The sequence below is a fragment of the Ruegeria sp. CDSC042 genome (genome assembly GCF_059610745.1).
In genome coordinates this window covers 57394-172736 of sequence record NZ_JBXWOF010000005.1, presented here as the reverse complement: position 1 = coordinate 172736, position 115343 = coordinate 57394, and the positions used below count along the sequence as shown (strand labels likewise).

Genomic DNA, 115343 nt, shown 5'->3' with positions numbered 1-115343 from the left:
TACTGCGAGGAGCAGGGTGAAGATTTCAACATGGGATCAACCATGTTGGGAGTTTTGCTGCTGGAAAAGCGCGTCTTCTGGATTTCGATTGGCGACAGCCCCCTTTATCTCTATCGCGACCGTACCCTCAGCCAAATCAACGAAGACCATTCGATGGCTCCGATGATTGATGCTCAGGTTGCTGCAGGTACCCTTACGCCAGACCAGGCGTCGTCTCACCCCGACCGAAACCAACTGACTTCGGTGATAATGGGCGCCGCAATTCCCAAGGTCGATTGCCCGGAAGAACCATTGGGTCTTAGCACCGCGGATGTGCTGATCGTGGGAAGTGATGGGCTGCAATATCTGAGCAACACAGAAATTCAGGCAATTCTTGAGGAAAACGAAGATGCGCTGGCTCAAGATATTGCGGATGCGCTGTTGCGGGCACTGAGAACCAGGAACGACCCGGATCAAGACAATACGTCGATTGGCGTCATCAAACTCAGAAGAAACGACTAGAGGCAAAGCAACCGGACCAATGAAACTCCATCTGATCATATCCAGCCTGGCACTAGCTGCCGCGACGGGCGCTGCTTCGGCACAAGAAGCATGCTCAACCTATGAAATCCAGCGAGGCGACAGCCTGCGGGAACTGACCATCGCAGTCTATTCGACCGAAGATTTTCGGATCATCTTCGAGGCAAACCGCGATGTAATCGGAAATAATCCCAATGTCATCCGCGTCGGCGACGTTTTGACCCTTCCGTGTTTGGAAGATATCGGGCGCGCAGCTGCCGTGCCGCAGACAGAGGCCGAAGCAATGGCCGCCGAAATGGCCGCCGAACTTGTCAAGGCTGCGGAAGATCGCGCTGCCAAAGCTATCGCCGAAGCCGAGTCCCGCGTGGCCGAAGCCAAAGCAGAGGCGGTCATCGCCGCCAAGGCTGCGGCCAAGGATGAGATCGAGGCCGCGCGTGCTGAAGGTGCTGCCCTAATCCGCAATGCAGGTACCGGTGAACGTCCTGAAATCCGGGACCGTCAGTTGATTTTGATCACTGGCGGCAACTATTCCCCGTTCACGGATGAAGCTCTGCCGCATCGTGGTCTATATACAAATCTTGTTGAAACCGCGATGTTGCGCGCAGCGCCGGAACAGTCCTACAAGATTCAGTTCGTCAATGACTGGTCTTCACATCTGGATCTGTTGATGCCGACGCTGGCATTTGACGCGACCTTCCCGTGGTCGCGTCCAGATTGTGACGACGCAGATGCACTGTCTGAAAATGACCGTTCACGTTGTGAAACTTACAATTTCTCGAACCCGTTCTATGAAGTTGTGGACACGTTCTTTGCTCGCGAAGGTTCGGGCTATGAAGAGACCCTGACATATGCGGACTTTGCCGGTGCAACCATCTGCCGACCCGAGGGCTGGTCCCTGTCGCATATGGACGCGGTGGGGCTGTACGAGCCCGCGATCACGATGCTGCGCCCGGTTTCGCCGGATGAATGTTTCCATGCATTGATGGATGGAACCGCCGACATTGCCGCAATTGAGGCCCATCTGGCCGTCGAGGCAATCGGTCGGCTGGGTTACGAGCATCGCATTGTAGAAAACCCCAACCTGGCAGCGATCAAGTCTCTTAACATCATGACTCATAAGGATAATCCTGATGGAGAAGCGATCCTTGAAACGCTTAATCAGGGTCTGGCGATCATGCAGCAATCAGGCGAGTGGCGCGACATCGTCTCAACCGCTCTGCGTTATCAAATGGAAAATGGCTAAGGCCCTTATTGGCCTAAACTCAAAAAAGTCTGGAGGAAGTGGACATGTATAAATTTAACCTGAAGAAAGTCGTGATTTCGGCCACCGCCGTCACCGCCCTGAGCGCCGGAGCTGCCGCAGCACAGGAGGCCTGTAGCAACTATACCGTCGCGGATGGTGACACGATGGCGACCATCGCCATCGCGGCTTATGGCACCTCGAACTATCAGCCGATCTTCAACGCCAACCGCAACATCATCACCAACCCAAACGCGCTGGCGCCTGGATTGGTTCTGTCCTTGCCCTGTGAAGACGGCAGTCTGCCGAATGGCCAGTCAGCACAGGAACTGATCGCAGCAGAAGAAAAGCGTGCGGCCAGTGTGAAACGTTCGAACGTCTACGCCCCGCCAATCAAGCTGGTAGCGGGTAACGGATGGGAGCCATTCACGACCGAAAGTCTGAGTGGTGGTGGGATCATGACCCGCCTGGCGACCACAAGTCTTCAGCGTGCCGGCAACAGCCGTGATTTCTCGGTCAGCTTTGTCGACGACTGGACTTCGCATTTGGAAACTCTCTTGCCGCTCGGCGCATTCGACATCTCGATCGCCTGGACAGTTCCAGATTGTACAAATCACACCTATGAGTGGTCTGCAGCGACTGAATCCCGGTGCAACGAGTTTGTTGCTTCGGTTCCGGTCTATGACATCGTCGGCGGTTTCTTCACTCTGCCGGAAAGCGAATACTCACAAGCGACGGCCTTCGAAGACCTCAAAGGTGCAACCCTGTGTCGTATGGACGGCTGGAGCATGGTTGTACTTGAAGAAGTTGGCTTGAATTCCGAGAACCTGACGTTGGTTCACCCCAGCTCGGCCCGCGAGTGTCTGGATGCCGTTTTGACCGGCTCAGCCGATGTGGCCGCGTTCGAGGTCGATCTTTTCGCCGCAACCATGAAGGACATGGGTCTGACCTCGGAAGATATCGTAGAAAACCCCTATGTTTCCACGCTGTCCTCGATGAGCTTCCTTGCGCACCGCACCAACCCGTTTGCACGCGAATACATCGCTATGGTCAACAAGGGCCTGAACGAAATGCGTGAATCCGGCGAATGGTACGCGATCATCTCGGACACGCTGCGTGAACAGAACGAAAAGCTGAACGCCGCGTCAAACTAATACCGATACATATGAACAGTCGCAGGGCCGGTCTTTGGACCGGCCCTGTCTTTTTTCAAGATCCGAAGATTTTTGCGACAGGAATGAGAGTCCGAATAGTGGCTGCCGCGGTTTGATGCCTAAAAGGGTCGACCTTCCCTTCGAAGCCGAAACAACTTGGCCCCGGTGGCACTATCTGCCGGCGTTTGATCCAAAAGACTCGACTCTATAAAAGTGGAAGCATAAAAAGAACAAATCAAGAACATATTGGTATCTGGCATGTTCGATGGAATGCAGCGTCGCGTCGTTTCATTGTGGTTTCCTCGGTTGGCAAGCGACCGGGTTCTGCGTCGACGCCTGGTGAATGGGCCCTTTGTCCTGACGCTCAAACAACAGAATGCCAATCGTATTTATTGCCTGAACGCTCAGGCTGCGGAACAGGGGCTGCATCAGGGCATGTCCTATGCGGATGCGCGCGCCTTTTGCCCCGCTTTGCAAAGCTGCACAGCCGATCCTCAGGCCGATATGCGTTTCCTGCACATCCTGCGTCGCTGGGCAACGCGCTATTGCCCCTGGGTGGGGATGGAAGGCGAGGATGGGCTGGTGCTTGACGTCACCGGGTCAGCCCATCTCTTTGGCGGCGAAGAGGCGATGTTGGCTGATATGCGCGGACGGTTTGCGCGCGCAGGGCTCTGGGTGCAGATCGGGTTGGGGGATACGCGCGGTGCGGCTTGGGCGCTTGCCCGTTATAACGAGGGGGTCGCAGCCTCTGGCAATATGCTGACGGCCCTAAAGTTGCTGCCGGTGGCGGCCTTGCGTCTGGATGAGAAGACCTCGGTCGCCTTACAGCGCATGGGCCTGCGCAAAATTGGTACATTGGCGGCAGCACCGCGCGCACCGCTGACACGGCGTTTTGGTCCCGGTCTGCTGCTCAGGCTGGATCAGGCTCTGGGCGCGCAACCCGAAGCAATCACGCCGCTGTCCGATCCCCCCCATTACGCGGCGCGCATGACCCTGCCGGACCCCATCGGATTACTGTCGGACGTGATGGCTGGTACCGAACGGCTGTTGGCCCAGCTCTGCGCCAAGCTGAAGGCGCAAGAGATGGGCGCCCGGAAACTTTGCATGACATTGCGTCGGGTGGACCAGGACTGCCAGCTGGTTGAACTGCGTCTGGCCCGACCTCTGCGCGATCCTCAGCGTATCCTGTCTTTGTTCGAACGCGGTTTGGGGGAAATAGATGCTGGCTTTGGCATTGATCAAATGCGGTTGGAGGCTACCGGGGTTGAAGCGCTGCCAGTACAACAAATCAGCCATGTGTCGGACCACAGCAAGAGCCGGCTGGATGACCTGATCACCCGGCTGGGCACCCGGGTCGGGCTTGAAAACATACAGCGTTTCCTACCTGCGGACAGCCATATTCCCGAACACAGTTTCATCATCGCGGCCGCCGCCTATTCCAACCCCTCCAGCGGCTGGAGCAGCCTGAACCCACGCCCGCTCTACCTGTTTCCACCCGAACCGATTGCGGCAACCGGCCCGCATCCGCCCGCGCGGTTCCGCTGGAGACGTATGTCCCTGACAACCGGCCATGCCACGGGCCCCGAACGCATCGCGCCCGAGTGGTGGCATCAGGATGAAAGCTGGCGGTCCGGTCTGCGGGATTACTGGCGGGTGGAAACCACGCAGGGGCGCAGGCTCTGGCTGTTTTACACGCCTCAGAATCCGGGCTGGTTTGTACAGGGAGAGTTCGCATGATCACAGCAAACCGCCCGACAGACGCCCTGCACCGCCATATGCCAAAGCCCCATGCACAGGGGCTGGGTTATGCCGAACTCTGTGTCACCACGAATTTCACCTTTCTGACCGGGGCCTCCCACCCCGAAGAGCTTGTCCTGCGCGCCGCCGAGCTGGGATTGTCGGCAATAGCTATCACGGATCACAATTCGTTGGCAGGGGTTGTGCGCGCATGGTCGGCACTGCGAGAGCTTAAACGACAGACCAAACAGCCCCTTCAAATCAGATCTGAATATCGGGTTGATTCCTCCTCCCGGCAAGAGGTTGGCCACAGGCAGGCGCTTGCGAAACCGGACTGCACTGTTCTGCCTAAACTGATTACCGGCTGCCGGCTGCTGCTGCGCGACAGTGCGGTAGATTGGGTGGCGTTGCCCTGTGATCTGGCAGCCTACAAACGCTTGGCCCGCCTGCTGACTCTGGGCAAACGGCGTACAGATAAGGGCGATTGCGAGCTCTATACGCAAGACATGCTGACGGCCTGCAAGGGCATGATCCTGATCGCCCTGCCCCAGACCACCCTGTCAGAGGCCGCATCAAATATTCAGACCGTACGACGGCGCTTTCCCAATCATGTTTTTCTGGGCGCTGTTCCGCGCTATGACGGCAGCGATCAGGCCTACCTGGCCGAATGCGCCCAACTGGCCCAGAAAAGCTGCGCCCCCATGGTGGCGGTCGGGGATGTTCTGATGCACCGCGCCCACCGCAAGCAACTGGCCGATATCCTGACCTGCATGCGTGAAAATATCACGATTGATCAGATCGGCACCCGCGCATTGCCCAATGCCGAACGCCGCCTCAAATCCGGCCATGATCTGGTCCGGCTGTTCCGCCATCACCCCAGCGCCTTGCGGCGCACGATGGAGATTGCCGACAGGTGCAGCTTTGATCTGGCGGAGCTTTCGTATGAATACCCCGATGAGATTGCAAGCGGGGAACATCCGCAAACGCGTCTGGAACGTCTGGCACACGAAGGGTTGCAGCGCCGGTACCCCGAAGGGCCGCCCGACACGGTGGTCGGGCTGATGCGCAAGGAACTGGCGGTGGTCGCGGATCTGCAGTTTCCCGCTTATTTCCTGACTGTACATGACATCGTACAATATGCCCGGTCGCAGGGCATTCTGTGTCAGGGGCGCGGGTCCGCGGCCAATTCGGTGCTCTGTTACCTCTTGGGCATCACGGATGTCAGCCCCAACCAGATCGCCATGGTCTTTGAACGGTTCGTGTCCAGATACCGGGGCGAGCCGCCGGATATTGATGTCGATTTCGAGCATGAGCGGCGTGAGGAGGTGATCCAGTGGATTTACGAGAAATATGGCCGCGAACGTGCTGGTCTTTGCGCAACTGTCATCCATTTCCGCACCCGTGCAGCCATTCGCGAGGTGGGCAAGGTCATGGGGCTGTCGCAGGATGTAACCGCTGGGCTGTCGAGCCAGATCTGGGGCATGAGCAATGGCGGCGTTGATCTGGACCGTATTCGCGAGCTGGGGCTGGACCTCAGCGACCGGCGTCTCATGCAAACCATTAATCTGATTGGCGAAATCATCGGCTTTCCCCGCCATCTGTCCCAGCATGTTGGTGGTTTTGTGATCACCAAAGGACGCCTGGACGAGCTTTGCCCGATTGAAAATGCCGCAATGGAAAACCGCACCGTCATCTGCTGGGACAAAGATGATATTGATGCTCTGAACATCCTGAAAGTCGATGTGCTGGGGCTTGGTATGCTCAGTTGTCTGCGCAAATCCTTTGGCCTGCTGCAACAGCATGAAGGCCAGACCCTGAGCATCGCCAAGGTGCCTCAGGACGACACCGCCACATATGACATGCTCTGCCGGGCGGATGCGATCGGCGTCTTTCAGGTCGAAAGTCGGGCGCAGATGAATTTCCTGCCCCGGATGCGCCCCCGCGAGCTTTATGACCTGATAATCGAAGTTGCCATTGTGCGCCCTGGCCCCATTCAAGGGGATATGGTGAAGCCCTATATCCGGCGACGCAATGGGCTGGAAAACCCCGAACCCTTTGGCCCGAAACTGGAACAGGTGACAGCGCGCACATTGGGCGTCCCCCTGTTTCAGGAACAGGCCATGCAGATTGCCGTGGTCGGGGCCGGATTCACGGCGGAAGAGGCCGACCATCTGCGCCGCTCATTGGCCACGTTCCGGCGAATGGGCACAATCGGCACATTCCGGGATAAATTCATCAATGGGATGCTGGGCAACGGCTATGACATCAAAGTAGCTGAGCAGTGTTTTTCCCAGATCGAAGGCTTTGCCGATTACGGGTTCCCGGAAAGCCATGCGGCGGCCTTTGCCATGCTTGCCTATGTCTCGGCCTGGCTGAAACGCCATCACCCGGCGATCTTTGCCTGCGCGCTTTTGAACTCTCAACCCATGGGGTTTTACGCGCCCGCTCAGATCGTGCGCGACGCCCGCGAGCATGGGGTCGAAATCCGCCCTATCTGCGTCAATCATTCCGAGTGGGACAATATACTGGAACGCCGCCCCGATGGCGCGCTGGCGCTGCGGCTGGGATTCCGCCAGATCAAGGGGTTCAGGGAAGAAGACGCCGGCTGGATTGAGGCCGCCCGCGGCAATGGATATCAGGATCCAGAGGCGCTGTGGCTGCGTGCGGGGCTGCGGCCTGATGTACTGACGCGCTTGGCCGAGGCAGACGCTTTTTCCGATATGGGGCTGACCCGGCGCGATGCACTCTGGCAGGTCAAAGCCATTCAAAGCCCCAAACCTCTGCCCTTGTTCAATGATCCGATTGACGGGGAAACGGTTCACGAACCCCTGGTCAACCTGCCCGCCATGCAGCTGGGCGAAGAGGTGGTCGAGGATTATGTTGCCACCCGCCTGACCCTGCGGGCCCACCCGATGGAACTGCTGCGCCCCTCTCTGCCAGGGCTGACCACACATGTCGCCTTGCTAGAGGTGCCCCTGGGGCGGCACAGCGTTTGTGGTCTGGTTATCACCCGTCAGCGGCCGGGCACGGCGTCGGGTATAATTTTCCTGACGCTAGAGGATGAAACCGGGGTCAGCAATGTGGTGGTCTGGCCCAAGGTTTATGAGCGTTTCCGCCGGGCCGTGATGGGCGGGCGCCTGCTGCGGATCACAGGGTATCTGCAGCGTGAAGGGATTATCGTGCACCTGATCGCCCAGGACGTTCAGGACATGTCACATAAGCTTTCCGAATTGGGGCACCCGCAACCAGAGGTCCTAAGCACCGAAGGGTCCCGCACTGATGATACACCGAAGAAATCCCGCTATCCTGCCAGGGCAATGCACCCACGGGATCAGGCAAAGCGGCTGTTTCCAAGCCGGGATTTTCATTGAACCGCACTGCTGCATATCTCTGGCAGGGTCCGCACTGTCGGATTGCCGCAACTCAAAACAATATTGAGGCAAACTCACCCCTACCCCGTTCACAGGGCAAGACACCCTGTGCTAGGTTAAGCACGTATAATTGTTTATGAATTGGTGAGTTTCCGATGGCGCGAAAATGTCTGGCAATCCTGATTACGTCGGCGGGTCGCCGTGTTGGCTTGTTGCAATGCTTCAGGGCGGCTGCGGAACGTCTGGATGTTGATCTGACCATCATCGCCTGCGACCTGAACCCAAATGAAAGCGCGGCCTGTGCACTGGCCGATCACGCCGCCGCCGTGCCGCGATGTGACAGCCCCGATTATGCAACCTCGATCCTCGAGATTGTGCGTCAACACGGGGTCAGCTTGGTGATCCCCACAATCGACCCGGAACTGATGCCCCTGGCACAGGCCGCACCCGCCTTTGCCAATCTGGGCGCGCGAGTCCATGTCTCGCCGGTGAACGTGATCGAGGTTGTCCGGGACAAGCGCCTGACAATCCAGAAACTGTCCGAAGCCGGGGTTCCAGTTCCGCGCACATTGGATCATCAGGAATTGCTAGAGCGGCCACAGGACATCAGTTGGCCCATCTTTGCAAAACCAAGCGGCGGCAGTGCAAGCCGGGGGCTGGACGTATTCGAAACCCTCGCTGATGTCCCCTCTGAATTCCCCGAACCGATGATCTTTCAGGACAAGCTGAACGGACCGGAATACACAATCAACATGTTTGTAGATACCTCGGGTCAGCTCTGCACGGTGATCCCGCATCTGCGCATTCAAATTCGCGCCGGTGAGGTTGAAAAGGGTGAAACCAGGCGACGCAATGATCTGCAAACCATCGCCGAAGACATTGCACAGGCCCTGCCCGATCTGCGCGGTGTCGCCTGTTTTCAGATCATCGATGACCCAGAACATGGCCCCGCAGTGCTTGAGATCAATGCGCGTTTCGGGGGTGGCTACCCTCTGGCCGATCATGCGGGCGCACAGTTCGCACAGTGGCTTTTGGAAGAGGTCGCCGAATTACCGTCAACCGCTCATAACAACTGGCGCGATGGTGTGAAAATGATGCGATATGACAGTGCGGTGTATCAAGGCTGATGCTGGTATTTGATCTGGACGACACCCTGTATCTGGAGCGCGATTTTGCCTTTAGCGGCTATAACTGGCTGAACGGTTGGGTCCACGAAAAAACCGGCGCTGAAGGATTCGGACAACAGTGTCAGGCCGCGTACAATGCGGGGGAAAGACGACGCATATTCAATGTGGCTTGCACGCAGACCGGCCTTGATGCGACCGATGCTTTCATACAGGACCTGATCACCAAATACCGATCACACCCGCCCCTTATTTCGCTGTGCGAAGACGCCGAGCGGTTTTTGACAAACGCAGATCAGCCAATGGGATTGATCACCGACGGGCCCGAAAAGATGCAGCGCAACAAGATCGCCGCGCTGGATCTGGACCGCTTTATTGCTCATATCCGCCCGACCGGCGCCTGGCCGGATGGCTACGGGAAACCGCATCCCCGCGCCTATGAAGAGATGGAATTGGCCGCGCAAAACCCGCGCAGAATGGTCTATGTAGCGGACAATCCGGCCAAGGACTTTATCACCCCGAATGCCCGAGGCTGGCGGACGGTTCAAATCCTCCGACCCGGGGCTGTGCATGATCCGATTCCACCCAGTTCTAAGCATGCCGCATATGCCACGGTCACCAGCTTAGGCCAGCTTACAGAAGTTCTGTCAGACCTTTAGCCGTGCCGGCTTTGGCAGCAACTCCGATTTGCACATTGGCAATCAAAGAATCCCAGTCCGACAGAACGTGCTGCGGTTCCAGCCATTCCCTGTTATGGCGTGCATTCTGACGCATTTTATGCAGTAAGGCATCATCCTTTGACAGGCTGAAAATCGCCTTGGCCAGACCGGCAACATCCTCGGCCGGAACAAGCAATCCGTTTTCCCTGTCGCGGATCAATTCCCGTGGCCCATAGGCGCAATCGAACGATATGACCGGCAGACCTGTGACCGTGGCCTCGGCAACTACATTCGGGAACCCTTCAAAGCGAGACGGGAATACAAGAATATCCGCGTCTTGCATCCAGTCTCCGGGTTTTGGGCTGGCGCCGGGCAATGATACGACATCCGATAAATTCGCAGCAGAGATCTGCTGTTCCAACGCGTCGCGCTCTGGGCCCTCGCCAAAGATCGTCAACCGGATGTCTGGGTTGTCGCGCAGCACTTCGGGCATTGCCCGCAGCAGCATATCGAACCCCTTTTGACGATCCAAACGCCCGACAGCCACAAGCCGGGTCTGTCCGGACCCGATGTGGATCCCCCCCAGCGGAGCACATGGATTGGGGATTACACTGGCCTTTGGGATCAGGTCCGCAGGCAAATCCAAACGCGCACGTTCGGTCTGCATGACAATTCCGGATGCCCCCCGCGCAAGCCTGTTCACCGCTTTCAGCCACATGGGATTTCCGCTTTGAACCAGCGGATTGTTCCGCTCAGAGATCACGACGGGCACCCCGGTTCCACGCGCGGCCAACATGGTCAGCACATTCACCTTGGTCAGAAACGAGATGATCAGATCGGGACGCACAGCCCGGATGACCTTGCGAATATGCAAGTAGCGCCGTGCCTGCGTCAGTCGCCGCGAGATCTTTAGCGGCTGAATCATGTGTAAATGCGCGCACTCAGGATAGGCGAAGTAGGAACCAGAATCCTCTGTCGCCATCCCGGCGACGTGAACCTCATCCCCGGCCGAGATTCGATGCGCGGCGATCATTGCGGCGATCTTTTCCGCACCGCCCGCTCCGAACCCAGCTTGCACCAATAACAGTTTCATTTTTCACTCAGCGGCGCTTTTTACACGATCAGCTTGCTGTACCAGATCCAGAGTTTCCGGACGGTTCAACTCTTGTTCGACAATGGGTCGATTCAAGTCTTTGGACTGCAGGAAAATCCGCCCAATATATTCGCCCATTATTCCCAGGAACATCGCATTCAAGGTCATCGACAGCAGCAACAGGATGGTGGTCGTGGCAAAACCGCCCGGCCAGTTCTGGCCAAAGAACAGCTTGCCGATCACATATCCGATCATCAGCAAAAAAGTCCCTGTGCCAACCGTCAGACTAATCATCGAGGCAAGGCGCAAGGGCAGAAGCGAGTGGTTGATCAACCCGTCGACAGCAAGCGACAGCATGGCCCGAAACGGAAATTTCGACTCGCCAGCGGTGCGCGCATTGCGATCATATTCAAAGCCGATCTGGCGGAAACCCATCCCACTGATTAACCCGCGAACATAAGGAGAGCGATCATCGACCCGGCGCAGCTCGTCCAGAATACGCCGGTCAGTCAGCCGAAACTCGCCCGCATTTCTCGGCAAATCATCATTGCTGATCATATCGATCAACGCATAAAAGCCGCGCCGCGCGGCAGCGACGATGGGTCCGTCCGGCAGGCTACGGCGAATGCCGTATACCACGTGATATCCCTGCCGCCAGGTATCCAGCATCTGCGGGATCAGTTCGGGCGGGTCCTGCATGTCGCAATCCAGTTGGATCGAACAGGCCCCGTTTGCGGATCGATAGGCCGTCAGAACTGATGACTGATATCCCATATTGCGGGCAAATCGGATAACCCGGACACGGGGATCAGCAGCAGCAATATCCGACAGGATTTCAAATGTACGATCCGTGGAATGGTTGTCAGTGAAAATGATCTCGGGCTCATAAGAGGGCAGATCGTCAAACACCTTGGTCACACGTTCATAGGCCGTGCGAACGTTATCTTCTTCGTTCAAAGCGGGGATCAGGATTGAAACCAAAGTCACGCGTTCATCTCCGCTTGTTGTGACTGTTTTGTCCATTGAACCGTCCTTTCAAGGCCTTCACGCAAAGCGATTTTTGCCGACCAGCCATAACGTTCCGCCATCTGTGAAGGATCCGAAACCAACAATACCGGGTCATCCTTCGGCGGCGCAGAGTAAACCAAATCCAGAGCTGCTCCGCTCAACACCTGCAACTCTCCTGCGACTGCTGCCATATCCGGAGCATCGCCGGTGACAACATTGATGACCGACCCCGCCTTGTCCGGCGCGTCAGCAATCAAAAGCAGCGCTTCGACTATGTCGTCAATATGTATCAGATCACGCCGATCATGTGGACGATGAAGGAAAACCGGGGCTTTCCGCAACAGGCGGCCAATGGCATGGGGTATGAAGAAATCTTCTGACTGTCCGGGACCATAGGTCAGCGCCAACCGAGCCGTAACAGCCTTGAACGGCAGCCGGGGCTGAGCCATTTCAATATATTGCGTTCCGGCCACCAGAGACGCGCCATAGGAATTTCGCGGGTTCTCTCGCGAAGTTTCGACATAGGGCAGCTTGATATCGCCATATTCCGCAATGGATCCGGTGCGCACAAACGCATTGGGTGGCTGATCACAGATGGCCAAAGCCGACAGGATCGCAACCAGCGTCGAGAGATTTTGCAAAATACTGGCATTCAGATCTGCCAGGTCATCAGTCTCGGCAAATTTTGTCTGCGCGGCGGTATGCAGAACTACCTCGGGTCGGAACGCATTCGCGACGCGTTTGATCGCGGCAACATCCGAATACCCATCGGTGAAAACGCGGATTCCCGAAACACCTTGCAAACGGTCCAGAGAGGAACCCGGCCGCGTAAGCACAGCGACCTCATCGCCCCGGGCCAAACAGGCCCGAGCCAGATGAGAGCCGATGAATCCGCTGGCTCCGGTGATTAGTACGCGCGTCATTGTTTTCCCTTCAGGGAATAACTACTGGCATTGGCAAAGGCACGATGAACTTGCCGCCAGCGGCTTCGAAATCAGCCATCTGCTCGCGGATTTCGTCAAAGAAGTTCCAGGCCAAAACCAACAGGTAATCAGGTTTGCGTTCCATGACCGCTTCGGGGGCCAATACAGGAATAAGCTTGCCCGGCGAATACAGGCCCTGTTTCAACGTGTTCCGGTCAACCAGAAAATCCAGAGTTTCCGTGCCGATATCAAAGTAGTTCAACAGCGTGTTACCCTTAGCGGGCGCACCGTAGCCAGCAATCGTTTTGCCAGATGCCTTAAGCTCGGCCAGCATGGAAACAAGGCTTTCCTGCATCGCGTGAACACGCTCGGCAAATGCTTCGTATGCCTCTTTGTTGGTCATGCCCGCGGCATTTTCGTCAGCCAGCATATCAGCAACAATCGGCGCCGGGGTTTTGTTCAGCGCGGCGGGTTGCATGAACACGCGCATCGAACCGCCATGAACCGGCAGTTTTGTAACATCCACTACATCGAGCCCAACGGACTGGCCCAGTTTGACGACGGACAGAAGGCTCAGTTCAGAGACATGTTCGTGATAGACATTGTCGAACTCGTTGGTCTCGAGGATCATCTTGCCCCAAGGCACTTCGATGATGAAGACACCGTCGTCGGTCAGCAGGTCCAGCACACCTTCGGTAAAGCCGTGCAGATCGTCGATATGGTTGAAGGTATTCGTCGTCGTGATGACGCTGGCTGGACCTTCGGTTTCGCGAATCTGCTGTGCGGTGGCGCGGTTGAAAAAGTCGACATGGACCCGGACGCCCCGTTCACCTGCGATCTTGGCAAGGTTGGCCGCCGGGTCGATGCCCAATGTGCGCCCGCCCTGATCATTGGCATGGGACAGCATCAGACCGTCATTACAACCGATATCAATGATCAGCCCACCTTGCGCACGCTCTACCGCGACCGAGGCGAGTTCGGCGAAATGTGTATGCATTGTTGCCGCACCGGACGGGACATAAAGATAGTCCGTAAAGAAATCAGCAGGCACCTGATCTGCAACCTGGATCAAGCCACAATCCAGACAGGCCTGAGTATTCAGCGGGAAAGCCGGTTGCGGAACATCCTTTTGCTCGGGCCGTGCGAACATATTGGCGGGCGGGTGATCGCCCATCGGCAGCACAAGCATAAGGTTGGTAGACCGGCAGGTCCGGCAGGTCGTGCGAACAGACGTATTGATGCTTTGATCGTTCATCAGACCAGTGCTCCTTGGAATTTCAATGCAAATTCTTCAAATTTTGCATGCATATAATCGATTTGCGCTTGTATCAGACCATGGTGACAAGCCAGCAGAATACCCCCGCGCATAACCGCATCGGAATTGGGATAGCCTGCGGGATCTGCTCGGTATTCTACTTGCTTCATGGCAGGCTGACGCAGAATGTTTCCGGTAAAGACGGGCCGAGTTTGGATGTCAGAAGTCTCAAGAAATATCTGCATCTCGCGCCGCGTGAATGGGGCACCTTCGCGCAATGTCAGCGGGAAGGCCAGCCACCCGGTGCGCGAGTTCGGCAGTTGTTCAGGCAGGATGAACCAGTCTTCATAGCGGGCAAAAAAGGCGCGATGAGCAGCGAAGGCCTCTTCGCGCACGCGGATGTTGTTGTCCAGTTTGCTCAGCTGCACCAACCCGAATGCCGCGCTGATTTCCGAAGGTTCAACGTTATAGCCAAGATCCTCGAACAGAAATTTGGCATCATACTCGATCCCGTCCAGTTTGACGTTGAACCGGTTCTCGATGGCCTCGGATTCCACAAACAGCGAGGACGACCGCCCCCAGGACCTCAGCAAAAGCGCCTTGCGGCCAAGCTCTTCGTCATTCACGCACAACATGCCGCCATTCCCGGCGCCATTGATGACGTGGCTGCCGTAAAAGCTGGTGGTAGAGACGTCGGAATAGACGCCCGTGCTTGTACCGTCGATGGTTGCGCCCAGCGTGTCAGCGCTGTCTTCAATTACCTTCAGACCATGCGCATCGGCCAGCTCGCGGATACGGCGCCAATCTGGCAGGTTTCCGATCAGTGACGGGATCATGACGGCAGATGTATTTGGCGTGATCATGCGTTCGATCGCGTCTACGTCGATATTATAGGTCCCGACCGCGGCATCCACAAATGTCGGGATCAGGCCCTGACGGACAAGCGGAGCAACCGTCGTGGCAAAAGTCAGGGCCGGAGTGATAACTTCGCTGCCCTTTGGCAAGTCCAGAATCTCGACCGCGAGGTAGTTCGCCGATGACCCCGAGTTCACCATGATGCCGTGGCGTTTGGAAAACAAAGCAGCCACTTTTTCCTGCATCTCGCGCACTTTGGGGCCCATCTGGGTGGACGTTTTCAGAACTTCGACAACCGCGTCGATCTCTTCCTGGCCATGCACGGTTTGACCGTAATTCACTCGCATTATTCTTTTCTCCTCAATAACCCGCTATTGCGCGGCGACCGGAGCCCGGTCGAAATCCCGTGAAGACATCAGGTCACTGTAGAACCCGATCTGATTGTTTGTGATCCCACCCATCTCCGCACCGGCGGCATGGGCCTTGTACCAGTCTACTGTCAGGCGAACGGCTTCGGGCAATGTCAGTTGCGGACGCCAACCCAATCCCGTTTGCGCCTTAGTGCTGTCCAGTCGAAGAATACCTGCCTCATGCGGCGCGGCAGATGTCTGTTCAGCAGACGCCATCGAAAACTGTGGCGCTCCGTCGCCCCAGGCATCCTGCATCAAGGTTGCCAACTGCCGGACATCCACCGTCCCCGACACATCAGGGCCAAAATTCCAGGCGCCAGCAAAGCTTTGCCCATCCCGATACATTCGCGCGGCCAAGGCCAGATAGCCCGACAGCGGTTCAAGAACATGCTGCCAGGGGCGCACGCTGAGCGGGCTGCGGATAACCACCGGTTCGCCCGCCTCGGATGCGCGGATCACGTCGGGGATAAGCCGATCTTCGCCCCAGTCGCCCCCTCCGAACACATTCCCGGCCCGGACTGTTGCAAGTTGCGGCCCATCCGCTGATGAAAAGAAGGAATGACCATAAGATTGCGCCACAAGCTCGGTACAGCCTTTCGAGGCGCTATACGGGTCCCTGCCGCCCATCGGATCGTTTTCGCGATAACCCCAGGTCCATTCCTTGTTGTCGTAACATTTGTCACTGGTGACAACGACCACCGCCTTCAGTGAGCGCATCCCCAAAGCGGCATCCAGAACATGGGCCGTTCCAGATACATTGGTCGCAAAGGTTTCGGCAGGATCCCTGTAAGACCGGCGCACCAAGGGTTGGGCGGCCATGTGGAACACGATTTCAGCGTCCACGCCTGACAGTGTATCCAGCACCGCCTGACGATTGCGGATATCCGCAATCCGACTGTCGGTCAGCCCGTCAACAGAACAGGCATCAAAGAATGAATGCCCCTGTTCGGGAGGCAGTGACAAGCCTGTCACCTCTGCCCCCAGACGCCTCAGCCATGCACAAATCCACCCGCCCTTGAATCCGGTATGCCCGGTCACAAGAACACGGCGGCCGGCAAAAACGCCATCAAACTGAGAATTGACCTGCCCGCTCACGGTTCACCTCATATCGCCAGAGCTGGGTAGCTCTTGCCCGAACCTTCGTTGAAATTAAGCCAGGGCGGCGTTTCACCTTCGCACAGACCGTCCAGCGTATTCCTGTCGCGCAGAGTATCCATCGGATGCCAGAACCCATCGTGGCGATAGGCCATCAACTCTCCGTCGCGGGCCATCTGGGTCAGCGGGGTCTGTTCCAGCGGCTCATTGTCATCAACCATATAGTCCAAGACGCCCGGCTCGAAGACGAAGAAGCCGCCATTGATCCAGGTTTCGCGATTGCGGACCTTTTCTGTGAAGGCGTCAACCCTGTCGCCCTTGAGCTCGATGTTACCAAACCGCGCCGGGGGCTGAACCGCAGTTACGGTCGCCAGCTTGCCGTGTGATTTGTGGAAATCAATCAGTGCATTGATGTCGATATTTCCCACGCCGTCCGAATAGGTGCACATGAACGGCTCATCAGGAGTCAGCCAATCCTTGAGCCGACGGATACGACCACTGGTCATGGTATGCGCACCGGTGTCGACCACTGACACATTCCACCCGCCCGGAGCAGAAGGGACCAGTTGCAATTCCCCAGTGTCCAACGATACCGATATATTGTTGGCGATCAGGTGATAATTGGCAAAGAACTGCTTCAGCAGCAATGCTTTGTACCCGGCAGCCACAACAAAATCACGATGTCCGAAATGGCTGTAGATATCCATCACGCGTGCGATGATCGGACGCCCGCCCACTTCAACCATGGGCTTGGGAATGGAAACCGTTTCTTCGGCCAGACGCGAGCCTAGTCCACCAGCCAGAAGTACCGTTTTCATTGTCTATCCTTCCTTTATTCGATCAATAGAATTGATGGTCATGTGAATGGGCCCGCCCAGGAAAAATATAGGCAGGTTGAGTCGCGCAAGCACTGGTCATTGTTCAGCCCCTGCAGCTTTCAAGTATACCACACCTTGGCCGTAGCGGTTGTTCAGACCTGATAATTCGACCGGGCGGTAGTTGTTTGCTCGCGCATAGCTCAACAATGGGGCTTCCAGAACGGAATCGTATCCAAGCAGGAAAGCCGAAGGCGGGTTATCTGCAAACAGAGCCGGTAAGTCTTCGGCGCCTGCCATCACGTATTTGCCGGCAAGTTCCGGATCCGTGAAGGGTGCAATTCGGTAAGCGAATGGCCCCGTTGCAAATTCTGGATAAACACTCAGGCCCGCCTCAAGCGGATAGATCGGCAGCAAAGTCGCGACCGGACCATCAGGCAGTGCACTGCCTGCCACCGCATCCCGCAGGACAGCGCCGGAACCGGCAAAACGGGCCGAGGTGAACTTCGAAGGCTCTGTCAGCGAGACCAGGCCCATCCCGATACGCGGGAGTCCCAGGATGACCATCAAGACAATACCTGCCGCAAGCACAGGCACTGCCTCGTGCCGCCGTGGCGGGTCAAGCCGACGGAACAGAACCGCGAGCAGCAGAGGCAGACAGACCAGAGGCTGGATATAATATTGCGGGAAACCGGGCGTTGGGACAAAAGCCATCGAGGCAGTCAAGATAATGATCGCCAGAACAACACCACCATGCCGCAGTTGCGAGGGCTGCATTTCGTCGACACGCGCACCACCACGCAGGATAATCCAAAGCACGGACAGAATGGCCATAACCATCACCAGGCCCACTCCGGCCACCCATGCCGAATGGGCCAGCATCAACTTGCCCGACAATCCCAGGGCCAGCCCCGGTTCTGTTGCGGCGTTGGCCTCCCAATAGGCGACATGTGGTCCGGTGTGAAACCCCAAGACATGCGCCAGAAAGACGCCCGGATCAGCGAGCATGAAGGCAAACAGGGGCAAGGCCCCGATCAACCCTCCGATCAGCAGCGGCAGAACCACGGCTTTCAGTCGTCGTGCCATCGAAACATCCGCAGGCAACAAGAATGCGGCAAGAGCAATCGGCGGAATAAACAGTACCGCACTGACCTTCATCCCCGCCGCAATAGACAATGCGACGCCCGATAGGACCAGCGTCAAAAATCGCGGCGCGGGCTTTGACGTCTCGATCAAAAACAGGCCAAGCCCGATGACCGCAAATGGCAGTGGCAACAGATTGTTGGTTGCGGCCATACCGGCACCGGTCAGAAACAGCTCGCATGTCACGATGCCGATAACTGAAAAGACGGCGAGAACCGGCGATCCCGACAAGCGCAGCGTTACCCAGCCAGTCGCAGCGATCAATCCAAGCCAGGCCAGAAACAGGCCGATCCGAGCGGACCCCAACAGGCCGAACTCATCGAACAGAATGCCGGACCCAAGATAATACCACGCCGAATAAGGGACGTGATTGTAGAAGAAGTCCGAATAAAGCTCCCACTCTCCGAGCAAACGTGCCGGAGGGACGAACATCAGCTCATCCCGGCGCAGATCATAGGTCATCAGGCGGCCGAACAAACCGGCAATCAGCAACACAAGCCCCAGACCAGCGGTCACGATCCCAAGCATAGCACCCATGCGCGTACTTGACGGGGTGGTGCCCTTAAAGCTTGATATTCTCGCATCGCTCATCTCAGCCCCTCCGATCCAACGCCTGACCCCGGCCAAGCGCACGCGAAATCATGAGGTAAGACAATATGACAACCGGCCCCAATGCGACCGCCTGTGCCAGATAGGGATCAAGCCCAACCTGCATCAAACCGCGCAAAAGCAGCGCATTCACAAAATACAGCACGACATAAGACATCGCATATAGCGGGAAACGGCGGTATCCCTGCACGCCAAAGACAAACCGGGCGTGGATACAAAAATTCCAGATCACACCCAAGATAAACTGAAGCAGAAGCGCAAGCTGTGGATGCATGCCCGCAAAAATCAATAGGGCAAACACGCTGTAGCCAAACGCCGTGTTGATCAGGCCAGCCCAGAGAAACCGTACCACCTGCGCACGTTCTTCTGACGGCGCGAAAGCCGAGCGTATATTAAGCCTCGCCATCAAATGTTGGCCCTTTCGGCGGAAATATTAAACACAGAAACCAAATTCGGCAAAATAACCGACACTAGAAAACAATTCTTAATCAGCTGCCAGCGGGCAACAGTTCCGGGTTTTCTCCTTCAGACTGACTGACTGCATTTGCTGCGTTTGTGCCAGCGCTTTTGAAAATGGGCTTAGACGAGAATTCCGAGATCGGAACCGGACGCAGGCCATTTGCACCATACCCTGGCACCAACTCTTTCAGCAGGCGTTTGGCAGCCAGTTCGTCACCTTCTGCCGCAGCCTGTTCCAGTTTCCGGATCATGGCGCGCAGGCGGGCAACAGGAATGCCCTCGGGCCGTGCGGACCCGACGCCCGGAATGCCACATTCGTGGCGCTTTTCAGACGCATCAAACAATTCCTCGAACAGCTTTTCGCCTGGACGAATACCAATGAATTCGATGTCGATATCCTCATAAGGCTTTAGCCCGGCGAGGCGGATCATCCGTTCGGCCAAATCCACGATCTTGACCGGCCGACCCATATCCAGAACGAAAATCTCTCCGTGGCTGCTTTCCATTTTCAACCCACTGGCGGCCGCAACCAGAGTCAGTTGCACGGCCTCACGGATGGTCATGAAGTACCGCTCCATCCGGGGATCAGTCACGGTCAGCGGACCACCGTTCGAGATTTGACGTTGAAACAGCGGGATCAGCGAGCCCGACGACCCCAGAACATTGCCAAACCGTACCGAGAAGAACCGGGTTTCTTCCTCGGTTCCGTTGGTTACACGGTCCTGCGCCTGAACGTAGAACTCAGCAACGCGCTTGGTTGCACCCATCACACTGGTGGTGTTTACAGCCTTGTCGGTGGAAACCTGCACCATCGCGATAGCACCATAGTTCCGGGCCGCATCCGCGACGTTACGGGTTCCGATCACATTGGTCAAAACGCCCTCGCAGGGATTCATCTCAACCATCGGAACATGCTTCAGGGCTGCGGCATTGAATACCAGCTCGGGGCGATGACGTTCAAAGATGTCATTCACACGCGACGCATTGCGAATGCTTGCGATATACATCCGCCGGGGAACATCTGGAAAGTTCTGCGACAAATCCATGTCGATGGTATAGGCGTTGAACTCGCAATGGTCGATCATCACCAGTTCCGCCGGATCGAAAGAGGCTATCTGACGTGCCAGTTCGCTACCGATCGAACCACCGGCACCGGTCACCAATACGCGGCGCCCACGGAACATCTCGCGCAACATCGAGCGTTCGACAGCTTTTTGTGGCCGCTCGAGAATTTCTTCCGGGTTGATAATACAACCGTTGGCCGCATCCTGGCCTTCTTCCCCAAGACCCGGCACGCGTGAGACAGCGATACCGTTGGATTCACACCAGCTGGTCAGCTTGCGGATGCCGTCACTTTCAAAATGCGTGATCGGTTCGGTCAGGAACAAGCGTCTGGGCAAATGATCCCAGGCTTTAAGCCGCTCGACCACGCGATCGGCATCCAGAAGAGATCCGATAATCTGAACATCGTGGAAATACAGCCCCATGGTATTGCGCGCATCGTCAATAATGCCCACCGGCTGATACTTGGAATGCGTATTCCGCAAAGACCTGACAAATAGATCACAACTTGCACCCGTGCCAACCAAAAGCACCGGAACCTTGTCCTGATGTTCGGCCATCAACCGCGCATTCTGGCGATTCAGCTCACGGCTACGGGCAACTACACGCAGGGCACTGAGCAGAAGGATCATCAAGCCAAGCTGAATAATGAAAGCAGCGAAGGGTACAGCCTTGGTCACTTCGAAAACTGCACTGGCAGCCATGAGGCACAGGACCAACATTGTCGATCCCCGCAGAATCAGACGAATGTCTCGCAGTGATGTCGAGCGTGTGTGGCGCCGGTACATGCCCGCAAGCGGGAAAACCGCCAGTCCAATCAGGCTGGACAAGAGCATCAGCGGGAACATGGCTGGCGCCATCTGTTGCGCTACCGTTCCACCATTCGCAAGATTGATTGCCACTACGGCTGAGAAAGACGAAGCAACAATGTCTCCAAAGACTAATCGATGATTGGCACGCAACTCACTAACAATCTGCGTTTGCCAGCAATGAAAACCCGAAACCATTTACCTCACCCCTTTATCTCATCACCGGCTCAATTCCGATCGAGAATTACTCGTACATCGTTACCCAACAGGGTCCTGCAGCATCAAAACATTGCCACAGCTCCCAACTGATCACTCACAGACCGCTTGCAGCTGTCCTATATAAACCAAAGGCTCGCGATCAGATGATCAACCGAAAGCCTTGTACCCGTATCTTTGTTTTGCCCCCTTCACTTGAGCTTGTCTCAATCGCCCAAGTTGAACACACTCACTTCACTCGTTAATAATAATAATTCGCGCAAGTAACAAAATTGTTCCTCTGGTTCGCCGGTTAGCGCAATTTCTTCAATCTCCTTCAACGCTAACATACGTTTCCGCGCCCTCAAAAGTAATTTCTTCACACTTCATTAACGAATTGCAGCGTTTTCTGAAGTACTCTTTGACTGATATTTTGCTGAGGGTTGCAGAATTTCCTCCCTGTTTCGGCTGACTTGAGCGCCGATTGACCTAGCGTAAACAAGAGAAATGCTAATCTCACGGGGAAAATTACAGTCATTTTCTCAATCCGATGAAATCTTCGGGGGCCGCTGTCCGGGTCTCAATATTGCCCAATCGATCCACAATAAGCCCCTATCGGGGCATTGTGAACCAAGACGCAACAAAGATGACAACTCCTTTCGGCCAATCCTCTAATGAGTCGCAGGCCGGTTTTCCTGACAAAGGCTTTGTGAACTTGGCGCATGCTTGGAAAAATTTCCGCATAGTCAGGGTGCCGGTCAGCTCTGCCGCTTGAATCGAGAATCGATTTGGGATCAACTCAGCCCAGACTTCGTATCAGTGCGCCGGAACTTGGATCCGGCCAGCAGGATGATCCGGGGAGATGTTGGTTCTTGGTTTGATATTCGTAGTTTTCAGCTACAGTTCTTGGGTTTGAATATGAACAGATTTCTCGAAATACTGTGTTGCCTGATCGCGGGCACGATCGCGCTGCCCTTTTTTCTGGCGGGTTGTGTGATTGTGCTGTTTTCGGTCGGGCAACCTTTGTTTTTTGGCCAACGGCGGGCAGGCTGCAACGGGCGCGTCTTTCGCATCTGGAAGCTGAGAACAATGTCCGACACACGCGATCAAAACGGGGCTTTGCTGCCAGATTCGGAACGTCAGACAAAAACCACCAAGCTTCTGCGCCGCGTAAGGCTGGATGAGATGCCCCAGCTTGTGATCATCTTGCGCGGAGATATGGCCCTTGTTGGCCCCCGTCCCCTGCTTCCCGAAACCATCGAAGAGTTTGGAGACAATGGGCGGTTGCGCTGCACGGTTCGGCCCGGTCTGACAGGGTGGGCTCAGGTCAGCGGCAATACCGCGCTTTCAAATGACGAGAAGCTAAAGCTGGATCTATGGTATGTCGCGCACCGGTCACTGTCGCTTGATCTGAAGATATTGTTCGAAACCATTATGGTAGCCTTGGCCGGAGAGCATAAACGCCCTGACCGAATTCAGGCCGCAGACAACTGGCTGGACAGCCGAAAGGAGACACCTGCATGAAGACGGTATTTGTGGGGGCGGTCGAAGGATCACATGTCGCCTTATCCGCCATATGTGCCCGAGGGTTTGTACCGGATTTGGTGGTGACACTACCGCCGGACTTGTCTCACCGGCACTCTGATTTTGCAGATCTCAAACCCACTGCAGATCGGTATGATATTCCTGTCCACTATACCGCCAAAAGTGACTCGGCCGGAACAATCAAAACCATTCAAGCCGTAAAACCTGATCTGATACTGGTCATCGGGTGGTCTCAGATTTGCGGGCCGGAATTTCGGGCCCAGGCAAAGATCGGATGCGTCGGGTTTCACCCATCCGCCCTGCCCCGTCTGCGCGGGCGCGGTGTAATCCCCTGGACTGTCATATTGGGCGAAACCGATGTAGGCGCGTCATTGTTCTGGCTTGGCGAAGGGGCCGATGACGGCCCGATTGCGGCGCAAGCTCGATATGCGGTCGATCCCGACACGGTAACAGCGCGCGAGCTGTATGACCGGGCGCTTCAGGCCCTGACGCAGCTGCTGCCTCAGCTTTTGACACAAATCTCCGAAGGTGACATCCCGGCGGCGCCGCAACCGGAAACCGGGATCAGCCTTTGTGCGCGGCGGCGGCCCGAGGACGGCCTGATCGACTGGACCAGACCGGCGGCAGAGATTAACCGGTTGATACGCGCAGCCGGGCCGCCCTATCCCGGCGCTTACACGTATTCTGCATCCGGTGAGAAGTTGGTCCTGCTGGGTGTACAGAACACCGCCCTGCAGGGCTACTATATCGGCCTGCCTGGTCAGATACAGGCCATCAAAGGAAACCGGTTTACGGTCGCCTGTGGGGATGGGAAATGTCTGGACATCATAAACTGGACCGGCGCCGATGCGCCGCCCGATCTGCACTCAAAGCTCAGGAATTCCGAATGACAGCGCTGACACCTTTTGACGGACAGGACGGACCGGTACTTGTGGTTGCTCCGCACCCGGATGATGAAGTCCTTGGGGCTGGCGGCACCATCGCACGACTGGCAGATGCAGGTCGCGCAGTCCATATCGCGATTGTCACAACGGGTCGGTCGCCCCGGTTCAGCACGGAACAGATCGCCAATGTACAGGCCGAAGCCCGGGCCGCACATGAGCATCTTGGTGTGACGCATACGCACTGGCTGGACTTCCCTGCCGCCGAACTGGCTGAGCACCCCCATGGTGACCTGAACGCAGGTCTGGGGACGCTGATCCGTGACCTCGACCCAAGTGTCATCCTGGCGCCGCATCCCGGCGACATCCATCTGGACCACCAGTTGAGTTTCCTTTCGACTTTGGTGGCAAGCCGACCTTATCAGGACAAATACCCGACGACGATCGCGGCCTATGAGACGCTGTCCGAGACAAATTGGAACGCGCCATATCTGACGCCGCCGTTCGTGCCAAACATGTTTGTGGACATTTCGGATACATTGGAGCGTAAACTGGAAGCCTTCCAGTTATTTGCAAGCCAGGTCAAACAGCCCCCGCACGAGCGTTCGGTTCAGAGCTTGAAAGCGTTGGCAACTTTGCGTGGCGCGACGGTTCACCGGGCCGCGGCTGAGGGCTTTGTCTTGGTCAGGTCGGTTATCTGACTGACCTGATCGCAAAATCGCCAAGCTGCGATCAGCGCATCCACGCTTCGGACCATAGTTGGAACATAAAGACCGTCCACAGCTGAGCACCCCAGTTGCGTTTGCCTGATTGGTGCTCGGCCCAGCATTTTTCCAACGCTGCCTTGTCCACAAAACCCTCAAGCCCGTTCCCATCCAGAAGAATGCTGGAAACACGGGACTTTAGGGGCCCGCGCAGCCAAGCGTTGAGTGGGATACCGAACCCGCGCTTTGGCCGGTCGTACAGCGATTGCGGAACCCGCTTTTTCAAAAGCTCCCGCAACGCCACCTTGCCAGCCTTCCCGTCGCACCGAAGCGAAGCCGAGGAACGCCAGGCGGCCGTTACAACGCGATAGTCCAACAATGGGGCGCGCATCTCAAGCCCGACCGACATCGACGTGCGGTCAGCTTTCACCAGAATATCATCCGGCAGATAATAAAGTGAATCCAACAACATCATGCTGTCCAACCGGCTCAATCCTGCGGGCAAATCATGCGTTCCGATCTCATTGCCCAGCGGGATGCCGGACTTTCCAAGCATACCGGAGGACCAGATCGAAAACTGGGCCTGATAGCGGCACTGGAACTCTCGTCCCTGCAGAACCGGCGCAAGCTTGGCCAGACGGTCGGCGCTCAGATCATCGCGCATGCTGCGCGGGGCGAATGGCCTTAGCACAGGCACCAGAGCGGCAAGAACTGATTGCGGCGCCTGCGACAGGGCTTGAATTGCCAGGTCGGGCATTTTGCCCTTCAGGCGTTCAAAGGCCTGCATCCGCACATAGCGGGCATAGCCACCAAACGACTCGTCACCGCCGTCGCCGGACATGACGACTTTAAGCTGCTGGCGCGCCAGTTGCGAAACCAGCAGGGTCGGTAGTTGTGACGGGTCGGCGAAGGGTTCGTCAAACACTTGCGGCAAACCTTCGATGGCTTGAAACGCCATTTCCGGCGTCGCCGTCACCTCGTGATAATCCGTCCCAAGATACTCGGCGATGGCCTTTGCATGGTCGGCTTCGTTGGTGTCTTCATCATCGAAACGCACGGTAAAGCTGGGCACTTTCCTGTTCGACTGCTCTTGCATCATCGCAGTGATCAGTGACGAGTCGATACCGCCCGACAGGAAGGTCCCGACCGGCACATCCGCAACCATCCGTTCGCCCACCGCGCGCAGCAGTTCGGATTCAATTTCAGCTATTGCTGTTTCATCGTCGGGATATGGGTTTGCGCGCGCCTCAGTCACTACCGCCTCGATATCCCAAAACCGCTCGATCCCTTGCAGAAGCGCATCCAGCGAGGCCGGTGCGGCATCAAGTTTGATCTCGACCATAGAGCCCGCAGGTAGTTTCAGGACATTTGGGTAAATCGTGCGCGGGGCAGGAATATATCCCAACCGAAGAAACGATCCTAAGGCTGCGCGGTCCACCTCTGCCGGTCCAAATTCCGGATGCGCGCGCAGTGACTTCAATTCAGACCCAAACAGAACGGTTTTCCCGGCCAGGCCCAGATAGAGAGGTTTTTTGCCAATCCGGTCGCGCGCCAGTGTCACGCTTTGGGTTTTCCGGTCAAACACGGCAATGGCAAACATCCCGTGGACGCGGTCCAGTGTCTTGCGGATACCCCAAAGCTGCATCGCCGCCAGCAAAACTTCGGTATCGGACGTGCCCCTGAAGCTTATGCCCAGATCCTGCAATTCCTGACGCAATTCCAGATAGCCATAGATCTCACCATTGAACACAATGGTGAACCGGCCATCGGCGGAATCCATCGGCTGTACCCCGGTTTCCGAAAGATCAATAATGGCCAGACGCAGATGCCCCAGGGCCACGCCCTGATCTGGGTCCACAAACAACCCGGTTCCATCCGGGCCACGGTGTTCAATCGATTGACACATCTTGCCAAGGACGGATGAGGCCTGAGACCGATCAACGGTGCCAAAGTTGATAAATCCGGTGATGCCACACATCGCTCAGATCCCCTTCTGTTCTGGCTGAGAGGCAATCTTATCGGGATCAAGACTGCCGCTCTCCAAAATGTCCCGATACTGTGCGGCAACGCGGTCAAGCTGGTAAGTGCTGGCCACAATCGCCCGGGCTTTTTCTCTTTTCTCCAGATACTCTGGGGCCGACCAATTTGCGGCATGGACCAAAGCGTCTGCCAGCAATTCCGCGTTGCGGGGCGGTACGATCAATCCGCAGTCGCGAATGATCACCACCGCATCACCCACATCCGTCGACACAACGGGGTGGCCATAGCTCATCGCTTCGACAATGACATTCGGAAACCCTTCGGTTCGGGATGAAAGCACCAGCGCATCAATCCGTTTGTAGAATGCAGCCATATCATGCAGGTCGCCGCACAGCTCTACATTGTCCGCAGTCAGGTTATAGCGCGCCAGCAATGATTGTACTTCGGAGTTTTCAGGCGACATATTCTCTCCGGCCGCGATGATGCGCAGATCGGGGACTGACCGCAGCGCCAGGGACAGAGCCTGGAAAAGGGTTTCGTGATCCTTCTGTGGATGAAACCGCGCCGCGATCCCAAAAACCCTGGGCGGGTCGCTCCGCACCACAGAGGCTTGAGGCATGATCAGACCGTTCGGAATGACGCAAGACCGCGCAGCAGCAAACCCGTTCTTCGTGTGCTGATCCAATGCGCGTTGCGAGTTATAAATGATCCCTGCACACCTGCCCGACAAACGCCGACACAGATCAACGGCAATCCGCGTGCTGCGCGTGAATGAGCTGGTATCGTCCAAAGCCTGCCGCACCGTCCAGTAAATTGGTACCTTTCGACCTGATATCCAGCTGGCAATCAGCCCGATGACCATCGCATGGTACATCCAGCACAGAACCGCCTGCGGTTTATACTGACGGATAAGACGCGATATCTGCAATATCGCGCGGGGCATGGACGACAGTGATCTGGCATTCAATCCGATCAGAACGGCGTTTGGATTTGCACATTGGCTTTTGATCCTGTCCGAAACCTCCGTCAGCGACACCACCAATACCCGATCCCCGGATATGGCAACCAACCGCGCCAGCATCGCCTGGGCCCCGCCCTGACCGGAAAAATCGGTGATGACATGCATGATCATCCGTTCAACACCCGAAACTCACTAACCTGATCCGGCGGCAGATGCCGGGTCGGAACCTTCAGACACGCCCCTGGATGCGGCGGTGTGAACTGCCTATGCACGCGCCCGATCTCCGATTTCGCGTACAAATTCGGCCAGACCGACGATGTCTTGATGCGACCAGGTCGGATCAACCAGAAAAGCAAGGCTGGTTTCACCAAGCTCTTTCGCCACCGGCAAGGGATCAACCGGGCCAACACCAAGGCGTGCGAACATCTCTTCTCTATATATTTCAGAACAACTGCCCGAGAACACGGGGAAACCCGCCTCAGAAATCTCAGCTATGATGCGATCCCTGCTCCAACCCGAGGCCAGATTCTCAGGTCTTATGAACGCATAAAACCGGTAATAGGCGTGTGTCAGCCCGGCAGGTGGAACAGATACCCGAAACGCAGCGCATCCGGATAGAGCTCCCGCCAAAATCTCGGCATTTCTGGTTCTATGGGCGCGCCACCCGTCCAATTTCGCCAGCTGAATGCGCCCGATGGCGGCGGAAAGCCCGGTCATCCGCAGATTGGTGCCCGGCTGGCCACTATGTAGCCAGCGAAACCCCGGAGGGTGGCTTTTGTTAAACACCTGTTCATAGTTTTTACCGTGATCCTTATAGCTCCAGACCTTGGACCACAGCTCATCATCATTGGTGATCAGCATTCCGCCTTCGCCGCCGGTTGTGATGATTTTATCCTGACAGAACGAATACGAGCCGCAGGTGCCAAAGGTTCCCACGTGCTGGTCACCGATCATGGCACCATGCGCCTGCGCACAGTCCTCGATCACCCAGAGGTCGCGGCTGCGCGCCAGATCCATGAGACCCGCCATATCCGATGGCCACCCGGCCAGATGGACCGCGATAATCCCCACGGTTCTGTCGGTCAGAACCGGTGCAATCGTTTCTGCGGTGATGTTCTGGCTGTCACGATCCACATCTGCAAATACCGGCTTGCCACCGGCCAGAAGGATCGAACTGGCAGACGCGATAAAGCTACGCGGTGTGACGATAACCTCGTCTCCGGGTCGGATGTTCAACGCCAGCAGCGCGGCGTCCAGAGTGACCGTGCCATTTGCCATGGCGATCGCATGCTGCGCGCCGGTATAGGCGCTGTATTCACGTTCGAATTCTTTGACATCGGGGCCGGTCCAGGCATTCACGCAACCGGATCTTAGCACTGCGCTGACAGCATCAATTTCATCTTCTTCGAAGAATGGCCATTTGGGCATCAGCTGTTTCCCTTCAGATAAGCGGCCAGAGGATAGCCGATGGAAGATGGGCCAAGCCTATTATTGCTCAAATTTAGACAGCAGGATTTCCGGATCATTTCTTTACCTCACGCCAACCCATCCGAGGATGGTCAGGCAAACTCAACAATTAACAAATTTTTGGCGGCAAGCGCCTGAATTGGAAACAAACTCCGCAGGTTCGGAAATATCTTTTTGTGCCGCGGCAGGCAAAACCTGACCTGAATCGATTGCTTATGCAAGGTTCCAGGTCACTTAACGGCGTGATTTTTCAACAATCAGGCCGCAGACAGTCAGAGGTGAAAAATAGGCAACAATCGGCTCTGGTGACAGCGCCGTTGACAGCTTCGGCGACATGGATCAGCATCGCCTCAACCTTGGTTTTTAAAGTTTGAAATGTTTCTTTGATGAGTGATATTCCCAACACCGCTTCCGGTGCCCAAGCCGTACCTGCCGAACGTAGTTCGACAACTGGCGGACGTCCAAAAGTTCTATTTGTCGGCAATCTTACGACCTCACTGACCAATTTTCGCTATGATCTGTTGAAAGAGCTTGCTGAACGCGCAGACGTACTTGCTTGCGCACCGGAAAACGATGCGGCGACCGAAGCAGCCCTAGCCGAGATCGGCGTGACATTTCGGCAAATCCCTATGGCGCGCGCGGGGTTAAATCCATTTCAGGATCTGTCCACCCTGTTCACACTGATCGGGATCTGCCGGGAAATACGGCCCGATATCGTCTTTGCCTATACGATGAAGCCGATCATCTTCAGCGGCCTTGCGGCGCGGTTGACCGGCGTTCGGCGGCGGTTCGCGATGTGTACCGGTTTAGGTTATGTATTTGCCGATGCCAAACTGACCGTGCGCCGAAAAGTGCTGAGAGCGGTGGCGACAGGCCTTTACCGCATCGGATTGAAAGGTGTCGACGAAGTTCTGGTTTACAACTCGGTCGACGCCGAGGAGTTTCGCAGCAGACGGTTGATGGCGAAAAAGGCCGCGCTGTCGATTGTGCCCGGTTCCGGTGTCAATCTCGCCAGATACGCAAAATCCAACCCGCCCACAGATCCGCCCGTTTTCCTGATGATCGCGCGCCTGCTGCGCGACAAGGGCGTGTTCGAATATGCCGAGGCCGCCCGGCAGCTTAGGGAACAATTCCCTGATGTTCGTTGTCAGTTGTTGGGCCCGCTGGATGACAATCCGGACTCGGTCAACGCACAGCAGCTCGAAGAATGGGGTCAGCAGGGGCATATCGAATATCTGGGCGAAACCAAGGATGTTCGGCCATTTCTCAAGGAATGTTCGGTCTTCGTACTACCCACCGTCTATCGTGAGGGCATCCCCCGCGCCATTCTTGAGGCGATGTCGACAGGGCGCGCCGTCATTACGACCGATGCCCCGGGATGCGCCGATGCGGTCAGCGACGGGGAAAACGGGTTTATCGTCCCCAAACGCAATCCAGAGGCGCTGGCGGAGGCGATGAGAAAATTCGTTGAAGACCGGAGCCTAATCGAATCCATGGGTCAGGCCGCGCGGGCGCGTGCCGAGCAAGAGTTCGACGTCGCGCGGATCAACACGATCCTGCTGCGGAAGATGGGCCTAATCGACAGCGATACCAAGCTGCCCTCCACTGCCACCGACTGATCCACACCCATTCTAAGCTCACGTCTAATCCGAGAAACTGCGCCACCCGCGGCTGAGACCCGGATCAATAGCATCAAGCTCGGCGACGTCAGGCCTATAGAAATCGGCCATTTTCTGCGCCAATACATCCGGCAATTCAGGATACTCCACCTGCCGCGCCACCGCTTTGCGAATCGCCTTTAACGGCCCCGTATGCCGGATCGGGTCAAGCAACGGTCGAAGCGGCGCCAGAACCCGCCTCAGAGGCAAGGGCACGATTGGCGTATTTTTGTTTTTGACCCGCTCTTCTAGTGGCGGCTCCACGACACCGGAAAAACCGATGTGTTCGGCGACACGGCGTAAGGTTTCTACCGGTTGTGAGATCGTGTTTTCGTAGGCCAGCAACAGAATTTGATCTGTCGGGAACAGATCGTAGAAACGGCGCAGGTGATAGGCATATCTACCATTGTGCAGGAACCTTTCATCACCGGCCTTGTCAGGGTCCAGATACCGATGAATGTCGTCCCCGACAGTGCCCCGGCGATACAACATGCAGTAGTCGGAATAGGCCCTTCGAACCGGATCGCGCATCTGCAGGATCAACCTGACATCGGGATGATCCTGGGCGATCCTTTTGGCGGCCTCTGGATGTGTCAGGTAGGTATTGCACTTTTCACCCACGATGCTCTGGCCCGCATATCCCTCGTATTGATCGCGATACCAGACCGCCCCCCGGTCAAAATGATCCGAGAAATAGTGCAGCTCGGGATCCGGCATGAAAATCTGCGGCGTCGCCGTCAAAGAATTCTGCAACCAGGTGGTCGCACATTTCGCAGCACCGAATATCAGGAAATCTATCTTTCGCTCGTTCGCCAGGCCCATATTATCCTCTAATCCCTACGATCCGCATCGGGATCACGATACCAATTCGCGGTACACGTCGGACACTTCGGCCACGTGTTTATCCAACCCAAAATTATCCTGCACATATTGGTAGGCCGCTTGTGTAACCTGCTGCCTCAGCTCCTGGTCCTCGATCAGAGAAACGACCGGCTCAACAAAGGCTTCGGGGTCTTCTGGATCCACCAGAAAACCGGTTTTGCCATGATCGATTGCCTCGACATTGCCGCCGTGCCGTGTGGCCACAACAGGCAGTCCAAGGTGCATTGCCTCGATCAAAGTACGTCCAAATGGCTCGTTCAAGGCCGGCACAAGGGTGGCATCCATGGCGACCATGCACTTTTCAACATCCTGCCGAAACCCCATCATATGAATCTGCGCGCCCATCCCCTGTTCTCGGGCCACGTCCATGGAGCCTGTGTCCAACCCGTCATCGGGATTGAGTACTTTGCCAAATAGCAGGCCATGTACCGGCCTGTCCCCAATCTGTTTCTGAATGGCCACAAGGCTTTGGACAAAATGAACCGGCCGTTTTCGCGGTTCCAGATGGCCAAAATATCCTAGAAGAACTGCATTTTCCGGCGCACCGATTTCGTTCAGGATCATCCGACGCGCCGCGTCTGGATCCGGGCGCTGAATGCTCAGGTCGAAGGGGCTGCGGATGACCTGAAACTTTTTGTCAACCGAGCGTATCGGGCGCGAGGGTTTCGAAAAATACGACACGCTTAGGATGCGGTTCGAAAACACCGGCGCGACATAGTTAACGCCTACCGCGCGCGGATCCTGCCTGTGGTGCCAGATATGCTTGATCCCCAACCGTCTGGCCGGAAACACCCAATTCACATGCAATCGGCCCTCATTTGTGTGGACGATATCTGGCTTTTTGTCCCGCAAAAACCGGACGAGCTGGCCGTAGGTCCGGGTCCAGTATTCCGGAAAGCCAACATCTGCATCCGTTTTGTTGTTTGGAGGGCCCATAAGCCTGGGGCCCTGCAAAACATCGACATTCAGACCCAGCGATTGAGCATACTGCCCAACCGACCCAGCTTCGTTGTGGCAAAGGACCAATGGTTCAAACTGATCCCGGTCCAGACAGGACGCAAGTTTGAGCGCGGAAACATGACTGCCGCCCAGATCTGCCCAACCTGCAAAGGGAAATAAAACGCGTATCTTTTTCATTCTGGCCTGCCGCCTTTTTGGCTCAGCGCCGGACATCAGAACCGCGCGCTGAACCATAAATCATTGAACTGAAATCTATTGTGTTTGCGTGACGAAGGTTCGAGAAACCGAAAGCGTATCCCCCGGGGACAAGACAGTGTCACCCGAAATCGCCGTTGCGGCTCCTCCGGCCGCGCGGGTGACCGAGTATTCGATCACGATCTCTTCGACCGCATCAACCTCTTCAACAACGCCAAGCGCTGCCAGCTCGGCCTGCAGGATTTTCGCTGTGCCCAGCCGGGTCTGCAAATCCTCGAGTTCGATCTGCACCAGATTCAGCCGCACCAGCGCATTCGAGCGCGCGGTATCAAGCAACTCCAGCTCATCGCGTTGCGCGCGGTTCAGCTGTTGCCGGGCCAAGCCCAAAGCGATCTCGATATCCACACTTTTGCTTTCCAGATCGTTCAGCGCGTTGGACAGGGAGGACACGCGCGAACTGACGGTCAGGCCCTTCTTCTGCAACTCGAGCGCATCATCCAGATCACCACGCGTGATCGCGATCTGATTTGCCCGCAGTTCAAGCTGCCGCTCGAGGCTTTCGATCTGATCTTTCAGGGTTTCCTGTAGTTGGATGATGCGTTCACCCTGCCCTTCCCGGGCCTGTTGATCCGCTTGCAGAATCTCCCCCTGCAGACCTTGCGGGGGTTCAATTTTGGCATCACCACCGTCCGGGGTTAGTGTTGACAGATCAGCCAGCAGTCGGCGTTGTTCGGCTTGCAGAGCTTCGATCTGTTCATTGTACAACTGAACTTCACCCTGAACCCGCAATCCGGTAAAGTTCGTTCCTACGTCATTTTGCAACGGCAACCGGTATTCCCCGCCCGCAAGCGCCATCGCCTGCTGCGCGGTCAGTTGTGGCCGATAGGGGTACGAGCCTGGAATCTGGACATCCCCCAATATGTATACAGGCAGATGGCCGATGACTTCGATCGCCAGATGAGGCGGTTCTGCCATCCCCACGCGAGTGCGCATCTGAGTTTCCAGCAGCAGTACCAGTTCTTCGGTCGTTCTCCCTTCAGCTTGAACCTGGCCGGCCAGAGGCACCATCAGCATCCCTCCCGAAGAAAGCGCATATTCACCGGAAACGCCTTGCCAGTTCACAAAAGACGCAACCACCGGATCCCAACGCATCGCACGCAAATTGATCTTGTCCTGCGGTGCCAGAACATATTCCTCGGCCTGAAGCGCACCGATAAAACAAGCCGAAGCCGCGATCACAGAAAGCATCAGTTTTTGCAATAATTTCACGACATTCTCCTAAGTGTATTCGTTGGTCCTAACACCGGCAGGCGCGACACGCTAAGCGCAATGGCAAGGACAAAGGGTACGTTCCAGAACCGGGCATAAAAGGTCGTCGCCCCGGCAAGCAGCACGACATACATCAGCATGGCAACGATGGTCAGTGCCCCGACCGATGGCGAGCGGCCGACAGAAATGGCCATCCAGGCCAAGTATATGCTGGCCAAAATAAAGCCGACCATACCGAGCAGAGAAATCAAGCCACCTTCGGACAGAGTCAGCAAATAGGCCGAATGAACCACGATTCCCTGTTCGCTGGCCAGGCTGTACTGGTTTGCACCCAGCCCGATCAACAAAGTGCCACGGGATACCTCGAAAGCCTCTTGCAGCAGGAATAACCGGTCAGAGAACGTGCCCGCCTGGCTAATGTCACCTGCAAGAACGGCATTCAGAACTCGTTCGCGAAAGACCTCGGGCAAGAAAAGCTCACCAAAGTTCAGGACCACCAAAACCGCAATCAACGTGCCGACGATCAGGGTCACAACATGACGCGGGGACCCGCTGCTGAGGATAATGGCGACAGTCCCCACTATGGTCACGATCAGACCAGAATTCGAACCGGTCAGGATGACGCCGTAAAACAGGATTGGCAGCCCGATCAGCCCCCAGATGCGGCTGCTTTGCTTCTGCAGGATCAGGCTAAGCAGGAAAACGATGGCCATCGCCAGCATAAGCGCGCATTCATTTGCCCGCTCGACCAGCGAAAGCATGCGACCATTGGCGGATACAAACCGGTGTGTCGGGTCTTCCATGAAGTTGATTGCATAGATGCCAAACAGCACAACAATGCCCATACCAATAATAAATGCCTTCATCAGCAGGACGATCTGATCAAAGCTTCGATTGCCGATCAGGACTGGCAGCACGATCAACGAAAAGAAGTACTGAACAAACACTGTCAGCAGCTCGGTCGGGTCACCGTTGATCAACGAACCTATGGTCAGGCCCCCTGTGAAAAACAGGAACGAACTGTACCAGAACCCGCTTGCGGGCCCGAATATCTTAACCGGCAGCTGGCCAGTTGCCAGCATGACAAACCCAGCCAGCACAAAGAAGAAATCCGAGAGGGTGAAATAGACGAAATCCACTCTGAGATAGTTCATCGGCGCAAGGGCTACAGCCGCCATCAGGAAATAGAGAGCTGCCATGTCTACGCTTGGCAAATAGCCGATTCCATTGGTCGGCTTGCCAAAGGAAACTGATTGGGCCGATGCAGGTCTCATGGGCGCACCTGCTCCTTTCCGTGTAATGCAGGGTTCAGCAATGTACGCCGCAAGTGTAACACACACAGCCCTAGCCAGACGGAATTACACAGCACATGCGCCACAGCGGCACCGACCACGCCCAAAACAGAAACCAACGGTGCAATGAGGATCAGAAACAAAATAGTGTTCAACAAACCGATCCGAACCAAAGCCCGGTCTTGCCCCAGGCTCAGCAGTGCAGGGTTCAGCAGTATCCCACCAAGGTAAATACCTACCGCGATTGCCTGCACGCGCACGACCGGTACTGCGGGGGCATAATCCACGCCAAAAATCGCAGTAACGATCGGTTCCAGCATCAAGATCACTGGAATCAAGACAAGGGCAATTACCCCCCAGAACCCGGCGCTGAGACCCGTTAGCATTTTTTGCAAACGGTCAAATTCATTTCGGGCGGCAAACCGGGTGAACTCGGGATAGATCGCCTGGCTTAGCGGCCGTCCAAGACGCAGTGCAGCTTCGCCGCACCGTTTCGCGATATGGTAATATCCCACCATCGTCGGTGAAATCAGAACACCCAATATGATCACGTCCAGGCGCTGCGTGGTCTGACGCAAGATGACCGAGAGATTGCTGTTCCAAACAAAGCGCAGAAACCCGGAATTTTCACCCAGAGTTTGCTTTATTCCAAGCATCGGGCGGCCATAGCCATTCCGCGACATTTCTCGCAGCCCCGCGGCAAAGGCCAGAACGCCGTCTAAAAGGCTGACAGCAACAAATATCGCGACAAAGCCAGGCAGCCCAAACCCAAGTTGCCAGGCAATTACCCCCAGCACCATCCGCACAGACGCTGCGAAAATATCCAGTTTGGCCAACAGATCGAACCGGTCGAAGGACCGCAACAAAGCCAGCCCGGTTGGCCTCAGCGAAACCAGAATTCCCAGCGATGCGACCGGCAGCACCCATGCAAGATCCTGATCCAGCCCCAGCCATCCGGCGATGATCGGTGCGAATGCGATCGCAGCGCCGGCGGCCAATACGCCCCCAACCACATCAATCAGGACCGACAGCCCGACAAGTCGGCGAAATCGTTCGCGGTCTTCTTCCTCCAGCGCAGTGCTTCCATATCTAATCACCGCCTGCCAGGGCTCAAGATGAAGGAACCGGGAAACGATCCGTGCATAGGCCTCGCCTATTGCCATTACCCCCAAGCCTGCAGCCCCAAGTGCGCGAGCGGCCACCGGCAGAAACACAAGGCCCAGCAAAGCGACTGCTATCTGAGAGGAAAAGATCCATTTCAGATTGCGCAGTAAACGCCGAAGCACAGCAGTCGGGATTGAGGTTGCGCCGGGCTGAGAGGTCATGTCTGATCCACCCGCCCGCCGCACAAACGACCGGCCAATTCCACCCCTTGGCGGCTGCCGGTCATTGGACCACGCCGCAAAAGCGTCGCGGGCGCTGTGCCCTCATATTCGCAAATAAAAACCAATACCCAATCACCAATCTAACAAATCCTACAAGGGTCTGCGAACCGTAATCAGCTGCTTTTCCCAGGCTCATCCGAGTAATGATATGTATAGGCACCATACCCATATTGCTTTTGCTTCCGCATGTTCACACCATTCATGATCGTACCGGAAATCTTGATATTGCTCATCCGCAGCTTTTCGATTGCATCCTTGAGAATTTTTTCGGTGGTCTGCCCCCAGCGCACCACCAGGAACGTACCATCGACAAGCGGCCCAAGTCGGATCGTGTCATCAATGACCAATGTCGGCGGTGTATCGACCAACACAAGATCGTACTGATTGCGCAACATGCGCCCGTATTCGCCAAGCTGCTGCATCAACTGTTTGCGGGATATTTTCGGACGCAGGTTCAGACTGATCGACGAAACCCCCGGTACCCTTTCACCATCGACATAAATCTGGCTGGGTTGCACGGCACCGCTCAGCGCGTCCTCGATCTCGACCGGGGCCGCCCCGGTAAGACCCAGTGTTTTTGAGGCACGGCAACGGTGGTTATCCATATCCAACAATAGAACGCGCATCCCATCTGTACCCGCCACTAGGGCCAGCGAAACCGCAACCACGGTCTTGCCTTCTCCAGGAACACCAGAGGTAACCATGACGATGCTGCCGTCATCATTTGTGTTAAACCACATCGTCAAAACACTGCGCAGCGCCTCGACATAGGGCGAGCGGCCCTGATCACGGATAAAGCGCAACAACTCCTGCTGACCATCCGTGTCCGAATCCATCACTGTATCCGGCAGGAAACCCAAATTGGTCAGATCGGTTTGCTGTTCGATCTGGTTTTCGTTGACGATCCTCGTGTTGCTGCCCTCCATCAACAGGGCGATCACAAATGCCAGAGAGAACCCGACAATCGCGCTGACTGCGACGGCGACTTTGGTATTCGGCCAGAATGCCGAAGTCGGCGCATGAGCAACCGAAACCTGCTGAACTGCCTGGCCAAGAAACTGTTGCTGGGTTTCAAAATCATTCAGTTTTTCAATCGTCGTCTGATACCGGATCCGAAGAAGCTCTAGCGCGCGTTCCATCCGCAGCAATGCTATTTCCGAACCGGTCCGGCTGCGTAATGCCTGTTCAACAACGGCAATCTGGTCAGCAATTTTGTTGACCTCTTCGCTGCTGGCTCCGTTGATCTCATGCACATCTTTTTGCGAGTTCAGCCGCGCAAGTTCCGACCGAAGCCTACCCGGCACGGATTCATCCGCCAGATTTTCTTCAAGAATAAAGGCCGCCATCTGAAGTTCGTCACGGGTCAGTTCGTCACCCAGTTCATTTACGCGGTCCTTAAGAAAAGAAATGGAAGATGAAAGACCTTGCTGCCGCCGCTGCTGCAGGCGAAGGATAAAGGTTTCTGCAACTGTATTGGCAATATCGGCTGCCAGCTGCGGGTCTTCTGCTGTTGAGATGATCTCAATCGCAAGGCTCTCTCCTTGCCGAAGTACGTTATATGTCGACAGTGTATTGTCGATTACACGATTGCGGATAACGGATGTGGATTGCGGATTTGCGGGGTTTTGCGCCCCGGCAAAAGCCTCATTCTCGAACAGGTCCAGCGCCAGGGCGACCTCTGCCGCAAACTCTCGTGACCGCAGGATGTCGATTTCGGTTTCAATCAAAGTGCGGGTCAGCTCGTAGGATTCAAGTTCGACACTGTCGGCGCGGACGCGCATATCCAGAGATGTGAGAACGATTTCGGCGCGGGATTTGTATCTTGGGTCCAGTTGATTGACGACCATAAACGTGCCGACGATCACAGCTGCGGTCACTCCGAGGATCAACTTCAGATGACGGTAAATCATCCGCCATATGCCATCCAGACGCTGCTGGCCAAATTGGTTTGCGATATGGTTTTGATCCATTCTCTATCGTCCCTTGTAGCGACCAAGATCACCGTCGCCTGAAATACAAATCTTTGATGCTGCGCCCATGTTCGAACGAATTCTTATCCTACTGATTGGACAGCTTGGCCATTTTTCCGAATTTTCTTGTCGTTATTTGCTCAATGTTTCCAAACAAGAGACAATAGGCCGGAATCCTTGCTGTTGCAGAAGCTATAAGGCGGCGTCTTTCAAAGTTTTGCAGACCTGATTCATACGACAAAGTACTTAACCTCCAAAAGTGCGGCGACACCGCAAGCGCGCCAATATTACTAGTTAAACCTGTAAAACGTGTTTCCTGCGACAAAGCCGTCCAGCTTTGCCGATCTTGCATAGTGATGCAGATCACTGGTTTTGTTTATGAACCCCGCTCCGCGAAAGTTCAGTGACGTATTGCACAATACACCCGTGCCCGAAGCCGACTTGAATGCGTTCAGCAGGTCGTAAAAGAAAGCATTCTGATCCCGGCGGACTGTTTGGACCCTTGCTGTTCCGTCTACATGCGTGATCGCGGCCAGGTTCTGATTGGTCACCTTCTGCAGATGCAACATATAAGGCGCGGAGTTTTCCCACTCAAAATGCTGGCTGACATCTTCCTCAAGGCAGGATGGGGCCACGGGGCTTGTATCCGGCCGGTTTTTAGCCCTGTTCAAGCGCACGCGGGTTTCGGCCCAGAACGGGGCCGCCAGAATCGAGCGGTTGCCCAATGCGCGCGGACCGATTTCACAGTTCCCTCTGGCCCAACCGATGAGCTCACCGGACATCAACGCATCCGCGACATCGTTCAGACGCAGCTCGCTGACCCGCATGCCGCTACTGTCGATTTTATCATCCACAAAGGACTGACCGGAATAAACCGTCCAATCCAGCTTTGCCTGGCCCGTATAGTGGCGCATGGCATCAACCGCAGTTCCTATGGCGCAGCCGGAATCACTGCTGCAAGGCGGTACAAATACATCTCGGAACAAGCCGCAATTCTGCCACTTGGTGTTCCAATCGCAGTTCAATCCACATCCGCCGGCAATCACCAGCGGATAGCCCTCTGTCAGGTTCTGTTCGGCAAAGGCAAGGAACCGTGAAAAAATCGCATCCGAGAGTTTCTGTGCAAGATTACTGAACTGCTGGCTGTGCATTCCGACGTTGAAAAACGGGGAATCGGTCAGACGGTCCTTGCGTAGAATCTCGGCCAATGGCTGATCTGACAAAAGATAGTCTATCAGCGCATGTTCATCCGCGTCATGTGAACCGGGCTCTGCATAGGCACATGCCGCCATCATCCTCCCGGGGTCTTCACGCCGTTGTTCACGCGAAAGCACGGGATAATCGGGATCAACCAGTGCGCTCAGGAACGAATATCGGGCACCGGGCCCGGTCATCACCCGACCGACATGAGACAGCTTTAGATCTTCATCAATCTTGTAGAAATCGCCAAGCGTGTCTTCCCAAACCAACACATAACAAGGTTCACCTTGACGAAACGGAGACATCCCATAAGCGCCCCAGATATGTGCCCTTTCATGGGTCGATGAGAAATAGTCGATCTCTTTGCCAAAAAACGTCCGTTTCCCCACGGTCTGAGCATCTTCGCCAATGCCGAAATACCCTGCCCCCGAGGTCGTCACATGTTGTGTTCCGGTCGTTGACCAGCCGCTAAGGGCCAGGATATCAGGCAAGTCCCGGAACCACAGGCCAGAGTCGATAAATGTATCCGGTGTGACTGACGTGTTGCGGGGAAAACTGTCTTTCTCGGATTCATAGGAAAACAGCAGGTTACCGTTTTGGGCATCAATACCCGCAACCGTACCGTCGTGACCCGACTTGAATGACAAAATCTTCATTTCACACCTCTTTACCGCGCTTGTTGCGCGGTCCTGGCAAAACACACCAATTCGTTACTGTTCTATCAAATTGCGTTGGCGCAGCCCCTCTGTAATTGCCCGAGCGGCCAGTTCTGCGCCTGCTTCGTTGAAATGAGAATCCGGCGCATAATACGATGCCGGATCCTCTTGCATTTCGATAACATCCGTTAAGTCTATCACGTCCAGCCCAGCCTGCGCAGCCGCATCTTTCACCAATACTCGCAGCGGGTCGTGGATAAAGGGCTGGGCGACCAGACCCATATAGCGGCTGACCGTCGGAACATACACAATGGCAATCTCACCATCCCATTCTGATGTAATCTGTTTTGCCCGCATCAGAACATCGGTAAATACCGGATTTTCATCAGTTGCCTTGGGATAGTGAATCCCAAGGATCTCGGCCGTTTTCTGCAATGCCAGAAAGTTTCTGAACACCCGTTGCGCCCGCAGGTAATCGCCCCAGGATAAAGTAGTCTCTGCCCACCATCCGGATATCACCGGTGCGGTTAATTCCGACTGGTCCGGATGCTCGATTGGGCCAAAATCTACAGCCGGGTCTAGTGCTGCGCTCAACCATGGCTTCTCAAGCTCTCGTTCCAGATTGCGCCAGTCATTGCCCGCAAAGAAAGAGAAAAGCGTGAGGTCGGGCTGGAACTCTGGCCCGTACCGGCCCAAAACCGCCAGTTGATACAGCGGGCCAATGCCCCTGTGGCCGGTGTTAAGCAGGTTCGGCATGCCCTGACGCAGCTTATCCGCCAGATGCTCACCCTCTCTCAGGCAGAACCCCTCGGAAAACGAGTCACCCAGCAGCATCACACTCACATCGTTTTCATAGACCGATGGTGGATTGCGAAACCCCAGACGATCCGGCGTGTAGGTCACCGGCTCGCCCAACACCGAGCACAATAGCATCTTGTCACCCGGCATGGGGGCCAGATACGCAGTTTCGAGCAGTTGTGTATCCAGCGCATCGTTTACATGTTTCATTGTCCTGCCCGGAGGCAAGTTTTCCTTGTATTCTTCGACGCTTACCTCATCGCCGACAAATCCGACTAGCCCTAGGCGTCCGGGGATTATTTTGATGGTCAGATAGGCCTCAAATGCAAACAGAGCCGCCAAAAGCGATACCGCGCTCAAACCAACAGTCAGCCTGGCTTCGTTCGACAAGAAGGCCGCGCACAAGGCCAGGGCCAGCCCAATCGCGCCCGGAGCCAGTATGTATCGGATCAACCGCGCTGTTCCATTGGCAAATTCCGCTGAATTTACCAGTGCATATGCGACGACCCCAAAGAAATAGAGAGCGGCGACCAGACATAGGATTGACCCGAAACGCGAACTGCGGGTTTTTTCAGTCATTCCATCTGGTCCCTTTCGACCGATATCGACATTTGCCGTCATTAACGGCGAAACCGGGCGAATTCAGTTGAACCGATTTGCGTATCATCGGCAAGCTTTTCTGCGGCGGCCTGAAAAGCGCAGGAAGCAGACGCATCGCCTGACCCTCTAGAATATGAAAAACGCTCAAAAACAACAGGATAAATACACACAGCACACAACACTCGAATACAAAACAAAACCAGATTTTTTTACCACCGTTATGCCGAAAAGCAAATCACCCGCTCTTTCAACGCCTAGTGGGCGCACGGCGCTATCACATTGCACGCATAATCCGTCCTTGTACGGCCTATTGTTCCCGAATTCAGTACGGCGACATAGTCCTTTCCGTCGCCGGAGGACAATGATTTTGGCGGGTGTATCGTCAGCGGCACAGCAGACGGATGAATATACGGGAAACCCCTAATATCCAGCCAGCAGGGTTTTGTTACAGTTAACGCAACTACACCGGAGAGGCTTCGGCCTCCCCACTCGCTCAAAAAGGGACTGACTTTGGGGGTCGGTCCCTTTTTAGTTTTTACGTCAGGTTCAGAACCCTGCCCAAATCAGGACAGGGCACCTGGATTACCCGTCAATGATACCATTGAGTGTCGCGCTCGGGCGCATGACTGCTGCAGTCTTGGTCGGGTTGGTGTGATAGTAACCACCCAGATCTGCCGCTGCCCCTTGCGCGTTGGCCAGTTCGGATAGGATCTGCTGTTCTTTCGCGGCCAACTCTGCAGCAATCGGCGCAAACTCGGCGGCCAGATCAGCATCATCGGATTGCGCGGCCAGCGCCTCGGCCCAATAGCGCGCGAACCAATAGTGGCTGTCGCGGTTATCCGGCTGCCCGACTTTGCGGCTGGGCGACTTGTTGTTGTCCAGAATGCCCTGCGTTGCGGCCTCGGCAGCGGCGCCAAGAACTCCGGCTTTGGCGTTGCCTTTGCTGTCGGCCAGGAAATTCAAAGACTCGCCAAGCGCGCAGAACTCACCCATCGAGTCCCAGCGCAGGTGGTTTTCCTCGACCAGCTGCTGCACGTGTTTCGGGGCAGAGCCACCCGCGCCGGTTTCGAACAATCCGCCGCCCTGCATCAGCTTGACGATCGACAGCATCTTGGCCGATGTGCCCAACTCAAGGATCGGGAACAGGTCGGTCAGATAGTCACGCAGCACGTTGCCGGTGATGGCGATGCTGTCGTTACCGGCGGTGATGGTCTCCAACGACTGGCGGGTCGCCTCACGCGGTGCCAGGATTTGGAACTTGTCCGCCACGCCAGCAGCTTCCAGTGCGGGTTGGACGGATTTGATCAGTTCGGCATCATGGGCACGGTTTGCATCCAGCCAGAAGATCGCCTCGGATCCGGTCAGACGCTGACGGTCCATCGCCAGTTGAATCCAGTTCTCAATCGGAGCCCTCTTCACGGTGCAGGCACGCCAGATGTCGCCCTTTTCAACCGCATGCTCGTGCAGTGTCTCGCCATTTGCCAGAACGATACGAATGGTTCCATTCGCAGGCGCCTGGAATGTTGTCGGGTGGCTGCCGTATTCTTCGGCTTTCTGTGCCATCAGACCCACATTGGCCACAGCTCCGACGGTGGCTGGGTTCAGCGCGCCATTGGCTTTGAAGAATTTGACGGATTCATCATAAATAGACGCATAGCAGCGGTCGGGGATCACACAGTTGGTGTCACCCTTGGACCCGGTTTCGTCCCAACCCTTGCCACCAGCACGGATCACGGCAGGCATCGAGGCGTCGATGATCACATCAGACGGCACGTGCAGGTTGGTGATACCCTTGTCGCTGTCAACCATATACATGGACGGGCGGTCGCCCTTGATCGCGTCAATGGCGGCCATGATATCGGCGTTGCCTGCAACCCGCTCCAGCAGATCGCCCAGACCCGAGTTCGGGTTCACACCCAGCGCATCCAGTTCAGCGCCATAGGCCTCGAATACCGGGGCAAGCCACGCCTTGACCGCATAGCCGAAGATGATCGGGTCGCTGACCTTCATCATTGTGGCCTTCAGGTGAAGCGAGAACATGGTGCCGTCTTTTTTGGTGTCTTCGATGGCCTCGGCCAGGAAAGACGACAGCGCATTGACGGACATGAAGGTCGAATCGGCAACGGTGCCCTCGGCCAGCGGCCAGCTGTCTTTCAGAACCGTAGTACTGCCGTCTTGTCCGACAAATTCGATTTTGGCGTCACCGGCTTGCGCCGCAGTGATGGTGGCCGATTTCTCGTTCGCGTAGAAATCATTGCCGGACATGGACGAGACTTTAGTCTTGCTGTCCGCGGCCCATGTACCCATCGAATGCGGGTTCTTCTGGGCATAATTCTTGACGGCGCGCGCGGCGCGACGGTCGCTGTTACCTTCGCGCAGAACCGGGTTCACAGCCGAACCCTTGATAGCATCATACCGCGTGCGGATCGCTTTTTCTTCGTCAGTCGCAGGTTCTTCGGGATAGCTCGGGATGTCATAACCCTGTGCTTGCAACTCTTCGACGGCGGCCACCAGCTGCGGCACCGAGGCCGAGATGTTGGGCAGCTTGATCACATTGGCATCGGGTGTCTTCACCAACTCACCCAATGCGGCCAGATCATCGGTGATGCGCTGCGCATCTGTTAGCTTTTCGGGGAAGGTCGAAATAATCCGCCCAGCAAGTGAAATATCCTTGGTTCCGACGCTGACACCGGCGGCGGATGCAAACTTTCGAATGATGGGTAGGAATGAGGCGCTGGCCAGCTCGGGCGCTTCGTCTACAATGGTATACAATATGTCGAAGTTCGATTTATCTGCCATATTCTTTTACCTTTTTAAGCCTTTCGGGGCGTGCGATCCAAGAGTTGGGGCCACGTCGATGTGGCACTTAAGGGACGTTACAAGACTGCCGTCCCGGGATGACTCTGTATTGACAGGGCCTCCCTTAAATGACGTTTGCCTTGGGATCAATCGCCAGAGACCGCGCATTTTGACACGGTTTGCGGAAAATCATCCAAACTGCTTGCCAATGGGCAAAATTCAGACGCCCCAAGTATCGCTGAGCTTATATCCGCCCGGCCAGGGATCGTCCGGGTCAAGCATGTGTTGATGTGTACCGGTAATCCATCCGCGGCCACTGATCTCGGGAATGATCGCGGCACGCCCCCCGATCGTTGTGGCCTCGACGATCTGTCCGGTGAAAGACGAGCCTATGATCGAAACCGCCTGGAAAGTTCGCCCGACCGCCATTTCTCCCTTGGCGGCCATCAAAGCCATACGGGCAGAAACTGCGGTACCGGTAGGGGACCGATCAACTTTGCCCGGCTGGATCGCCACAGCGGATTTTCCGCGCAGGCCATTTGCGACCCGCTCGGTCGGGCCACAAAAAGCGCAGAATGAAATGTGATTCCAGTCCGGGTTTTCGGGATGCGTAAACCCAATTTGTTCGTTGGCCGCATTGGTGATCGCTACACCCAGCCGCGCAATGTCACGCGCTTCGTCTTGTACAATGTCGAACCCAAGCGCCGCTGCATCGACGACCACGAAACTGTCGCCCCCATAGGCCGTGTCCACGGTCAGGGTACCAAGGCCCGGCACCTCTAGCGGAACGGAGATCCGGTCTGCAAAGCTGGGCAGGTTCTGCACAAATATGCGCTCAGCCTTTCCATTCCGGCATTCGGCGCGCACCGAGACCAGCCCGCCCGGTGCCTCAAGCGTCAGATGTGTAACCGGTTCCTGCATCGGAATGATCCCGCTATCCAGCAGCACGGTGGCCACACAGATCGAGTTTGAACCAGACATGGGCGGTGTGTCTTCGGGCTCCATGATAATGAAGCCTGCATCTGCTTGCGGATGTTTTGGTGGTACCAACAGGTTTACATGATGAAATACACCCCCGCGCGGTTCATTCAGGACAAAGTTGCGCAAGGACTGGTCACGCGCGATGAACGACCGCTGCTCCCATAAGGTATCACCGGGTGGCGGAAGAACACCGCCAACGATGACATCTCCGACCTCGCCTTCGGCATGGGCGGAGATCACGTGGAGAGTTTTGATACTGCGCACGACCCCCTCCCTCAGAACCGGCCAGCAGCAAAGGGGGCTGGCGATATCGGGGGGGCCTGACGGTCAACCATGGCCCCAACAAGTTCGGCCGTGCCTGCGGATTGGGTCAGCCCAAGATGCCCATGGCCGAACGCATAGAACACGCCAGACGCATTTGGAGAAATACCGATGACCGGGATGCTGTCAGGCATCGACGGCCGGAACCCCATCCATTGCGTGCCTCCTTCGGTCTTGAGGCCGGGTAGAAACTCTTCGGCTTTGTGCAATAACGTGTCGGCTCGTTTGAAATTGGGGGCGAGGTTCAGACCGCCCAACTCGACCGCGCCGCCGATCCTGACGCCATTGTTGATCCGGCTGGCAACGAACCCATGCCGCGAGAAGGACAAGTGCATCCGCAGATCAAATGCACCTTCGGGCAGGGTCGTGTTGTATCCACGCTCGGTTTCAAGCGGGAACCGGTCACCAAGAGTTCTAGCGATGTGATGAGACCATGCGCCAGCAGCCACGACCACTTTCGCCGCGTCCACGGGCCCTTCCGCCGTTTCAAGGCGCATGCCACTTTGCTGTGGCACCAACGCCTGAATATCGCGCCGCTCGATCCGACCTTGCCGGCTTTGAAAGGTCTGGGCAAGGCGCTCGACCCATTTCTTGGGATCAACGGTATTCAACCAGTTGGGCGTAAATCCCGCATGAGTGAACCGAGGGCTGAGGCCCGGCTGTTTTTCGGCAATCGCCTGAGGGCTTTCCAGCAATTCAAAGTCGATACCATGCTGGCGGCGCACCTCCCAGGCGGGCAGGCTTGCGCGGTATTCGGCCTCGGATTCATAGAGCTGCATCTGACCGTCGCGCTGCATCATCGCCTCGCCGTCAACCGCTGGGATCAACCGTTCAAGCGCGGCGCTGGACACTTTCATGAGGCTGGCCTGAGCGGCCAACAGCTCGGCATAGCGACCGGGCTGGCTCGCGCGCCAGAAACGGTACATCCAGGGCGCAATCTGCAATGCATATGCAGGCGGGATCGACAACGGCCCCAACGGGTCCAGCAGCCACTTCGGTGCCTTTTTCATGATGCCGGGCGTTGCCAGAGGCTCAACCTCGGAAAAAGCAAAGGCCCCGGCATTTCCGGCCGAGGTCTGCGCGGCGACGCCTTCCTTGTCCAGGACCAACACGGCATGACCCCGGCGCTGTAGTTCCAGCGCAATGGTCATGCCAATCACACCAGCTCCGATGACGACGATCTGCTGGGTCATACCTCAATCCCCGAACGGAATGGATCAGCCGCTTCAAAAATCAACCGCGACTCCGCCATGACATAGGCCTGCCCGGTGATCGAGGGGATAACACCGCCATTGGACCCAGCCTGATAGGACAAGCGATAGGTGCTGCCGATCACACTTTGCTGGACGATTTCCTGCCCCGGGGCCAATAGACCCTCAGCGGCCAGACAGGCCAGCCGAGCAGAGCTGCCGGTGCCACAGGGCGACCGGTCGTAATTGTCATCCGGGCACAGAACAAAGTTGCGGCTGTGAATCGCTTGCTCGGGCGATGCGTCCTGAAAGATTACATGATCAATCGGTTCACCCTGCTCGCCCCCAACCCCCTGCGCGATCGAGGCTTTGCGGATAGCAACGGCCCTATCGGTCAGTTCCCGAATATTGGCCGGAATAACGGAAAGCGGGCTTGGATCGACGATAAAGAACCAGTTTCCACCATAGGCCACATCCCCTGCAACCTCACCGAAACCGGGCACATGAAGTGAAATGTCGCTGTGAACGCGGCGGCTTTCGATATTCGTGACCGTGACAGTATTGGCATCGTGCAGTTCGACCGTGACAACTCCGGCTGGCGTTTCGATCCGATGTATTCCAACATCGATCCGACCAAGATGCGCCAGCGTCACGGTCAGGCCAATGGTTCCGTGGCCGCACATTCCCAAAACAGCATCGACATCAAAATAGATCACGCCGGTGACACAGGTTGGATCAACCGGTTCCACCAACAAGGCCGCGACCATGGCCGGTTGTCCGCGCGGTTCAAGCATGACCGAACGATAGAAATCCCTGTATTCGGTGTCCAGCCGCCGGGCGCGTTCAGCCAGAGGGCCAGAGCCCAGATCTGGTGCACCATCGAGGATGACCCGGGTCGGTTCTCCTCCGGTGTGGCTGTCGATCACATGCATTCTGCGATCACCCCACCTTGTTTCAACCAATCGGCGAACCAAGCCCCAAACAACGCGTATTGCTGTTCGCAATAATTCCGCTGTGCATCTGTCAGGGCGTCAGTTTCATTGAAATGCAGGCGGTATTCCTCTTCCCCGTTCAACACCAGAAGATGCTTGTAATACAGCACAAGATCCGGGCCCTCATCAAAACTGGACAGCACCTGAATGGCCTCGGTCAGTTCTTGCGCCCGTGATCGGGCTTCGGCATCGCCCCGCGCGGCCTTTTGAGAAAGCGCAGCCAACAGCAACGCCTCACGTGGGAGGGCCGTTCCGATCCCGGTGATCGACCCGGTTGCCCCACAGTTGACGAAACCGTGGTAAACCTCGGTGTCCACACCCACCATCAACGTCACATCATCATCCTGACTGGTGATGTTTTCCGCTGCATAGCGCAGATCGTCCTTGCCTCCGAATTCCTTGAACCCAATGAGGTTAGGGTGTTCGGCACGCAGGGCAAAGAACAGATCAGCCTTTGTTGCGAAACCATAGTATGGGCTGTTGTAGATAATTGCCGGCACGTCCGGCGCAGCAGACAGGATTGCCTTGAAATGGTTCTTTTGCGCAGTTGATGAGCTCCCTCGGGACAGAACCCGGGGAATGACCATCAACCCGACAGCGCCGACCTTTTGCGCATGTGCTGCGTGGGCCTCGGCGGATTTGGTGTTGATTGCCCCGGTTCCGACCACAACCGGTAACCCGGCATCCACCAGACGTTCCACCCCTTCCATGCGCTGTGCATCCGTCAAAAGCGGCCAGTCGCCCATGGATCCGCAATAGACGACCGCAGACATGCCTGCGTCGATCATTTGCTTGCCCTTGCGAACAAGTGCGTCGAAATCCGGCTGCCGATCCGCCGAGCAAGGGGTCATGAGCGCGGGCATCGTACCGCTAAATACATTGGTCGACATACGGTGCTATCCTCTAGTTACAGGGGTCCAGATAGGCGTCATGCGCCCGTTTTCACGCGATAACGGATATTGGATACAAAATCCATACATAATTCGACGCAAAAAGCCCGCGTTGGACCTTTCGTCTGACGCGGGTGTTTTTGACTGTCTAAACGGCGATTATCTCAACCGCAGACCGGTTTCAGGATCAAACAGCATGGTGCGTTCCGGGCGGATCGAAATACCGATGCGTGTACCCTGCTTACTGCGCTCGTCTTCGCGCTCTTCAACGATAAGCTTGTCGCCATTCGATGTCAGCAAATAGGAATAGCTGACACCGCCAAGCGCCTCGGTCAGATCAACGGTGCAGGTATCGCCCGACCGATCAACCTGAATATGTTCCGGGCGGATACCCAGCGTGACCCGAGACAGACCCAAAGGAACCGATGCTGGGACAGGCAGAGGCTGAGTGATCGCCGGATGAGTCACCTGACCATCAACGATGTCGCAATCCAGAAAATTCATGGCAGGCGAGCCAATGAACCCTGCTACAAACTTGTTATCTGGATCCCGATACAGATCCATCGGCGCACCAACCTGTTCGATCCGACCATCGCGCAGCACCACGATCTTATCGGCCATGGTCATCGCCTCGACCTGATCGTGAGTCACATAGATCATGGTCGCGCCAATTTCATTGTGAAGCCGGGCAATTTCCACACGCATCTCAACGCGCAATTCGGCGTCCAGGTTGGACAGAGGTTCATCGAACAGAAACACCTCGGGGCCGCGCACAATCGCACGCCCGATGGCAACGCGTTGGCGCTGACCACCCGACAGGGCCTTGGGTTTGCGCTTCAGGTACTGGTCCAGCTTCAGGATACCCGAGGCTTCCTGAACCTTCCTGTCGATCTCGGCTTTTGCCACGCCGTTCATCCGCAGGCCAAACCCCATATTCTCGGCCACAGTCATATGCGGGTACAGGGCATAGGTCTGGAACACCATCGCCACGCCCCGTTTCGCCGGGTCCTGATGCGTCACCTCACGCGCCCCGATGTGAATCTGGCCCTCGGTCGTTTCCTCAAGCCCTGCGATCATCCGCAATAAAGTGGATTTTCCACATCCCGATGGGCCAACAAAGACACAGAATTCACCATCCTCGATTTCGAGGTCGATCCCGTGAATCACCTGTGTCTGGCCATACCGCTTAATCGTTTGGTTCAGAGTTACTCCGGTCATGTCGCTTGTATCCTGTCCTTCTGGCCATCGGGGCGTGTTTCAGGGAACCGCCAGGCCTGAGCTTCGGCCGCGATTTGATCGGCCACCCGGCGCACGCGGGGAATCCAAGCCTCGAGCTGGTCGAAATTCATCCGCTCGGTCGAGCCGGTCACCGATATTGCACCCAGCATCCGCCCGCCCGGCGTTCGGATCGGGCAGGCAACACAAATGATCCCCGTCTCGTGTTCTTCATCGTCCAGGGCGTAGCCCCGGCTGTGGATCAGCTCTAGATCGGACCGCAGCGCAGCTTCCGAGGCCAAGGTCTTATCCGTAAACCGGTGAAAGCTTTGCTGTGAGATCACCTTGTTCAGCTCAGCCTCGTCCAGAAAGGCCATCATCGCCTTGCCCACACCTGTACAATAGGCCGGTCCGACCTTGCCCGCCTGTGAATACATCTCAACCGGCTGGGCAGCATTGCGCTTATCGACATACAGAACCTGACCAGAATCGAGCTGCGCCAGATGCACAGTCTCGCCCGTTTCACCGCTGAGCGTATCAAGAAACGGCCTTGCGATCGGCGCCAGTGAGCTTTGCGTCCACGCCGCATGGGCCAGCCGAACCAGCCTCAAACCCGGCGCATAGGTCTGCCTATCCGGGTCATAGGACAACATCCCCTGATTGGTAAGGGATTGCAGAAACCGATACAGCGTTGCTTTGGGAAAGCGGCTGCTTTCCAGCAGTTCCGCAAAGCGAATTGGCCGCTGAAACGCGGCCACCTGATCCAGCACGTCACATGCTTTCCCTATTGTTCCATCACCTGCCACGGGCGCTCTGTCTCCTCCGATTAACCTGCGGCCGCAGCCACGAGGGTCTTGACAAGACTAACCGAGTCGATGTGTAGTTTTCAACATATAAAACTAAGTTCCAATATATGGAACTAAAATGGAAGCTAAGGGAGGAAACCATGCATTCCATCTACAAGCGCACCACGGCCGCGCTGGCCATGAGCGTTGCACTTGCTGTTCCCGCCTCTGCCGAGCTTACCGGCGAATTGCGGATATTCCTGGACACATCGAACCCGGCACCCCGGGCCACGATGGAAGCAATGATCGACAGATTTCAGCAACAGCATCCGGATTTGGCCATCGAGACAACGGTGATCGACCGCGAGGCCTACAAAACCCAGATCCGCAACTTCTTGACTGCGGATACGCCGGATGTCGCCACGTGGTACGCGGCGAATCGGATGAAACCCTATGTCGAGGCTGGCCTGTTCGAAGACGTCTCGGACCTGTGGGCGGAACCTGCGATTGCGGACAATCTGGCCTCAACCAAAGGTGCGATGACGATCGACGGCAAACAATGGGGCGTGCCCTACACCTACTATCAGTGGGGCGTTTATTATCGCAAAGACATCTTTGACGAGCTGGGTCTGACCGAGCCCGCAACCTGGGAAGAAGAGCTGGCGAATTGCCAGAAGATCGTCGATTCAGGTCGCGCCTGCTATACGATCGGCACCAAGTTCCTGTGGACTGCCGGTGGCTGGTTCGACTACCTGAACATGCGCACCAACGGCTATGACTTCCACAACCAGCTGGCCAATGGTGAAATCAGCTGGGAGGATGACCGGGTCAAGCAGACCTTCGCCAACTGGAAACAGCTGATCGATATGGGTGCCTTCATCGACAACCACCAGACCTATAGCTGGCAAGAAGCTCTGCCCTTTATGGTCAACGGTGATGCGGCGGCTTATCTGATGGGCAACTTCGCCGTGGCGCCACTGCGTGAGGCGGGCCTGAGTGACGACCAGCTGGACTTCTACCAGTTTGTTGCCATCAACCCCGATGTCGAACTGGCCGAAGATGCACCGACCGACACGTTCCACATCCCGTCAAACGCGGCGAACAAAGAAGCCGCCCGTGAATTCCTGCGCTTCGTTGTGTCTGCGGATGAACAGACCGAGATCAACAATGGCTCGAATCTCGGCCAGTTGCCGGTCAATGCTCAGTCCTCGGTAGATGCCGACAAGTTCCTGCAGCAGGGCTTTACCATGCTGTCGTCAAACAGCCCGGGCGGAGTCGCCCAGTTCTGGGACCGCGACGCACCGGCAGAAATGGCCAAGGCGTCGATGGAAGGCTTCCAGGAATTCATGGTCAAGCCAGACAATGCGGACAAAATCCTGGCCAAACTCGAACGGGCGCGTCAGCGCATCTACGACAACTGAACCGGTCAGGATTGGCAAAGCCCATCCTGAGCCATGACCTGCGTAAGGCGGGTATCAACCCGCCTTACTCCGCCTACCAAAACCGGGGACGCCCATGACCGCCGTCGATACCCACGAACAAGAAAGCTGGTTCCACCGAAACCAACAGCGCATCGCGCCCTGGTTATTTTTGGCCCCAGGCCTGTTGTTCTTTATGGTCTATGTGATCATTCCGGTCTTTCAGTCCTTCAACCTGTCGCTTTACGAATGGGACGGCCTGGGGGCTGCCGAATATGTCGGATTTCGCAATTATGAAGACCTGTACTGGGAATGGTCGGACCGGGACGCCTTTTACATCTCGCTCAAAAACAACCTGATCTGGTTGCTGCTCTATCTGGCGGCGATTCCGGCGGGTCTGTTCATTGCGCTGTTCCTGAACCAGACGGTCTGGGGCATCCGCCTGTATAAATCCCTGTTTTTCTTCCCCTTCGTGATTTCTCAGGTAGTTGTTGGCCTAGTGTTCACATGGTTCTATGACCCCACATTCGGCCTGTTGAACGAATTCCTCGGATTCTTTGGCATGGGCCCGGTGAACGTGCTGGGCGACGAGCGTTTCGTCACCTATGGCATCATCTTTGCTGGCCTCTGGCCACAAACCGCCTATTGCATGATCCTGTACCTGACCGGCCTCAACGCTGTGGACCCCGAACAGATCGAAGCCGGGCGGCTGGACGGTGCCAAGAGCTGGCGGATGTTGTGGCATATCATCCTGCCGCAATTGCGCCCTGCCACCTTCATTGCCTTTGTCGTCACCATCATTGGCGCGCTTCGCAGCTTTGACCTGATCTCAATCATGACACAGGGCGGTCCGTTCGGATCATCGCGCGTGCTGGCCTATTACATGTTCGAGGTCGCCTTGTCCGAATACGGATTCCGCATGGGATATGGCGCAGCTATCGCGGTGATCCTGTTCCTGATCATGCTGTGTTTCATCGGTTATTTCCTGTGGTCAATGTACCGCGAAGAAAGGGGGCACTGAGATGTTTCCCAAGCCAATCGAAAAACAACCTCGTGCAGCGCAGATCACCTATCAGGCGTTGCTGCCGCTGGCCTTGCTTTTGTGGCTCGGGCCGTTGCTGGCCGTCGCCCTGTTCTCGGTCAAACCCGCCGCGGATTTCACCAATGCCAACTACTGGGGGATGCCGTCCAGCTTTGAGGGCGCATTCAACTATGGGCAGGTGTTTTTCAATTCGGATATGCCGCGCTATCTGATGAATTCCTTCCTGATCACCGTTCCCACGGTCATCGGGTGCGTCGCGCTCAGTAGCATGACGGGGTTTGCACTCGGCATCTACAAATTCAAATCGAACCTTTGGATCTTCTTCCTGTTCGTAGCGGGCAATTTCGTGCCTTTCCAAATCCTCATGGTGCCCGTGCGCGACCTGACGCTAGACTTGGGCCTGTACAACACCAAGACCGGGCTGGTCTTGTTTCACATCGCGTTCCAGACCGGGTTTTGCACCCTGTTCATGCGGAATTTCATCCGCGCCCTGCCCTTTGAACTGATCGAGGCGGCGCGGGTCGAAGGGATCAGTGAATGGCGTATCTTCTGGTACGTGGTGCTGCCGCTGATGAAGCCCGCCATTGCGGCGCTCAGTGTGCTGATCTTTACCTTCATCTGGAACGACTATTTCTGGGCTGTAGTGCTGACGCAAGGTGCTGAGAGCCAGCCTGTAACCGCAGGGATCACCAGCTTTAACGCGCAGTTCCGCGCCGCCTATCAGCTGATGAGTGCCGGTTCCATTGTCGCGGCGCTGCCGCCGGTTGCTATGTTCTTCCTGATGCAGAAACATTTTATCGCGGGCCTGACACTCGGTGCCGTAAAATAACATCAAGCTAAAGGTTTGCCTGATGACCAAAATCACTTTTATCGGGGCCGGTTCCACGATCTTCATGCGCAATATCGTGGGCGATGCCCTTTTGACCCCCGCCCTGGCCGACAGCCATTTTGCCTTGATGGATATCGACACACAGCGCCTGGCTGAGAGCGAATCCGTGGCCCGCGCCATGGTGCGCACGGTCGGCACGGGGGCCACCATAACCACCCATACCGATCGACGCGCCGCATTGGAGGGGGCGGATTTCGTGATTACCGCCTTTCAGATCGGAGGGTATGACCCCTGCACAGTGACTGACTTCGAGATCCCCAAGCAATATGGCCTGCGTCAGACCATCGCCGATACGCTGGGCGTAGGAGGGATCATGCGCGGGTTACGGACCGTTCCGGTCCTGTGGGACGTGGCCCAGGACATGATGCAGCTCTGCCCCAACGCGACGCTGTTGCAATATGTGAACCCGATGGCGATCAACACCTGGGCTTTGGCCGAACGGTTTCCGACATTGAAACATGTCGGACTGTGCCATTCGGTGCAAAACACGGTCGAGGAACTGGCCCATGATCTGGAGCTGCCCAAGCAGGAGTTTCGCTATAAGGTCGCAGGCGTCAACCATGTGGCTTTCTTCCTCAAGCTCGAGCATCGGGGCCGCGATCTCTATCCTGCGCTCCGACAGGGATATGCCGGTGGACAACTGCCGAAACCGCCCCTTTTGATGCCACGCTGCCCCAACAAGGTCCGGTACGAAGTGATGGAGCATCTGGGCTATTTCTGCACCGAAAGCTCGGAACATCTGGCCGAATATGTGCCCTGGTTCATCAAGGATGGGCGCGACGATCTGATCGAGCAGTTCTCGATCCCGCTGGATGAATATCCCACCCGCTGCGTCGAGCAGGTCGAGGACTGGAAGGAACAGGCCAAGACCCTGACCGACGGGCGTGCGGTAGAGGTATGTCGCAGCCACGAATTCGCGGCGGACCTGATGAACGCAATCGTGACCGATACGCCCTATACTGCCTATGGCAACCTGCCCAATACCGGCCAGATCCCGCAACTGCCCTTGGGGGCTGCTGTGGAAACGCCGTGCCTGGTGGACAGCAACGGGGTGCAACCCTCGGTCGTGACCGACATCCCACCGCAGCTGATTGCGCTGATGCGCACCCAGATCAACGTGCAGGAACTGACCGTGCGGGCGCTGACCGACCAGAACCCCGAATACATATACCACGCCGCCATGATGGACCCACATACCGCCGCCGAGCTTGACCTGCGCCAGATCCGTAATCTGGTCAGCGATCTTTTGATCGCGCATGCGGATTGGTTGCCAGACTGGTGCAAACCGGCCAAGGCGGCATGACCAAATATTAAAGGGCTGACAATAATGACAAAAAAACGCCGCTCGCAGCATTGGTACGGCAAGCTGGACAAGGATGGTTTCATCCACCGGTCCTGGATGAAGAACCAGGGCTTTCCCGACCATGCCTTTGACGGGCGTCCCATTATCGGCATCTGCAATACATGGTCCGAACTGACGCCGTGCAATTCCGGCCTGCGCGATCTGGCCGAAGGCGTCAAACGCGGCGTGTGGGAGGCCGGCGGCTTCCCGGTCGAATTCCCGGTCATGTCGCTGGGTGAAACGCAGATGAAGCCCACCGCCATGCTGTTTCGCAACCTGCTGGCCATGGATGTCGAGGAATCCATCCGCGCCTATGGGATTGACGGCGTGGTTCTACTGGGTGGCTGTGACAAAACTACGCCGGGGCAACTTATGGGTGCCGCCTCGGTCGATCTGCCCTCAATCGTTGTCAGTTCCGGCCCGATGCTGAACGGCAAGTATCGCGGACAGGATATCGGCTCGGGCACGGATGTATGGAAGTTTTCCGAAGCCGTGCGCGCCGGGGAAATGACCCTGCAGGATTTCATGAGTGCTGAATCCGGCATGTCGCGCAGCGCCGGTGTCTGCATGACCATGGGCACCGCGTCGACCATGGCATCCCTGGTCGAAGCGATGGGCATGAGCCTGCCCACCAACGCCGCGCTACCCGCCGTAGATGCTCGCCGAATGGCGCTGGCGCATCTGACGGGTAAGCGGATTGTCGAGATGGTGGATGAAGACCTCAAACCCTCGGACATTCTGACCAAAGAAGCATTTGAAAACGCCATTCTGGCCAATGCTGCCGTGGGCGGATCGACGAACGCCGTGGTGCATCTGCTGGCTTTGGCCGGTCGTGTAGGCATCGACTTGACACTGAAGGATTTTGAGATCGGGTCGGATATCCCGCTGCTTGTGAACTGTATGCCCTCGGGCCAATACCTGATGGAGGATTTCTGCTATGCAGGTGGCGTGCCTGTGGTTTTAAACGAACTCAAACCCTTCCTACGACCTGCCAAAACGGTTTTGAACAAGGATATTTCGGCCCATTACGAAGGTGCAGAATGTTTCAACCGCGATGTTATCCGTCCCTTCAACGACCCAGTAAAACCTGCCGCAGGCCTGCGTGTGCTGCGCGGCAATCTGGCGCCGAACGGGGCCATTGTGAAACCTTCGGCGGCCACGGACGCACTGTTGGAGACCGAGGCTGTGGCCCATGTCTTCGAAAGCATCGAAGATATGAAGGCCAATATCGACAGGGATGACCTGCCGGTGACGCCCGAGACCATATTGGTGCTGAAAGGCTGTGGACCCAAGGGTTATCCCGGCATGCCCGAGGTTGGCAATATGCCGATCCCGGCCAAGCTGGTGAAGGACGGTGTGCGCGACATGATCCGTATCTCGGACGCACGGATGTCCGGCACCGCCTTTGGCACGGTCATCCTGCATGTCAGCCCCGAGGCGCAGGCCGGTGGCACGCTGGCGCTGGTCAAAACCGGAGACCGTATCCGTGTATCCGCTAGCAAGGGCGCGCTCGAGTTGCTGGTTGACCAAGTTGAACTGGACGCCCGACGCGCCGCATGGCAACCGGATGCTCCGCATTACACCCGCGGCTATGCCAAGCTTTACATAGACCACGTCCTGCAGGCCGATCAGGGTGCGGACCTGGATTTTCTTGTCGGCAAAGACACCCGCCTTGTGACCAGAGAGAGCCACTGATGGACCAACCCGCCACTTTCCACGACCTGAACGGTGCATCCGTCTTTATCACCGGAGGTGGTTCTGGTGTCGGGGCCGCTTTAACGGACGGATTTCTGGCGCAGGGTGCGCAGGTCGCCTTTATCGGGCGCTCCGACGCTAGTGCCTTTGTTGATGAGATGCGCGCCAAGCACGGGCGCGGGCCGCTGTTTCTGCAAGGCGACATGACAGATACCGACCTGCTGCGCGCCACAATGGCCAAAGCCGCCGAGGCCCATGGCCCCCTTGATGTGCTGATCAACAATGCCGCCAACGACAAACGCCATTCGCTTGACGAAACCACGCCCAAATTCTGGGACTGGATGATCGAGGTGAATCTGAAGGCGTATTTCTTTGCCTGCCAAGAAGCCGCACGTCAAATGCAGGACAAGGGCGGATCAATCATCAATTTCAGCTCGATCAGCTATATGATGGGTAATTCCGGTTATCCGATCTATACGACATCAAATGCCGGGATCACCGGGATGACCCGGTCGTTGGCGCGCGAGCTTGGCCCGCAGAAAATCCGCGTTAATGCGCTGGCCCCCGGATGGGTTCTGACACAGAAACAGCTGGACATGTGGGCCACGCCAGAAGATCTGGCCGCACATCTGGAACGCCAATGCCTAAAGGACCACCTGACGCCCGAGGATATGATCGCACCGACCCTGTTTCTTGCGTCGGAAGCCAGTCGCGCCATGACCGGGCAATGCATGGCCGTTGATGGCGGTGTTGTAGTAACAGGATGAGAACATGACAATCGAATGGATCGCTGTTGATTGGGGAACAACTCATCTGCGGGCATGGGCAATGCAAGGTGACACCATTCTGGACCAGGCTCAGTCCGCAAGCGGCATGGACCAAATTCCCCGGGATGGGTTTCAAAAAGCATTGCTGAACCTGATCGAGGGCTGGCTTGGCGATACGGTCATGGATGTGGTCGCCTGCGGTATGGTGGGTGCGCGTCAAGGCTGGGTCGAGGCACCATATTCCGCTGTACCTTCGGTTCCTGTTCCCGATGCACCTGTTCGCGTTCCGGCAACAGATCCGCGTATCCGCGCCTTTGTCGTACCCGGGCTAAAGCAAACAAGCCCCCCCGATGTCATGCGCGGAGAAGAGACACAGATCGCCGGTTTTCTGGCCCACCGGCCAAACTGGGAGGGCATCATTTGCCTGCCCGGAACGCATACCAAATGGGTACAGGTCAGCGCGGATGAAATCGTCAGCTTCCGCACATTCATGACAGGCGAAATCTTCGGATTACTCAGCAATCAATCCGTCCTGAAACATACGGTCAGCGAAGGCTGGGACGACGCGGCTTTTGCCGAGGCTGTGGCGGATACCCTGTCCCGACCGGAACAACTTGCCGCGCGCCTTTTCGGCCTGCGGGCCGCTGATCTGCTGCAGGGTCAGGACTCCGGTGTCGCACGTGCGTGTCTGTCGGGATATCTGATCGGAGCGGAACTGGCCGCGTCCCGTCCCTATTGGTTGGGCCAGCAGATTGCCATTATCGGGGACCAAAGCCTCTCGGAAATCTATGCCATTGCGCTGAAACAGCAGGGTACATTTGTTGAAATAGCCGACAGCACGCAATCTACATTGGCAGGTCTTTTGCAGGCCCAAAATCTGACGAGGCAAACCGCATGAGCCGTCCTATCATTGCAATTCTGCGCGGTCTGCAACCCACCGAGGCTGCCGAAGTCGGGCAGGCCCTGATCGACGCGGGCATAGACCGGATCGAGGTGCCCCTGAACTCACCCGATCCGTTGACCAGCATCGGCATTCTGGCGGAACGTTTCGGCGATCGCGCATTGATCGGCGCCGGAACCGTCCTGACCATCGAACAGGTCGATGCGGTGGCCGGGGTCGGCGGCAAGCTGATCGTCTCGCCAAATTTCGACGCTGAGGTGATACAGCAGACGATCAAACTGGGCATACAAAGCTGGCCTGGCGTCTATACCCCGACCGAGGCCTTTGGCGCGCTCAGGGCAGGGGCAACCGGGCTCAAACTGTTTCCGGGCGTGATGGCGGGGCCCTCGGGCCTGGCCGCAATACGCCCGATCCTGCCCAAAGACGCGCTGGTCTTTGCCGTCGGTGGGGCAGGCCCCGAAAACTTTGCCAATTGGCTCAAGGCCGGGGCGGACGGGTTCGGGATCGGCTCGGCCCTTTATAAACCGGGAATGGCCGTTGCCGACATTGCAGAGCGCGCGCAAAAGATCGTCTTGGCCTATGACAAGGCCACCCAATGAGTGTCGTGTTTGACGACCGTCCCTGCGATCTGGGCGAGGGGCCATTGTGGCACCCGGAGCGCGCACAGCTGTTCTGGTTCGACATCACAGGCAACCGCCTGATGACCCAGAAGGACGGGCAACAGCAAAGCTGGAACTTCCCCGAAAATGTCTCGGCCGCGGGCTGGGTGGACCAAGACACGCTGTTGATGGCATCTGAAACCGGGCTATGGCAGTTTGACCTGAAAACCGGCGAACGTGCCTTGGTTACCCATCTTGAAGCGGACAATACCGTCACCCGTTCCAACGATGGCCGCGCTGATCCCTGGGGCGGTTTCTGGATCGGTACCATGGGCAAGAACGCCGAACCCGGCGCAGGGTCCATCTATCGGTTCTGGCGCGGCGAAGTTCGGCAGTTGGTGCCAGATGTCACGATCTCGAACGCCATCTGCTTTGCGCCCGATCGCTCCTGCGCCTATTTCACCGACACGGTCACCAGACAGGTTATGCGCTGGTCTTTGAACCCGGAAACCGGATGGCCAGAAGGTCAAAGCACCGTGTTCCTCGACCTTACCAAAGACCAGCTGAACCCTGATGGCGCGGTGGTCGATACGAGCGGAAATATCTGGATCGCTCAATGGGGCGCCAACCGCGTGGCTGCTTACTCGCCTGATGGTCGGTTCCTGAAGGCGGTCGGTTTTGACGCGGCCCATGCCTCGTGCCCGGCTTTTGGCGGGCCAGACCTGACAACGCTGTTCTGCACCACCGCTCGCCAAGGGCTGGATGCGGCACAGATTGAAACCCAACCTACCAACGGAATGACCTTTGCCACGATCGACGCAGGCAAAGGTCAGGCAGAGCACAGAGTCATCCTATGAACCCCGAACTTGGCGTTTGCTATTACCCCGAACATTGGCCCGAGGCGATGTGGGCGGAGGATGCCGCACGGATGGTCGAGACCGGCCTGACATGGGTACGGATAGGCGAGTTCGGCTGGAGCCGGATGGAGCCCACGTCGGACGATCTGCACTTCGACTGGCTGGATCGCGCAATCGAAACCTTAGGTGCTGCCGGGTTGAAAGTGGTGCTGGGCACGCCAACAGCGACGCCGCCACGCTGGATGCTGGACAAACACCCGGACATGCTTGCCGTGGATGCGCAGGGTCAGCCGCGCAAGTTCGGCTCTCGCAGACATTATTGCTTTAGCCACACCGGCTATATCGAAGAATGCGTTCGGATCGCACGTGTCATGGGCGAACGCTATGGGCGCAACCCGCATGTCGCAGCATGGCAGATCGACAATGAATATGGCTGCCACGACACCACTGTCAGCTATAGCCAACCCGCCCTACACGCCTTTCAAAACTGGCTGGAAGGTCAATACAGCACGATTGAAACCCTGAATGCAGCGTGGGGAAATGTGTTCTGGTCAATGGAATATGACAGGTTTGATCAGATCGACCTGCCGAACCTGACAGTGACAGAACCCAACCCGGCCCATGTTCTGGCCTTCCGGCGGTTCAGTGCAGATCAGGTGGTGGCCTTCAACAGGGCACAGGTCGAAGTGCTGCGGCCCCTGACCGATGCGCCTTTGCTGCACAATTACATGGGGCGTGTGCTGGATTTCGACCACTTCGCAGTGGGTGCCGATTTGGATATCGCCACATGGGACAGCTATCCGATCGGGTTTCTATCTGACCGGCTTGAGGCGGATAAGGCGCATAAGTCGGCCTTTCTGCAGCAAGGCGATCCTGACATGCAGGCCTTTCATCACGATCTGTATCGCGCTGTGGGGCGCGGGCGTTGGTGGGTGATGGAACAGCAACCCGGCCCGGTGAACTGGGCCCCTTACAACCCTGCACCTCTGCCCGGCATGGTGCGCCTGTGGTCGCTTGAGGCCGTGGCGCATGGGGCCGAGGTGGTCAGCTATTTCCGCTGGCGACAGGCGCCCTTTGCGCAAGAACAGATGCATGCAGGACTGCTGACGCCGGACAACCGCTCTGCCCCGGCTTTGGCCGAGGCACGCCAAACCGCCGATGATCTGGCCGGGCTGGGAGCAATCACACAGGCCAGAGCGGATGTCGCGATCCTGTTCGACTATGCCTCGGATTGGGCCTGGGCGACGCAACCTCAAGGGGCTGGGTTCGACTATTTCAAACTGGTCTTTTCAACCTACCAAGCCCTGCGCCGGGCTGGATTGTCAGTGGATTTCCTGCCTGCGGATAACATCCCAAAGGCGGGATATAAGGTGATCCTTGCACCGGGTCTGGCGACCATCGGACCCGATCTGGAACAACGCCTGACCAATGGTTGTGATCTGGCTGTTCTGGGCCCGCGCTCTGGCGCCATCACGCAGGACTTTCAGATACCCGCAACTGGTCGCCCCGGGCTGACTGCACTGGATTGCACTGTCGATCTTGTGGAAACCCTGCCCCCTCAGGTGACCCGGGAAGTTGATGGTGGCGGCGCAGCCCGTCACTGGGTCGACCGCCTGTCAGGAAAGGCCCCGGACCTTTTGACATTTCGAGACGGAACACCTGCCCTGAAAGGGACCGACCACATGTGGTATCTGGCCGGGTTCCCGGATGACACGTTATGGGATCGCGTGATCAGCATGGCCGCTGCTCTGACAGGCATTGCCTTGCATCCGATGCCTCAGGGTTTGCGGCGGCGCCAGACCGCCGGGCATACATTCCTGATCAACTACAATTCGGCGCCGGTTGAATGGAACGGCCGGATGATCGAAGCCTGTGATGTGTTCATTCAGGAAAATGACACGCCCGCCGAGGGGTAACCCCGGCGGGCGCAAACTGCGAGGCGCTTAGTTCGCCTGCAAACTGTTGGGATCAAAGGCACCGCCATTGCCCGAAGGCGTTTCAGTACCAGAATCCTCTTCTTCGTCACCCAGAGTATTCGGCGCAAACACATTGCCGAAACCGCTGTTATTCGAGGGTTTCGGGGCCGATTCCTGCGCACCCTCTCCCTCTTGCTCAGCCGCTTCCGCCTCGCGCTTTTTGCGCTGTTCTTCGCGCTGCTTGCGCAGCTCTTGAATACGCAGATCAGCTTCAAGGCGCTTTTGCTCTTTGACATCTGCGACACACTGAGCCGGATTGTAGGCGGTTGCGGTTCCGACCACAGTGATCGTGGCAACCGCAAAGACAACCAGCAGAACCGCAGCAAGGTTCCCGGCAAAGAAGCTGGGAAGCTTGATCTTGCCCGCCAGTTCCTCGACCGTGGCGTTCTTGCGTGCAGCAGCCACCAGTTCCTGTCGCTTCAGCTTGGCCTCGTTCAGCAGGGCAAAGAACACCGTCAGCGCCACGATGATGAAGGCCAGCGCCGAGATCGAGGGCGTGATGCCATAGCGCACCTTCTGCGCCAGTTCGATGGTCAGCGTCGGGTATTCACCAAAGGTGAAGGTGGTGGTGTTGTAGTTCTCAAACGAGGCCAAGAACGCCAGCACTGCCGCGCTGGCAATCGCCGGACGCATGAACGGAAGCATGATCTTGCGGAACGCCTGAGCATGGGTTGCACCCAGATCCAGCGCGGCCTCGGTCAGCGCCATATCATAGCGCTGCAACCGTGCCACCAGCACCAGCATGCAATAGCTGGCGATAAAGGTGGATTGGCCGATCACCGTCAGGAATATCCCGTTTGACAGGAAACTGTCGGCACCCAAGCCCAACATCCGGTTGATCCGGTCCCAGAACACCAGTGTCGAGATACCCAGAACAACGCCCGGGATCAGGATCGGCGCGATGATGACCGTATAGTAGGTCGCGCGCAGTTTTGGCCAGATCTGCGTCAGCATCAGCGCGCCCGCAAGACCCATCGCCACCGATAGAACCACCGTTCCGGCGCCGATGATCAGTGAGTTCTTGATGCCGTTCAGGATGCGTTGGTCCTGAAACAATTCGCCGAACCACTGGAAGGTTAGACACTCCCACGGTGTCATCCTTGGGAATTCGGACGAGTTGAAGGCCGTGACCGACATGATCACCAGCGGACCCAGAAGGTACAGGAAGAACAGCACCAGGTAGACCCAGATGCTTACACGGAGGAAGGACAAATTCATTTCCCGATATCCCCCATATTCACCTTGAACAGGCGCATAACTGCCAGCACGAACAAGATACAGGTCACCAGCAAAACGATGGCGTAGGCAGCACCCTGCGGCCAGTCATTGTTGTCGTTGAACTGCTGATAGATCAGCTGCGTGAACCACAGGGAGGACGGCCCGCCCAGAATTTGCGGCGCGGCCAGCGCACCCGCGGACAGCATGAACACCATAGTACAGCCCGAACTGATCCCTGGCTTGGCATAGGGAATGACCACGCGCCAATGGATACGCCACCAGGGGGCTCCCAAATCTCGCGCCGCCTCGATCTGGTTTTTATCCAGACTTTCTATGACGTTATACATCGGGAAGATCATCAGCAAGATATAGGCATAGCCCAGCCCGGCATAGAGCGCGATGTCATTGCGGATGAAATCAAACGGCATATCCCAGACCCCCAGCCCAGTGAACAGCGTGTTCAGTACACCGGTTTCGCCAAAGATGATCCGCAGGGCAAAGGCGCGCAGGATCTCATTGATCCAGTAGGGGATGATCAGCATGATCGCAAAGATGCGGATGTGACTGCCCTTGGACTGACCCAGATAATAGGCGATCGGATAGCACAGGATCAGGTTGAAAATCGTAACGCATACCGCGGCCAGAAGGGTGCGGAAAAACACCCTCAGATCGACGGCGTTATAGTCCTGGCTGCCGCCTTCCGGGCCATAGATCAGGTATTTGTAGTTCTCCAGCGTATAGACATCCTTTGGCCCCCCGATCTCGGGCGGGGGCAGGTTTGGCCGGAATGAGAAATCCAGCATAGACAGCTGCGGCAGGATGATCAGGCCGATGGTCCAGAACAGGACCAAACCCAGTATCATCAATCCCATGCCGGTGCCGTTGCGGTTGAAGAATTCTTTCAGAAAATGGGGCATATTTTTATCCCCTTATTCCGCGGCCAGCTCACCCGCTGGAACCAGAACCGCATTATGGGTCTGATATTCCAACGTGATGGTCTGCCCGGTATGGTCATCGAAAGATTGGCCTAGATTGGGCAGCGATACCTTAATTTCCTTGCCGCCATCGCCTTCGGTGAAAATATTGAAGGCGTTACCTTCGAATTCTTCATGGTTCACGCGGGCGGTTACAAAATGGTCGCCCACTGCACCGTCCGGGGCAATCGCCAGCGCCTCGGGGCGAATGAACATCATCGCGTCATCGCCTTCTTTCAGCTTGCCCTGATTTACAGTGGAAATCCGTGCGACCAGATCGCCGGATCGGTTGGTTGCAATCAGCGCCTCATCTCCCATGACTTGCTTGATCTTGCCGCGGAAAACGTTGTTTTCGCCAACGAACGACGCCGCAAAAGCCGTGTTGGGGTCATTGTAAATTGTCTTGCCATCGGCAATCTGGTCGATCACTCCTGCACGCATTACGGCGATATTGTCCGACATGGTCAGCGCTTCGCCCTGGTCGTGGGTGATATAGATAAAGGTGATACCGACACGCTTCTGAATCTCGCGCAGCTCGGTGCGCATATGCTGGCGCAACTTCAGGTCCAGCGCCGAAAGCGGTTCGTCCAGCAGCAGTACATCGGGTTCGGCACATAGGGCGCGGGCAATCGCCACGCGCTGACGCTGACCACCCGAAAGTTCGCTGGGCAGCTTGTCACCCTGTCCCGGCAGCGCGATCATGTCCAACAGCTCATCGGCCCGCTTGCGGCGCTCGGCCGCGCTGGCGCCTTTGATCTCCATCGAGAAAGTGATGTTTTCCCAGACTTTCATCAGGGGGAACAGCGCGAGGTTCTGAAAGATCAGGGCAGTCGGGCGCTTGTTGGGCCCGATGCCGCGCATGTCATTACCACCGATCAGAACCTTACCCTCGCTGGGGTCCAGAAACCCCGAAACAGCGCGCAAAATCGTTGTCTTGCCGCAACCGGATGGTCCCAGGAACGAAAAGAAATCGCCCCCGTTTATGTTCACATTTGCGTCCCGCACCGCGACAAAATCGCCGAAACGGATCCACAGGTTTTCAAGATCTACACCGACCCCTGCACTCATTTTTGGTATCTCCGATTGATGCGCTTGGTGGTGCGCACCCAAATGGGTTCCGTCACGCAGTGGCGTGCGGGTTGGGAGCCCCCCGCGTTTGGCGGAGGGCACTTTTTTGAAAAGCTATCAGGCGCTTTTGAACTTGTTGACGAACTCGGTCCGGGTTTCCGCATACCAGGGCGCTTCGGCCGGCCACGGATTGAGGTTGGCCAGCGAGTCGCCCGGATAGGCTTCGGCGAAGTTCTTCTTGTAGGTGTCGCCCGAATATTGGTCGGCACCCAGAACGGGCGAGTTGTACCCGTGGCTGTCGATCGCAACACCGGCCGGTTTGGCCTGGTAGGCAAAGTCGATGAAGGCATAGATCTGGTCGATATTGGCAGCACCTGTTGGAATTGCCATACCATCAACCCAGGCCATCGCCCCCTCAACCGGAGCCTGATAATGCACAGGCTCACCTGCAGATTTAAGTGCCAGCGGCGGGCCATCCCATGTCTGGCCAACAATCACACCTTCGTTCAACAGACCGTTCTTCTGTGTGTCGGCGTCGTTCCAGATCAGCTTGATGCGGTTTTTACGTTCGATGCACCAATCTGCGATCTGACCCCAAACCTTGCGCATGGTATCTTCGTCGCCATAAGCGGCCCAGACGGAACCGGGCTCCATCTCGCCTGCGCGCTCCATGTACAGGCCTGCGCCCAGCATCATCGAGTGCGCGCGGCCCATGGTCTTACCTGCGTTTGCTTCGGACCAGACGTCGCCATAGGACGGTGCGTCACCTTCAGGCAGCCACAGGTCAGTCCGATATGCGATGCCTTCAGTTCCCCAGATATGTGGCAACCAATGCACACCGGAATCGCCAAAGTTCCAGGCATCTGTACCAATCGCTGCCATCGCCGGGTTCACCAGATCAATCGGAACCTTGTTCATGTCGAAAGGCTGCAACAGCTCAAGCGGTTCCCACTGCAAAGACCGGTTATTGGTCGGCGACACGATGTCGAAACCCTGCCCCTTGGTGGCCTTCATCTTGTTGATGATTTCTTCGTTCGACCCGATACCGGTATAGTTCACCTTGATTCCGGTCAGTGTCTCGAATTCCTGCAAGAATGCTGGCGGCAGGTAATCGGACCACATCAGAATGTTGATCTCACCCGAGGACGCCAGCGCGCTTTTGCTGTAAAGCGGTGCAGCAAGTGCTGCCGCCCCTGCGCTCTTCAAGATAGTACGTCTGGAAAGGTTTTTCCGTTCGGCCATATTCGATTCTCCCATAGTTGGACATTCAGTCCTATTGTTATGCAATCACAGGCTAGAGGGTTGCTGCAAAGCTGTCAGTCCAAAAGGGACAGTTTGCAGAATTCATAGGTCCAGTTTGCAATCATGTCCGCAAGCTCTGGTTTACTTCCACTTCCAGACTGAGACACCATAGGATGGGATTTCTGAAGTACCAACAATATATTGCCGATTTTCGTCATCCGGCAGAACCTGTGCGGCAGCCCCGAAGTTGAACGCAAAGCCGAGGTCACCCCGCTGTGTAACACGAAGGTCCGGGTCACATTCCCGTATCGGAAGGCCCGCCCATGTCAGCGCTTTAATAAGGATCGCCCGTAGCAACGGCCCGTTGGGGATCATCGCCAGATACAAAGCCCGGTCCGATTGCACAATCGCCGGACTGCCAGCCCTGTAAGCACTTACGAAATGCGCGATTACCTGATTTTCGGTCTCGATGACTTCCCGCCAGCCCTTAAAATCAAAGGTTCCGGTGCTCTCGAGGCTTACGGATTCACCCGCCAGATCCGGCAGGGATTCGACGCGTATGACTTTTATCCCTGCAAGATCGGCCAACTCTCCGGGAGCGAGATTTTCAGGGGTCCACATGTCCACAGTCTTGCTGCCCGCACGGGCACCGATCAGCAATTTGGCCTGGCTGTGGTGCAATCTCTTTGCCAGATCGGGCGAGATGATCATGTTTTGCGGCAATACGATCAATGAATACCCTGTCAGATCATCATCGGGACCAACGAAATCCAGATCGACCCCCAATGCACGCAGGCCAGCATACCAAACCCGGAAAATCCCGGCATTCGGGAATGCGTCGTCATGCGGCAGGATATCTGCAGCCCAGATGGATTCGTAATCCAACAGAATTGCCACAGCTGCCTTCTGCCGGGTGACTTCCGGCAGGGCAGCACGCTCTTGTGCAACCTGCGCCAGTTCCAGCGCAGCCTGATCCGGGCTGCCATCCGATCGCAGAAGCGCCGTGTGGAATTGTTCCTGCGCGAACTTCGCCTGACGCCATCGGAAGAACATCACTGCCTGTGCACCGTGCGCAAAAGCGGCCCAAGTCCAAAGCCTGACCATCCCATCCGCAGGTGAGGGGTTCTTTTCGGCCCAGTCCACCGGACCGGGCTGTTGTTCCAGAACCCACATTCGGCCCCTGCCCTGGCTGCGATACAAATCGCAGTGAAACCCCTGATAGTCCGGCGCGCCTGTTCGCAGGTATCGACGTTTGTCTTCATCAGACAGCGACGATCCCAACAGGTTGCCAAGCGGATAGCTGTCAAAACCGACTACATCCAGATCCGCCGCAACAGCGTGATGGTCGAACTCAAAGCTGCCTGCCATGAAATTATGGGTAATATCGCGCCCCGGCGCAAACCTGCGCAGAATATCCGCCTGAGCACGATTGAAATCCCGCACCCGATCCGAAGAATAGCGGGCAAAATCCAGAGCATGGGTCGGGTTCGGACTGGCCACCAAACTTATAGGCAGTTCGATCTGATCAAAATCGGAATAGAGCGACCCCCAAAAGACTGTCCCCCATGTTCGGTTAAGCGCCTCAATCGTGCCATAGCGGTCTTGCAACCATCTGCGAAAACCGGTGCGAGCGGCGTTGGAATAGCTCAGAACCGTATCGTGATCGTTATATTCATTGTCGATCTGCCAGGCACAAACAAATGGATTTTCGCCATATCGACGGGCATATTCCGTGGTGATTCGACGGGCCTCGGTCAGGTAGATATCGCTGGAAAAACAATAGTGTCGGCGCGACCCGAACCCACGCACCCGGCCATCCGGCCCCACTGGCAGGATCTCAGGGCATTCATCCACTAGCCATTTCGGAGGTGCAGCCGTAGGCGTCGACATCATCACGCGCAAACCGGCATCGCCCAGAATTCCAATCACCTCGTCCAGCCAGCCCCATTCGAACCGGCCTCTTTCCGGCTCGATCAGGCCCCAGGTAAACTCAGCAATCCGAACCCAATCCAATCCCATATCGACCATGCGCTTAGCATCGTCGCGCCACAGCGATTTGTCCCATTGCTCGGGGTAATAGCAAACGCCCAGCTCAAGCCTGCTCATCGGTTTTCCCGTGCGCTGCGGCGTTCGATCCATTTGAGGAAACTAGCGCAACCAAGCGTCACCACGACATAGAGGATCGCCGCTGTGTTGAATGGCGCGAAGGGCAGAAAACTTGAGGCCTGAAACTCGCGCATGCGCTGAGTCATGTCGCGGACCGACAGGATGGACAGCAATGAGGTATCCTTGATCATCGCGATAAATTCATTGCCCAAAGGTGGCGTCACTATGCGCAATGCCTGTGGCAGGATAATAAGCCGGGCAGTTTGCCAGCGGGACAGCCCAAGCGAGCCGCCTGCTTCGATCTGACCTCGTGGGATAGCCTCAATCCCTGATCGGAAAATCTCGGCCATATAGGCCGAATACCCTATGGAAATGGCGATGATGCCGCGAGTCATGTTGGTCATGTCGATGCCGCCACCTGTCGCATCCTTGACCGCACCGGCAAGCGGCAAGCCGATATAGAGGATGATGACCAGCATTGGAATGCCGCGAATGGTATCGACAAAAAACTCGGCCCCTACAGCCAGCGGATGCAGCTTGTGCTGTGCGCCTCCGACCGTCAGTGTCAGAAGCAAAAACCCAAAAACCGCAAAAGTCAGCGCCGGGTTACGAAACTTGTCTGGCAGAAAACTGGATTGCCAGATCACCGGATAGCCCTGCGTATGAACGCCAGCCGGAACAAAAGCACCAGATACGCTGTCGACGGTTGTAATCTGATCCAGTGCAGAGACGGCATCGGGGGCGCTGCGAATGCGATACTGTTGGCCTTCACCTCCGTCGAACTCTCCGAAGCGGATCAAATCCGCCTGGGCCTGCGGCGTACCCCGAACAATGGCAATTCTTGCTTCAGTACTGCCAACCAGAACAAAGCTCACCTTTGGTTGCATAAAAAAGAACGCCGACACGGCCAATAGTGTCAGGCTGATGGACCCATAGACAACGGTTGTCCGAGCTTTGGGCTTGAAGGACTGCAAACCGACCCAGACCAGACCCATAATGGCCGCAAAGATATAGGCAAAGATCGCTGCACGGAACGTTATCGCGACCCCGGTCGCAAATTGCCAATGCGCCAGAAACATCAGGTAAAACAAAACCAGCCCGGTCAGCAGTTCGAGTCCAATCTGAACATAGACTTTCATGGATTGTGGGAAACGGGCCGTAAGAGGGATCACCGCAACCACCATCGCAAACCCTACCAGCAGGGCCTGTAATCTCATTTGCACCTTTGCGACGATCTCGGGGAACAAGACCCAAGGTTGCGAAGATCGGTCAATGAACTCAGACGTGTTTTCGCTGAGCGCATTAAAGAAGACGGATTCCGCAAAGGGCATCAGCACCTGAGGCTGGACAAGTCCAAGGATCGCCAACCCGACCGAGGCCGGGATTGCCAAAACCGCCGCAACCCTCAACCAGTTCGGCGCTATCGTTTGAAACCGGATGTGGCGCGCCGAGAGATAGGCCAATATGGCCACAGCCAGTATCAGAAGAAACCCAACAAAAATGGGCCCCGCATTTTCACCAATCCCCAAAATGGCAACCAATGACCTCAGATATTTCGAGGATGAGGCAAACAGGTAGATGATGAACGGGGCAGCGGCGAGCAAAACAAGATTACTCGGCCGGATCGAGCTTAGGCGGATCATGGCGTCCCTCGGGTTATGCTTGACCCGGCAGGTTTTCCCGCCGGGTCAGAAAGGGTTTCAACGGCTCATTCAGTGCCCCAGTATTTGGCAACCAATGCGTCCATCGTACCGTCAGCCTGAATGGCGGCCAGCCCTTCGTTTATGGCGTCAACGGCTGCGTCACCTTCCTGAAACACAATACCCAGTGGATCAGACTGAAGGCCTGTGATGCCTACAGCCAATTCCCCGGCAAATTCCTGTTCATATGCCGATGCCGAGGTTCCATCAATGATTACCCCCTGTACGTCAGCATTCTGCAAAGCCAGAATCGCAGCCGAAAAATTGTCATACAGGCTGACATTCTCGCGTCCGACCAGCTCTTCGGCCAGCTGGGCATTGGTGGTGCCGGTCTGCGCGGCCAGTTTCTGACCGCCCGCCTTGAAGTCGTCCAACGTCATGTCGGCATTATCGACCTGCAGCAGGATGGCCTGACTTACAATGATATAAGGCTCGGAAAAATCCATGTTCTCTTCGCGTTCCGGAGTGATCGAGACACCCGAGATCACGAGGTCGAACTCCCCTTGCTGAAGCGCGGCAAAGATCCCATCCCAGGCTGTATTTACGAAATTCGGGACGCAGTTCACCTTTTCACAGATCGCATTCATGACATCGACATCAAATCCCACAATCTGACCCGTGGACTCATCGACCGTCTCCATGGGCGGATAGGTGGCATCTGTTCCGATCTTAAGTACGCGCCCTTCAAGATCCGCTGCAAACACAGCAGGCGCGGCAAGCGCGGTCAGGGCGGCGGCGGCAAATAGGTTTCTTAACATCTCCGGTTACTCCTTTGTTGGTTCAGGTGTTTAGCGCCGCTTCCGGCGCGACTGTGTCAGGTTGCCGCTCGATCAAAATGGCCCTGATCTTTTTTTGTGTTTCGGACGGGTCAACCCCGTCCAAAGCCTTGAGCATATACTCACCCAGCAATCGACTGGTTTCCTCAATAGGGACGTAATAAGTGCTGGGCGGAGGGACAAAATAACGGCTAAGTTGCAGATCATCGGTCGAGATCACGGTCAGTTCGCGACCGACCTCAACACCCGCCGCATGGGCAGCAGAAAGCACACCCAGGGTCATGGCTTCGTTCGCGCAGATGATCGCGGTTGGCCTGTCGGGTAGCCGCATCAAAGCCTCAAAGGCATTATACCCCGTTCGTGCGGTCGTAGGCCCGCTGAAGATCAGGGCCGGGTCAAAGGCCAGACCGGACGCTCTGAACGCCTGGGCATAGCCCGTTCGGCGTTGCGTCGCATAAACCAGGTCATCCGGAGGGTTCACCAGGGCAATCCGGCGATGCCCCAAGGCTAGCAGTCGTTGCGTTGCATCGTGACCTGCTGCCTGACTGTCGATATCGACATAGGCATGTGATCTGCCGCTGTCGCTCATACCCATGGTGACAAAGGGGAAACCATTCTGTTGCAGATAGGCAATGCGCGGATCGGCGTGGCGCGTACCCGAGAATATCACCCCGTCTGCCAATCCGTTCTGAACGATTTCCTTCAGCGTCGCCATCGTTCCCTGCAGGCCCGCCACGCTGTGAACGCCAAGTTCATAACGCGACCCTTTCAAAGCCCGCGAAATACCCGCGACAATGCGAGTGAATTCGACACCTTCCCATTCTTCATCTGAATCAGGCGACACGCTGACCAGAACGCCGATGCGATAGGACTTTTTTGTCCGCAGCTTCAGCCCGTCCAGATTGACCCGGTATCCAAGCTGTTCGGCGGCAGACTGAATCTGCTGCCGCGTTTCTTTCTTGACGGTTTCGGCACCACGCAGCGCGTTCGAGACGGTTCCGACAGAAAACCCCGTCTGCTTTGCAATCGACTTGATCGTCGCGCGCGCCACTATGTCACCTCAACGCTGCGCATTCGCATCAACAGGTCATGTCCCGTCTGCAATGTTTGCGCGTGATCGGCAGTTTCATCATGTTCCACAAAAAGGTCAGCGCAGGGACTGTCAGCCAGAACACGCAGGACCAGAGGCCAGTCCACAACCCCCTGCCCCAGATTTCGCCAGCACTCGTCGCCTTGTCCGGCCAATGGATCGACGTCTTTAGCATGGACGGAAACGATCCGGTCGGAATAATGGCTCAGCAGTGCAGCGGGGTCAGAAAGCGCCGAATATAGCCAACCGATATCCGGCTGCCATCCAATGGCCTCATGCGACAGGACCATATCCAATGGCGAACCCTGCCCAAGATCGACAAGGTCAAAATCGTGGTTATGATAGGCAAGGCGCACACCGTCGGCAGACAGGGCATCAGCCCATTTCGCCAACCGGCCCGACACTGCCTTCCACCCCTCGGCGGTGCCGGGCCGAGCCTTGGGCGACAGCCAAGGCATGACCGCCACAGGGCATTCCAAAGCTTCAAGCATTCTAAGAATGTCATCAAACCGTGTTTCAAATTCTTCCCAGTCAAAATGGGCCGATCGAACAGTGAAACCAGCCTGTCTAACCACATTGGTAACCTGCTTGGGGGTAAGATCGTGGAACCCGACCGTTTCAATATCGGTGAACCCGCAGGCACGCACCAAGTCAAGCTGGGCCGCCAAATCCCCAACCTGCCGGACTGTGTATAACTGCGCTGAAACTCGCATTTCCACGGTTCTACCACAAAATGAAACGTTTCAATCAAGTTGAAACAGCATCAGGGGTCTTGTCAAGAACCGTGTTGGAAAGGGTTATTTCCGCATGGAAACACCCTGATGGAACAAATGAACCTTGTCAGGATTCGCAGAGACCATCACGGTCTTGCCCCGCATATTCTTCTGAACGCCCGGAAGCTTGGCAATAAGGGCATCCGTCCCATCCTCGACCGCGAAATATAACAACGTCACCTCACCCAGGGCTTCGGTAAAGTCCACGACTCCTTCGAGAATTGGATCGCCGTCAACAGACACAAAATCTTCGGGGCGCACGCCAATCTTCACCTGCTTGCCTTCGTCATCGGCCTCGGTTGCAATCGCCGAAACGGCCTTTCCGCCACCGTCCAGTTTTACGACAGTCTGCGCACCAGTTTGAGTGATCACTCCGGGCAGCAGGTTCATTGCTGGTGAACCGATGAATTGCGCGACAAACTCATTGTCGGGCGTCTCATACAGCTCCAGCGGCGTGCCAACCTGAGCGATCCCTTTGTTGGCCAGCACGACGATCCGACTGGCCAATGTCATCGCTTCGACCTGATCATGGGTGACATAGATCATCGTGCTGTCCGGCATCGCCTCTTTCAGGCGGGCGATTTCGATCCGGGTGGCGACACGCAGCGCCGCGTCCAGGTTCGAAAGCGGTTCGTCGAACAGGTAAACCTTGGGGTCACGCACAATGGCGCGCCCGATTGCGACACGCTGACGCTGACCGCCGGATAGCGCTTTGGGCAACCGGTCCAGATAAGGTTCAAGCTGTAGGATGCGGGCCGCCCGATCGACCGCGGCGCCGACTTCAGCCACCGGCATTTTGGCTATCTTCAGCGCAAAGGCCATGTTTTCGCGAACGGTCATATGTGGGTACAGCGCATAGCTTTGGAACACCATCGCGATGCCTCGCTGTGCTGGCGGCACATCGTTCATCACCTGCCCTTCAATCTCGAGCGTTCCGCCCGAGATCTTTTCCAACCCGGCGACCATGCGCAGCAAGGTGGATTTGCCACAGCCCGAAGGCCCGACAAAAACGATCAACTCGCCCCGCTCAATCTCAAGATTGATGTTCTTCAGAACATCCACATTGCCATAGGTTTTGGCGACATCTGTGAGGTTTAGCTCTGACATGGTTTATTCCTTCTCCCTCAACAGCAGGCAGAATTGTGCAGCACCTAGAGACACTGTCCCCGTTCCCGCGACGCCACCCAACTCTTCTCCGATCACGCGCCAGTTCCCGCCTGGCAAGATTACTTCAGAACGTTCGGTCCCGAGGTTAAATGCGCAGAACACCTCTTCTGCATGATCTTCACGCGTGAAGGCCAGAACGGTCCCGATCTGCGTCATGTTCTTTTGCGCCCCCAACATCAAAGCTGAATGGGCATGGCGGAATGCAATCGCACGACGATAATGGTGAAGCATGGACTCGGGCTCAGCCTCTGACCGGTCCACGGCACGCTCGGCTTGAGGGTCACTGACAGGCAACCAAGGCTTGCCGGTGCTAAAGCCCGATTGTTCATCCTGCGCAGCCCAAACCATCGGCGTCCGGCATCCGTCGCGGCCCTTGAACTCGGGCCAGAATTCGACGCCATACGGGTCTTGCAGATCGTCAAAGGCCACGTCCGCCTCGGGCAGGCCCAACTCTTCGCCTTGATACAAGCAGGCCGAGCCGCGCATGCACATCATCAAAACTGCATGCTGTCTGGCGGCTGCATCGTCCAGACGCCAGCGCGACGCGTGACGTTCCACGTCATGGTTCGAAAATGCCCAGCAAGGCCAGGCATCACCTGCTTTGTCCTCGAGCTGATCAAATACCTGCTGTGCATAGCTGGCAGTCAAAGCGCGCTTTTCAAGGAACTCGAACGCATAGCACATGTGCATGCGCTTATTACCGCTGGTGTATTCGCCCATAATCTCAAGCCCACGCTGTGCGTCGCCCACCTCGCCCAGACAGGCGCGACCTTCATATTGATCGGTCAGGGCCCGCAGGCGTTCCAGAAAGGCAATGTTCTCGGGCTGGCTTTTGGAGAAAAGGTGGTCCTGATGGTTATACGGGTTTACCATCGGCGCGATTGAGGCATTGCGCTGCTCCACAGGCAGGGCAGGATTATCTCGCAACTTTTTGTCGTGGAAATAGAAGTTGATTGTATCCAGACGAAACCCATCGACACCCAGATCAAGCCAGAAACTGGCGACATCCAGCAAGGCGTCCTGCACATCCGCGCAGTGAAAATTCAGATCCGGCTGTGAGGTCAGGAAATTATGCAGGTAATACTGCAACCGCCGAGCGTCCCACTGCCAAGCCGAGCCCCCGAAAATCGACAACCAGTTGTTCGGCGGCGTACCGTCCGGTTTTGGATCGGCCCAGACATACCAATCGGATTTGGCGTTTTCACGGCTGGCGCGGCTTTCGCTGAACCAGGGGTGCTGATCTGACGTGTGCGACAGAACCAGATCGATCATCACCTTCAACCCCTGGGCATGGGCGTGATCCAGCAGGTCCCGAAAATCCTCCATCGTGCCGAACATCGGATCAACATTGCGATAGTCGCTGACGTCATATCCGAAATCCTTCATCGGAGATTTGAAGAAGGGCGAAATCCAGATCGCATCAACGCCCAGAGAGGCAATGTACCCCAATCGCTGGGTGATGCCTTTCAGGTCTCCGATCCCGTCACCATTGCTGTCCTGAAAGCTGCGCGGATAGATCTGATAGATGACGCCACCACGCCACCAGTCAGCGGCCACCTTGGTTGCATTGGAAAGTTCTGTTGTGTTCTGCACGTTCATCAGACGCCTCTATTTGACGGACCCGGCCAGCAGGCCTCGGACCAGGTATTTTTGCATTGCGAAAAAGACAGCCAGCGGCACAGCGATCGAGACGAAGGCCGCCGTGGCAAGGATTTCCCAGTTCCCACCGCGCGTGCCCAACAGCTCGACAATCCGGTTTGTCATCACTGTGGTCTGGCCGGACGCATCGATCAGGAACACCTTGGCGACCAGCAGATCGTTCCATGTCCAGAGAAACTGGAAGATCGCAAATGACGCCAGCGCCGGAAAGCTGAGCGGCAGGATCAGTTTGGTAAAGATCTGGAACTCGGTCGCGCCATCAACGCGTGCGTTTTCGATCAGATCGCGCGGCAGCCCAGCCATGTAGTTGCGCAACAGGTAGATGGCCAATGGCATCCCGAACCCGGTATGGGCCATCCAGACGCCCAAATAGCCTTTCTCAATTCCGATGCTCAGGTGAAATTTCAGCAGTGGGATCAGTGCCAGTTGCAGCGGCACCACCAACAGGCCAACAACCGCAGCGATCAACAGTGCCCGACCGGGGAAATCCATCCACGCCAAGGCATAGGCGGCAAAAGCGGCTACAAGGATCGGAATGATCGTTGCCGGTATCGTGACCGTCAGCGTATTGAAAAACGCCCGTCCCATACTGTCGGTGCTGTCTTCTGCCAACAGAACCTTATGGTAATTGGCCAAGGTGAACTCGGGAGGCAGTTCCGCCGTCACAAAGACGCGCGTGCCGCGACTGCCGGTGAACTCTTCGGTGTTTTCCATCCGGTATTTGCCGTCGGCATCCACCGTGATCGTGCCACCCTTGCGCAGCTCTGCCGTGTCACCGGGTACAAAATCATCGATCGCACGAGAACTGATGCCCCATTTCGAGATCGCCGCCTGCGCGCCGGTTTCAAACAGGTTGCCCTCGATCATGTAAACGCCGTTCTCCAGCACCTGAGTTTCCGGTGCGGCAGCGCGCAGCGTTAGGTTCTGCTCGGATGGGAACAGCGACCGCCACCAGCCGCTTGTGGCAATCTGGTCGGCAGTACGAAAGGATGAGATCAACAGCCCCAGCGTCGGCACCACCCAGAGCACGACCAGAAAAAGAACCGAGGCATGGACAGCCCAGCGAAGGGCGGGTTTGGTTCCTGCTATATCGCTCATGGCCTACTCCATCTCTTTCCGCGCATTGCGCACATTCCAGACAAGGATCGGTGCCACCAGCAGCATGATCACCATGGCCGAAGCCGAGCCCACGCCCCAGTCATTGGTGCGGAACAGCTTGTCATACATGTAATTGGCCAGAACCTGCGTTTCCCACTGGCCGTTGGTCATGGCAAACACGATGTCAAAGACCTTGAGCACGGTGATGGTGATCGTGGTCCAGACCACCAGGATGGTGGTCTTGATCTGCGGCACTTTGATACGGAAGAAAATCTGGAACGGATTGGCCCCATCCAGAATGGCAGCTTCGATGGTTTCCTCGGGAATGCCGCGCAGGGCGGCTGACAGGATAACCATGGCAAAACCAGTCTGAATCCAGACCAGCACAACCATAAGAAAAAAGCTGTTCCAGAAGGGAATGGTCAACCATGTCTGCGGCTCGACTCCTCCGAAAAAGATGTAAAGCGCGTTCAGCATCCCGATCTGGTCCTGCTCAACCGGACGGGTGTCATAGACCAGCTTCCAGATCACCGAGGCCCCCACGAACGAGATGGCCATCGGCATGAAAATCAGAGACTTGGCGATGTTGCCCCAGCGGATGCGGTCGGTCAGCTGAGCCACCAATAGGCCAAACGCTGTCGACATTGCAGGCACCACGATCAGCCATAACATGTTGTTGCGCATGGCTTCCCAAAACTTGGGCTCCTTGGCCATCTGGATATAGTTGTCCAGCCCGACCCATTTGTAGCCGCCGCCCGGGACACGATCAGTCAGTGACAGGCGTAGGGTTTCGACAACCGGATAAGCCAGATACAAGCCCAAAGCAGCCAGCGCTGGGAACAGAAACAACCAAGGCCGGATCATGTTCGCGCGGTTGATATTGCGGCCAGCATTCGGCCCCCGAGGCGGGAACAGAACTTTGTCCAGAAACTGGTTGGATAGATAGAAGTAGCCCACGCAACCTGACACGCCGATGGCGATGGTCAGCAGGCCTTGAAATGCCGGGTGCATGCCGCTCTCCCTTGCGACGATAGGTTCGGGCAACCCGGCAGAGCGGGTTGCCCAATCTCAGACGCTTTAGTCCAGCGCGTCCCACGAGGATTGGATTTCGTCGGCGACGTCCTGGGCAGGTGTTCCGCCCGCATAGTCGACCATACCAGTCCAGAAGGTGCCTGCACCCACGCCGCCCGGCATCAGGTCGGAACCGTCAAACCGGAAGGTGGTGGCCCCCAGAAGAATGTCGTTCATCTTCTTCAGCGTTGGGTCTGAGAAGACCGAGGTATCGACGCCTTTGTGCGGCGTCAGGAACCCGGTCAGAGCCATCCAGGCTTCATGCGCCTCGGGTGTCTCCAGGTATTTCATCAGCGCATGCGCGCCCGGGCTGTCATTGGTGATTGCCCAAACTGTTCCGGCCCCAAGGACCGGGCTGCCGAGATCCTTACCTTCATAGGCCGGGAAATAGAAGAAATCGGCATCCTCGCCCACAACCGTGCCTTCAGGGAAGAAGGCCGGAATGAACGAAGCCTGACGGTGCATGTAGCATTGCGGAGGCGAGCTGAACATGCCCTTCGGGCTGTCACGGAAGTCAGTCGTTGCAACCGCGCCGGCTCCGCCGGCCACGTAATCATCGTTGCGCGCAAACGCTCCGAATTCTTCAATCGCGGCGACAACCTTAGGATCGTTAAATTTCAATTTGTTGGCGACCCAGGCGTCATAATCTTCGGGCGGCAACGTGCGCAGCATCATGTCTTCAACCCAGTCAGTCGCTGGCCAACCTGTCGCTCCGCCGGAACCCAGCCCGATGCACCATGGCGTTTCGCCATCTGCAACGATCTGATCGGACAGCGCCTTGAGCTCTTCCATCGTGGTCGGAATCTCATAACCGGCATCTTCGAAGTTTTCCGGCACGAACCAAACCAGCGACTTCACGTCGACCTTGTAGAAGAAGCCATATAGGTGATCCTGCCCGTCCGGACCTTGGTAGGTTCCCAGATCCACCCAGGACTGGCCAGCCGCATAGTTGTCGCGAATCCAATCCGCGGTACCTTCACTCAGGGGAGTCAGGAAACCCGCCTTGGCCATATCAGACGCCAGTCCGGGCTGAGGGAACACTGCTACGTTGGGCGCCGATCCGGCTTCGGCATCAATTCTGATTTGCTGCTCAAAGCTGTCCGAGCCGACATAGCTGTACTCATGCCCGGTCGCCGCCGCGAACCCATCCAGAACCTTTTCGACATTCTCTTGGTCCGGCCCCAGCCACGGGCCGAATACGGTAACCTTGTCGGCCTGCGCGACGCCCCCGACCAGGGTAAATGCGGCGACGCCAGCATAAAGCGAGTGTTTCATGAATTTCTCCTCCCAACGATATCTCGCGCCTTTGGTCTCAAATATCCAAAGCGCTTTGGCTGGAGTGAGTTTATGCGCTAACAGCCTCCACCTGTCAACGATTGCTTTGCGAAGGCCCATAAATATAAATATCAAACAAGATGTTCGTGAAATCTGTTGACCACCAGCGAAAATGCCCGCAAAAACAGGAATACGCAGTAATTTGTAGGCGCTTTGAACAAATATGAACCTAAAGCAGCTCTCTGAAATCCTTGGTTTGTCCCAAACAACCGTCAGCCGTGCGCTGAACGGATACCCTGAGGTCAGCGAAGCCACGCGCACAAGGGTTCAGACCGCCGCAACAAAACACGGGTACCGCCCGAACAGCCGGGCCAAGGGTCTGGCGACAGGTCGATCACACGTGATCGGGCACGTGATTCCCAGCTCATCCCAGCATGAAATGGTGAACCCAATCTTTGGCGATTTTGTCGCCGGGGCTGCTCGTAGATATGCCGAACACGGCTATGACATGATGTTCACCAGCGCCGACGACACATCTATTGAACGCGCTTATCGCGACCTGTTTCAGCGTGGTGCCGTGGACGGTGTCGTTCTGCAGGGCCCCAAGGTGAACGAGCAGCGGATTGAAGTCCTCAATCGCATGGGCGCGCCCTTCATTGTGCACGGACGATCCACTGGAATTGACGCGCCCTATGACTGGGTTGATGTGAACAACAAAAGCTCGTTCATGCGCGCCACCCAGTTTCTGATTGACCTGGGGCATCGACGGATCGCCCTTATCAACGGACTTGAAGATATGGATTTCGCCCAACGCCGCCGGGCCGGTTACCTGCAGGCCCTGAATCAAGCCGGTCTGTCACCGGACCCTGAATTGATGCGCAGCGCCGAGATGACAGAGGTATATGGCCACCACGAAGCGCGCGATATGGCTCAACTTAAGAACCCTCCAACCGCCATCCTGGTTTCGTCGATGATTTCGGCCATCGGAGTTCGGCGGGCATTGAACGAAGCAGGGCTGCAGATGGGCCGCGATGTTTCGGTGATCGCCCATGATGACGACCTGTCCTATCTGAAAAACGGGCAGGATGTACCGATCTTCACCGCCACGCGATCCTCGGTTCGGTTGGCCGGTGAAATAGCTGCCGAAATGCTGATCGAACGAATAAATGCGCCCGAAGACCCGGCCAAAACTAGATTGCTGGAGGCTGAGCTGGTAGTTGGCGGCTCGACCGGCCCCGCCCCCAACAGGTTCTGAATATGATATACAACCGCACTGATTTCCCCAAAGATTTCCTCTTTGGCGTCGCAACTTCGGCCTATCAGATCGAAGGCCACGCACAGGGAGGGGCCGGGCAAACCCATTGGGATACCTTTGCCAGGACCCCCGGCAATGTTGTGCGAAATGAAAACGGGGATCTGGCCTGTGACCACCTGAACCGGTTCCCGCAGGATCTGGATCTGGTGCGCGATGGCGGCTTTGATTGCTACCGGTTTTCGACCAGCTGGGCGCGGGTGCTGCCCGAAGGCCGCGGTCAGGTGAATGAGGCCGGGCTGGATTACTATGATCGGCTGGCCGATGCGCTGCTGGAACGCGGTATCCGCCCCTGCGCCACGCTTTACCATTGGGAGCTGCCCTCGCCGCTGTCCGATCTGGGCGGCTGGCGCAATCGCGATATCGCCGGGTGGTTCGCCGATTTCACCGAGGTCATCATGGGCCGCATCGGCGATCGGATGTACAGCGTCGCCCCCATAAATGAGCCGTGGTGCGTCAGCTGGCTCAGCCATTTCGAAGGCCATCACGCCCCGGGTCTGCGCGACATCCGTGCAACCGCCCGCGCAATGCACCACGTCCTTCTGGCCCATGGCAGCGCCATCGACGCGATGCGGGGCCTTGGCATGTCCAACCTGGGCGCGGTTTTCAACCTGGAATGGGCCGAACCCGCAGATGACAGCCCCGAAGCGCGCCGCGCGGCTGATCTGTATGACGGCATCTACAACCGGTTCTTTCTGGGCGGCGTTTTCAACAAGGCCTATCCAGACAACGTTCTGGAGGGGTTAGAGCCCTACCTGCCCGCTGGCTGGCAGGATGATTTCGACATCATCGGTACGCCGGTCGATTGGTGTGGTCTGAACTACTATACCCGCAAGTTGATTGCGCCTTCGGAGACCACCTGGCCCAGTCTGCAGGAAATCGCCGGCCCGCTGCCCAAAACTCAGATGGGGTGGGAGATCGAACCCGCCGCCCTGACCCGGTTTCTGACCCGCACCAAGCAGGATTACACCGGGGACCTACCGATTCTGGTGACGGAAAATGGCATGGCCAGCCCCGAACGGCAGCAGGATAGCGACCGGATCGACTATCTGAACCAACATCTATCGGCGGTACAGGACGCCTTGGCACAGGGCGTGCCGATCAAGGGTTACTTCATCTGGTCCCTGCTGGACAACTACGAATGGGCGCTGGGATATGAGAAGCGGTTCGGCCTTGTGGACGTGGACTTTCAGACGATGGAACGGACACCCAAGGCATCCTACACCGCAGTACAAAAGGCCCTGACGGGAGGCACCGTGTCCTTGCCGCTGGCGCAACCGGCTGGGGCCATGCACGACCATTGGAACCTCGTGGCCGATATCGGCGGCACCAATACGCGGCTTGGCGTTATCACCAATGGTGAGCTGACAGATCTGCACAAATACCCCACCGGCAAGCTGCCCGAATTGCTCGAAGCCTTTCACAGCCTGCGCGACGAGATCGGAACCGACCCACGGGCCGTGGTTGCCGCCGGGGCAGGACCTGTCCGCAACGGTACAATCAGGCTGACCAACGCCCAACTTGATCTGTCAGAGGATGATATCGCTCAGGCAACGGGCGCCCGACATACCTTTGTGATCAACGACTTCACTGCCGCTGCGTGGTCTGTTGCCGAGATTACGGGTGACGATGTCGAAGTTCTGCAGGGGGCTAAGCACCCGCCGACAGGCACACGTCTGGTCGTCGGGCCTGGAACCGGGCTAGGTGTCGGATCGCTGCTATATTCGAATGGCCGCTATCACACGGTGTCCGGCGAAGGCGGCCATATCGGCCTCTCGCCCCGAAGTCAGGACGAGGTCGAAATATTCAACGCCGCGCGGCAGGTAGCCCCCGAGTGTTTCTTTGACGACACCCTGACACTTGAGGCGGAAATGTTCCTCAGCGGTACGGGTTTGCCAATCCTCTATCAGGCCATCGAACTGGCAGGGGGTCGGGCAAAGGCCGAGCCCCGAACAGCGCGCGATATCCTTCAGGATGCACGCGACGGAACCGATGTCCATGCCGTCAAGGCCGCGCATATGTTCACCACACATCTAGGCGCGGTCATGGGCGATCTGGCGGTCGTCATGATGCCTTCCGGTGGCGTGTTCCTTGTGGGCGGCGTGGCCGAAAAGAACCGCTGGCTGTTCAAGGACGCCTTCCGAGACGCCTTTAATGCCGGAGGCCGGTTCAGCGAGTTGCGCCGATCCATGAACCTGTATGTCTCGGAACAGGATGAATTTGGCATTGTTGGCGCTAACAATTTCTGTAAAAATGCGCTAAGGCGGTAGTCTGACCGCACGTTTCAGAAACAGAAAGGTCCCGGCATGATCCTATGCTGTGGTGAAGCCCTGATCGATATGATCGAGACGCCCACGATCTCGGGCGAACTGGGGTTTGTGCCCCATTCTGGCGGTGCGATTTTCAACACGGCTATTGCCCTGGGTCGATTGGATACGCCGGTGGGTCTGCTGACCGGGCTTTCGTCTGACATGTTCGGGCAACAGCTTATGACCGCCCTCAAGGCCAGCCATGTTGACTCCGACCGGGTAATCCACTCGGACCGCCCGACAACATTGGCATTTGTACAGCTCAAGGATGGGCAGGCAGCCTACAGTTTCGTCGATGAAAACTCGGCCGGACGGATGCTGACGCCAGAGGATATGCCAATCCATCTGCCCTCGGTCTCGGCGCTGTATCTGGGCGGGATCAGTCTGGCATGCGAGCCTTGCGCAGATGCCTATGCGGCGGTGCTTGACCGCTTTGGATCAGAGCGCGCCGTCATGTTGGACCCAAACATTCGCCCGGATTTCATCCGGGATCAGACCCGGTATCGCACCCGGCTGAACCGCATGATTGCGCAAGCGGATATCGTCAAGGTCTCGGACGAAGATCTGGACTGGATCATTCCGGGCCCAGAAAGCCTTGCTGAGAAAATTCCGCTGTTGCTGCAGGCAGGACCTTCGGTGGTGATCGTCACCCGGGGCAGCGAAGGCGCGATCGGGTATCTTGCGGACGGGTCCGACGTTTCTGTTCCCGTAAAAAAGGTCGAGGTCGTCGACACCGTTGGCGCCGGTGACACTTTCAACGCAGGCGTCTTGTCCGCCCTAGATCAATCAGGCCACTTAACAAAACCCGAATTGCGCACATTGCCAGCAAACGCCTTGCGCGCAGCCCTTTCGAAAGGGGCGGAAGTCGCCGCTGTAACCGTCGCGCGCGCCGGGGCAAACCCGCCCTGGGCCCATGAACTCTGACCCAACGAAGAAGCCGATGAAACGTTCCGAAATCAACGAAATCAAATCCGAGGCCGAGGCCTTTATCCGTTCCTTTGGCGCGGTGCTGCCGCCCTTTGCGGGCTGGTCGCCCGAGAAAATGCGCAGCGAACAGGCGGCCGGTATCCGTGAACGCGGGCTTGGGTGGGACATAACCGACTATGGCCAGGGTCGGTTTGACGAACTTGGCCTGTTCCTGTTCACCCTACGCAATGGCGATGTCAGCGATCTGAACAAGGGGCAAGGCATGCTCTATGCCGAGAAACTGCTGGTGTCGCGGGACAAGCAGCTTTCGCCGATGCACCGGCACATCGTCAAAGCCGAGGATATCATCAACCGGGGCGGTGGCGATCTGGTGATGGAAATCTACGCCTCAGACCCTCAGGGCGGCATTGACCGCGATACCCCTGTGACCGTGCCTAGCGACAACTGCCCTGTGACGCTTCAACCTGGCGAACTGCTGCGGCTAAAGCCCGGTCAAAGCGTGACCTTGATGCCGGGTATCTGGCACGCGTTCTGGGCGGAAAAAGGCGATTGTTTGATTGGCGAAGTGTCTACCGTCAATGACGACCGAACCGACAACGTCTTCGAACAGCCGATCCCTCGCTTTGCGACAATCGAGGAAGACGCCATCCCGGATTTCCTGCTGGTTGCGGATTATTGACATTGGCGCATAGGCGCGCTGGCACCGGCTTTGAACCCGATAAGCCCCTTTTACTAAATCGGAAAATCAGTCTACCATGGGCGATACTGGCACGCTGATAGTGGTCCGCCGGGAAGGAGCCTGAGCAATGGTGACAAAAGCCGAGCTTGAAGCAGAGATCGCAGAGTTGCGGCGGCAACTTGCCGAGCAGCCAACTGCAAAAAACGCTTCGCCAGATAAAGGGGCTGACGCCCCGCTGCACGAAACCATCGCCGACCGGCTTACAGATAACCTCGAATCCTGGTCCACACAGCTTGACGATATACTTGAGGAATTCGAAGATCTGCCGCACAGAAAATCAATTCTGTTTGCCGCTGGTATTTTTGCCCTAGGCTACATGCTTGGCCGGTCACGCTAGGAGACGCCCATGAGCCGCATATCCCGCAATGTCTCAGTCATTTTGCGCGCTGAACGCTTGATCGCACGCGCACAGCTTGCGATCACCGTGAAACGGGCCGGGTTTTACCTAGCCGCCGGAGTGGCGGTGGGCCTGGCGATCATCATGCTGAATCTCGCCGGATTTTTCTGGCTTTCCGCGACCCTGTCGAAACCCGTTGCTGCGATACTTGTTGCGGGGACCAATCTGGTACTTGCTTTGGTTCTGGTTCTGCTCGCCAATTCGATAAACCAACACGGCGATGCCTCGGCCGCAGTCGAACTTCGGGATATGGCGCTGCAAGACATTGAATCCGAAATCAGGGAATCCCTGGCCGAGGTCCAAAACACCGTAGCCGGAATTCGCCGCGACCCGGTTGGCGTACTGGCGCCCGAAGCCATCACGGCCTTGCTGAGCATGCTGCTGAAATACGCCCGGCGCCGGAAAGAAACGCCGAACGAATAAGACCTACTCCAGAAAATTCACCGCAGCCTGCGCGATCACCATCTCCTCATTTGTGGGGATCGTCAGAATCCGGACACGGCTGAAATCCGTGGACAGAACTGTTCCACCATCGGCATTCCTGGCGTGATCCATTTCGATCCCGATCCATCGCATTCCATCACACACCATCTGCCGGATCTGGGCCGCGTTCTCACCAACGCCACCGGTGAAGACAAGCGCATCAATCCCCTCAAGTGCGGCGGACAGGGCGCCAAGCTCTCGCCGGATACGGAAGACGTAATAGTCGATTGCCTTTCGGGCTTCGGGCGTATCAGCGGCCAACAACGTGCGCATATCCGATGATATCCCCGACAGGCCCAGCAGGCCGGATTTTCTGTACAACATTTCGGCAATCTCTTCTGCGGTCATTCCGTCCTGCTGCAGCATATACAGCACGACACCTGGATCCAGCTGACCGCAGCGCGTGCCCATCGGCAACCCGTCAAGCGCCGAGAACCCCATGGTCGAAGCCACAGCGCGCCCACCTGAAACCGCGCACATGGATGCCCCGTTTCCAAGATGGGCGATAACCACACGGCCATCATACAGACCCGGTGCCGTTTCTTTCAGCTTGTTCGAAATGTAGTCATAGCTCAGCCCGTGGAACCCATAGCGGCGAACGCCTTTGTCATAGTAGCTTTTCGGCAAGGCAAAGGTGTCGTTTACCCACGGATGGGTGCGATGAAACGCCGTGTCAAAACAGGCAACCTGAGTTGTTCCGGGGAAGGCAGCGCTGGCTGCACGAATACCCGAAAGACTGTAGGGCTGATGCAAAGGAGCAAAAGGAATAAACCCTTCTAAAGTGTTGATGACGGTGTCATCCACGCGCACAGGCTCGGAATAGACCGTTCCCCCATGCACTACGCGATGACCTATTGCGCACACATGAATGTCAGGAAGATATTCCCGCGCCATTTCAAGAAATGCGTGGATCGCTTCATCATGGCTTTTGGTGCTCGACAGGGGACGATCTACTGATCTGCCGCCTGCCGACTGGGCCAATAGGCGTGGTGCATCACCTAAACGTTCTATTTGTCCGCGCCACCGCATGCTGGGACGGTTGTCATCAACCAGTTCGTACAGCGCGAATTTCAGTGATGAGGACCCGGCGTTCAGTGCCAGAACATGGTCAGCCATGGAGTTTGCCTTTACTTGCATATGCATGAAGCGCCGCCACCGCGCAGGACGCCAGACGCGAGTCGTCATCATCCGAACGCGAGGTTAGGATAATCGGAGCAGCAGCCCCGACCACGATCCCTGCCGCCTCGGCATGAGAGATGAAGGTCAGCTGTTTCGCCACCATATTGCCTGCTTCTATGTTTGGGGCGACAAGAATGTCCGCAGCACCAGCCACCTCGGACGTAATCCCTTTGGTGCGTGCCGCATTCAGATCGACCGCGTTGTCCATAGCCAGGGGGCCGTCAACCAACCCTCCTGTGATCTGACCCCGTTCGGCCATCTTCGACAGCAAGGCGGCATCAACTGACGACGCCATGCGCGGGTTGATCGTCTCAATGGCTGAAAGCACGCCTACCTTTGGGGTCTCAATCCCGATGGAATGTGCCAGATGGATTGCATTCTGAACAATATCAGCCTTGGTTTCGAGGTCAGGGGCAATATTCACGGCCGCGTCAGTGACCATGATCGGACGCGACATCCCCGGAACATCCATAACGAATATATGTGACAGCCTTCGCCCGGTTCTCAACCCGTTTTCGCGGCGCAGAACCGCGCGCAACAGGTCATCGGTGTGCAAATGCCCCTTCATCAGTGTTTGCGCCCTGCCCTCAACCACCAGGTCAACCGCGCGATGGGCGGCGGCTTGGTGGCCATAGGCCTCGATAATTTCAAATCCGGACAGATCGGCACCCAGTGCCTCGGCTGCGGCAGCGATCTTGCCGGGATCACCCACAAGGATCGGCGTGATAATGCTGTTGCTATACCCCAGCAAAGCACCCCCCAATGAGTTTGGCTCTTCAGGTGCAACAACAGCAGTTGGCATCGGGTCAAGGGGTCTGGCTTTCGCCAGCAGCGCTTCGAAATGTCGGTGGCGTTGTACGATAAGTCCCGGCACCTCGATCGAATCGAATTCCATATGCTTTGCGGGCGGCGTGACTCGGACATCTCCGCTCAGGACCAGGGTGCTGTCGCCAACACGCCGAACCTCGGCGGTGCAGATAACATCACCATCGTCGGATTTTTCTGTAACCCGAACAACTGCGGTCAACTCATCTCCGGCCAGAACGATCGCGTGAAACCGTAGATTGGCCGCGCGGGTCTGGGTTCCCGCGCCCGGCAAAATATTCCCCAAGACAGCCGCCACCAGACCGGCGGGCCAAAGCGCAGGGGCCACCGCCTCGGGGTGTCCGTCGCCGTCACCGTCATAGGCCGCCAGATGCAGAGGATTGTGATCCCCCGATGCCGAGGCGAAGGCGTAAAGATCGTCAACCGTGCACAATCGTGTCAGCTGGGCTTCGTCTCCGACCTCGAGCTGTGAAAAGGTTCGGTTTTCCTGGATCTTCATTTTGGTCAGGCCTTTTTTCAGACGGTGCATCGGCATGCCTCGGAATTGGCGGCGGGTCGGAGCGGGGCATTCTCGGTCACTATTCGACCTGCGCCAAATCCTCCAGATCGGATGACGGATCCATACCTTCGCCAGTAACACGTTAACCTACCTCTAGCCGATCCTCTGCTGACGGCAATAGGCCGGACAATGTTTCAACAGCCCAATTTAAAATGATGGTTTGTTCGACAACAGCACTGCCCGGACCCTCCGAAGGAGTACTGCGCCTGAGGTGGCTTGCCATCCACACCGTCAACCAAGAATAGTTTTCACAAATTGCGAGTTAAATTTTTGATTTAAGAACCACTTTTGACATATATACGATCCGGCCAAACACTTTGCCGCCCTTAGACCTGTTTCCACTAGCCAGTAATGCGGGGGCAAAAATGGGACGGGCATTCACATCTGCACAGGCAAAAACCTGCGGAAGCTGGTATTCAATGCGGCAGACCGGGCATATTGGTCTGATGACCCTGTTTGGGCTACAGCGCCGCTGTCCAAACTCTGTAACGTCCTTGCCCTGTCACCTCGCGGATCAAGCCCCTCCGGCTGAAACGGTCAATGTTGCGCTGAACCGCAGCGCGTGAGGCTTTAGTCAGCTCTTCCGCCAATGGGGCCGAAACCATTGGCCAAGCCGTAAACACGTCGATCAGTCTTGGTGGTGTGCGCCCGCTCAACTCTGCAGTGGTCTCTCTGGCGCGTTGCTCCCAGGCGCTGACCCGGTCCAGGTGCAGCAAGGCGGACAATACCGCCTGCCCTGTTCCCCTGATCCAGGTAGCAAGCTTTTCTGATGGTTCACCAACACCTCTCAACGCACCCGGACCCGACAGAACCAAGGGCATGAACACAGCCCCGCCCCGCCCCATCTTGGCCGCATGACGGGCGGCAATGATTGCAGCCTCGGTATCCTGTCCGATGCCTTGAGACAGGGCCCGCCAGGCATGAAAACCGATGGCGGCCTGCGTCACCGGGTGCAGCCCCTCGGAATTGCGCATGACTTCGGCAAGATCGGCGATGGCTTCGGGGACTTCGTCAATCCCCTGCGCAATTCGATCTAAAAAGGCTGTCAGGCCAATCTCCCACCCGCCATCCGATGGCGCGGCGCCGGATGTTAGCCGCCGTACGGCCCAACCCGCGCGGTACAGGGCCTGCACATCATCCCCGGTTGCACCAATGCGAAGCCCGGTCCAAAGCGCCAGCCGATCAACGCTGATCCGGTCGCCGGTCCACCATCCCAAATCGGATACATCCATCAGCGCCAGCCGGTGTGTCCACCCATCCGGACCGGCGCGCAAACGTTCGTCCAAGGCGCCAAAACTAACTGCCAGATCGGCCAGTTCCAACGACAGATCTGCCTGCGCCGCACGCCAGTCCCTGGGATCAAACAAAAGACTGCGGTCGACCCTTGGACCGGGCGGCAGGAAATCCTCGACGGCCTCTTCGTCAGGTGGCAGGAACCACAGATCATCCTCATCAGCGTCGTCATCATCATAGATGCTGCGCGGGCCGAGGGGGTCCTCGTCCTCATCCGGATTGGGAATGACGGGTGTGGTGGTCATGTCCGCTATATTTCTGGTATTTCCGCAGGTTCACAAGGCGTTTTTGACGCCACCTCAGCTTGCAAAGGTCGCGGTCAGAATATCCAGCTTACTTTCCAGGTCAGTCTGATCGCTGTCACCAATCAACATATAGCCATAACCGTCTTTGGACCAGGTGGCCGTCGCCAACCCGCTGAGCACTGCCTCTTTCAAATCCTTGCTTGGCGCGCCTTCACCCTGACGAATGACACAGAAGGCAAAAGGCTGGCCCTGTTCATTCGCAAAGACCACTTGAACCAACGGTTTGCCCCTGAAGGACAACACCTGCGCACGCTTCAATTCCATCCCCGGCAACGCCTCAAGAGTGTCACGTCTCAAGGACAGACCCAGCTGTGCCTCGGCCTGATCAAACTGAGTTGTCAACGCCTGTTCCGAGCTGTCCATCCCCGCGATCGTGTCCGCCGCATATAGTGATTGATAGATCGCCGCCTGCTCAGCCCACCCCATGGGCTGAGGCCTGGTTACCCAATATGTGGCCGACACAGAAATCACCGCGACAGATGCAGCTACTGCCAACAGGCGCAGAGGACCGCCACTGGTTTTTATCTCGGCATTTGGGTCAGGCAAAACCACCTGGGGCATCTCGGCCGGGACATGTTCAAACACCGCTTGCACCACCGGTGCGAATGGATCGAGCTCCATCAGGCGCGCCTCAAGCTCGGGTTCGGCCGCAACCGCAGCTTCTATCGCCTGAGCCTCGGCTTCATTCGCTTTGCCTTCCAGGTACGCTTTGAGAACTTCATCGGAAAACTTCATTTGCGACTCCGTCGAACGGCATCTGCCGCCTCATGCTGCATCACGACTTTCAGTTTTTGTCGCGCATTGGACAGCCTGCTCATGATCGTTCCTATTGGCACCTCCAGCAATGCTGCGGCCTCGCGGTAGCTATAGCCTTCGACATAGACCAGCATCACCGTTTCTCGCTGTGCTTCTGGCAACTGCATCACTTGGGTAAACACTTCGGCGGCGAATATATTCGTTTCCGAGTCCGGTCCGGATGCAATCAGCTCTGACTCTGGGGTCAACGACAGTGCCTGTGCTTTTCGGACCGAGCGTGCACGCAGCTCATTCAACCAGATTGAACGGCAGATCGTCATCAACCAACTGTCCAACCGCTCAAATGACGTGACCTGGTGGTGGCGTTCAAGCGCACGCAGGCAAGTAGCCTGCAACAGATCATCGGCCACATCGGAAGCACCCGACAGGGCAAGCCCAAACCGCCAGACGCGCCTCGAATGCGTCTGGATCGCGCCGCGCACGGCCTGCTCGGAACTCAATTCACCGACCATAGTTTGCTTCACGACCTCTATCATTTTCACGAACCAGGTTCGCTGGGTCAGGCCTGACATACCCTGCGCGGGAAAGAAATGGAACTTATGTTGAAAAGGAAAGTACCATGCGGTCTTTGAAATTTCCCGTGATCTGATCGGAAATCCGCATGCTCTGATCGAAACATCCTCACTAGGAACGGAGTCTACATCCAGACAGCCGGATCAAGGAGATGGGTTTAGGTCGCGAAGATACACGTACATATCCTGCGCACTCTATTTTCTGGATCGTTGTTGTGAGGTCAGATTTCAGGCATGGAGCCGCTTCACGACTGCGCTTCATCTAGGCGTTTGATCTCTGTGCAGATATACTCGGCCAGCTTTTGTTGAAATGCTGTGAGGTTCCGGTCTTTTCGTTGAACAAGATAGATCGGAAAGGCCAGCGACATCCCCGGTGTTTTTATCTCTCGTAAAGACCCGTTTTCCAATTCGTCTTTAACAGAAGACCAAAACAGGAATGAGATGCCCGCCCCTGCCCGGACGGCCTGTTTGATGGCTTCGCCATGTCCAAATTCCAGTGTGACATTGCTTCTGATTATTCCATGAGTCATCAGCGCATAGTCTTCGAGATCGCGCCGGGCAGTATTTGTCCTTGCGGTGACAAATGGAAGGTCCTTCAACTTCTCTGGTGTCACCTGATTGCCAACAAAGGTCGTCTTATCTGACCCCGCCAAGATCAATCTTTCATTGTACAACGGCGTTACATCAAGCCCGCGGATTCCGTGAATCTGGTCGACAATCGTCAGTCCAAAGTCACATTCGCCTCTCAATACCTGCTCGCTGGCCAGTTTTGGGCTCGCAACCTGCACTGAAATATCACTCTGTTCGTGGTCCGTTTTGAACTGAGAAACAATGGACGGCAGGATGTATGACCCCAAAGTCATTGACGCGGCGATTGAGGCGTGCCCAACCGCGCCGGATTTGCGATCCTGAAGTTCCTGCTCAAGCTCTCGTGTCTGCGACACGATTTCCTTGGCCCAGACGTATATGCGTTTCCCATCTTCTGTCAGCGCTATCCGCCGCCCATTGCGCTGCGTAAGCTGCACCCCCAGTTTTTCAGAAAGCGCCTTGATATGCGTTGTTACAACGGGCTGTGCGATGCTGCATTCCTCAGCAGCCCGCGAAACGCTTTCTAACTCGGCGACGTGACAAAACACTTCAAGCTTGTGAAGTGTTAGCTGACTGATGAGTGACCGCATCTGTTGACCCTCGCCCTTGGACTTTTTTGTTCTGATGAGCTTCCACTGTCATATCTAGTATATGATATGAATTACCCCTGTACTATATATTTTTCATCAGGCGTCAGCGTTTCTATTTTGCATCCCAACTTGGCTTGGAGATGTAGATGCCTCTTGATCACGACTCACAAAACGACGCTCGGCTAATTGATGCGGCTATTAACGAGTTGGTTTTGGCCAATAGAATTCTTGCGCGTGAAGACGTTATAGACAGTTTTGGGCACGTCAGCGTGCGCCACCCGCTGCGGAAAGATCGCTATTTTCTGTCCCGTTCGCGCAGCCCTATCAATGTGACTCGCGAGGACATCATGGAGTTCACTTTGGAAGGTGAACTTATCGGCGAAGATCATCGTCGGCCATATAACGAACGACATATTCATGGGGCGATCTACAAAGACCGACCCGATGTGAACTCGGTGGCGCATCATCATGCGCGCTCGATCATTCCGTTCACAATGAATGATGTGTCCTTGCGTCCGATCTTTCACATGTCGTCAGTCATTGGCAAAGAAGTTCCGACCTGGGACAGCCAGGACGAGTTTGGTGACACCAATATGTTGGTTGACCGGATGGATATGGGCCACTCTCTTTCGCGTGCGCTTGGGCAAAACAGTGTTGCCCTGCTGCGTGGCCACGGCTGTATCTGTGTGGCTGCAAACATCCGGGCAGTTTGCATGGTTGCGACCGGTCTTAAAGACAATGCCGCGCTAGTTCAGCAGTCGCTGGCGCTGGGTTCCCTCAAACATCTGACAGATGGTGAAATCGACAAAACCAGCGCGATGCTTTTGGGCGACATGCCCCTGGCCCGGGCCTGGGATTACTGGGTGTCGCGTGCGGGCTTCGCCGGCTTGTAACAAAGCCGAGCCGCGCATTTCCGGCAAATGGATATAGCTAAGAGCGTTGCCTGTGTGACCTCTTGCCAAAGTGACTAAGGAGGCAACAGTGCCAATAGAGCCTATTTTGATTGCAGGTGCCGGAATCGGCGGCTTGGCCGCCGCAGCTGGTCTTGCCCGCAAGGGTTTTCGTTCGATCGTTGTCGAACAGGCCCCCATTTTGGGAGAGATCGGTGCTGGTATCCAGATCGGACCAAATGCCTTTCACGCTTTTGACTATCTGGGCGTTGGAGACGAAGCGCGATCCAAGGCCGTGTATGTCGATTCACTGCGTCTAATGGATGCTAAGAACGGGAATGATATCACGACAATCCCGCTGGGTGAGGACTTCAGAAAACGTATGGGCAACCCATACGCTGTTGTTCACCGCGCCGATCTGCACTCGGTCCTACTGGATTATTGCGAAGCAAGTGACCTGATCGACATTCGAACGAACACACTTGTTAGCGGTTACGAACAGGATGGAAAATCCGTCAGCCTCAAGACATCTCTGGGTGTATTCAAAGGCGCTGCGCTGATCGGTGCGGAAGGGCTTCGTTCACCAATCCGAGCCCAAATGATCGGAGATGGCGAGCCCAGAATTTCAGGTCACACCACATATCGAAGCGTCATTCCCACAGAGCAGATGCCTGAAGATCTGCGCTGGAATGCTGCAACATTGTGGGCTGGCCCCAAATGCCACATCGTGCACTATCCGCTGAAGGGCGGGAAGGTTTACAATCTGGTTGTCACCTATCACCGCGACCTGCAGGAGCCTATTGCAGGTCGACCCGTTAGCCGCAAAGAAGTGATGCAGGGCTTTGAACACATTGCCCCCCGAGCGCGTCAGATCATCGAACACGGTCAGGACTGGAAGCTTTGGGTGCTTTGTGACCGCGATCCGATTTCCAACTGGCGCGATGGTCGCGTGGCTCTCTTGGGCGATGCGGCTCATCCAATGCTGCAGTATTTTGCTCAGGGCGCATGTATGGCGCTCGAGGATGCTGTCTGCTTGTCGCATTGCATGGAAAACTATGGCGACAACATCGAGAACGCGTTGGAAACCTACCAGAACCAACGCCGGGTTCGGACGGCACGTGTTCAGATGAACTCGCGCCTGATCGGCGACTATATCTATCACCCGGACGATGCGCAGGCCGCCGTACGCGACCACGTAATGTCGAACATGACACCCGACGAATGGTGCGACCAACTTCATTGGTTGTACGGATCGAATGGACTTGAAAATTAAAGGATAACAGATGGGCTACGTTTTCCCCCCTCAAAACACCGTAACCCTTCCGGTAGCTGGCAGCGATGATCGTCTGCCAGTGCGCCGTATTTTGTGCGTCGGCCGGAACTATGCGGCACACGCACGCGAAATGGGTAAAGACCCTGACCGCGATCCGCCGTTCTTCTTTTCGAAACCCGCTGATGCAGTGGTTATGGACGGCGAAACCGTCGCATACCCGGCTGAGACCGCCAATTTCCACTACGAAGCGGAATTGGTCGTTGCGATCGGCAAAGAAGGTCGCAACATTCCAATGAACAACAGCCTCGATCACGTCTGGGGCTACGCTGTCGGCAATGACCTGACCCGCCGGGACCTGCAGCTTGCAGCCCGGGAACAGGGACGCCCCTGGGACATGGGTAAGTCCTTTGACCGCTCGGCCCCGATTGGCCCGATCCACCCGGTTTCGGCCGTTGGCCACCTGTCAACCGGGGAAATCAAGCTGACCGTCAACGGAGAAGTTAAGCAGCAGGCTGATCTTTCGGAATTAATTTGGTCCGTTCCCGAAATCGTTTCGATCCTGTCCAGCTTCATCGAGCTAAAACCAGGCGACCTGATCATGACCGGCACGCCGGCAGGTGTTGGATCGATGGATCCTGGTGATGTCTGTGTCGTCAGCATCGAAGGGCTGGGGCACATCACCACAACAATCGGGGCCGCTGAATGAACTTTCAGCTACATAACTTCTTCAGGTCTTCAACATCGACGCGTTTGCGTGCGGTGTTGAACCTGAAAGGGTTGGACTACGACTATATCGCCTATGTTCTTCGCACGGGCGAAACCAGAAGTCCCCAATATCTGGCTATGAACCCCCAAGGGTTGGTTCCTTGCCTTGTACGGGAAGATGGCACGGTCATGACCCAATCCCTTGCCATCATCGAATGGCTGGATGAGGTTTATCCCGAACCTGCACTTTTTCCTTCCGATCCAGACGGAAAGGTGCAGGACCGTGCGCTTGCCTATATGATTGCATGTGACATCCATCCGCTGAACAACCTGCGCGTATTGCAATATTTGGGCAGTGAATTCGATGCGGATGAGGAAAAGCAGAAAAGCTGGTTCACACATTGGGTGAAAACCACACTTGATGCGTTTGAACAGACGCTGGCGTCTCGGGAAGAACAATCAATCTATTGCTTGTCCGAGACACCCGGATTGGCCGATGTCTGTTTGTATGCGCAAATCTGGAACAATAAGAGATTTGGCATCCCGATGAATGATTGGCCAAACATATCGCGTATTTACAAAGCATTGGATGCACTTCCTGCGTTCCGAAATGCGGCGCCACCGAACCAGCCCGATGCAGTATAATGAAAGACTTTAGGAGACTGTTTTGAGTTCCGATACCAGCCACGAGAACGTTGAGCATTCAATGCAGCCCGAAGACAGCCCCGAGCTGCGCAATTTGTACAAGAATTTTGCAGACGAGCATATCATTCCGCTCTGGACTCAGCTTGGGGATTTGATGCCGATGCATCCCAAGCCGAAGGCAGTTCCTTATGTTTGGAAGTGGCAAACGATCCTGCCTCTGGCAGAGGCGTCTGGTGATCTTGTCCCCGTCGGTCGGGGTGGCGAGCGTCGCGCGTTGGGATTGGCCAATCCCGGCCTTGGCGGCAACGCATACATAACCCCCACGCTTTGGGCAGCGATCCAATACTTGGGCCCCAAGGAAACCGCGCCTGAACACCGCCACTCACAAAATGCGTTTCGTTTCGTTGTCGAAGGTGAAGGGGTTTGGACCGTTGTCAATGGCGATCCGGTTCGAATGAGCCGCGGAGACCTGTTGCTGACACCAGGTTGGAACTTCCATGGTCATCACAACGATACCGACAATCCCATGGCCTGGATTGATGGTCTGGACATTCCGTTCAGCCAGCAAAACGATGTCGGATTTTTCGAGTTCGGATCGGATCGGGTAACCGATTATGCGACGCCGCGGTTCTCACAAGGAGAGCGTCTGTGGTGCCACCCAGGTCTGCGGCCATTGTCGCAACTGCAGAACACCGTTTCGTCGCCAATCGGCGCATATCGCTGGGAGTTCACGGACCGGGCGCTGACAGAACAGCTTTTGCTGGAAGACGAAGGAAACCCGGCAACCATAGCGCCGGGCCACGCCGCGATCCGATATGTGAATCCAACGACCGGAGGCGATGTGATGTCGACAATCCGGTGCGAATTCCATCGTCTGCGTGAAGGAACAAATACCCAGACACGACGCGATGTCGGATCAACCGTGTTCCAGGTATTCGAAGGCAGTGGTGCGGTCATCATAAACGGTGAACGTCGCGCGTTGGACATCGGCGACCTGTTTGTGATCCCGTCCTGGGTTCCATGGGCCTTGGAGGCGGAAACACAATTTGATCTTTTCCGTTTTTCGGATGCCCCGATTATGGAACGGCTCAACTTCGCGCGCAGCTACGTTGAAGGCCAAGAGTGACCGATAATGCACGGCAAGACCACCGAGCAAGAATGGGTTCTGGCGCCAGATTTGATTCAGATCTGGCACCAAAGCAAGACTTGCTTCTAGCCCGCCGCGGCACCGCATTTTTTGCACGCTTATTAAATGATCTACCCGATACCGCTTTATCAGCGGACAGCACTGTGCCTGGTTGGCAGCGGCGACATGTCATTGCTTCAGTCGGTTTGCACGCCCGGGACATGTGCGAAACGATTGAACGTGTTCGATCTGATAGCCCCAGCTTTGAAACAACGGTCCCTGGGCGAAATGACATACATGAATACGCAACAATTCCAGCCCGCGCGCTTCATCATCTCTTCAGCCACGCGGCCGTTCACTTAAATGTAGTTTGGCGTGACTTAACTGATTTCGAATGGGGAATGTCCGATCCTCAGACCTCAATATCGGACACGCCTTCCGAACGTGCAAAGGTCATATGGGGCGCGGCGCTTGACTTGAATGTCGGGGCTGACTCCGCTGTATTTCCAGATCAGGCCCGGGCCCTTTTGGAAGAGCGCCATCACCAATAGACGGCGAGTGGATCCGTCTGAATATCGCTTCTGATCGCTGGGCGTGAATGCACATCAAAACAGCGACGAAAGTCCATTCGACTTCAATCTATGCGCGATCTACGAATGCTAGATAGCAATTCGAATCTCTCGCTTTGCATCCCCCAAAAGGCGTCAAAGTTTCTCTTTTGGTTGTCAATCCTGACGAACTTCAACCCCAGTTTGAAAATCTATGACAGAATTATCATTTTAAAGGAAAAACACTGTATTTTTAAAAGTGTTTTCTTTGTATTTGGGAATTCTGTACTATATAATCTTCCCAATACTCATATTTAGGGATTTCTAGGGAGGACCTCATGAATACCAAGACACCACTAATGGGCATGGCCTTGGCGGCGTGTGCTACCATGGCAATGGCAGAAGAACAGGACACTCAGGATGGCGGCCAGCAGGGCCAGCTACCGGTTGGGATTGCTGCGATCTACAACCTTGGCGGGTCTGGCTTGCTGGAAAGCTATCTGTCGAATGAGCCGTTTGGCATAGCTCAGACAAGGATTGGGGTCGCGCGCGCTGTTACCGGTGTCGCGCATGCAGGAGGGCCAACATCCGGATATGAGACGTCACCTGTCTCGGGCATCATTGATATTCATGCGTTGAAGATGATCGGGCCGGATTCCTTCATTCGGTTTTCGACTGAATACGTCGCCACAGATGGTGATGGCAGCATCGTCGTGGTAGACGCCGACACCATTCGTCTCGATGCTCAGTACGTCAAATTTTTTGATGTGAATACGATGCTTGCATTCGGCGCCTTTTACGAAAACACCGACATCGAAAACATTGGCGTTGCCGATTTGACCTATGGCGGATGGGGTTTGCGCGCGGATGCCTTGAAGCAATTCAATCCAAATTGGGGCATGTCGGCTCGGATGGAATACATGTTCGGCGAGACTGATATCTCGCTGCCGGTAAGCCCAACAGCCACATTGACCCAAAACCAGGACGATGATCGCCTGTACATCCAATCTGAACTTGTCGGCCGGTTTGATAAGTCAGACTTGAAATGGTTGCCCCAAGGATGGGTGTTGAACCCAATCTTTGGCGTTTTGTACCAACGGGCATGGATCGAAGAGACTGCTGACAGCTTTGGCAATCTGGCGTCAGGTGTCGATGGTCCGGACGAGACCTATAGCACAATCTGGGCCAAGGCCAGGATCTCAAAAGAGCTGAGACCAGGAACTTGGTCACCCAAGGCGACGTTGGGCCTTGAACACGAGTTGGTCAACGACTTGGATGAGTACCTTGACGAACCGACCTACGGTGTTGTCGGGCTGGGGATTACGCATCTGACGAATTCCGGCGGCTATTTCGACCTGACATATTCCGGTCGCCTCGGCCTAAACGGTGTGCGCCGGCAAAACGGGCTCACTTTTGCCTTCACCAAGGCGTTCTGATCTATCGAGAAAAAGGGCGGCACATCTGTGCCGCCCATTGCCCAAGTACAACAACATTCAATAGCTGCAGAAGAAAGCCAGCCCTCATAGACGATCCGGCGGCTACTTTTGATAGGCTGTATGTTCTCGTCACCCAGTTCTAGTGCTCTGAATCTTGTAACGTATGAAGCACGCGTTGCATCAGGCTCACAAATTGCTCCCGTTCGTCCGGAGCAAGGTCTTTCAATGCCAAATCGTTGACTTTCGTCGCAGCTTCGTAGGCATCGTCGCGGATCGATTTGGCTTTTTCTGTCAGAAAAATGAACTTTGCGCGGCCGTCTGTAGGGTGATGTTTACGCGAAATCAAACCATCACGTTCCATTCTGTTCAACGTGTTCGCCATAGTCGCCTGCTCGATGTCCAGCTTGTCGACAAGTTCCTTCTGCGTCTGCCCATCCTTCTGCCACAGCGCAAGTAATGCGGGGAATTGTCCCGGCACTATGCCCAAAGGTTCAATACGTCTGCGCAATTCCTCAAAAAACAAACGAGCCAAATGGTTTATGAGGTACCCGGGCGAAGACGTGTGATCAAATTCCATAGAACCTTTTAGATTTGCATAGCGGTGGATGCAATGATATATAGCAGGCTATGCACAGCCAAGTGTACGACACGCGCAACTGCATAGAAGGACTATCCAGATGAAAACCCGCATCCATGCCACCGCCGGTGGCATCGCGTTTCTAACAATTTTGACATTTTGGACGTCGAGTGTTTTTTCAGAACTGTTCCTTGATCATGAAGCCATTGCATCGGTGAAGACCATGATTTTGCGGGGTATGTTTATCCTGATACCCGCGATGATCGTTGCGGGCGGCTCTGGTATGGCGCTTGGGAAAAACCGGACGGACCAGCTGGTATTGGGCAAGAAAAGGCGCATGCCGTTCATTGCCGGAAATGGAATTCTCGTCCTTATCCCATGTGCATTTTTCCTTTCCAGCAAGGCCTCGGCAGGAGAATTTGACACTGTGTTCTATGTCGTACAGGCCGTCGAACTTCTTGCCGGTGCAACCAACCTCAGCTTGCTGGGGATGAATATACGGGATGGGCTGCGTATGACCGGCAAGATCGGCGGCGGTTCTAGCGTTGCGGACAAAACCGCGACAATCCGCGGTCTTCCGGATGGCCCCCTTCTGGCCAGAGAAATCCCCAGATTGACCGATGCTGACGGTTCCGATGTAGCCGTGAAAAAATCTTTGGCCTTGTGTCGTTGCGGAGCGTCAAAGTCCAAGCCTTACTGTGACAGTTCACATACTGGTATTGGCTTTAGTTCAGCGGTGTCCAAGGATCGAACCCCGGACAAGCTGACCGCATATCAAGGCAAGGATATCACAGTTCACTACAATCGCCTGTTGTGTTCCCATGCGGGGGAATGCGGCCGCAGATTGAAGTCTGTTTTCGACTCGAGCAGAAAGCCATGGATTGAGCCTGACAATGGCGACGCCAACGCAATTCGCGAAATTGTTGCAGCCTGCCCTTCCGGCGCGTTGTCCTGGAGCGAACCAGGTGGCGAGCCACAGCAACCCAGCGTCGACAACCCCGGCATTACAATCGAGCGTAACGGACCCTTTCGGGTAACCGGAGTTGACTTGCAGGATGTTCAGTGGGCTGAGGGCGCGTCATCCAATAAATACGTCCTTTGCCGGTGCGGTGCTTCCAAGAACAAACCATTCTGCGATGGGTCGCATGTCGACATTGGCTGGGAAGACAGCGCTGAGTGAACTCGAAATTCAACTGAGGCAATCGAAATGAAAAGTACAACAACGTCTTATGGGACTGTGGCAATCACTCTGCATTGGCTCAGCGCAGCATTGATCATTGCGCTTTTTGCAAGCGGGTTTCGGGCGGCGTCCATTGATGTCAGCGCCGCGAAGGCAGGGGTTCTTTCAGTCCATGTCCCAATCGGTATTTCGGTACTGTTGCTCACACTTATCCGTATCGGGTGGTGGATGTTTGCTGATCAAAAGCCCGCCCATTTGGAAACTGACCCGGCTTGGCAGGTGTTTATCGGCAAGGCGGTCCATCTCCTGCTCTATATCGTTACCTTGGGTATGGTCGCCAGCGGCATAGGCATGCTCGTGATGTCTGGCGCCGGAACTATTCTGTTCGGCGGATCAACTGCACCGTTACCGAACTTCTTCAACTATCCGCCACGGCTTGCACATGGGGCCGGTGCGCGGTTTCTGCTTGTTTTGCTAGCGCTTCATGTCGTTGGCGCGCTTTACCATCACTATGTCAAAAAAGACGGCACTTTCGGGCGCATGTGGTTTGGCCAAGTTAACTAACTGATTGGGGTGCGGTGCGATTTAGGCCGCGTCTCAATATCTAGCTCGCGTGCCATTTGCCTTGATAGCTTTGGTAATAAGAGCAACAATTTGCTGCTGCTCAGTATCGCTTAGCCCCTCCAATATTAACTCGTTTTGCTTGCTTGCCCGCTTCAGCGTTGGCTCTTTCAAAGACTTACCATGCTCTGTCAGCCATGTTTGTCGGATGCGCCCATCTTCTGTATCTCGTCGACGGATGATCAGGCCGTCTCGCTCCATCCGAGCCAAAGTATAGGCCATTGTAGCCTGTTCGATCCCGACACGCTCAACCAGTTGTTTTTGCGTCAGGCCGTCGTCTTCCCATAAGTGCACCATGATCGGGAAAACACCTGTTGAAAGGCCAAGAGGCTTTATTTGCTCTTGCAGCGCGTTCGCAAACAGGCGCGCGAGGTGATTAATCAGATATCCCGGAGAATTCTCTCGTGAAAAGGTCATATTCCATCGATTCTTTTACATAGTAGACTATACAATTATTGTATAGCTTGCTATATGTGTTCTGACAATGAGTCGTTTCACATAAGACTCACACCATTTACATAGCTTACTATGTATGATGCGAGAAAGGAGACTTCAGATGACTAAGAAAATTCACCCGATTGCAGGCGCCCTTGCCTTTCTTATGATCGCCAGTTTTTGGCTTTCCACTGTGATCGTCGAATTCTTTGGCACCGAAGCACAGATCATCGCGGTCAAAACGACAATACCTTGGGGCTTCTTAATTCTCGTCCCGGCAATGGCCGCTGTTGGCGGCTCGGGCTTCACCCTTGCAGGCAAGCGTCGCGGCGGGGTGCTTGGGGACAAGGCCCGCCGGATGCCAATCATCGCCTTCAACGGCATAGCGATCCTGATTCCTGCAGCCCTTTTTCTGGCCGCTAAAGCGAAAGCCGGAGAACTCGATAGTACCTTTTATCTGGTGCAAACTCTCGAGCTGGTCGCCGGTGCGACGAACCTCACGCTAATGAGCCTTAGCATGCGCGACGGTCTTCGCATGAAAGGTCGACTTCGTCATCGGAAGGTAAAAGCATGATGTCCGTGACCCGCACGACGGAAGCGATCACAATCATAGCCTCGGGCATGTTTGCCGGGTCGATGCTGTTTATCGAAATGACGCTTGGCGGCTATTGGCAAAGCCTTGACCCGCAGCAGTTCCTGAACTGGTTTGCTGTGAACAACGTTTTCATCCAGCGAACCATACCCTTGGTATCGATGCCGGCTCTTCTCGGCTCGATTCTCTGCGTGGCATTGTTTTGGCGAAGCCCCGCTCGTGGAATGTGGATTGCAGCGCTACTCAGTTGGATGATCGTGGCGATCCTGACATTCGCATTCTTTGTTCCGACGAACACGGCTTTTGCCTCTGGGGGTCTGCCAACAGCCGAAGTTGCTGACACGCTGGAGCTTTGGCTGCAGGTGCATTGGCTTCGGATCATCTGCGGGATTGCCGCAACTGTCTTCGCTTATCTGGCAATACGACGAGCTTAAAATCTCGGCACTGACCAAAGGAACCTAAGACGATGAAATCACCTTTCATTCTAGCCACAGCCATTGTGATCACCACGGCTGCATGCGGCGCGACCTATTTGCAAACCGTTCAAGATGCGAAAGCTGCATTACAAGGTGCTCCTGCCGAACGTCTGAAAACCTGCATTGGCGAACCCGCGACTGTGGAAACTCAGGGCCGTCAATTCATTGCCACCTATAGTTCTGCTCAGGTGCGCGGACCGGACGGATTAACACTGCCATCAGCTGCAGCCGCCGAAGACCCTAAGGCTTGCGTCTTCAACTTCACCATCTCGGACCGCGTTATTCAGAGCATCAATAGCGAAAACCGCGCCGGTTGGGGCGGTGGCAGCATCACGAAATGTGCTGGACTTGTAAAAGCCTGCACAAATCAGGCTCAGTGAAAGGGTTCAAAAATGGCTTTTGAGATTGGACTTCGCGGTGGGCTTTCCGCGGTGGTGACCGTGTTCGCTTTCAGCGCTGGCAGCCCGGTTGTTGCAGATAATACTACCTTTCAATCCGTATGTGCAGAATGCCACACGGGCGGTTTTAAAGGCTTCATGTCAGGCGCGCCCAACGTCAAGAAACCGGACACCTGGCAAAAGTTCCTGCAACGGGATTCAGAACAGCGCATGCGCGATATCGTGTTACGTGGCACCAAGGACCATAAAGCGAAAGGCGGCTGCACCACCTGTAGCGACGAACAGATCGACGCTGCGATCGACTACATGTTGGAGTTGGTGAAGTAACAATGGACCGTTACCACCCTCTTCTTGTTACGCTGCATTGGCTTATGGCAATTCTCATAATCCTGACACTTTTGTCGGGAGGCATTGCCCCTCTGAGTTTCCATTTGACCAGCGGAATCTTGATCCTGGGGCTGATAATGCTTCGGCTTCTCGTCCGTTTCAAAACAGAGAAACCAAGCGCGCCGGAAAGTGGGTTGAATATACAAGTGCGACTGGCAAGCTGGATGCATACCGCCTTGTATATTCTTCTTGGCGCCGTCGTCGTATCGGGCACCGGGATCGCAGTCGAGTCAGATTTGATACACGTGGTTCAAGGCAACAAGATGCTACCCGCCGGGTTCACTGAGACAGTCCTGTACAGGGTTCATAGCCTTGCAACGGATCTGTTGATGGTCGCAGTCGTCGCTCATGCCTTCGCTGCCGCTTGGCATCAGTTCGTTCAAAAAGACAAGCTCTTTGCGCGGATGTGGTTCAAAAGGCCCAAGCGTGGCCGTGCACAGACATCCTGATACTTGATGAACGACATCGCGAAATTTGCGCACCAGTGCACCAAACTATTAAGTCAGACACCCAAAATCTGAGCTTACAGCTCTTTAGTTAAATCCCGAGGCACACCGATGCTGTTTACGCTTATGAAGTTCACTCACTTGTTCGGAATCCTACTGGTCGCGGCCGGTTTGTTTTCGGTTTTTGTCCAAGACATTCTGTCCCGCCGAATTGCAACACAGGCTGGCTACAAGAACGCACTTGGGGCCATGAGCATTGCCTATAGCTTCCTCGCTCTGCCAGGGACCCTGTTTGTCATCTCATCAGGCGGATGGCTGATTGCGAACTACTATGGCCCGGTTGAATTATTGGAAACACCATGGTTGGCGGGCATGGTTGGCCTGTTTTCGGTTTGGCTGTTTGTGGTTCACGTCAAAGTAAGATTTGACTTGCGTCGCTGTCGTAGAATGCTTGCCGAGGGACAAGCGGTCAAAAAGCTCGAGGCACTTCGAAACAACGGTTTGTCCCTATTTTGTCGGGCTCTGGATTTACCGATACTTATTTTGATCTTGGTCCTGGGAACCTTTCGGCCCGAAAGCTGGGCCCTGCTTCTGATCGGGATCGGCTTCGCGATCGAATTCGCGCTTATTCTGACAACCGTAAGTCCTTGGCTCTGTCGCCAAGCTAATCGTCAGGAAGCCACGGGTTTTTTGACAGAGTGATGGACTTTAACGCGTTGGGAACGTTCAGCACTAAGCTATTGCCGGTTCCTCGCGCATCGCTTGGCTAGTAGTGCCCCACGAATTTCAGAGGTAATGGTGGCCCTTTGGCCCGAAGAACCAGAAGTCATCGGGCCAAAAGATTGATGACAATACTGAGTATTAACCCACGCAGAAACCTGGGACGGTCATCTTGGTGAACAAGTGAGGACGCACGACTGCGCTCTCAGGGTATTGACCGATCCGGGCCTGGAATTCCGGGTTGGTAAACGCGTTACGGAAAGACGCGACGTCCTCCCAGATTGCATAGTTCATATAAGTTCCGCTACCGGCCAGACCTTTGTGCATCTGAGTCGAAATGTAGCCAGGCTGCGCCTTCATAAAGCCGGCATCATGCGCCCACGCGGCAACCAGCGCTTCTTCGTCTTTCGGATCGATCGAGAATACGTTCACCAGAACAACTGGGCCTTCACTGCTGCCCAGTTGCTCGGCCAATGTGACGACCTCATCAAGTTCTACAAGTTTAGCCATGATTTTCTCCTAGTTGGTGGGTTTGCTAACTGTTGCGGGTCAAATCTGCGTCCTACCCGCCTGGATTCTGGTGCGCCTTTTTGCGCCCAAACGCCTATGACTAGGCATGCTTTGTGTTGACCAAATAACATAGTCAGCTATGATTTTATATATGATCTTTTTTGACATCATCAAATAGACCCTACGAACATCGTGCAAGCTTTGGCGCTATCTTGTCATTGTGCAAAGGTTCGGCTTCAGATCAGTTTCACCTTGTTTTGAATGAGTTAGCTGCGCACTTCACTTTCTTTATCATTTTTCCCACTTTACGGGAATTTCTTCATTGTTAAATATTCATTAATCCTATAAAGAGACAAAAGCAACAGGAGATGCCCTTAAGATGACAACTGCGCCAAATATGGACAAACAGCCAAAACTTGATCGCAGTGTTCACCTGAACTTTACTGGTGACTGGGGCCAAGCAAATTTTCACCGCATCTGCTCATGGCTGTGCCAGGAGGTCTGCGACCGCACCGAAAAAGGATCGCGCGTTGCAATTTGGAATCTGATTGCCGGTGCTGACTCTCCGATTGCTGTGTCTAACGGTGAGGTTGATCTCTGCATCGCCACGCCCGTCCAAATGTTGCCCGGCGCGCTGGCTGGGGAAGGGATCTTCGAAGGAAGCCCGCTTCCACGGCTGCGCACGCTTGCAATTCTTCCACAAACAGACCGCATGGTTTTCGCCATCGATCCAAAATATGGCGTCTCAACATTTGAAGAGCTGCGTGAGAAAAAACCACCAATCACACTCGCCACTTCGGAAGATGACGGTGTAAATCTGATCGGTTATACGGCCGCCCGTTATCTAGAGGCCCATGGCATCGACCGCGACACTCTGGAGTCCTGGGGTGGTAAATTGATTACGGATACCAGACCCGAACAATCGGTGTTCCGTATGCGTGATGGCGAAGTCGACGCCCTACTGCAGGAGGCATATATGACGCCTTGGTGGCGGGATGCTGTCGCAAACCGCTCTCTGGTGTTCTTACCAGCAGAAGATGCTGCCCTGACAAAGCTGGAGACCCAGTACGGCTGGCCCCGTGCCGTTGTGCCTGCTCATTTCTGGGAAGGTCAAACCGAAGATCTGCCCGCGTTGAATTTCTCTGATTTCGCCGTGCTTGTGCGTGATGATATGCCCGAAGATCTTGCGCATCTGTTGACCTGGTGTCTGGTCGAAACTCGCGAGGTTATCGAACAACAATTCCGTCACATCCCATCACATCACAGCCCCCTCAGCTATCCGCTTGTGCCGGAACGCATGGCGGATTCCCCGATACCCTTACATCCCGGTGCTGCGCGCTATTACAAAGAAGCGGGCATCATCGAGTAGAACCACCCCATAACACCCACTCACTCACAATCCCCCTCACTCACAACCCCCCTCGCTACCACTCACAACCCCCTCACTCACAGACCCCCTCGCTCTACCACTCACAAACCCCCTCGGACTTGTTCCCTTCAACATTCAACACGGAGCACGACATTATGGCTATTGATAGTAAGACAATCAATATTGCTGCAGCTGATGGCCAATCGTTTTCAGCCTATCGCAGCAGACCGTCATCGACCGACGCTATCGGTGGAATCGTTCTGATCCAGGAAATTTTCGGTGTAAACGACAATATCCGAGCAGCATCCGACTGGTTTGCCGAGCAAGGTTATGATGTCATCGCACCGGATATGTTCTGGCGGCAGGAGCGCGATATCGAACTGAACGCCGCACTGGAAGAAGATCGCGAAAAGGCGATGGGGTTTATGCAGGGGTTTGACCTCGAGGCAAGCCTTGGCGACATGGATGCCGCCGTTGCACTTCTTCGCGAGGATGCCAAGCTGCAAGGCAAGATCGGTGTTGTTGGCTATTGTCTGGGAGGGCGCGTTGCCTTCCGCATGGCGACGTCCAATGCTGCCGATGCCGTCGTTTGCTTTTATCCAGTGGCTATCAGTCAGGATCTTGGGAGCAGCACTGGTCCTCAGGCTCCGCTTTTGATCCATTTGGGTGCCGACGATCATCTTTGCCCGCCTGAAGCTCAGACCGCGATTACCGAACATGTCGAGCAGTCAAAAGACGGCTCTGTAACTGTACATGACGGTGTCGGCCACGCATTTGCACGTTTGGGCCGTTCTGGTCGTGCAGAAGAAGCTGCTATTGCCGCAGAATCGGCCACTCTGGAGTTCTTCAAAAAGCATCTGGGTGCATAAACCCAAGGCGAACCAAGCGGGTCACCTGCTCTTCAAACGTTATGAGAACCGGATTTCGTAAGCCCGGTTCTTATTGCATGCGCAAGCACCTACTCAGCTCGCTGAGCTTGCTGCGCAACGTCCGTAAACTCTAACTCGATGGGGAATGTAAATGAGCACGATGCCAAGGAAGATAATATCCTGGATTCCAAGACTAACTTTGCTGTTGTGTGGGCTCATCATGTGTCTCGCCGGTATTGCTGGCGTAATGGACCCTACCGTCATCAGTGGAACTGCAACTCTTGCTCCTGACGGGATCACCAGCATCCGCGTCGACTTCGGCGGCTTCCACTTGGGTTTGGGACTGTTCGCTCTTTACGGCGTATTCTTTCGGTCGTTTTTGAAGCCTGGGTTGGTGGCAGTTGCCACCACACTGACTCTTGTTGTCATTACCAGACTTACCGGGATCAATCTGGACGGTTCGAACGATGCCCAGCTCACAATCCTATCCAGAGAATTGGTTCCCTTCACCCTCTCGGTCGTGGGATTGCTATGCCTCGTAGTTTCATCCAGAGCGCATTCTGAAACCTGAAGCTCTTTTAGGGCAATCATCCGATTACAAAGACTGGCCCGCGGCCCCTACCTATCCAGTGAGAACAGGTAGGGGTCAAACGCGTCGCCTAAATTTATTCAGCTTTCATAGCTTCGATCGAAATCGAAATGTCGACTTTGTCGCTGACACCCGGCGCGTATTTGCCCAAACCAAATTCAGACCGTAGCACGGATGCTGTCGCATCGAACCCCACCCAGTCCTTTTGCTCTTTGTCATGGAAACCCATTTTATTCATTCTTGCATCAAGAGTGACTGGATGTGTTGAGCCATTCATCGTCAGGTCGCCAGTTATCTTGGCCGTTGTCTCACCAGTGACTTCAATATGCGTTGACTTGAACTCGATCTGATCATTCTCAGTCGCAACAAAAAAATCTCCACCGACGGTAAAGTTCGCATCTCTCTGCTCGAGGCCGGTGAACATCGTTGACACCGGGAACCAGACCGCAACACTGGATCCTTCCGGGTTCTCTTTGTCAAAGTCGATCTCACCTTCAATACCTGAGAACATGCCGGTTGTTCTGGAGTAACCAAGATGATCGTAGTTAAATATAATTTGTGACCATTTCGGCGCCAGAAGGTATTTTTCCGAGTCAGCCACACTGGTGGATGCCAGAGCCGAGGCGGTTAAGGCCATTGCGGCAAACAACACCGAAAGCTTCATGAAATATCTCCTGATAGAAGCGTGAAATTCTAAGGACAAAAAGCCACTCGTAAGAAAGAGCTCACTTTGTCTCCGCTAGCGTCGTGCTGATTTCATTATCTTCCTGAGCGGCACGGAATCGTCACTAAAGATGGCTTCGTCACCGTGAAAATTCGGGTCGGCGATCATTCTCCGTAACAAAGGCATATCGCGGGCCTGATTGATCGTAACCGCACCTTGGATCTTGTTGTCGACAAGCTGAATCAGGGTCAGCCCATCATCCTCGCCCGCACGCTCAATACAAGGCATCTCTGCGTCCAACTGCCCCAAAATTTGAATATTCAGATCGCCCTGATCAGACCAGAACCACGGAATCGTGGAAACTTCGGTCAGCTCGCCCACCACCGATTTACCGACCGCATCACCCTGTACATTGGCATTTTCCCAAGATTCCAGGCGCATGTGACGATCATATTCAGGGTTCATCTGGTTAACTGCATCACCTATGGCGAAAATATCAGGATCAGAAGTTCTGCCAAAACTATCCGTCTTGATGCCGTTTTCGATAGTCAATCCAGCATCTTCGGCAAGCGATGTTTCGGGGTCTACCCCAATACCGACTAGGATCATATCGGTGGGAACAGACGTGCCGTTCGACAATACTAGGTTTTCGCCATCCATTGCCTGGGCCTGAACACCAAACAGAAAGCGCACGCCTTTGTCAGAGTGATAGGTCTGAACAAAGGTACTGACAGTGGGTGATCCAACTCGGGGCAACAGCGTTTCACCAGCTTCTACGATTGTGACAGTGCACCCAAGCTTTTGGGCCGTTGCCGCAACTTCAAGTCCGATGAACCCTCCACCAATGACGGTCAATCGTTTGCCTTTTGTCAGTTGATCCCGCAATTTGCTGCAGTCATCCATGCTGCGAAGATAGTGAACACACTCCTCTTCGGCACCGTCCAACGAGATACGCCTTAGCCGGCTACCGGTCGCAAGAATCAGTTTGTCATATGCTATGTTTTCGCCATCTTCGAGAAGAACGGTTTTTGTCGCCCGATCAATTTTTGTCACCGACACTCCCGTGTGCAAACGAATATCCCGTTCCTTGGCCGTCGCATCATCGAAGACAAAAGGAAGTTTGGTTTCGTCATCCAGCAACATGGCTTTCGACAGAATCGGCCTTTCGTATGGTGCGCAAGGCTCCATTGAGATCAGAGAGATGTCGGCAGCTGGGTCTGATGCGCGCGCCGCCAGAGCCGCACGGCCACCCGCTTGTCCGCCACCCACAATCACGATTTTTTGTCGCTGTGACAATGCTCCACCCTTTCTTTCGTGAGTCGGGCTTCGATGAACCCTTCCTGCGATATGGAATCCTGCCTGGCGAGTGCGAATATGTCAGGAAATGCACGCTCAGACAGCATTCAATTTCAATCGCATATGGCACATTTTCTCGCATTTAACAATAAAATTAGATCTTCTATTTGACATTTTTCCCATCATATGCGATTTCTGGCCTAAATTGGTGAACAAGTTGAACACCTATTAACGAACCATTGCTCAATGGGAGGAAATCCAAATGGCTAAACCAACACTTGAAGAAATGACTCAGGAAATGCGCAAGCGCGTCGGTGAAGACAGCGGCTTTGGGCACACCGTAAAATTCAACTTTGGCGACGAAGGCGTCATCTATATTGATGCCAAAAATGTCCCTCATATCGTTTCGAATGAAGACAATGACGCCGAAACAATCGTAAACATCAAATTTGGGGATTTCTGCAAGATTTCTGACGGCAGCAAAGACCCAACCGAAGCCTTTATGGCTGGCCGGATGACGATCGACGGAAACGTTGACGCAGGCTGGAAGCTCGGCTCGATCATCGGACCCGACCGGGCTTGAGTGGAAATTAGTTGAAACCCAACATGGGACGTTAGCGAATGAGCACAGACAGCAACCAACTAACTATTGCGCCACCTGATCCGGATCGCCCGCCTATGGCGTCGAACGCATTCCATGCAGCTCGGACAGCAAATACGACACTTACAACCCCGTTCCCTTATGTGACGGACGAATGCCTTGTTCCTGGTATCGCCTTGTTCCAAGGCGATCTGGGGGATGATGGCATGGGCCATTTCCATCACACGAACTCGGTTGATGAGACCTTCCTTTGCCTGGCTTCCAAGGGCTCGGCGGTCAGAACTGGTACGCTAATGGTTGGTCCACGTAGCCACCACGTTGGGTCGTTCTTTGAGAACGAGAGAGACCCGGAAAACGTGATGCTGATGATCGTTGTTCAACGTCAATCAGCAGAAGGTGTACGTCAGCATGAAGGCCTGACCTTCCATTGCCACAAGTGCCAGAATGTTATGCTGGATCACGAATTCGACGTTGAGAATTACAACGAAATCCGCGGCCCTGTGCCTGGGTACTTTGCTCCGCTGGAAACGCTGCTCAAGAGCTATGAATTCGGCAAAGAGTACAACGATGACCCAGAAGTTCGGAAATGTTCCAAATGTGGGCACGAGCACAACCTGTTCCCGATGCACGTCTGGGGTTGGACGAGCTACCATACAAACTACGAAGCCAGTGAGCATTGCCGCGATTTGCTCATCGAAGCGACGTCCGCTTGAATTTAGCGAGGAGACAGAAAGATGCCACGTAGGCGATTTCATCAAACCTATCAACTCGCTCAGCAGATCGGCTGCTATGACGAGTATCCAGCAATCTCTGAAGGTGTCGACCCGCAGGTCAATATCAGCCGAAGCGACCGCATTCAGCCGTTCCATCTGATTTGTGAAAAAGACACAATGATCGTACTGATGTCGGGCGCAGCCAAGGTTGAATTCCGCGACAGCAGCGTGAATTACGTCAAAGGCACGCCGGGTGAAATGATCTATGTTCCGGCCCGTACCCCGCATCGCGTCGTACCTTCGGAAGAGACCATCCATTATCGTTACAAAGCAGAGCATGCCGGTTTGGAGGCTGTTGCTTGGTATTGCGAGAAATGCTCATCAGAAGTTGCGCGCGTAACTTGGGATACGGCCGAGGAACTCCCTCAGGAGGCGTATCTGCGTGCGACCAACGCCTTTAACAGTGACAAAGACATGCGCACATGCGGCGACTGCGGCACCGAACATCCGCCGGTGGATACTACCGGCAACAGATGGCAGGCAATAGTCGACGAGTTAACGGCTGAAACAGACGACGATGACGACTGGTAGGTTGTGCTGCGATTAATTACCATCGGCGATCAGCAAATAGGAGAAAAGCTATATGACAACTGCAGATAAACTTTTATCAGTCATGAAGCTTTTCACCATTGAAGAACCGGAATGGACAGTGGAAGAGGCGACCAAACGTCTTTCCCTGTCCAGCAGCTCGACTTACCGCTACTTCAACAGTCTGAGTGCTTTCGGTCTGGTCGAGGCCTTGAACCCCGGCGTTTACACTCTTGGTCCGGCGATTATCGAATTCGACAGAATGATAAGGCGTCAGGATCAATTAGTGAAAACGGCAACGCCGATCATGCGTAAGCTGGTCGATCTGACGGGCGACAATGGTTCCGCATTGCTGTGCCGAAAGTATCGCCATCAGGTCATGTGTGTTCACTCGGAAGGGTTTGTCGATCCGGAAAAATCCCTTTCCTATGAGAGGGGCCGGCCTTTGGGGTTGTTTCTTGGCGCAGCTTCCCGAGTTGTCCTTGCCTACATCCCTAGCAGAAACCTGAAAGCGATCTTTGCCGAACACGAGAAGGAAATCGAAGCTGCCGGTCTTGGGGCAACCTGGGAAGAGTTTCGTCGCAATTTGAAGCGTATCCGGTCCAACTCCATCGTAGTTGCGTATGGGCAGCTGGATCCAGGGAAGGTCGGAATCGCCGCACCTATATTCGCAGCAAACAAGTCTGTGATCGGCAGCATGACGCTTGTCTTGAACGAGCATGAAGTGAATTCGCAGATGGTCGAACGGCTATCAATTTATGTTCAGGCTGCGGCTCAGGAAGTAACCTTGGGTCTCTCAGCAGCCTTTATCGAAAAACAGTCCGGTTCGACCGGTTCAAAGAATGCAAAACCCAAATGACGGGTGCTGCGAAAGGATAGAAATGAACGATCATCCAGTTGTTGTTCTGGTCGCGTCTATGAGCGGCGTTGCAGAAATGGTCGCGGATGAAGTGGCCGATAAGCTTGTTGAAACCGGGTACAAAGCCCGCGTTGTCCGCATGGAAAAAGCATCACAAAAAATGCTGGATGCACGCGATACCTATGTGATCTGCAGTTCGACATATGGCACTGGTGAAGTGCCGGACAACGGCAAAGAGTTTCACGAGTTCCTGACAAAAGATCGCCCCGATCTGTCGTCTGTGCGCTATGGCGTCATTGCTTTGGGAAGCATGGATTATCCACAGACATTCTGCGGTGGCGGCAAAGCCTTTGATGCAACCTTCGCTGAATTGGGTGCCAAGCGGCTGGTAGATCGCATGGAACATGATGCGAAATCCGGCGTCTATCCTGAAGAAGCCGCGCTGGACTGGATCGACGGTTGGGTCGCGGCACTATCCAAAGAAATGGCCTAAAAAACCGGGAACCTTGCACCTTGCGAGGTTCCCATACAACTTGTGAGGACGGCCTTCAGAAATCAGGTTTTGTCACGGCAGTTCCCGAAGCATTTCGCCAAGAAATGCAATGAATCTACGCCTCAAACATTTTGATACCGATACCTGCGTCAACAAGATTTCTGCGAATTTTGGTTCCCATAGCAACGGCACCAACAGTATCGCCATGCAAACACACCGTATCAACGCGACATGGAAGGCGTTTCCCGGTTTTGGTGATAACCGCCTGCTCTTTCAACATCATCATGATGCGCTCGGCGGCATAGTCGGCATCCTCCAAAACAGCGCCCGGTTGCCTGCGGTCTACCAAGGTTCCGTCATTTTCGTAAGCGCGGTCAGCGTAGACCTCGCCTACCCATGAGCAATCCAGTTCCTTCACTGCCTGCTCCATCGCAGTTGATGCAATCGCCATGAGTATGATTTCGGGCTGAACTTTCAACGCGGCCTCAAAGCAGGTTCTGGCAATATTGATGTCTTCCGACGCCATGTTTCCCAAGGCACCATGCAGCTTAAGGTGTCGAACTTTTCCACCCGACAGTAGCGCCATCGCCTGCGCCGCACCCAGCTGATATCCAATCATATTGGTCAGCTCATCCGAGGAAAAACTCATCCGACGGCGCCCGAATCCAGTCAGATCGGGAAAACCGGGATGTGCACCAATTCCGGCCCCTTTTTGGACCGCAATTTTCATGGTCTGGGCCATAATATTCTGATCTCCGGCGTGGAATCCGCAGGCGATGTTCGCAGATGAAACGATGTCCATCAGTGCAAGATCATCCCCCATTTTCCACGCACCAAAACCTTCGCCAAGATCCGAATTTAGATCAACCACATTAGTCATTATTGACAGGCCCTAATTCTTAGATGTCAGATTATTGAGTGTCTGAGGCAGCCACGCGGTTTCTCGAACCCACAATGAAGAAAGCAAGCACAGACAAGCCCACAATATCTGTCCAGATCGCGGAGGGAAACAAATCTGAAGGCAACAGACACAGCACCCCACAAAGCGTCAAAGTTAAGCGACCGATGAACCCCCTGACATGTTGGAAAAACCCAACGAAGCCAGCAGTTACCATGTAAATACCAACCAATGCTGTTGCTATTGACCAAAGTGCCTTCAGCAGATTGCCTTCCAAAATCAATCCGGGTGCAAACAGAAAAAGAAACGGGACCAAATAAGCCGGCCAAGCCAGCTTCATTGCCTCTTTGCTTGTCTCCCATGCTGATGACCCCGCGATATTCGCTGCGGCAAATGACGCCAGTGCAACAGGCGGAGTGATCATCGACATCAGCCCGAAATAGAACACGAAAAGATGTGCTGCCATCACTGGGACACCGAATTCGATCAAAGCCGGGGCGACCAGTGTCGCCAACAGAATGTAGACCCCAACAGTTGGCATCCCCATCCCCAAAACAATGGAAATCAACGCCGTGATCAAGGCGAGCACCAGCAGACTGCCACCGCTTGCGGTGATTATGTGCAGTGTCAAATTAAAGGCGAGGCCGGTGATATTCAGAATACCAATGATCAGTCCAGCAGCTGCACAGACAACAACCAGCCCGATAGCCGATTGGCCCGCAGACGCTATGGCCTGCCAAATCTGAATTGGCCTGATACGACGGCCTTTGTAGCCAAATATCAAGCTGCCG

105 protein-coding genes and 1 pseudogene (2 of these 106 only partly in view) are annotated in these 115343 nt (G+C 55.8%); 51 read left to right on the top strand and 55 right to left on the bottom strand.

Annotated elements, in window-relative coordinates; all coding sequences use genetic code 11:
- From AC2FHX_RS12575 to AC2FHX_RS12545, 7 genes are all read left to right on the top strand, one after another.
- Positions 1-501 carry the 3' portion of a PP2C family protein-serine/threonine phosphatase gene (locus AC2FHX_RS12575; protein ID WP_281995081.1) on the top strand. It extends 288 nt beyond the left edge of the window, so the window shows 501 of its 789 coding nt (coding positions 289-789); its start codon lies off the left edge, out of view; the stop codon is at positions 499-501.
- Positions 502-520: 19 nt separating this feature from the next.
- A complete protein-coding gene (locus AC2FHX_RS12570) occupies positions 521-1762 on the top strand; it encodes a transporter substrate-binding domain-containing protein (RefSeq protein WP_142636243.1) in 1242 nt (413 codons plus the stop codon).
- A gap of 44 nt (positions 1763-1806) precedes the next feature.
- Positions 1807-2913: a transporter substrate-binding domain-containing protein gene (locus tag AC2FHX_RS12565; RefSeq protein WP_271948822.1), complete on the top strand. Its 1107-nt coding sequence runs from the start codon at positions 1807-1809 to the stop codon at positions 2911-2913.
- A gap of 258 nt (positions 2914-3171) precedes the next feature.
- On the top strand, positions 3172-4650 hold the full coding sequence (locus AC2FHX_RS12560; protein WP_496701887.1) for a Y-family DNA polymerase: 1479 nt from the start codon (positions 3172-3174) through the stop codon (positions 4648-4650).
- On the top strand, positions 4647-8021 hold the full coding sequence (locus AC2FHX_RS12555) for an error-prone DNA polymerase (protein ID WP_496701889.1): 3375 nt from the start codon (positions 4647-4649) through the stop codon (positions 8019-8021). The genes AC2FHX_RS12560 and AC2FHX_RS12555 overlap by 4 nt, the downstream gene beginning before the upstream one ends.
- A 155-nt stretch (positions 8022-8176) precedes the next feature.
- Positions 8177-9148, top strand: coding sequence for an ATP-grasp domain-containing protein (locus tag AC2FHX_RS12550; RefSeq protein ID WP_496701891.1), 972 nt, complete (start codon positions 8177-8179; stop codon positions 9146-9148).
- The gene (locus tag AC2FHX_RS12545; protein WP_496701893.1) at positions 9148-9804 is read left to right on the top strand and encodes an HAD family hydrolase; all 657 of its coding nucleotides are present in this window, start codon (positions 9148-9150) and stop codon (positions 9802-9804) included. Before AC2FHX_RS12550 ends, AC2FHX_RS12545 begins: the two co-directional genes overlap by 1 nt.
- Here AC2FHX_RS12545 and AC2FHX_RS12540 read toward each other — a convergent pair.
- The 10 genes from AC2FHX_RS12540 to AC2FHX_RS12495 form a co-directional block, all read right to left on the bottom strand.
- Positions 9779-10897 (bottom strand): glycosyltransferase family 4 protein, encoded by a 1119-nt coding sequence (locus tag AC2FHX_RS12540; RefSeq protein WP_496701895.1) that lies wholly within the window; start codon positions 10895-10897, stop codon positions 9779-9781. The two genes, AC2FHX_RS12545 and AC2FHX_RS12540, sit on opposite strands and share 26 nt — an antisense overlap.
- A 3-nt stretch (positions 10898-10900) precedes the next feature.
- Positions 10901-11920, bottom strand: coding sequence for a glycosyltransferase family 2 protein (locus AC2FHX_RS12535; protein ID WP_185956666.1), 1020 nt, complete (start codon positions 11918-11920; stop codon positions 10901-10903).
- Positions 11881-12828 carry an NAD-dependent epimerase/dehydratase family protein gene (locus AC2FHX_RS12530; RefSeq protein WP_496701897.1) on the bottom strand — a complete coding sequence of 316 codons (948 nt, stop codon included), beginning with the start codon at positions 12826-12828 and terminating at the stop codon, positions 11881-11883. Before AC2FHX_RS12530 ends, AC2FHX_RS12535 begins: the two co-directional genes overlap by 40 nt.
- A 10-nt stretch (positions 12829-12838) precedes the next feature.
- A complete protein-coding gene (locus tag AC2FHX_RS12525) occupies positions 12839-14083 on the bottom strand; it encodes a class I SAM-dependent methyltransferase (RefSeq protein WP_496701899.1) in 1245 nt (414 codons plus the stop codon).
- On the bottom strand, positions 14083-15285 hold the full coding sequence (locus AC2FHX_RS12520) for a DegT/DnrJ/EryC1/StrS family aminotransferase (RefSeq protein WP_142636227.1): 1203 nt from the start codon (positions 15283-15285) through the stop codon (positions 14083-14085). The genes AC2FHX_RS12525 and AC2FHX_RS12520 overlap by 1 nt, the downstream gene beginning before the upstream one ends.
- Positions 15286-15309: 24 nt before the next feature.
- Positions 15310-16443 (bottom strand): CDP-glucose 4,6-dehydratase, encoded by a 1134-nt coding sequence (rfbG, locus tag AC2FHX_RS12515; protein WP_496701901.1) that lies wholly within the window; start codon positions 16441-16443, stop codon positions 15310-15312.
- Between the two features lie 8 nt (positions 16444-16451).
- Positions 16452-17261 (bottom strand): glucose-1-phosphate cytidylyltransferase, encoded by an 810-nt coding sequence (gene rfbF / locus AC2FHX_RS12510; RefSeq protein ID WP_142636222.1) that lies wholly within the window; start codon positions 17259-17261, stop codon positions 16452-16454.
- Positions 17262-17357: 96 nt separating this feature from the next.
- Positions 17358-18992, bottom strand: coding sequence for a glycosyltransferase family protein (locus tag AC2FHX_RS12505; RefSeq protein ID WP_496701903.1), 1635 nt, complete (start codon positions 18990-18992; stop codon positions 17358-17360).
- A 1-nt stretch (position 18993) separates the two neighbouring features.
- Positions 18994-19416: a GtrA family protein gene (locus AC2FHX_RS12500; protein ID WP_496701905.1), complete on the bottom strand. Its 423-nt coding sequence runs from the start codon at positions 19414-19416 to the stop codon at positions 18994-18996.
- 82 nt (positions 19417-19498) lie between these two features.
- Positions 19499-21433, bottom strand: coding sequence for a polysaccharide biosynthesis protein (locus AC2FHX_RS12495; protein ID WP_496701907.1), 1935 nt, complete (start codon positions 21431-21433; stop codon positions 19499-19501).
- 1020 nt (positions 21434-22453) lie between these two features.
- Here AC2FHX_RS12495 and AC2FHX_RS12490 point away from each other — a divergent pair.
- From AC2FHX_RS12490 to AC2FHX_RS12480, 3 genes are read left to right on the top strand one after another with little or no spacing between them, the layout of a single operon-like run.
- Complete coding sequence (locus AC2FHX_RS12490; protein ID WP_281972943.1) at positions 22454-23059, top strand: sugar transferase; 606 nt, start codon at positions 22454-22456, stop codon at positions 23057-23059.
- Complete coding sequence (locus tag AC2FHX_RS12485; protein WP_496701909.1) at positions 23056-23970, top strand: methionyl-tRNA formyltransferase; 915 nt, start codon at positions 23056-23058, stop codon at positions 23968-23970. The genes AC2FHX_RS12490 and AC2FHX_RS12485 overlap by 4 nt, the downstream gene beginning before the upstream one ends.
- Positions 23967-24662 (top strand): PIG-L deacetylase family protein, encoded by a 696-nt coding sequence (locus AC2FHX_RS12480; protein WP_142636210.1) that lies wholly within the window; start codon positions 23967-23969, stop codon positions 24660-24662. The genes AC2FHX_RS12485 and AC2FHX_RS12480 overlap by 4 nt, the downstream gene beginning before the upstream one ends.
- Positions 24663-24693: 31 nt before the next feature.
- Here the strand turns inward: AC2FHX_RS12480 and asnB are convergent, their stop codons facing one another.
- From asnB to AC2FHX_RS12465, 3 genes are all read right to left on the bottom strand, one after another.
- Entirely contained in the window at positions 24694-26643 is a 1950-nt protein-coding gene (gene asnB / locus AC2FHX_RS12475) for an asparagine synthase (glutamine-hydrolyzing) (RefSeq protein ID WP_496701911.1), read from the bottom strand.
- Positions 26644-26646: 3 nt separating this feature from the next.
- Positions 26647-27777: a glycosyltransferase gene (locus AC2FHX_RS12470; protein ID WP_496730822.1), complete on the bottom strand. Its 1131-nt coding sequence runs from the start codon at positions 27775-27777 to the stop codon at positions 26647-26649.
- 93 nt (positions 27778-27870) lie between these two features.
- Complete coding sequence (locus tag AC2FHX_RS12465) at positions 27871-29034, bottom strand: DegT/DnrJ/EryC1/StrS family aminotransferase (RefSeq protein WP_496701914.1); 1164 nt, start codon at positions 29032-29034, stop codon at positions 27871-27873.
- Between the two features lie 425 nt (positions 29035-29459).
- Here AC2FHX_RS12465 and AC2FHX_RS12460 point away from each other — a divergent pair, with 425 nt between their 5' ends.
- On the top strand, positions 29460-30692 hold the full coding sequence (locus AC2FHX_RS12460; RefSeq protein ID WP_496701916.1) for a glycosyltransferase family 4 protein: 1233 nt from the start codon (positions 29460-29462) through the stop codon (positions 30690-30692).
- A gap of 24 nt (positions 30693-30716) precedes the next feature.
- On the opposite strand, the gene AC2FHX_RS12455 is transcribed toward AC2FHX_RS12460, so the two are convergent.
- The 15 genes from AC2FHX_RS12455 to AC2FHX_RS12385 all read right to left on the bottom strand — a co-directional run bounded on the left by AC2FHX_RS12455 (position 30717) and on the right by AC2FHX_RS12385 (position 51132).
- Positions 30717-31553, bottom strand: coding sequence for a sulfotransferase family protein (locus AC2FHX_RS12455; RefSeq protein WP_496691350.1), 837 nt, complete (start codon positions 31551-31553; stop codon positions 30717-30719).
- A gap of 33 nt (positions 31554-31586) precedes the next feature.
- Positions 31587-32750 carry a glycosyltransferase family 4 protein gene (locus AC2FHX_RS12450; protein ID WP_496691351.1) on the bottom strand — a complete coding sequence of 388 codons (1164 nt, stop codon included), beginning with the start codon at positions 32748-32750 and terminating at the stop codon, positions 31587-31589.
- 75 nt (positions 32751-32825) lie between these two features.
- Complete coding sequence (locus AC2FHX_RS12445; protein WP_496701918.1) at positions 32826-34037, bottom strand: polysaccharide biosynthesis/export family protein; 1212 nt, start codon at positions 34035-34037, stop codon at positions 32826-32828.
- Positions 34034-35311 (bottom strand): O-antigen ligase family protein, encoded by a 1278-nt coding sequence (locus AC2FHX_RS12440; RefSeq protein ID WP_271948783.1) that lies wholly within the window; start codon positions 35309-35311, stop codon positions 34034-34036. The genes AC2FHX_RS12445 and AC2FHX_RS12440 overlap by 4 nt, the downstream gene beginning before the upstream one ends.
- Complete coding sequence (locus AC2FHX_RS12435; protein WP_142636192.1) at positions 35308-36654, bottom strand: lipopolysaccharide biosynthesis protein; 1347 nt, start codon at positions 36652-36654, stop codon at positions 35308-35310. The genes AC2FHX_RS12440 and AC2FHX_RS12435 overlap by 4 nt, the downstream gene beginning before the upstream one ends.
- Before the next feature lie 173 nt (positions 36655-36827).
- Positions 36828-38684: a GumC family protein gene (locus tag AC2FHX_RS12430; protein ID WP_496701921.1), complete on the bottom strand. Its 1857-nt coding sequence runs from the start codon at positions 38682-38684 to the stop codon at positions 36828-36830.
- A gap of 290 nt (positions 38685-38974) precedes the next feature.
- Entirely contained in the window at positions 38975-40540 is a 1566-nt protein-coding gene (locus AC2FHX_RS12425; RefSeq protein WP_496693734.1) for a carbamoyltransferase C-terminal domain-containing protein, read from the bottom strand.
- Between the two features lie 54 nt (positions 40541-40594).
- Positions 40595-41917, bottom strand: coding sequence for an alginate O-acetyltransferase AlgX-related protein (locus tag AC2FHX_RS12420; RefSeq protein WP_496691356.1), 1323 nt, complete (start codon positions 41915-41917; stop codon positions 40595-40597).
- Positions 41918-42520: 603 nt separating this feature from the next.
- Positions 42521-44737, bottom strand: coding sequence for an NADP-dependent isocitrate dehydrogenase (locus AC2FHX_RS12415; RefSeq protein ID WP_496701924.1), 2217 nt, complete (start codon positions 44735-44737; stop codon positions 42521-42523).
- A 219-nt stretch (positions 44738-44956) separates the two neighbouring features.
- Positions 44957-45982 (bottom strand): trans-3-hydroxy-L-proline dehydratase, encoded by a 1026-nt coding sequence (locus tag AC2FHX_RS12410; RefSeq protein ID WP_496691358.1) that lies wholly within the window; start codon positions 45980-45982, stop codon positions 44957-44959.
- Positions 45983-45993: 11 nt separating this feature from the next.
- A complete protein-coding gene (locus tag AC2FHX_RS12405) occupies positions 45994-47232 on the bottom strand; it encodes an NAD(P)/FAD-dependent oxidoreductase (protein ID WP_281995062.1) in 1239 nt (412 codons plus the stop codon).
- Positions 47229-48161, bottom strand: a complete 933-nt coding sequence (locus AC2FHX_RS12400) for a 4-hydroxyproline epimerase (protein WP_281995061.1) — start codon at positions 48159-48161, stop codon at positions 47229-47231. Before AC2FHX_RS12400 ends, AC2FHX_RS12405 begins: the two co-directional genes overlap by 4 nt.
- Positions 48152-49111, bottom strand: coding sequence for a dihydrodipicolinate synthase family protein (locus AC2FHX_RS12395; protein ID WP_282021739.1), 960 nt, complete (start codon positions 49109-49111; stop codon positions 48152-48154). The genes AC2FHX_RS12400 and AC2FHX_RS12395 overlap by 10 nt, the downstream gene beginning before the upstream one ends.
- A gap of 159 nt (positions 49112-49270) precedes the next feature.
- Positions 49271-50329, bottom strand: coding sequence for an ABC transporter ATP-binding protein (locus tag AC2FHX_RS12390; protein ID WP_271948765.1), 1059 nt, complete (start codon positions 50327-50329; stop codon positions 49271-49273).
- Positions 50326-51132 carry an IclR family transcriptional regulator gene (locus AC2FHX_RS12385; protein WP_282021738.1) on the bottom strand — a complete coding sequence of 269 codons (807 nt, stop codon included), beginning with the start codon at positions 51130-51132 and terminating at the stop codon, positions 50326-50328. The genes AC2FHX_RS12390 and AC2FHX_RS12385 overlap by 4 nt, the downstream gene beginning before the upstream one ends.
- Positions 51133-51272: 140 nt before the next feature.
- On the opposite strand from AC2FHX_RS12385, the gene AC2FHX_RS12380 reads away from it, so the two are divergent.
- From AC2FHX_RS12380 to AC2FHX_RS12335, 10 genes are all read left to right on the top strand, one after another.
- Positions 51273-52532 carry an ABC transporter substrate-binding protein gene (locus AC2FHX_RS12380; RefSeq protein WP_142636170.1) on the top strand — a complete coding sequence of 420 codons (1260 nt, stop codon included), beginning with the start codon at positions 51273-51275 and terminating at the stop codon, positions 52530-52532.
- Between the two features lie 94 nt (positions 52533-52626).
- Positions 52627-53550 carry a carbohydrate ABC transporter permease gene (locus tag AC2FHX_RS12375; protein WP_142636168.1) on the top strand — a complete coding sequence of 308 codons (924 nt, stop codon included), beginning with the start codon at positions 52627-52629 and terminating at the stop codon, positions 53548-53550.
- A gap of 1 nt (position 53551) precedes the next feature.
- Positions 53552-54400 carry a carbohydrate ABC transporter permease gene (locus AC2FHX_RS12370; RefSeq protein ID WP_142636166.1) on the top strand — a complete coding sequence of 283 codons (849 nt, stop codon included), beginning with the start codon at positions 53552-53554 and terminating at the stop codon, positions 54398-54400.
- Positions 54401-54422: 22 nt separating this feature from the next.
- Positions 54423-55763 (top strand): alpha-glucosidase/alpha-galactosidase, encoded by a 1341-nt coding sequence (locus AC2FHX_RS12365; RefSeq protein ID WP_496701928.1) that lies wholly within the window; start codon positions 54423-54425, stop codon positions 55761-55763.
- 24 nt (positions 55764-55787) lie between these two features.
- On the top strand, positions 55788-57497 hold the full coding sequence (locus AC2FHX_RS12360; protein WP_496701930.1) for an IlvD/Edd family dehydratase: 1710 nt from the start codon (positions 55788-55790) through the stop codon (positions 57495-57497).
- Complete coding sequence (locus AC2FHX_RS12355) at positions 57497-58264, top strand: SDR family NAD(P)-dependent oxidoreductase (protein ID WP_496691363.1); 768 nt, start codon at positions 57497-57499, stop codon at positions 58262-58264. Before AC2FHX_RS12360 ends, AC2FHX_RS12355 begins: the two co-directional genes overlap by 1 nt.
- 4 nt (positions 58265-58268) lie before the next feature.
- Positions 58269-59162 carry a 2-dehydro-3-deoxygalactonokinase gene (locus tag AC2FHX_RS12350; RefSeq protein WP_496701932.1) on the top strand — a complete coding sequence of 298 codons (894 nt, stop codon included), beginning with the start codon at positions 58269-58271 and terminating at the stop codon, positions 59160-59162.
- Complete coding sequence (locus tag AC2FHX_RS12345) at positions 59159-59764, top strand: 2-dehydro-3-deoxy-6-phosphogalactonate aldolase (protein WP_496701934.1); 606 nt, start codon at positions 59159-59161, stop codon at positions 59762-59764. Before AC2FHX_RS12350 ends, AC2FHX_RS12345 begins: the two co-directional genes overlap by 4 nt.
- On the top strand, positions 59761-60621 hold the full coding sequence (locus AC2FHX_RS12340) for an SMP-30/gluconolactonase/LRE family protein (RefSeq protein ID WP_496701936.1): 861 nt from the start codon (positions 59761-59763) through the stop codon (positions 60619-60621). Before AC2FHX_RS12345 ends, AC2FHX_RS12340 begins: the two co-directional genes overlap by 4 nt.
- A complete protein-coding gene (locus AC2FHX_RS12335; protein ID WP_496701937.1) occupies positions 60618-62537 on the top strand; it encodes a beta-galactosidase in 1920 nt (639 codons plus the stop codon). The genes AC2FHX_RS12340 and AC2FHX_RS12335 overlap by 4 nt, the downstream gene beginning before the upstream one ends.
- A 27-nt stretch (positions 62538-62564) precedes the next feature.
- On the opposite strand, the gene AC2FHX_RS12330 is transcribed toward AC2FHX_RS12335, so the two are convergent.
- From AC2FHX_RS12330 to AC2FHX_RS12265, 14 genes are all read right to left on the bottom strand, one after another.
- Positions 62565-63815, bottom strand: a complete 1251-nt coding sequence (locus tag AC2FHX_RS12330; protein WP_142636150.1) for an ABC transporter permease — start codon at positions 63813-63815, stop codon at positions 62565-62567.
- Positions 63812-64732 (bottom strand): ABC transporter permease, encoded by a 921-nt coding sequence (locus AC2FHX_RS12325; RefSeq protein ID WP_142636148.1) that lies wholly within the window; start codon positions 64730-64732, stop codon positions 63812-63814. Before AC2FHX_RS12325 ends, AC2FHX_RS12330 begins: the two co-directional genes overlap by 4 nt.
- A 12-nt stretch (positions 64733-64744) precedes the next feature.
- Positions 64745-65857 carry an ABC transporter ATP-binding protein gene (locus AC2FHX_RS12320; protein ID WP_142636146.1) on the bottom strand — a complete coding sequence of 371 codons (1113 nt, stop codon included), beginning with the start codon at positions 65855-65857 and terminating at the stop codon, positions 64745-64747.
- A gap of 117 nt (positions 65858-65974) precedes the next feature.
- A complete protein-coding gene (locus AC2FHX_RS12315) occupies positions 65975-67099 on the bottom strand; it encodes an extracellular solute-binding protein (protein ID WP_496691368.1) in 1125 nt (374 codons plus the stop codon).
- 141 nt (positions 67100-67240) lie between these two features.
- Positions 67241-69205, bottom strand: a complete 1965-nt coding sequence (locus AC2FHX_RS12310) for a beta-galactosidase (RefSeq protein ID WP_496730815.1) — start codon at positions 69203-69205, stop codon at positions 67241-67243.
- Positions 69202-70848 carry an amino acid ABC transporter permease gene (locus AC2FHX_RS12305; protein WP_496701942.1) on the bottom strand — a complete coding sequence of 549 codons (1647 nt, stop codon included), beginning with the start codon at positions 70846-70848 and terminating at the stop codon, positions 69202-69204. The genes AC2FHX_RS12310 and AC2FHX_RS12305 overlap by 4 nt, the downstream gene beginning before the upstream one ends.
- Before the next feature lie 65 nt (positions 70849-70913).
- A complete protein-coding gene (locus tag AC2FHX_RS12300) occupies positions 70914-71663 on the bottom strand; it encodes a basic amino acid ABC transporter substrate-binding protein (protein ID WP_496701944.1) in 750 nt (249 codons plus the stop codon).
- Between the two features lie 22 nt (positions 71664-71685).
- A complete protein-coding gene (locus AC2FHX_RS12295; RefSeq protein ID WP_281972971.1) occupies positions 71686-72732 on the bottom strand; it encodes a LacI family DNA-binding transcriptional regulator in 1047 nt (348 codons plus the stop codon).
- The gene (locus AC2FHX_RS12290) at positions 72732-73484 is read right to left on the bottom strand and encodes a sugar phosphate isomerase/epimerase family protein (RefSeq protein WP_281972972.1); all 753 of its coding nucleotides are present in this window, start codon (positions 73482-73484) and stop codon (positions 72732-72734) included. The genes AC2FHX_RS12295 and AC2FHX_RS12290 overlap by 1 nt, the downstream gene beginning before the upstream one ends.
- Positions 73485-73568: 84 nt before the next feature.
- Positions 73569-74651 (bottom strand): ABC transporter ATP-binding protein, encoded by a 1083-nt coding sequence (locus tag AC2FHX_RS12285; RefSeq protein WP_496701946.1) that lies wholly within the window; start codon positions 74649-74651, stop codon positions 73569-73571.
- Positions 74652-74654: 3 nt separating this feature from the next.
- Positions 74655-76310 (bottom strand): alpha-amylase family glycosyl hydrolase, encoded by a 1656-nt coding sequence (locus AC2FHX_RS12280; RefSeq protein ID WP_496701948.1) that lies wholly within the window; start codon positions 76308-76310, stop codon positions 74655-74657.
- A gap of 9 nt (positions 76311-76319) precedes the next feature.
- A complete protein-coding gene (locus AC2FHX_RS12275) occupies positions 76320-77468 on the bottom strand; it encodes a carbohydrate ABC transporter permease (protein ID WP_281972974.1) in 1149 nt (382 codons plus the stop codon).
- 3 nt (positions 77469-77471) lie between these two features.
- Entirely contained in the window at positions 77472-78479 is a 1008-nt protein-coding gene (locus tag AC2FHX_RS12270) for a carbohydrate ABC transporter permease (protein ID WP_142636127.1), read from the bottom strand.
- A 66-nt stretch (positions 78480-78545) separates the two neighbouring features.
- Complete coding sequence (locus tag AC2FHX_RS12265; protein ID WP_281972976.1) at positions 78546-79814, bottom strand: ABC transporter substrate-binding protein; 1269 nt, start codon at positions 79812-79814, stop codon at positions 78546-78548.
- A gap of 223 nt (positions 79815-80037) precedes the next feature.
- On the opposite strand from AC2FHX_RS12265, the gene AC2FHX_RS12260 reads away from it, so the two are divergent.
- From AC2FHX_RS12260 to AC2FHX_RS12230, 7 genes and pseudogenes are all read left to right on the top strand, one after another.
- Complete coding sequence (locus AC2FHX_RS12260) at positions 80038-81069, top strand: LacI family DNA-binding transcriptional regulator (RefSeq protein ID WP_496701951.1); 1032 nt, start codon at positions 80038-80040, stop codon at positions 81067-81069.
- A gap of 2 nt (positions 81070-81071) precedes the next feature.
- Positions 81072-82373, top strand: a pseudogene (locus AC2FHX_RS12255) (GH1 family beta-glucosidase); the annotation flags it as partial.
- A gap of 42 nt (positions 82374-82415) precedes the next feature.
- Positions 82416-83396 carry a glucokinase gene (locus AC2FHX_RS12250; RefSeq protein WP_496702090.1) on the top strand — a complete coding sequence of 327 codons (981 nt, stop codon included), beginning with the start codon at positions 82416-82418 and terminating at the stop codon, positions 83394-83396.
- 36 nt (positions 83397-83432) lie between these two features.
- On the top strand, positions 83433-84359 hold the full coding sequence (locus AC2FHX_RS12245; protein ID WP_496701952.1) for a carbohydrate kinase family protein: 927 nt from the start codon (positions 83433-83435) through the stop codon (positions 84357-84359).
- Positions 84360-84375: 16 nt separating this feature from the next.
- The gene (locus AC2FHX_RS12240; protein ID WP_496701954.1) at positions 84376-85041 is read left to right on the top strand and encodes a D-lyxose/D-mannose family sugar isomerase; all 666 of its coding nucleotides are present in this window, start codon (positions 84376-84378) and stop codon (positions 85039-85041) included.
- A gap of 127 nt (positions 85042-85168) precedes the next feature.
- Positions 85169-85438, top strand: coding sequence for a hypothetical protein (locus AC2FHX_RS12235; RefSeq protein ID WP_496701956.1), 270 nt, complete (start codon positions 85169-85171; stop codon positions 85436-85438).
- A gap of 9 nt (positions 85439-85447) precedes the next feature.
- Positions 85448-85921 (top strand): hypothetical protein, encoded by a 474-nt coding sequence (locus tag AC2FHX_RS12230; protein WP_496701958.1) that lies wholly within the window; start codon positions 85448-85450, stop codon positions 85919-85921.
- A 3-nt stretch (positions 85922-85924) separates the two neighbouring features.
- On the opposite strand, the gene AC2FHX_RS12225 is transcribed toward AC2FHX_RS12230, so the two are convergent.
- The 6 genes from AC2FHX_RS12225 to AC2FHX_RS12200 all read right to left on the bottom strand — a co-directional run bounded on the left by AC2FHX_RS12225 (position 85925) and on the right by AC2FHX_RS12200 (position 92648).
- On the bottom strand, positions 85925-87097 hold the full coding sequence (locus tag AC2FHX_RS12225) for an acetate/propionate family kinase (protein WP_496701960.1): 1173 nt from the start codon (positions 87095-87097) through the stop codon (positions 85925-85927).
- A complete protein-coding gene (locus tag AC2FHX_RS12220; RefSeq protein WP_281972984.1) occupies positions 87090-88484 on the bottom strand; it encodes a bifunctional enoyl-CoA hydratase/phosphate acetyltransferase in 1395 nt (464 codons plus the stop codon). Before AC2FHX_RS12220 ends, AC2FHX_RS12225 begins: the two co-directional genes overlap by 8 nt.
- Positions 88485-89005: 521 nt before the next feature.
- Positions 89006-90082 carry a helix-turn-helix domain-containing protein gene (locus AC2FHX_RS12215; RefSeq protein WP_496701962.1) on the bottom strand — a complete coding sequence of 359 codons (1077 nt, stop codon included), beginning with the start codon at positions 90080-90082 and terminating at the stop codon, positions 89006-89008.
- Between the two features lie 54 nt (positions 90083-90136).
- Entirely contained in the window at positions 90137-90877 is a 741-nt protein-coding gene (locus tag AC2FHX_RS12210) for a hypothetical protein (RefSeq protein WP_282027170.1), read from the bottom strand.
- The gene (locus tag AC2FHX_RS12205; protein ID WP_246097204.1) at positions 90874-91470 is read right to left on the bottom strand and encodes an RNA polymerase sigma factor; all 597 of its coding nucleotides are present in this window, start codon (positions 91468-91470) and stop codon (positions 90874-90876) included. The genes AC2FHX_RS12210 and AC2FHX_RS12205 overlap by 4 nt, the downstream gene beginning before the upstream one ends.
- 245 nt (positions 91471-91715) lie before the next feature.
- Complete coding sequence (locus AC2FHX_RS12200; protein ID WP_496701964.1) at positions 91716-92648, bottom strand: LysR family transcriptional regulator; 933 nt, start codon at positions 92646-92648, stop codon at positions 91716-91718.
- Positions 92649-92794: 146 nt separating this feature from the next.
- On the opposite strand from AC2FHX_RS12200, the gene AC2FHX_RS12195 reads away from it, so the two are divergent.
- The 7 genes from AC2FHX_RS12195 to AC2FHX_RS12165 all read left to right on the top strand — a co-directional run bounded on the left by AC2FHX_RS12195 (position 92795) and on the right by AC2FHX_RS12165 (position 99271).
- The gene (locus AC2FHX_RS12195) at positions 92795-93541 is read left to right on the top strand and encodes a class II aldolase/adducin family protein (RefSeq protein WP_496701966.1); all 747 of its coding nucleotides are present in this window, start codon (positions 92795-92797) and stop codon (positions 93539-93541) included.
- 88 nt (positions 93542-93629) lie between these two features.
- Positions 93630-94811, top strand: coding sequence for a 3-hydroxybenzoate 6-monooxygenase (locus tag AC2FHX_RS12190; RefSeq protein WP_496701968.1), 1182 nt, complete (start codon positions 93630-93632; stop codon positions 94809-94811).
- A 10-nt stretch (positions 94812-94821) separates the two neighbouring features.
- On the top strand, positions 94822-95517 hold the full coding sequence (locus AC2FHX_RS12185; RefSeq protein ID WP_496701970.1) for a fumarylacetoacetate hydrolase family protein: 696 nt from the start codon (positions 94822-94824) through the stop codon (positions 95515-95517).
- Entirely contained in the window at positions 95514-96161 is a 648-nt protein-coding gene (gene maiA / locus AC2FHX_RS12180; protein ID WP_496701972.1) for a maleylacetoacetate isomerase, read from the top strand. The genes AC2FHX_RS12185 and maiA overlap by 4 nt, the downstream gene beginning before the upstream one ends.
- A 22-nt stretch (positions 96162-96183) precedes the next feature.
- The gene (locus AC2FHX_RS12175) at positions 96184-97287 is read left to right on the top strand and encodes a cupin domain-containing protein (protein ID WP_496701974.1); all 1104 of its coding nucleotides are present in this window, start codon (positions 96184-96186) and stop codon (positions 97285-97287) included.
- A 32-nt stretch (positions 97288-97319) separates the two neighbouring features.
- Complete coding sequence (locus AC2FHX_RS12170; protein ID WP_496702092.1) at positions 97320-97838, top strand: maleylpyruvate isomerase N-terminal domain-containing protein; 519 nt, start codon at positions 97320-97322, stop codon at positions 97836-97838.
- 335 nt (positions 97839-98173) lie between these two features.
- The gene (locus AC2FHX_RS12165) at positions 98174-99271 is read left to right on the top strand and encodes an autotransporter outer membrane beta-barrel domain-containing protein (RefSeq protein ID WP_496701976.1); all 1098 of its coding nucleotides are present in this window, start codon (positions 98174-98176) and stop codon (positions 99269-99271) included.
- A 139-nt stretch (positions 99272-99410) separates the two neighbouring features.
- On the opposite strand, the gene AC2FHX_RS12160 is transcribed toward AC2FHX_RS12165, so the two are convergent.
- Positions 99411-99848 (bottom strand): MarR family winged helix-turn-helix transcriptional regulator, encoded by a 438-nt coding sequence (locus AC2FHX_RS12160; RefSeq protein WP_496701978.1) that lies wholly within the window; start codon positions 99846-99848, stop codon positions 99411-99413.
- Positions 99849-99948: 100 nt separating this feature from the next.
- Here AC2FHX_RS12160 and AC2FHX_RS12155 point away from each other — a divergent pair, with 100 nt between their 5' ends.
- A complete protein-coding gene (locus AC2FHX_RS12155; RefSeq protein WP_496701980.1) occupies positions 99949-101028 on the top strand; it encodes a CDGSH iron-sulfur domain-containing protein in 1080 nt (359 codons plus the stop codon).
- Positions 101029-101055: 27 nt separating this feature from the next.
- Entirely contained in the window at positions 101056-101592 is a 537-nt protein-coding gene (locus AC2FHX_RS12150) for a cytochrome b (protein ID WP_496701982.1), read from the top strand.
- A gap of 33 nt (positions 101593-101625) precedes the next feature.
- Here AC2FHX_RS12150 and AC2FHX_RS12145 read toward each other — a convergent pair whose 3' ends face one another.
- The gene (locus AC2FHX_RS12145) at positions 101626-102066 is read right to left on the bottom strand and encodes a MarR family winged helix-turn-helix transcriptional regulator (protein ID WP_496701984.1); all 441 of its coding nucleotides are present in this window, start codon (positions 102064-102066) and stop codon (positions 101626-101628) included.
- 139 nt (positions 102067-102205) lie between these two features.
- On the opposite strand from AC2FHX_RS12145, the gene AC2FHX_RS12140 reads away from it, so the two are divergent.
- From AC2FHX_RS12140 to AC2FHX_RS12115, 6 genes are all read left to right on the top strand, one after another.
- A complete protein-coding gene (locus AC2FHX_RS12140; protein WP_496701986.1) occupies positions 102206-102658 on the top strand; it encodes a hypothetical protein in 453 nt (150 codons plus the stop codon).
- Positions 102658-103110 carry an anthrone oxygenase family protein gene (locus AC2FHX_RS12135; protein WP_496730808.1) on the top strand — a complete coding sequence of 151 codons (453 nt, stop codon included), beginning with the start codon at positions 102658-102660 and terminating at the stop codon, positions 103108-103110. Before AC2FHX_RS12140 ends, AC2FHX_RS12135 begins: the two co-directional genes overlap by 1 nt.
- 32 nt (positions 103111-103142) lie before the next feature.
- Entirely contained in the window at positions 103143-103532 is a 390-nt protein-coding gene (locus AC2FHX_RS12130) for a hypothetical protein (RefSeq protein ID WP_496701989.1), read from the top strand.
- A 12-nt stretch (positions 103533-103544) separates the two neighbouring features.
- Positions 103545-103877, top strand: coding sequence for a c-type cytochrome (locus AC2FHX_RS12125; protein WP_496701991.1), 333 nt, complete (start codon positions 103545-103547; stop codon positions 103875-103877).
- 2 nt (positions 103878-103879) lie between these two features.
- On the top strand, positions 103880-104386 hold the full coding sequence (locus AC2FHX_RS12120) for a cytochrome b (protein ID WP_496701993.1): 507 nt from the start codon (positions 103880-103882) through the stop codon (positions 104384-104386).
- Positions 104387-104494: 108 nt separating this feature from the next.
- Positions 104495-105085 carry a DUF2269 family protein gene (locus AC2FHX_RS12115; protein WP_496701995.1) on the top strand — a complete coding sequence of 197 codons (591 nt, stop codon included), beginning with the start codon at positions 104495-104497 and terminating at the stop codon, positions 105083-105085.
- 159 nt (positions 105086-105244) lie between these two features.
- Here AC2FHX_RS12115 and AC2FHX_RS12110 read toward each other — a convergent pair whose 3' ends face one another.
- Positions 105245-105613, bottom strand: coding sequence for an antibiotic biosynthesis monooxygenase family protein (locus tag AC2FHX_RS12110; RefSeq protein WP_496701997.1), 369 nt, complete (start codon positions 105611-105613; stop codon positions 105245-105247).
- Positions 105614-105992: 379 nt separating this feature from the next.
- Here AC2FHX_RS12110 and AC2FHX_RS12105 point away from each other — a divergent pair, with 379 nt between their 5' ends.
- The 3 genes from AC2FHX_RS12105 to AC2FHX_RS12095 all read left to right on the top strand — a co-directional run bounded on the left by AC2FHX_RS12105 (position 105993) and on the right by AC2FHX_RS12095 (position 108422).
- Entirely contained in the window at positions 105993-106982 is a 990-nt protein-coding gene (locus AC2FHX_RS12105) for a TAXI family TRAP transporter solute-binding subunit (RefSeq protein ID WP_496701999.1), read from the top strand.
- A 155-nt stretch (positions 106983-107137) separates the two neighbouring features.
- Positions 107138-107851: a dienelactone hydrolase family protein gene (locus AC2FHX_RS12100; RefSeq protein WP_496702001.1), complete on the top strand. Its 714-nt coding sequence runs from the start codon at positions 107138-107140 to the stop codon at positions 107849-107851.
- 151 nt (positions 107852-108002) lie between these two features.
- Complete coding sequence (locus tag AC2FHX_RS12095; protein WP_496705223.1) at positions 108003-108422, top strand: DUF4345 family protein; 420 nt, start codon at positions 108003-108005, stop codon at positions 108420-108422.
- A gap of 94 nt (positions 108423-108516) precedes the next feature.
- On the opposite strand, the gene AC2FHX_RS12090 is transcribed toward AC2FHX_RS12095, so the two are convergent.
- Both AC2FHX_RS12090 and AC2FHX_RS12085 read right to left on the bottom strand, forming a co-directional pair.
- A complete protein-coding gene (locus tag AC2FHX_RS12090; RefSeq protein WP_496702003.1) occupies positions 108517-109104 on the bottom strand; it encodes a YceI family protein in 588 nt (195 codons plus the stop codon).
- Between the two features lie 75 nt (positions 109105-109179).
- Positions 109180-110400 (bottom strand): NAD(P)/FAD-dependent oxidoreductase, encoded by a 1221-nt coding sequence (locus AC2FHX_RS12085; protein WP_496702004.1) that lies wholly within the window; start codon positions 110398-110400, stop codon positions 109180-109182.
- 262 nt (positions 110401-110662) lie between these two features.
- Between AC2FHX_RS12085 and AC2FHX_RS12080 the strand changes: the two genes are divergently transcribed.
- The 5 genes from AC2FHX_RS12080 to AC2FHX_RS12060 are packed head-to-tail and all read left to right on the top strand — an operon-like array spanning position 110663 to position 113654.
- Positions 110663-110983 (top strand): SCP2 sterol-binding domain-containing protein, encoded by a 321-nt coding sequence (locus tag AC2FHX_RS12080; RefSeq protein ID WP_496702006.1) that lies wholly within the window; start codon positions 110663-110665, stop codon positions 110981-110983.
- Between the two features lie 38 nt (positions 110984-111021).
- Positions 111022-111714 carry a cupin domain-containing protein gene (locus AC2FHX_RS12075; protein ID WP_496702008.1) on the top strand — a complete coding sequence of 231 codons (693 nt, stop codon included), beginning with the start codon at positions 111022-111024 and terminating at the stop codon, positions 111712-111714.
- A gap of 21 nt (positions 111715-111735) precedes the next feature.
- Positions 111736-112305, top strand: a complete 570-nt coding sequence (locus AC2FHX_RS12070) for a cupin domain-containing protein (protein ID WP_496702010.1) — start codon at positions 111736-111738, stop codon at positions 112303-112305.
- 52 nt (positions 112306-112357) lie between these two features.
- Positions 112358-113161: an IclR family transcriptional regulator gene (locus AC2FHX_RS12065; protein ID WP_496702012.1), complete on the top strand. Its 804-nt coding sequence runs from the start codon at positions 112358-112360 to the stop codon at positions 113159-113161.
- A gap of 22 nt (positions 113162-113183) precedes the next feature.
- On the top strand, positions 113184-113654 hold the full coding sequence (locus AC2FHX_RS12060) for a flavodoxin domain-containing protein (RefSeq protein ID WP_496702014.1): 471 nt from the start codon (positions 113184-113186) through the stop codon (positions 113652-113654).
- Positions 113655-113769: 115 nt separating this feature from the next.
- On the opposite strand, the gene AC2FHX_RS12055 is transcribed toward AC2FHX_RS12060, so the two are convergent.
- The gene (locus AC2FHX_RS12055; RefSeq protein WP_496702016.1) at positions 113770-114534 is read right to left on the bottom strand and encodes a LamB/YcsF family protein; all 765 of its coding nucleotides are present in this window, start codon (positions 114532-114534) and stop codon (positions 113770-113772) included.
- 31 nt (positions 114535-114565) lie between these two features.
- Positions 114566-115343 carry the 3' end of a TRAP transporter permease gene (locus tag AC2FHX_RS12050; RefSeq protein WP_496702018.1) on the bottom strand. Its footprint extends 1127 nt past the window's final position, so 778 of the gene's 1905 nt are visible here — the last part of the coding sequence; the start codon falls outside the window, past its right edge — the gene reads right to left on this strand; it ends in the stop codon at positions 114566-114568.

Excerpts from the sequence above, each read along its gene's own strand:
- AC2FHX_RS12570 (WP_142636243.1), top strand. The coding sequence starts at position 521 with ATGAAACTCCATCTGATCATATCCAGCCTGGCACTAGCTGCCGCGACG.
- AC2FHX_RS12565 (WP_271948822.1), top strand. The coding sequence starts at position 1,807 with ATGTATAAATTTAACCTGAAGAAAGTCGTGATTTCGGCCACCGCCGTC.
- AC2FHX_RS12560 (WP_496701887.1), top strand. The coding sequence starts at position 3,172 with ATGTTCGATGGAATGCAGCGTCGCGTCGTTTCATTGTGGTTTCCTCGG.
- AC2FHX_RS12555 (WP_496701889.1), top strand. The coding sequence starts at position 4,647 with ATGATCACAGCAAACCGCCCGACAGACGCCCTGCACCGCCATATGCCA.
- AC2FHX_RS12550 (WP_496701891.1), top strand. The coding sequence starts at position 8,177 with ATGGCGCGAAAATGTCTGGCAATCCTGATTACGTCGGCGGGTCGCCGT.
- AC2FHX_RS12545 (WP_496701893.1), top strand. The coding sequence starts at position 9,148 with ATGCTGGTATTTGATCTGGACGACACCCTGTATCTGGAGCGCGATTTT.
- AC2FHX_RS12540 (WP_496701895.1), bottom strand. The coding sequence starts at position 10,897 with ATGAAACTGTTATTGGTGCAAGCTGGGTTCGGAGCGGGCGGTGCGGAA.
- AC2FHX_RS12535 (WP_185956666.1), bottom strand. The coding sequence starts at position 11,920 with ATGGACAAAACAGTCACAACAAGCGGAGATGAACGCGTGACTTTGGTT.
- AC2FHX_RS12530 (WP_496701897.1), bottom strand. The coding sequence starts at position 12,828 with ATGACGCGCGTACTAATCACCGGAGCCAGCGGATTCATCGGCTCTCAT.
- AC2FHX_RS12525 (WP_496701899.1), bottom strand. The coding sequence starts at position 14,083 with ATGAACGATCAAAGCATCAATACGTCTGTTCGCACGACCTGCCGGACC.
- AC2FHX_RS12520 (WP_142636227.1), bottom strand. The coding sequence starts at position 15,285 with ATGCGAGTGAATTACGGTCAAACCGTGCATGGCCAGGAAGAGATCGAC.
- rfbF (WP_142636222.1), bottom strand. The coding sequence starts at position 17,261 with ATGAAAACGGTACTTCTGGCTGGTGGACTAGGCTCGCGTCTGGCCGAA.
- AC2FHX_RS12505 (WP_496701903.1), bottom strand. The coding sequence starts at position 18,992 with ATGAGCGATGCGAGAATATCAAGCTTTAAGGGCACCACCCCGTCAAGT.
- AC2FHX_RS12500 (WP_496701905.1), bottom strand. The coding sequence starts at position 19,416 with ATGGCGAGGCTTAATATACGCTCGGCTTTCGCGCCGTCAGAAGAACGT.
- AC2FHX_RS12490 (WP_281972943.1), top strand. The coding sequence starts at position 22,454 with ATGAACAGATTTCTCGAAATACTGTGTTGCCTGATCGCGGGCACGATC.
- AC2FHX_RS12485 (WP_496701909.1), top strand. The coding sequence starts at position 23,056 with ATGAAGACGGTATTTGTGGGGGCGGTCGAAGGATCACATGTCGCCTTA.
- AC2FHX_RS12480 (WP_142636210.1), top strand. The coding sequence starts at position 23,967 with ATGACAGCGCTGACACCTTTTGACGGACAGGACGGACCGGTACTTGTG.
- asnB (WP_496701911.1), bottom strand. The coding sequence starts at position 26,643 with ATGTGTGGCATCACCGGATTTATCAACTTTGGCACCGTTGATCGGTCT.
- AC2FHX_RS12470 (WP_496730822.1), bottom strand. The coding sequence starts at position 27,777 with ATGATCATGCATGTCATCACCGATTTTTCCGGTCAGGGCGGGGCCCAG.
- AC2FHX_RS12465 (WP_496701914.1), bottom strand. The coding sequence starts at position 29,034 with ATGCCCAAATGGCCATTCTTCGAAGAAGATGAAATTGATGCTGTCAGC.
- AC2FHX_RS12460 (WP_496701916.1), top strand. The coding sequence starts at position 29,460 with ATGAGTGATATTCCCAACACCGCTTCCGGTGCCCAAGCCGTACCTGCC.
- AC2FHX_RS12455 (WP_496691350.1), bottom strand. The coding sequence starts at position 31,553 with ATGGGCCTGGCGAACGAGCGAAAGATAGATTTCCTGATATTCGGTGCT.
- AC2FHX_RS12450 (WP_496691351.1), bottom strand. The coding sequence starts at position 32,750 with ATGAAAAAGATACGCGTTTTATTTCCCTTTGCAGGTTGGGCAGATCTG.
- AC2FHX_RS12440 (WP_271948783.1), bottom strand. The coding sequence starts at position 35,311 with ATGAGACCTGCATCGGCCCAATCAGTTTCCTTTGGCAAGCCGACCAAT.
- AC2FHX_RS12435 (WP_142636192.1), bottom strand. The coding sequence starts at position 36,654 with ATGACCTCTCAGCCCGGCGCAACCTCAATCCCGACTGCTGTGCTTCGG.
- AC2FHX_RS12430 (WP_496701921.1), bottom strand. The coding sequence starts at position 38,684 with ATGGATCAAAACCATATCGCAAACCAATTTGGCCAGCAGCGTCTGGAT.
- AC2FHX_RS12425 (WP_496693734.1), bottom strand. The coding sequence starts at position 40,540 with ATGAAGATTTTGTCATTCAAGTCGGGTCACGACGGTACGGTTGCGGGT.
- AC2FHX_RS12420 (WP_496691356.1), bottom strand. The coding sequence starts at position 41,917 with ATGACTGAAAAAACCCGCAGTTCGCGTTTCGGGTCAATCCTATGTCTG.
- AC2FHX_RS12415 (WP_496701924.1), bottom strand. The coding sequence starts at position 44,737 with ATGGCAGATAAATCGAACTTCGACATATTGTATACCATTGTAGACGAA.
- AC2FHX_RS12405 (WP_281995062.1), bottom strand. The coding sequence starts at position 47,232 with ATGACCCAGCAGATCGTCGTCATCGGAGCTGGTGTGATTGGCATGACC.
- AC2FHX_RS12400 (WP_281995061.1), bottom strand. The coding sequence starts at position 48,161 with ATGCATGTGATCGACAGCCACACCGGAGGAGAACCGACCCGGGTCATC.
- AC2FHX_RS12395 (WP_282021739.1), bottom strand. The coding sequence starts at position 49,111 with ATGTCGACCAATGTATTTAGCGGTACGATGCCCGCGCTCATGACCCCT.
- AC2FHX_RS12390 (WP_271948765.1), bottom strand. The coding sequence starts at position 50,329 with ATGACCGGAGTAACTCTGAACCAAACGATTAAGCGGTATGGCCAGACA.
- AC2FHX_RS12380 (WP_142636170.1), top strand. The coding sequence starts at position 51,273 with ATGCATTCCATCTACAAGCGCACCACGGCCGCGCTGGCCATGAGCGTT.
- AC2FHX_RS12375 (WP_142636168.1), top strand. The coding sequence starts at position 52,627 with ATGACCGCCGTCGATACCCACGAACAAGAAAGCTGGTTCCACCGAAAC.
- AC2FHX_RS12370 (WP_142636166.1), top strand. The coding sequence starts at position 53,552 with ATGTTTCCCAAGCCAATCGAAAAACAACCTCGTGCAGCGCAGATCACC.
- AC2FHX_RS12365 (WP_496701928.1), top strand. The coding sequence starts at position 54,423 with ATGACCAAAATCACTTTTATCGGGGCCGGTTCCACGATCTTCATGCGC.
- AC2FHX_RS12360 (WP_496701930.1), top strand. The coding sequence starts at position 55,788 with ATGACAAAAAAACGCCGCTCGCAGCATTGGTACGGCAAGCTGGACAAG.
- AC2FHX_RS12355 (WP_496691363.1), top strand. The coding sequence starts at position 57,497 with ATGGACCAACCCGCCACTTTCCACGACCTGAACGGTGCATCCGTCTTT.
- AC2FHX_RS12350 (WP_496701932.1), top strand. The coding sequence starts at position 58,269 with ATGACAATCGAATGGATCGCTGTTGATTGGGGAACAACTCATCTGCGG.
- AC2FHX_RS12345 (WP_496701934.1), top strand. The coding sequence starts at position 59,159 with ATGAGCCGTCCTATCATTGCAATTCTGCGCGGTCTGCAACCCACCGAG.
- AC2FHX_RS12340 (WP_496701936.1), top strand. The coding sequence starts at position 59,761 with ATGAGTGTCGTGTTTGACGACCGTCCCTGCGATCTGGGCGAGGGGCCA.
- AC2FHX_RS12335 (WP_496701937.1), top strand. The coding sequence starts at position 60,618 with ATGAACCCCGAACTTGGCGTTTGCTATTACCCCGAACATTGGCCCGAG.
- AC2FHX_RS12330 (WP_142636150.1), bottom strand. The coding sequence starts at position 63,815 with ATGAATTTGTCCTTCCTCCGTGTAAGCATCTGGGTCTACCTGGTGCTG.
- AC2FHX_RS12325 (WP_142636148.1), bottom strand. The coding sequence starts at position 64,732 with ATGCCCCATTTTCTGAAAGAATTCTTCAACCGCAACGGCACCGGCATG.
- AC2FHX_RS12320 (WP_142636146.1), bottom strand. The coding sequence starts at position 65,857 with ATGAGTGCAGGGGTCGGTGTAGATCTTGAAAACCTGTGGATCCGTTTC.
- AC2FHX_RS12315 (WP_496691368.1), bottom strand. The coding sequence starts at position 67,099 with ATGGCCGAACGGAAAAACCTTTCCAGACGTACTATCTTGAAGAGCGCA.
- AC2FHX_RS12310 (WP_496730815.1), bottom strand. The coding sequence starts at position 69,205 with ATGAGCAGGCTTGAGCTGGGCGTTTGCTATTACCCCGAGCAATGGGAC.
- AC2FHX_RS12305 (WP_496701942.1), bottom strand. The coding sequence starts at position 70,848 with ATGATCCGCCTAAGCTCGATCCGGCCGAGTAATCTTGTTTTGCTCGCC.
- AC2FHX_RS12300 (WP_496701944.1), bottom strand. The coding sequence starts at position 71,663 with ATGTTAAGAAACCTATTTGCCGCCGCCGCCCTGACCGCGCTTGCCGCG.
- AC2FHX_RS12290 (WP_281972972.1), bottom strand. The coding sequence starts at position 73,484 with ATGCGAGTTTCAGCGCAGTTATACACAGTCCGGCAGGTTGGGGATTTG.
- AC2FHX_RS12285 (WP_496701946.1), bottom strand. The coding sequence starts at position 74,651 with ATGTCAGAGCTAAACCTCACAGATGTCGCCAAAACCTATGGCAATGTG.
- AC2FHX_RS12280 (WP_496701948.1), bottom strand. The coding sequence starts at position 76,310 with ATGAACGTGCAGAACACAACAGAACTTTCCAATGCAACCAAGGTGGCC.
- AC2FHX_RS12275 (WP_281972974.1), bottom strand. The coding sequence starts at position 77,468 with ATGAGCGATATAGCAGGAACCAAACCCGCCCTTCGCTGGGCTGTCCAT.
- AC2FHX_RS12270 (WP_142636127.1), bottom strand. The coding sequence starts at position 78,479 with ATGCACCCGGCATTTCAAGGCCTGCTGACCATCGCCATCGGCGTGTCA.
- AC2FHX_RS12265 (WP_281972976.1), bottom strand. The coding sequence starts at position 79,814 with ATGAAACACTCGCTTTATGCTGGCGTCGCCGCATTTACCCTGGTCGGG.
- AC2FHX_RS12260 (WP_496701951.1), top strand. The coding sequence starts at position 80,038 with ATGAACCTAAAGCAGCTCTCTGAAATCCTTGGTTTGTCCCAAACAACC.
- AC2FHX_RS12250 (WP_496702090.1), top strand. The coding sequence starts at position 82,416 with ATGCACGACCATTGGAACCTCGTGGCCGATATCGGCGGCACCAATACG.
- AC2FHX_RS12245 (WP_496701952.1), top strand. The coding sequence starts at position 83,433 with ATGATCCTATGCTGTGGTGAAGCCCTGATCGATATGATCGAGACGCCC.
- AC2FHX_RS12240 (WP_496701954.1), top strand. The coding sequence starts at position 84,376 with ATGAAACGTTCCGAAATCAACGAAATCAAATCCGAGGCCGAGGCCTTT.
- AC2FHX_RS12235 (WP_496701956.1), top strand. The coding sequence starts at position 85,169 with ATGGTGACAAAAGCCGAGCTTGAAGCAGAGATCGCAGAGTTGCGGCGG.
- AC2FHX_RS12230 (WP_496701958.1), top strand. The coding sequence starts at position 85,448 with ATGAGCCGCATATCCCGCAATGTCTCAGTCATTTTGCGCGCTGAACGC.
- AC2FHX_RS12225 (WP_496701960.1), bottom strand. The coding sequence starts at position 87,097 with ATGGCTGACCATGTTCTGGCACTGAACGCCGGGTCCTCATCACTGAAA.
- AC2FHX_RS12220 (WP_281972984.1), bottom strand. The coding sequence starts at position 88,484 with ATGAAGATCCAGGAAAACCGAACCTTTTCACAGCTCGAGGTCGGAGAC.
- AC2FHX_RS12215 (WP_496701962.1), bottom strand. The coding sequence starts at position 90,082 with ATGACCACCACACCCGTCATTCCCAATCCGGATGAGGACGAGGACCCC.
- AC2FHX_RS12210 (WP_282027170.1), bottom strand. The coding sequence starts at position 90,877 with ATGAAGTTTTCCGATGAAGTTCTCAAAGCGTACCTGGAAGGCAAAGCG.
- AC2FHX_RS12205 (WP_246097204.1), bottom strand. The coding sequence starts at position 91,470 with ATGTCAGGCCTGACCCAGCGAACCTGGTTCGTGAAAATGATAGAGGTC.
- AC2FHX_RS12200 (WP_496701964.1), bottom strand. The coding sequence starts at position 92,648 with ATGCGGTCACTCATCAGTCAGCTAACACTTCACAAGCTTGAAGTGTTT.
- AC2FHX_RS12195 (WP_496701966.1), top strand. The coding sequence starts at position 92,795 with ATGCCTCTTGATCACGACTCACAAAACGACGCTCGGCTAATTGATGCG.
- AC2FHX_RS12185 (WP_496701970.1), top strand. The coding sequence starts at position 94,822 with ATGGGCTACGTTTTCCCCCCTCAAAACACCGTAACCCTTCCGGTAGCT.
- maiA (WP_496701972.1), top strand. The coding sequence starts at position 95,514 with ATGAACTTTCAGCTACATAACTTCTTCAGGTCTTCAACATCGACGCGT.
- AC2FHX_RS12170 (WP_496702092.1), top strand. The coding sequence starts at position 97,320 with ATGGGTTCTGGCGCCAGATTTGATTCAGATCTGGCACCAAAGCAAGAC.
- AC2FHX_RS12165 (WP_496701976.1), top strand. The coding sequence starts at position 98,174 with ATGAATACCAAGACACCACTAATGGGCATGGCCTTGGCGGCGTGTGCT.
- AC2FHX_RS12160 (WP_496701978.1), bottom strand. The coding sequence starts at position 99,848 with ATGGAATTTGATCACACGTCTTCGCCCGGGTACCTCATAAACCATTTG.
- AC2FHX_RS12155 (WP_496701980.1), top strand. The coding sequence starts at position 99,949 with ATGAAAACCCGCATCCATGCCACCGCCGGTGGCATCGCGTTTCTAACA.
- AC2FHX_RS12150 (WP_496701982.1), top strand. The coding sequence starts at position 101,056 with ATGAAAAGTACAACAACGTCTTATGGGACTGTGGCAATCACTCTGCAT.
- AC2FHX_RS12145 (WP_496701984.1), bottom strand. The coding sequence starts at position 102,066 with ATGACCTTTTCACGAGAGAATTCTCCGGGATATCTGATTAATCACCTC.
- AC2FHX_RS12140 (WP_496701986.1), top strand. The coding sequence starts at position 102,206 with ATGACTAAGAAAATTCACCCGATTGCAGGCGCCCTTGCCTTTCTTATG.
- AC2FHX_RS12135 (WP_496730808.1), top strand. The coding sequence starts at position 102,658 with ATGTCCGTGACCCGCACGACGGAAGCGATCACAATCATAGCCTCGGGC.
- AC2FHX_RS12130 (WP_496701989.1), top strand. The coding sequence starts at position 103,143 with ATGAAATCACCTTTCATTCTAGCCACAGCCATTGTGATCACCACGGCT.
- AC2FHX_RS12125 (WP_496701991.1), top strand. The coding sequence starts at position 103,545 with ATGGCTTTTGAGATTGGACTTCGCGGTGGGCTTTCCGCGGTGGTGACC.
- AC2FHX_RS12120 (WP_496701993.1), top strand. The coding sequence starts at position 103,880 with ATGGACCGTTACCACCCTCTTCTTGTTACGCTGCATTGGCTTATGGCA.
- AC2FHX_RS12115 (WP_496701995.1), top strand. The coding sequence starts at position 104,495 with ATGCTGTTTACGCTTATGAAGTTCACTCACTTGTTCGGAATCCTACTG.
- AC2FHX_RS12110 (WP_496701997.1), bottom strand. The coding sequence starts at position 105,613 with ATGGCTAAACTTGTAGAACTTGATGAGGTCGTCACATTGGCCGAGCAA.
- AC2FHX_RS12105 (WP_496701999.1), top strand. The coding sequence starts at position 105,993 with ATGACAACTGCGCCAAATATGGACAAACAGCCAAAACTTGATCGCAGT.
- AC2FHX_RS12100 (WP_496702001.1), top strand. The coding sequence starts at position 107,138 with ATGGCTATTGATAGTAAGACAATCAATATTGCTGCAGCTGATGGCCAA.
- AC2FHX_RS12095 (WP_496705223.1), top strand. The coding sequence starts at position 108,003 with ATGAGCACGATGCCAAGGAAGATAATATCCTGGATTCCAAGACTAACT.
- AC2FHX_RS12090 (WP_496702003.1), bottom strand. The coding sequence starts at position 109,104 with ATGAAGCTTTCGGTGTTGTTTGCCGCAATGGCCTTAACCGCCTCGGCT.
- AC2FHX_RS12080 (WP_496702006.1), top strand. The coding sequence starts at position 110,663 with ATGGCTAAACCAACACTTGAAGAAATGACTCAGGAAATGCGCAAGCGC.
- AC2FHX_RS12075 (WP_496702008.1), top strand. The coding sequence starts at position 111,022 with ATGAGCACAGACAGCAACCAACTAACTATTGCGCCACCTGATCCGGAT.
- AC2FHX_RS12070 (WP_496702010.1), top strand. The coding sequence starts at position 111,736 with ATGCCACGTAGGCGATTTCATCAAACCTATCAACTCGCTCAGCAGATC.
- AC2FHX_RS12065 (WP_496702012.1), top strand. The coding sequence starts at position 112,358 with ATGACAACTGCAGATAAACTTTTATCAGTCATGAAGCTTTTCACCATT.
- AC2FHX_RS12060 (WP_496702014.1), top strand. The coding sequence starts at position 113,184 with ATGAACGATCATCCAGTTGTTGTTCTGGTCGCGTCTATGAGCGGCGTT.
- AC2FHX_RS12055 (WP_496702016.1), bottom strand. The coding sequence starts at position 114,534 with ATGACTAATGTGGTTGATCTAAATTCGGATCTTGGCGAAGGTTTTGGT.